The sequence below is a fragment of the Curvibacter microcysteis genome (assembly GCF_028649455.1).
GTDB lineage: Bacteria > Pseudomonadota > Gammaproteobacteria > Burkholderiales > Burkholderiaceae_C > Curvibacter > Curvibacter microcysteis.
In genome coordinates this window covers 1-113,515 of record NZ_JAQSIO010000003.1, presented here as the reverse complement: position 1 = coordinate 113,515, position 113,515 = coordinate 1, and the positions used below count along the sequence as shown (strand labels likewise).

The following is a 113,515-nucleotide window of genomic DNA, read 5'->3' as shown; positions in this document are numbered from 1 at the left end:
TGCCGAAGGCGTCACCCGTCATCAGGGCGGGGGTCCAGCCGTTCTTTTCCAGCGACTCCTGCCAGCTGCGGTGCTTGGTGGCGCTGACGATCAGATCGATCAAGGCCTGGCGCTGGGCCGGGCTCAAACCCGGCGCGCCGTAGACGCCGCGCCAGTTGCCGATCTCCACCGGGATGCCCTGCTCTTTGAGCGTGGGCACGTCGATGCCCTTGATGCGGCTGCCCGAGGTCACGGCCAGCGGGCGCATCTTGCCGGTCTTGATGTACTCGGCGAATTCGCTGTAACCGCTGCCGCCTACGGTGACGTTGCCGCCCAGCACGGCGGCTGTGGCTTCACCGCCGCCACGGAAGGCCACGTAGTTGATGCGGGAGGGGTCCACGCCCACGGCACGCGCAATCATCGCGGCCGCGATGTGCTCGGTGGAGCCGCGCGAGCCGCCGCCCCACTTGATGCTGCCAGGGTCTTTTTGCAACTGGGCCACCAGCTCCTTCATGGAGTTGAAGGGCGAGTTGGCAGGCAGCACAAACACGTTGTATTCGGTGGTCAAGCGCGCCAGCGGCGTGGCCTGCGACAAGGACACCGGCGGCTTGCCGGTGATGATGCCGCCCAGCATGACCGCGCCCATCACCATCAAGGCATGGGGGTCGCCCTTGCTGGCGTTGACGAACTGCGCCAGGCCGATGGCGCCGGCCGCGCCGCCCTTGTTGTCGTAGCTGACCGCCGCGGCCGCGCCACTGTCTTGCAAGGCCTTGCCCAAGGCTCGGCCCGTGGTGTCCCAGCCGCCGCCCGGGTTGGCGGGCACCAGCATTTTCAGGTTGTTGGCCGCCAGGGCCGTTTGCTGGCTGAGGCCGCCCACCAGGGCCAGACCCAGCAAGGATTGAAGGAAGTCGCTGCGACGCATGGTTGTGTCTCGGTTCTTGTGATGAAAACGTCCGGCCATTGGACGAAGGGCCAGCGCAGATACTCGCCACGCCGGCCCCGGGGTCAAACCAACGCAGGGGCCGCTGGCCCCTTGACTCAGAACGAGTGGCGGATACCGAACTCGTAACCGGTGCTGCTGCCGCCGGCACGGGTCACGGCCTGACCCAGGTCAAAGGTCTTGCCGTTGTTCTTGTTGTCGATGCGTGCATAGTGGCCATAGAGCGCGGTGCGCTTGGACAGGTTGTGCACATAGCCCAGCGCCAGGTGGGACGCGTCGTTGGCCACGCCCGTGGCGCTCAGCGACGAGTAAGCCAGACGGACTTGACCCACACCGACGGGGATGTGCGCGCCGATCAGCTTGGTGCTGGTCTTTTGCGTGCCGGTGATGTTCTCACCCCACAAGGCCATGGCCTTGACCACGCCGAAGTCGTAGCTCGCGCCCACGTTGCGCTGGGTGTAGTTGCCCAGGGTGACGTTTTGCGTGCGGGTCGTGGCGGCCGCGATGTTGAACGGGCCCTGTTCGTAGCCCAGGCGCAGACCGCTCACGTTGCCGTCGTCGCTCTTGGCGCCAGCGGTCGAGGGGTTGTTACCCGAAGCCAACATGGCCTGACCATAGAAACCACCCAGCTTGGGCAGGAAGTAGCCCACCGAGTTGGAGGCGCGCACATGGGTGATGCGGGCGCCACTGGGCACGGGGTAGAACAGGAAGTTCGAGGCGCCGATGCCGTTGGTGCCGAAGGGGCTGAAGTTCGACAGGTTCCAGAACGCGGGCACGTAGTCACGGCCCACGCGCAGTTCACCCAGCGAGTTGCTCAGGCTGACCGTGGAACGGCGGCCAAACACCAGGCCGCCACCGCCAGCGGTGCCGCCGGGCTGGTTGGTCGTGCTGGTGGTGCCAGCGGAGCCATCCGGGGGATTGATCGCGCCTTCAAGCCAGAAGCTGGCCTTCATGCCGCCGCCCAGGTCTTCCACACCGCGGAAGCCGATGCGGCTGGACAGGTTACCGTCGCTGCCGACTTTGCTGATCGAGCCGTTGCCGTCGCTGTTCACGCGCAGGAAACCGCTGTCCAAAATACCAAAAATTTCAACGGATTGGGCGTTGGCACCGGCAGCGGCCAACAGGCTGGCGGCCGCGAGGGCCAGAGAGGTTTTTTTCATACGTAGGGTCTCCTTATGGGCAATGCGTCTTGGAGGACTGCAGCGCGATGCTACGAATCGGACCTGTCAATCGGCTGTCGAAAACGCCCAGAAGGCGTGTTTATGATGGCCTTGTCGCCTAACCGCCACAAACCAGGGGAATACCCTGATGCCCTTGATCCCAGCCCACGCCAAGCCATGAAGCTCTTGTTGATTGAAGACGACCGCTCGATGCAGTCGGCCCTGCAGCGGGCGCTGTCGCGGCGCCAGATCGAAGTCAGCCTATGTGAAGACGGGCTGCAAGCCCTGTCCCTGTGGCAGGAGCGTCAACCCGATGTGGTGGTGCTGGACCTCAGCCTGCCCGGCCTGGACGGCCTGCATGTGCTGGACCGCGCGCGCCGCGCAGGCTTGCGCACCCCCGTGCTGATCCTGACCGCGCGCGGCACCATCGGCGACCGGGTGATTGGGCTCAACAGCGGCGCCGACGACTACCTGGCCAAACCCTTTGACCTGGACGAGCTGGAGGCGCGCCTGCGCGCACTGCACCGACGCCAACAGCCCGCGCTGGCGGCGCCGACCGAAGCCCGCCAGGCGCTGGGTGACCTCGAATACGACAAGGACAACGGCGCCTTCTACCTGCGCGGCGAGGTGCTGGACCTGAGCCCGCGCGAGCTGACCTTGCTGCAGGCCTTGATCAGCCGTCCTGGCCATGCGGTGAGCAAGGAGCGCCTGTTTGCCCTTGTCTTTCCCGACGACGACACGGTGCAGCTGGAAGCCATTGAGGTCGTGGTCTACCGCCTGCGCAAAAAACTCAGCCAGGCCCAGGTCAGCCTGATGACCTTGCGCGGCCTGGGTTACCTGCTCAAGGCGGAATCATGAGCAATCGGCGCCTGTCCCTGCGCCGCTACCTTTTGCGTGGGCTGTTGCTGCCCATCGGGGTGTATGTGCTGATCAACAGCCTGACGCTTTACACCGACACCCAAAAAGCGGTGCAGGCCGCGTACGACCGCACCCTGCTGGCCTCGGCCAAGTCGATTGGCGAGCTGCTCACGGTGGAGGGCTACGACGAACAGGCCCGCTTGCAGGTGACCGTGCCGCACGCAGCGCTGGAGGCTTTTGAGACCGACATCCGCAGCCGCATGTATTACCGAGTCTCGGACGTCAACGGCCAATGGGTCAGTGGCTTCGAAGCCCTGCCCGCCTGGCCGCGCCAGCCCTTGCCGCCCAGCCCCTACTCCGCGCTGGTGCATTTTTACGACGACCTCTACCAGGACGACCCGGTGCGCGTGGCCGTGCTGCTGCAGCCCGTGGTGGGTGAACGCGGGCGTGGCATGGCCATGGTGCAGGTGGCCGAAACCGTGGGCCTGCGCCACACCATGGTGCGCGACATCATGCTGGCCTCGCTGCTGCGCCAGGGCGTGTTGGTGGCGGTGATCATCCTCATCGTGACCACGGTGGTGCAGCGCGCCACGCGACCGGTGCGCCGCATCAGCGCCGAGCTGCAACAGCGCCAGGAAGGCGAGCTCAAGCAGATCAGCGCGCCCGATGCGCCGCGCGAACTGCTGCCCCTGATCGAGGCCACCAACCACTTGATGGGGCGGCTGCAAAACCTGCTGGACCACCAAAAGCGTTTTGTGCGCGACACCTCGCACCAATTGCGCACGCCGCTGGCCGTGCTCAAGGTGCAGGTCCAGTCGGCCCTGCGTGGCGATGTCGAACCGCAGACCGCGCTGCTTGAAATCAACGCCACCGTGGAGCGCGCCACCCAACTGGCCAACCAGATGCTGGCCTTGGCCAAGGTCGAGCAACTGCGCCAGCAAAGCGACACCGAGCGCGTGGACCTGGCCGCCGTGCTGCGCGACGTGGCCCTGGACCTGTCACCCCTGGTGGCCGAACGCAGCCTGGACTTCGAATTGGAGGCCCCGACCCTGTACCTGCCCGCCCACGACTGGATGCTGCGCGAGCTGGTGCGCAACCTGCTGCACAACGCCATCCGCCACAGCCCGCCCGGTGGGCGCCTGCGCATCAGCCTCGACATTGAGCCCGAGCGGGCCGTGCTGACGGTCAGTGACCAAGGCCCAGGGCTGAGCGCTGGGCAGCGCGAGCGCCTGTTCCAGCCTTTCTGGACCGGTGAACTGCCCGGCGGCACCGGCCTGGGCCTGACCATCTGCCACGACATCGTGCAAGCGCTGCAGGGCCGCATCACCCTGAAAAACCGCGAACATGGCGGCCGGGTGCAAGGCCTGGACGCCTGTGTGCGCCTGCCGCTGGAGCGCCCGGCCCACCCACCGGCCGGCACGTCCGCCTGAACCCGCACTGCCCCAGAAGCCCCGCCCCGCGCTGGGCCAACGGGTGCAGGGCACAATTCAGGCATGAGCGAACTTGCCTCCCTGCGGCTGGACAAATGGCTTTGGTCCGCCCGCTTTTACAAAACCCGCAGCCTGGCGGTGGAAGAAATCACCAAGGGCCGGGTGTCGGTCAATGGCGCCAACGTCAAGCCCGCGCGTGAAGTGCGTCCTGGCGACACGGTGCAGCTGCGACAGGGTCCGGTCGAACGCACGGTGCAGGTGCTGGGCCTGAGCGCCCAACGCGGCCCGGCCCCCGTGGCCCAAAAACTGTACGAAGAAACGGCCGACAGCGTGGCCGCGCGCGAGCGGGCCGCCGAACAGCGCCGCCTGGCCCCCGAGCCGGCGCTGAGCTTGCAAGAAGGCCGGCCCACCAAGCGCGACCGCCGCCACATCGAGCGCAGCCGCGACTGGAACGAACGCTGGAGCGCCTCCATCGACTGAGGGCCAGGCCCCAGCCCGGGCTCAAGGCCGGCGGTAAGCCACTTGCTGCCGCGACCAATGCGGGGCCGTCAAAGGCTCCAAGCGCACCTGCCCCCCGGTGGACGGCGCATGCACAAAGCGCCCCTGGCCCACGTAAATGCCGGCGTGCGAGGTCTGCCCGCCGCGGGTGAACAACACCAGGTCGCCCGTGCGCCGAGAGGCGGGCGGCACCGGCCGGCCCCAGAACTGCAGTTGCGCCACGGTGCGCGGCGCCGGCAAGCCGGCCTGGGTTCGGTAGACGTGGCGAATCAAACCGCTGCAATCAAAACCCGACTCGGGGGTGTTGCCGCCGTAGCGGTAAGGCGTGCCCACCAGCCCCAGGGCATACAGCGTGACGGCCTGGCTGTCGGCTTCACTGAGCGTGGCTGGCACCTCGGCGGCCAACTCGGGGGAATCTTGCGGCTCGGGCGGCAGGGCCGTGGGCCTGGGCTGCGACTTCGGGGGCGACCCGGCGCAGCCCGCCAGGCCCAGCGCTGACGCGGCGCCCAGCCAGGCCAGCAAGTGGGTGCGCCGCGTGAAGGCCGGCTCCGCCGAAGCGGCCCGGCCAGGCCAGAGGCCTCGGGCGGTGAACGGAATCAGCAGACGCGGGTTCAGGCGGCTCATGACCTGCTTCAGCCTTTCTGGGGGGATGCGGGGCCCATGACAAGCGGGCCGACGCGGGCCATCTTAACGGCCCAAGCGCGGGACTGCAGGCAGGGGGCTGAAGCCAGCCCGCGCCCGGCTCCAACCCTGTCCAGCGCCCCTGCCGAGCACGCGGTTCAGACCGGCTGCGCACCGGCGCGACCGCCCTCAAAGCCCTGCAGCACATTGACCACATTGCGGCCAATGTCGTCCACCATGTAGCCGCCCTCCATCACGAACAGCGTGGGCAGGCCCCAGGCGGCCAGGGACTCGCCCAGGCGCACAAAGTCGGCACTCGCCAGGCGGAAGTGGCTGATCGGGTCGTGCTCAAACGTGTCCACGCCCAAAGACACCACCAGCACATCGGGCGCATAGGCCTGGACGCGCTGCGCCGCCACCTGCAAGGCCGCTTGGTAAGCCGGCCAGGCCGTGCCCTTGGACAAGGGCAGGTTGAAGTTGAAGCCCAGGCCCGCGCCCGCACCGGTTTCGTCGGCATGGCCTGAAAAATACGGGTAGCAGTGCACCGGGTCACCATGCAGGGACACGAAAAGCACGTCGTCACGCCCGTAAAAAATGCTTTGGGTGCCGTTGCCATGGTGGAAGTCCACATCCAGCACGACCACGCGCTGGGCGCCCTGGCGGCGGGCCTGCTGGGCAGCAATGGCCGCGTTGTTGAGGTAGCAGTAGCCGCCCATCATCTCGGGGCCGGCGTGGTGGCCTGGCGGGCGGCACAGCGCAAAGGCGGCCGGCGCGCCAGCCTGCACGGTGGCCATGCCGGTCAGGGCCAGATCGGCACTGGCGCTGATGGCGGCCCAGGTGCCGGCGGTGATGGGGCTGCCGGCGTCCATCGAATAAAAGCCCAGACGGCCATCGATGGTGGCGGGCTCCAGGTCGCTGCGCAGGTCGCGCACGGGCCAGATCAGGGGCAAGGCGTCGTGGGTCTGGCCGGTGGCGGTCCAGTCGCTCCAGGCCTGCTGCAAGAAGCGCACGTAGCGCTCGCTGTGCGCGCCCACATACAGGCTGCTGTCATGTGCCTGGCCTGGCTGCACCGCGCCCAGGGCGGCCTGGCGCACCTGGGCCAGGATGGTGTCGGCCCGGCCGGGGTTTTCGAACGAGGGCTTGATGGCCGCGTCCTTGAGTTCCACCCCATGGTGGCGTTGGTGTTCGGTGCTGTAGTAAGTGATCATGGTCGGACTGGGTGAAGGCGGCAGACAGCCCGCTAGTCTATGCAAAGCCAGGCCCCTTTCTGGCCAAGGCCACGGCCCCCATCTCCAGCGCCCTGGGCCCTGCCCGTGCGCTCACCCGCGCCGCCAAGTGGTGGCCAGGGCCGCCAACACCATCAAGCCGCCGCCCAACCATTGCAGCGGCGCCAGTTGCTCTTGCCACAGCAGCACCGCCCACAGCGCGCCAAACACCGGCTCGCTGCTCATCAGCAAAGCCACCCGCGCAGGGGGGCTGTGGCGCAACGCCCAGTTCTGCGCGAAGAAGGCGAACACGGTGCAGCCCAGCACCAGGTAGATCGCCGCCCACCAAAAGCCTGCCGCGCTGGGCAGCGCGGGCCACGCCCCGGGGCTGATGCCGGCCAGGGCTGCGCTGCCCAGCGCCACCACGGCGGCCTGCACCGCCGTCAGAGCCAAGGCTGGGGCCGGGCGGGTCTGGCTCAGGCGACTGGTCTCGCAGACCATCAGGGCGCGCAGCACCGCAGCCAGCAGGATCAAGACATCGCCCCAGACCCACTGCCCGGCCAGCCCCCCGCTGAGCAGCCCGGCCCCCAGCACCGAGCACAGCCCCCAGCCCAACACGCCCGCGCCGGGGCGTTGGCCCAGGCGCCACCAGGCCATCCACGGGGTGATGACCACGCACAGGCTGATCAAAAACGCCGCGTTCGAGGCTTGGGTGAGGCTCACGCCATAGGTCTCAGCCAGAAAGATGCCCAACAGCCAGGCCCCCAAGGGCACACCGCTGCGCCAGCTGTCGCGCCACTGGGCGGCATTCAGGCGCAGCAGCACCGGCAGCAGCACCACCAAGGTCAGACCAAAGCGCAGGGCCAAAAAGCCCAGCACCGGGTAGAACAACAAAGCGCCCTTGGCGACGCCATAGCTGCTGCCCCAGACTGCGGCCACCGCCAGCAAGGTGAGGTCCGACAAGCGCACACGGGCGGCATGGGAAATGGGTGACAGACGCAGGCTGGGCATGGGTGGGACCGGAACAATCAACAAGCGCCGATCTTCCATTGATGCACCTGACTTGATAATACAGCAAACAAGCCAAGCACCTGTTCCCAAAACACATGAATCTCCCCCTGGAATCCCTGCCTGACATGGCCGTATTCGCCCGCGTGGTAGAGGCGGGCAGCTTTTCAGGCGCGGCGCGCGCCCTGGGCCTGACCCCCTCGGCCGTGAGCCGGCAGGTGGCGCGCCTGGAGGCCCGATTGCAAGTGCGCTTGCTGGAGCGCACCACGCGCCAGCTGCGCCTGACCGAAGCCGGCAGCGCTGCTTATGCGCGCTGCCAAACCCTGGTGGGCGCCGCGCGCGAAGTGCTGGCGTTGAGCGACACCCACACCGCGCAAGCGCGCGGCCTGGTGCGCGTGAGCTGCCCCAAAGCGGTGGCGCGCCAGGTGGTGCACCCACTGATGGCGGGCTTTTTGCAGCGCTACCCCGAGGTCGATGTGCAGCTGATCGTCACCGACCGCGAGGTCGACCTGATGGCCGAGCCCATCGACCTGGCCATCCGCATCACCGACCACCCGCCCCCGGGCCTGGCCGGGCGGCCTCTGATGCGCATCCGCCACGGCATCTACGCCAGCCCACGCTACCTGGACGCGCAGGGCCGGCCCCAGCAGCCGCCAGACCTGGCCCAGCACAGCTGCCTGTACCTGGGCGAGCATGACAACGACCGCCGATGGCGCTTCCAGCGCGGTGCCGAGCGCGCCAGCGTGCAGGTGCGTGGACGTTATGTGGCCAACCACAGTGAGATTCGGCTTGAGGGCGCTTTGAACCACTTGGGCATCGCCAGCCTGCCTGGCTTTTGCGCTCAGGCCGCCCTGCAAAGCGGGGCCTTGGAGGAGGTGTTGCCAGATTGGGAACATCAAACCGATTACGCAGGCCAGTTCTGGCTGCTCTACCCCTCGCAGCGCTTTTTGCCAGCCAAGCTGCGGGTCTGGATCGACCACCTGGTGGCGGCCGTGGCGCCCAGCGCCTGAGCTTCAACCGGCCCGGACGGGCTGGCCGCGCTCGGCCTCGCGGTGGCGCTCGCGGCTGTTGATCACATGCAAGCGCATGGCCGCGCGCGCCGCGTCCGGGTCTTGCTGGGCGATGGCTTGGTAGACCTCTTCGTGCTCATGCACCACCGAGTCAACGTAGCGCCGCAGCCCTTGTTCAGGTGGCTCTTGGTGGCTTTGCCAGCAGCGCGGCAGGCTGGCCGGGCTGAGCGCCCCCATCATGGCCAGGTAATGCGGGTTGTGGGCGCAGCGAGCGATCTCGCAGTGAAAGCGGAAGTCTGCCGCCACCGGATCGCTGTGGCTGTGCCAGGCCTCGGCCACGGCGTCCAGGGCCTGGCGCAAGGCCAGCAGCTCGGCCGCACTGCGCCGCTGCGCGGCCATGGCGGCGGCTTCGGGCTCAATGCCCATGCGCAGCTCCAGCACGGCGATCAGATCGTCCAGGCTGGCGATGCGCTGCGGGTCCACGGAAAACGGCCGCGCCTCGCTGGGCCGGGCCACAAACGTGCCCAGGCCCTGGCGCGCATAGACCAGGCCCAGGGCCTTGAGGCGGGACAAGGCGTCGCGCACCACGGTGCGGCTGACGCCAAATTCGGCCATCAACTCGAACTCGCCTGTGACCTTATCGCCCGGGGCCCATTGGCCGCTGGCGATGCGGCGGGCCAGTTCATCCACCAGCTCCAGCGCGCGCGCGGGGTTGCTTTGACGGGGGGAAGGCGAGGAAGTCACGGCAGCTCACAAGCGAGACGAGGGTCGGTCGGGCACTGCCCCAGAGGGCAGCGACGAAAGCTCCGAGCATACCCTCAGACCCTGGCGTGGCTCCAGCCCGGGTTGCCCCTGAGAAACTCAGACGGCGCCGTGCGCTTCGACGTACAAAGCGTAGAGCGAATGGCAGCTGGCCATGTAGAGGCGGTTGTTCTTCGGGCCGCCGAAAGTGAGGTTGGCGCAGCGCTCGGGCAGGCGGATGAAGCCAATGGCCTTGCCCTGGGGGTTGAACACGCGCACGCCGTCCAGGTCTTCCGACTTGGCGTCCAGGGCACCGTTGCTGCCCCAGCCGCACCACAGATTGCCGTCGCGGTCGACCTTGAAGCCATCCAAGGCGCCTGGGCCGCCAGCGTCGATCAACTTGGTCTTGTTGCTGACACTGCCGTCGGCGGCCACGTCATAGCTCCAGATGCTGCGGAACGGCGTGCCCTTCCACTCCACCACGTAGAGCTTTTTCTCATCGGGCGAGAAGGCCAGGCCGTTGGGGTTGACGATGTCGGTGATGACGGCCTTGATCTGGCCGTCGGGCGCGATGCGGTAGACATTGGTGGTCGCCTGCTCGGGCTTGGCGCGCGAGCCTTCCCACTCGCCATTGATGCCAAACAGCGGGTCGGTGAACCAGATGCTGTCGTCGGACTTGACCACGATGTCATTGGGCGCGTTCAAGCGCTTGCCCTGGTAGCTGTCGGCCAGCACCTTGATGCTGCCGTCGAATTCGGTGCGGGTGACGCGGCGGGTGACCGAGTGCTCGCAGCTGATCAGGCGGCCTTGGCGGTCACGCACATTGCCGTTGGTGAAGTTGGCGTTGTCGCGGAAGACGCCGAAGCTGCCGTTGGTCTCGTCGTACTTCATCAAGCGGTTGTTCGGGATGTCGCTGAGCAGCAGGTACTTGCCAGCGGGGAAGTACGCCGGCCCCTCGGCCCAGCGCATGCCGCTGCCCAGTTGCTCGACCGAGCTGCTGTAGATGCGGTACTTGGCGAAGCTGGGGTCGAGGATCTCCACCGACACATCGGGGTAGCGCGCGTTGGGCTTGAAAGGCACGTTCTGGGCCGAGGCCAGGCCGCCGGCCACGGCCAGGCCAGCACCCGCTGCGGCCTTGAAAAAGTGGCGACGGGTGTCGTCGGTGGTGGATGTCGTCATGGGTGTCTCCTCTTGGGGTTTCAACAAAAAAGGGGGGCGCGATCGGGTGGGTGGGCTTCAGTCGGCGGTGATCTTGCCGACCTCGATCACCTTCTTCCAGCGCGCGAACTCGCTGGCCTGGTAAGCGGTGAACTGCTCGGGCGTGTTGCCCACGATTTCAAAGCCCAGCTCCAGCAGCTTGGCTTTGATGGCTGGGTCGTTCAGGCCGGCCACGATGGCGTCATACAGCTTGGCCTTGAGATCGGCGGGCAGGCCCTTGGGCGCAGCGAAGGCCTGCCAGGAGTAGACGGTGGCGCCTTTGACGCCCAACTCTTCCAAGGTCGGCACCTCCGGCAACAGGGGCGAACGCTTGGTACCCGTCACGGCCAGCGCGCGCAGCTTGCCGGCCTTGATGTTGGCCAGGCCCGTGTTGATGTTCATGAAGGTGGCATCCACCTGACCGCCCAACAGGTCGGTCATGGCGGGTGCGCCCCCCTTGTAGGGGATGTGCGAGGCCGTGGTGCCGGTCTGCTGCCAGAACAGCTCGGCCGTGAGGTGGTCGCTGGTACCGTTGCCCGCCGAGGCAAAGGTCATCTTGCCGGGGTTGGCCTTCTGGTAGGCCAGCACATCGGCCAGGGTCTTGTGCGGCGATGCCGCCGGCACGGCCAGCACATTGGGCGCCTGCACCGCGACGGTGATGTAGTCAAAGTCTTTGAGCGGGTCGTAGCCCAGGTTCTTCAACAAATGCGGGCCGATCACCAAGGGGCCCAGCGAGGTCACAAAGACCGTGTAGCCGTCGGGGGCCGAACGCTTGGCCGCCGTGGCGCCCACCGTGCCGCCGGCGCCAGCCTTGTTCTCCACCAAAAAAGTGCCGCCCAGCTTCTCTTGCAGCTTGGGCGCCAGCGAGCGGGCGATGAGATCGGTGGAGCCGCCCGGCGGGAAGGGCACGAGCAGGGTCACGGGCTTGTCTGGCCAGGCCAGGGCACTGCCCACGGCCAGGGTGGTGGCGAGGGCACACAGCAGCTTCTTCATGGTTTGTCTCCAGAGGGTTGTGAGGGGGGGCCGCCTGTCTCGCAGGCTTGTTGAACCGGCCCACCCAGGGGGCAAAGCGCGCTTGGCGCGGTGTGTCAGGTCACAGGGGCGGGGTTGAACAGCACCAGGGCGTTGTGCAGCTTCCACTGCTCGGCCCAGGTTTTTTGGCGGCCACTGGCCACTTCCAGCATGAGGTGGAACAGCTCCCAGCCCACTTGCTCGATGGTTTTTTCACCGCTGGCGATGGTGCCGGCGTTGACGTCCATGAGGTCGTGCCAGCGCCGCGCCAGGTCGTTGCGCGTGGCCACCTTGATCACCGGCACCTCGGCCAGGCCATAGGGCGTGCCGCGGCCGGTGGTGAACACATGCAGGTTCATGCCGGCGGCCAGTTGCAAGGTGCCGCAAATGAAGTCGCTGGCCGGCGTGGCGGCGTAGATCAGGCCTTTTTGCCGGAGCTTCTCGCCCGGCGAGATGACGCCGGTGATGGCAGCACTGCCGCTCTTGACGATGGAGCCCATGGCCTTTTCCACGATGTTGGACAGGCCGCCGAGCTTGTTGCCCGGCGTGGTGTTGGCGCTGCGGTCGACCCGGCCCTGGTTCAGGTAGGCGTCGTACCAGGCCATCTCGCGGATCATGGCCTCGGCCACCTCGGGGGTGGCGGCACGCGAGGTGAGCTGGTCGATGCCGTCGCGCACCTCGGTCACCTCGGAGAACATCACGCTGGCGCCGGCGCGCACCAGCAAATCGGTGCAGAAACCCACCGCCGGGTTGGCCGTGACGCCGCTGAAGGCGTCGCTGCCACCGCACTGCACGCCCACCACCAGCTCGCTGGCGGGCACGGTGACACGGCGGCGCGCGTTCAGGCGCTCGAGGTGCGGGCGCGCCTGGCGCACGATCGAGTCCACCATCGACATGAAGCCGACATGCGCGTTGTCCTGCAGGCACACCACGTCCAGGGCCGGCTCGGCGGCGCGCTCGTCCACCAGCGGGATCACACCGGGTGGCATCAGGCGCTCAGGCTGCAACTTTTCGCACCCCAGGCTGACCACCATCACCTCGCCACCGAAGTTCGGGTTCAGGCTGATGTTGCGCACGGTGCGGATGGGGATCACCGCGTCGGGCGCGTCGATGGCGACGCCACAGCCGTAGGTGTGCTCCAGCGAAACCACGTCGTCCACATTCGGGAACAGCGGCAGCAGCTCGCTCTTGATGCGCTGCACGGCAAAGCTGGTCACGCCCGCCACGCACTGCACGGTCTGGGTGATGGCCAGGATGTTGCGCGTGCCCACCGATCCGTCGGCGTTGCGATAGCCCTCGAAGGTGTAGCCCTCCAAAGGTGGCAGCACGGGCGGCTTGACGGTGGCGATGGGCAGACCTTCCAGCTCGCGTGCCGAAGGCATCTTGAGCAGGCGCTCATGCACCCAGCTGCCGGCGGCGATGGGCTGCAGGGCGTAACCGATGGGCACGTTGTAGCGCCGCACCACACCCCCTTCAGGGATGTCTTGCAAGGCCACTTTGTGGGCTTGGGGCACTTTCTCGCGCAGGGTCAGGCCCGACGCGAACACGGTGCCGGCGGGCAAACCGCCGTCGTTGACCACGATGGCCACGTTGTCGGCCTCGTGCATGGTGATGTAGAGCGGCTGGGCCGCAGCGGAGGCGGAGGCGTCAGGGGTGGTCATGGCGGGCAGGGAATTCAATGAAAAAGGTTCTATCAAGGACGCGGCACAGGCCAGCAGCGCTTCAAGGCCGTTTGCCAAACTCGGCGGCGCCTCGGGTCCAGGCCAGGGCTTGCTCGCTCAGGCTCAGACCCAGGCCGGGTCGGGTGGGCACCAGCATGCGGCCGTCGCGGATCTCCAGGCGCTCGTTGAACAGCGGCTCCAGCCAGTCGAAGTGCTCGACCCAGGGCTCGGTCGGGTAGATGGCGCCCAGGTGCACATGCAGCTCCATGGCGAAGTGCGGGCCCAGCATCAGGCCGGCGTGTTCCGCCTGCGCCGCGATCTTCAAGAAGGGGGTGATGCCGCCGACGCGCGGGCCGTCGGGCATCAGGTAGTCGGCCGCGCGGTGGCGGATCAGCTCAAAGTGCTCCTGGGTGCTGGTCAGCATCTCGCCCGTGGCGATGGGGGTGTCGAACTGCGCGGCCAGGGCGGCATGGCCCTCGAAGTCGTAGGCGTCCAGGGGCTCTTCGATCCAGACCAGATTGAACTGCTCAAAAATGCGGCACATGCGCTGGGCCGTGGGGCGGTCCCATTGCTGGTTGGCATCCACCATGATGGGCACCGCCTCCCCCAGCTGCTGGCGTACTGCGGTCAGGCGAGCGATGTCGGCCGCGCAGTCGGGCTGGCCCACCTTGAGCTTGATGCCCCCAATGCCGCGCGCCACCGAAGCCTGGGCATTGACCACCAGCTGATCCACAGGCGTGTGCAAAAATCCACCCGAGGTGTTGTAGCAGCGCACCGAGTCGCGTTGCGAGCCCAGGAACTTGGACAAGGACAGGCCCGCGCGGCGCGCCTTCAGGTCGTACAGCGCCACGTCAAAGGCGCCGATCGCCTGCACGCCCATGCCGCTGCGGCCCACCGAAGCGCCAGCCCAGCACAGCTTGGTCCAGAGCTTGGCGATGTCGCTGGGGTCTTCGCCCAGCAGGGCCGGGGCGATTTCCTGCGCGTGCGCAAACTGCCCGGGCCCCCCCGCGCGCTTGGCGTAGCTGAAGCCCAGGCCCCGGTGGCCGTCACGGGTTTCGATCTCGGCGAACAGCATGGCGATCTCGGTCATGGGCTTTTGCCGACCGGTCAGCACCTTGGCATCGCTGATGGGGTTGGCCAACGGCAAGTAGCACGAGGACACCCGCACCCAAACAATGCTGTCGGAGGAGGAGGTAGCGGTGACGGTAGCGGCGCTCATCAAAGGTCTTTCCTGAAGTGGCCCAGCCGGACAGCCCCACCGCCTGATCCAGGCTGGCGAGGGGTCCTCCCGCTGAGGCCCTGGGCAATGACAACGTTGTCATTGTCAAAAAATAAAAAGAAACCAAGGAAGACTCAAGGCCTTGAGGCCGGTGTTTTGTCTTTGAAATGGCTTCAGATGTCGAATGATATCGTTGTCATTCGTAAAATCAAGCCTCAGAACTAGGTAGTTCCCCCAGTTTCAAGCGAACCACTGTGCGGCACCGCTCCTGCAGAGCCAGCAGCCCTTCCGGATGCCGCAAAATGGCGGCCTGGTGTTGAGGCAAGCCCTCCAGCGCCACCCTGCCCTCCTTGCCTGCCCGCCCTTGACCATGAAACCCCAGCCCTCCTCCAAGGCCGCCACCCTGCACGATGTGGCGCGCATCGCCGGCGTGTCCCTGATCACCGCCTCGCGGGCCTTGAGCAAGCCCGAGCTGGTGTCGGACAAGACCATCGCCCGCGTGCAAGAGGCGGTCGCTCAGACCGGCTACCTGCCCAACCTGATGGCGGGTGGACTGAAGTCCAAGCGCAGCCAGATGGTGGCTGGCATCATCCCGGCCCTGTCGGTGGCGCAGTTCCTGCCCACCTTGCAAACGCTCACAGAGACCTTGGCCCAGGCGGGCTACCAACTGATCCTGGGCCAGACCGGCTACGACGTGGCGCGCGAAGAAGCGTTGATCAACACCATGATCAGCCGCCGCCCGGACGGCTTGTTCATGACCGGCCTGGTGCACGCGGCCGCCGCGCGGGCGCGCCTGCAGCAAGCCGGCATTCCGGTGGTGGAGAGCTGGGACTTCAGCGCGCAGCCGGTGGACATGCTGGTGGGCTTTTCGCACCATGACGTGGGCCGCGCCATCGCGGCCTTCTTTCGAGCCAAAGGCTGGCAGAAAGTAGGCATCGCCAGTGCCAACGACCCACGCGCGCGCCAGCGCTGCGAGGGCTTTGAAGCCACGTGGGGCCAGCCTGTGCCCACGGCCCTGGTGCCAGCCCCCAGCGGACTGGCGCGCGGTCGCGAAGCGCTGGGCACCCTGCTGGCGCAGTGCCCCGATCTGCAAGCGGTGTATTGCAGCTCGGACCAGATGGCCCAGGGCGTGCTGGTCGAGGCCCAGGCCCGGGGCCTGCGCGTGCCCGAGGACCTGGCCTTGTGCGGCTTTGGCAACGCGGAGTTTTCGGCCCACATGGTGCCTGCGCTGAGCACCGTGCATGTGGATGGCGCGGGCATTGGCGAGCGGGCCGCGCAGATGATTCTGCAGCGCTGCGCCGGCCAATCGGTGGAACAGCCGGTTCAGGACATTGGCTTTTCCATCATCGAACGGCGCTCCACCGAACGGGCACCGGGCTGAGGCAGCGCCACCGACTCACACAGGGTCGCGCCAGGTCAGAACAGGCGCAGCCCAGGACGCGGCGCCGGCCAGCTTAGAAGCTTTCCCAGTCGCTTTCGCTGCTCGCACTGGCTTTGGCCGGGGTCGGGCTGGGGGCGGCGGGCTTGGGGGCCGGCGCACTGCTGGACAGGGCTGCACGCGGGGCTGACGCTGGGCGCGATGCCGAGGCCAGGCTGCGTGGTGCGGGCGCAGCAGCCACAGCCTGTGGGCGCGACCGCGCCGGGGCCGCGTGGGCCGAGGGACCCGACACCGCTTGCCCCACATTGAACACGGACACCACCTCCGCCAGGCGCTGGGCCTGGTCGCGCAGCGACGAGGCGGCCGCTGCACTTTCTTCGACCAGGGCCGCGTTTTGCTGTGTCATCTGGTCCAGCTGGCTGACCGCCGAGTTGACCTGCGAAATGCCTTCGCGCTGCTCGCCCGATGAGGCCGAAATCTCGCCGATCAGGTCGGTGACACGGCGCACGCTGCTGACGATTTCTTCCATCGAAGCGCCTGCTTCAGCGACTTGCTGCGAGCCGGACTCGACCTTCTCCACCGACGCGTTGATCAGGCCCTTGATCTCCTTGGCCGCTTCAGCACTGCGCTGGGCCAGCGAGCGCACTTCACCAGCCACCACCGCGAAGCCTCGGCCTTGCTCACCCGCGCGCGCGGCTTCGACCGCGGCATTGAGGGCCAGGATGTTGGTCTGGAAAGCGATGCCATCGATGACACCGATGATGTCGCTGATCTTGCGCGAGCTGTCGGTGATGTGCTGCATGCTGGTCACCACCTGGCCCACCACCTGACCACCGCGTGTGGCAGCTTGGGCGGCGGTGCTGGCCAACTGGTTGGCCTGGCGGGCGGTGTCGGCGGATTGGTTCACCGTGCTGGTCAGCTGTTCCATGCTGGCCGCGGTTTGCTGCAGGTTGCTGGCGGTTTGCTCGGTGCGCGAGGACAGGTCTTGGTTGCCGTTGGCGATTTCCACCGAGGCGATCGACAGGGCATCGACCCCGGTACGCACCTCGCCCACCACAGAGCGCAGGCGGCGTGCCATGTCGGACATGGCATTGAGCAAGGCACCGAATTCGTCGCGGCGATCGGTCTGGGCGTCCTGCGTCAGGTTGCCCGCAGCGATGGCCTGGGCCATCTCCAGCGCTTGATTCAGCGGCTGGTTGATCGAGGCCACCAAACGGGCCACCACCACCAGCACCCCCACTGCCAACAACAGACCGACCACCGCACTGGTGATGGCATGGTCCCGACGCGTTTGATGCGCCTGCATCACCGAGGCGTCGCGGTTTTTCTCCAGCAATTGCACGAACTCACGTTGGTGCTGGATGTAAACGGTGGTCAGGGGAATCAGCTCTTTCTCCACCGTGTCGCGCGAGCCTGTCGCATCGCCCGCCTTTTTGGCGGCATTGGCCTTGCCCAGAGCGGCCAGCACGGGCTTGCGCTCCTCGGCCAGCCGGTCGATGGCCTGCTTTTCATCGCTGCGGACCGTGCTGTCCATCACCGCCTTGAGCATGACCGTGTTGCGCTCCACGAGCACCTTGCCGTCTCCGCCCAGGCGCTGCACCGAAGTGTCGTCCGTGGACAGGATGGCGGCGACCGTGGTGTTGAGCGCAGCCGAAGTGCCGTCGTTCCAACGGGTGGCCGCGAGCACGCGGGCATCTGTGGCCATCACTTCGTCCATGGCAGCAGACAGGGCGGTGTTGGAGCGGTATTGCGCCCAGCCCGCCATGGCCATCATGAGCACCACGAGGATGGAGACAGTAGCCCACAAACGGCGGGCAACGCTGATGTTGTTGAATTGCATGAGGAGAGCTCTTTCTTGAATCACTTCTTTTGCCTTGGCGAAACACCCACGTCAAGGTGCGCAAACCCTGAGGTCTTCGTGCGCCTTGGCCTGTGTTCACCCTGACGGGCTGCCTGCGCCATTTTCAGGCCTGGCGACGCCCCTCTACAGCTTCAATCCTAAAGTTTCGCGGCGACAGCGCCATGTCAGTCACAGCCGATCTCAAAACGATGGCAAGGCCAAGACGTCGCGCGTGTCCATGCCCGCCAACAGCTTGGGCGCGTCCAGCAAAATCACCATGCGCTGATCGACCGAGCCCATGCCGGTGAGGTAGTCGCTGTCAACGGCCGAGCTGAAGTCTGGCAGGGGCTTGATCTGAGCCGGGCTCAGTTCGATGACATCCGACACCGCATCGACCACCAAGCCCCAGACCTTGTCGCCCAAGGCCACCACCACCACCACGGTGAGGTCGTTGTAGGCCACGTGTTCGAGCGAAAAGCGCAGACGCATGTCGACGATGGGCACGATGATGCCGCGCAGGTTGACCACCCCCTTGATGAAGCTCGAGGCGTTGGGCAGCTTGGTGGGCGGCTCGTAGGAGCGGATTTCCTGCACATGCAGGATGTCCATGCCGTACTCCTCCGAGCCCAGCTTGAAAGCCAGAAACTCCTGGGGGGCTGCGGCTTGGCCGTGTTGAGAGGCGAGTGTGGAGGTGTTCATGGTGGGCTCAAAAAAGGGGTTGACGGGGGCCTTGGGCGGGGCTCAAAACGACTCCCAAGAGGCTTCGCCAGCCGCCTTGCTCGGGCCCGCGGTCCGGGCGGCGTGGCCGAGGGCGGGCTGAGCGGCGTTGCCAGACTGCGCACCCAGCGCGGCACGGGAGGCCGTCGGCTTGCGCACCGCGGGGGCGGCCGCAGGTGCAGCACGCGACCAGGCGGCAGACGCGTCTTCGTTGCCCAACTTGAACACCGAGACCAGATCGGCCAGGCGCTGCGATTGGGTCTTCAGGCTGTCGGCCGCCGCGGCGCTTTCTTCGACCAAGGCGGCGTTTTGCTGCGTGACCTGGTCCAGTTGATTGACTGCGTCGCCAATCTGGCTGATGCCGCTGCTTTGCTCTTGCGAGGCGTTGGAGATCTCGCTGATCAGCGAGCTCACCCGCTTCACCTGGTTCACGATGCCGTCCATGCTTTGGCCGGCCGCGTCCACCAGGGCGGTGCCGCTTTCCACGGTCTCCACGCTGGCACTGATCAGGCTCTTGATTTCCTTGGCGGCTTCAGCGCTGCGCCCTGCCAGGCTGCGCACTTCGCTGGCCACCACGGCAAAACCCCGACCTTGCTCGCCGGCACGGGCGGCTTCCACGGCGGCGTTCAGCGCCAAGATGTTGGTCTGGAAGGCAATGCCATCGATGACACCAATGATGTCGGCAATCTTTTTCGACGACGCCGAGATGTCCTGCATCGTGGCCACCACCTGGCCCACCACCGCCCCGCCCTGCTCGGCCGCGTCGGTGGCTTCGGCCGCCAGGCGAGTGGCTTGCACGGCGGTCTCGGCATTGGTCTTGACGGTGCTGTTGAGCTCTTCCATCGAGGCCGCCGTCTCTTCGAGGTTGCTGGCCTGTCGCTCGGTGCGTTGGCTCAGGTCGGCATTGCCCGTGGCGATTTCGGCCGAACCGGTGGCGATGCTGTCGCTGCTCAAGCGGACCTGGCCCACGATGTCGACCAGGCGTTCGTTCATGTGCTGCAAGGCGCGTTGGAGCTCTGCCGCTTCGTCGCGACCCACGATGTCGAACTGCGAGCGCAAATCACCCTGGGCCACCGCCTCGGCCACCACCACACTGGTGTGCAGGGGCACGGTGATGGAGCGGGTGACCACAACGGCCAGCAGCGCGCCCAGGGCCAGGGAGACGGCGATCACGCCCAGCGAAACCCACACGGCCTGCTGGTAGCTCACGGCGGAAGACGCGGTCGCGTTGTCCGCGCCGGTCACGTTGATATCGACCACTTTGCTTAGCGTGCCCAACACACTGGAAAAGGCCTTGGCCGCTTCACCGGTGGCCAGTTGGCGGCCCTCTTCACGTTCGCTCTCGCTGCCATTTCCCAGCGCGATCTGACGCTTCTCCAAACTCAAAAAGGCGTCCCACTCGCTGCGCATGGCCTCGTAGAGTTGGCGCTCTTCAGGCGAGGCGATCATGGGCTCGTACTGTGCGTAGAGCTTGGGCAGCTTGGCTAGGGCCGCGTCGTGTATCGCTTGCTGGGCTTGCCTGCCCTCGGGGCGGCTTTCGAGCAGGTGCCGCAGGCTGGCACGGCGAACTTCGTTCAAGGACGCACGGATATCGCCCAACACCTTCACGCTGGGCAGCCAATTGGTGCCCAAGTCTTTGGCGTAGAAGTTGGCCCGGCTCATCTGGTAGAGACCAAAGCCGCCCAGCAAGCTCAGCAAAAGCAAAATAGACGCAAAGGCCAAACCCAAGCGGGTGCCGATCTTGAACTGACGAAGTGCGTGCATGGAGCCTCCTGGTAAAAGCACGGGACAGATCCGAAATATGCGAAGCCGCCCGGATCAATTGACAAAATTATTCATCAATTTGATCACTTTTACAAGTATTTACGCCAGAAATTTGCTCACATTTCCCGAAATTTGACCTTCAAATATGATACTTTTTTGAATTCGTGCTTGGGTTTCAACAGATCCGCCATGGACGCCCCCGGCCAGCACCGGCTCAAACGCCGGGCCTGGTGAGCCCCCTCTCCCGGCTAGTCAAGCCGCAAAGCCGACACCAAACGGTCCGCCAACGCCTGGGCCTCGGCGTGCAAATGAGCGCCTTTGCGCACGATCAAGCCCAAAGTGCGGGAGATCCCGGGCTCCACCAGGTTCACCCCGCGCAGCCCGGTCTGTAAGGGGCCCTGCAAAGCCAGGGCCGGCAACACCGCCACGCCCAGCCCCGCAGCGACCAGGCTGAGCGCCCCGGTGACATGGTTGATCTCGTACTGGAGGTGGGGACGGATGCCGGTGCGCGCGATGGCGTTGTCGATCAGCAAGCGGTTGCCACTGGCGCTGGACACGGCGATCAAGGGCTCCTTGAGCAGGCTGCGCCAACTCACGGATTGACGCCGAGCCAGCGCATGCGCTTCGGGCACCACCGCCACATAGTGCTCGACCCGCACCGGCAGAAACTCCAGATCGGCTTCCTGGCTGCCCAGGAAGTTCAGGCCAAAGTCGGCGTGGCCATGCAGCACGCTGTCCAGCACGGTTTGCGCGCTTTCGTCGATCACCTTGACCCGAACCGCACTGTGCGTCAGCGCAAAGTCCTTCAACACCGCGGGCAGCACATGGTGGGCCACCGAGGGCACACAGGCCAGGGTCACCTTGCCAGTGCGTGCCACGGCCTTGGCCTCCAGGCCCAGGTAGGCCAGCTTCAGCTCCTCCATGACGGCGGTGGCATGGACCAGCAACTGGCGCCCCTCGTCGGTGAGCGCGACGCGGCGTGTGGTGCGCTGAAAGAGCTGGGTTTTGAGCTCGGCCTCGAGCTTCTCGATGCGCCGGCTCAGGGCCGGCTGGGAAATGAACAGGCTTTCTGCGGCCGCCTTGAAGCTGGACTTGTCCGCCACCGCCACAAAAGCCTGCAGTTCACCGAAATCTAGGTTGATGCGCATGGAGCATCAATCTATCAGATCAATGCAATTGATTTCATTCGCTACGACTTGCATCATCCCGCCCCGTAGACCCCAGCCCGGCTGCCCGTGGCCGGCGCTGAATGGACCTCACGCGCTTCACCCCAAAACAGAGATCCATGGATCTGAGGAGACTGACATGAAACCCATCACCAACGCCCTGCGTGGCGCCCCCCTGCTCGCCCTGGCCTGGGCAGCCGGCACCTGCCAGGCGCAAAGCAGCGTCACCATTTACGGCATCATGGACGCGGGCGTGCGCAGCACCACCGGCATGGACCCCAGCAACAACCGCTCTGCGGGCGACGCGAACATGGTCAACAGCGGCATCAACACCACCAGCCGACTGGGCTACCGGGGTGTGGAAGACCTGGGGGGCGGACTGCAAGCCCTGTTTCAGTTGGAGTCGGGCCTGAACATCAACACCGGGGCCACCTCCAACACCAGCAAATTCTTTGACCGGGGCGCCTACACCGGCCTGCGCGGCGACTTGGGCACCGTCACGCTGGGCCGGCAAAACACCTTGCTGGCCGATGCCGTGGGTTCCGCAGACCCCTTGGCCACGCGCTTTGCCAGCCTGAACTCGAACGTGGCGATTTCGGCGCTGAGCTCGCACCAACTGGGCACCGAGTACGGCGCTTCGGGCTCCAGCACCGGCACCTACCGCCTGGACAACTCGGTCAAGTACGCCTACAGCCTGGGCGGCACCACCGCCCGCGTGATGCATGCTTTTGGCAACCAAGCCAACAGCAACAGCAAGCTGTCCTCCGACGGCGCCAGCCTGGAGTACAAGGGCGATGCGCTGCAAGCCGTGTTGGCCTACTCGCAGTTCAAGACCGTGACCGGTCTGTCGCTCAAAGCGTATGTCAGCGGTGTGGCCGTGCCCGTGGGCGCAGGCAAGGTCAATTTGACCTACAGCGGCCACACCGCAGACACCTCGGCCACTGCCAAGACCCGCAACCAGGTGCTCAGCCTGGGCGGCACCTGGCCGCTGACGCCGCAGCTGGACCTGTTGGTGGGTCACTACCGGGTGAACCGGGCGCGCACCGCCAATGTGGACGACGGCTACAACCGGACCATTGCCTTCCTCGAGTACAAGCTGTCCAAGCGCTCCCTGGTGTACCTCGAGGCCGACAGCACGCAGTGGAAAAACAACTACCAGGGCACGGGGCTGAAGAGCAGCAGCACGGGCCTGTCGGCTGGCATCAAGCACTCGTTCTGACGGCGTGGGCCGGCGGCCATTCCAGCACCCGGACCATAGCCTCGCGCTCAGGCCCAGGGCTCGGTGGGCGCCAGCCCCGCTTCATGGCCGAATGCCTCAGTAGAGGTACCCCACGGTCAACAAGGCGGTGCGCGGCGTGCCAACAGCCACCGCTTGGGCAACGCCGCCCACGAAGTAACGCTGGTCCAGGACGTTCTTCACGTTGAAGGCCAGGCGCCAATGGGCCCGTTGATAGGCGACGCCCACATCGGCCACTGTGTAGCCCGGTACCTCATAGGTGTAGGCGCGGGCCGGGCCCTGTCCACGCGCGCCAGCACTCAGCGACCACCCCCGCCGATCCCCCTGGAATCGGTAACGAGACGACAACGTGAAGCTGTGCAGCGGAACGTTGTTGAGAGACTGCCCCACCGTCGCGGCATCGGCGGCGCCCGCTGCGGTGATGCGGGCATCGGTGTAGGCATAGCCGCCAAAAAGACTCCATCCGACCCCGAAGTCCGCCGTCACGCCCAGCTCACCGCCTTGGGTTCTTTGCTCGCCCACGGCAATGCTGTAGGCCGAGTTGTTGGGGTCGGTCTGCAACACATTGCGGCGCCGCAGGTCGTAGACCGCTGCGGTCAAGGACGCGCGCGGACTCAACTCCCACTTGAGCCCGGCCTCCAACTGGCGGCCCGATTCGGGGGCAAAGGTCTGGTTCTGAACGTCCAGGCCAGTGTTGGGGAAGAAAGAGGTGGCGTAGCTCAGGTAAGGTCGCACACCCGGCAGCACTTCCACCATGAGGGCTGCGGAGCCGGTGGTGGCCGTGGCCGGGTTGGACTGGGACACCCCGTTCAGGCGGTTGTCTGAGGTCACCGAGACCTGGTCGCGCCTCAGGCCCAAGACCAGGCGCACCTGAGGGGTGAGCAGCAGCTGGTCCCGCGCATAAAAGCCCAGAGACCGGGTCGTCACCTGGCTGTTGGTTCGGTAGGCCGACGGGCAAGTGATGGTGGCACCGTAGACGGGCTGATAGACGTTCAGGCTGGCGACGGCGCAGGTCTTGGAAAGGGTGCTTTCGGTGTCGCGAGCGTAGTCCGTCCCCAAGGTCAGCTCGTGGGTGCCCCATGGGCTGTGCAGGGTCTTCTGTAACTGGGTGTCCAGGGCATCGTTGCCTCCGTCGTACTGCTGGTCGGTCACCGAGCGGCGCAGGGTGAACCCGTCGGACGCCAGACTGGAGATGGCGGTCAGTTGCCCCGACAAGGACGACTTCTGGTGGCGTGCGTTTTGGCTCAAAGTCCAGCCCGAATCAAAGCGGTGGATGAGCGCATAACCCAGACGTGATTGGTAACCCTGGTAGGGGCGTTGTGTGGTTTCACCCGTGAAGCGACTCAGCGGCAACAGGCCTCGTGCGTTGGCCAACACCGAGCCCGACACAGGCAGGCCCTGCTGACGCACATAGTCCCGTTCCTGGTAGCTGGCCAGCAGGGTGAAGTCCGTCCGGGCCCCCAGGTCCAAGCTCAGCGCTGGGGCCAGGTAGCGGTTCTTGAAGAAGACATGGTCAGTGGCATCGTCCGAATTCATGACCAGTCCGGTCAGGCGCAATGCGGCCTTGCCCTGATCGGACAGCGGCTGGTTGAGATCGAAGGTCGTCTGACGCAGACCGAAACTTCCGACTGTGGCTTCGCTGCTGGCCATTGCCTCGCGCCCGGGCCGCTTGCTGCTCATGCTGACCAGGCCACCGGGCAGCACGCGGCCATACAGGAGCGAAGCTGGGCCTTTCAGAACCTCCACGCTCTCGACGCCAAAGAGCTCCTGCGCCACGCGGTTGTTGGCACTGGTTCGCAAGCCGTCGATGAACACCGCATCGGAGGCTGTTTGGCCCCGGATGATCATGTCATCCCAACCTCGGCGCCCGAAGTTCTGCGACACCACGCCGGGGACGTTCTGCAACGCATCGCCCAGCGCCATGGCCTGCTGGCTGTCCAACAGCGCACGCGGCACCACTGTGATGGACTGCGCTTGTTCACTGAGGGGGACGTTGGAGCGACTCACCCCCGGAGGCGCGGCCGCCTTGAAGGCTTCGGCGTCATCTGGGGACGCTTGAACACGAACTTCTCTGAGCAAGGTTCCCTCGGCCGCGGGCTGCACCTGCGCCTGCGCCGGAACCCAACCGGCCTGGGAGACGAGGCAGAACACGCCGCAAATGATCTTGTTTTCCATGCACTGACATCCAATCGAAATAGCTGAAACCCGGGGCACAAGACGCCTGGGCTAAGAAGAAAATGCAACTGCGCCACGCCCGGCCCAAGCTGTATGGAGATCAGCACCAGGACTCTTGCGGGAGAGGGCTGATGCTGCGCGGGCAGACGCTGGACCCAGCCTCAAGCCAGGGGGTCAAGCCGATCTGGGTCGGCCGTACGGACCTGGACGGGCCTGGCGGGTAACACAGGCTCAGGCTCGGCCGTCGACAAGGTGGCGGACCAGACACTGTCCCGTGGCCCCTGCTGAACCCGCCGCTGGGTGACTCGAGCCATCCAGGCCAGGACCAACGCCCCGCCCAAGGCCGTGGCATCCACCCCCATCGCGGCGACGGAATCATTGACGGCGGGTGCCCATTCCGGTGCCAGCCAGGCCAGAATTCGGGTCGCGGGCAGCGCCAAGGTCAGACAGGTCGCGGCCCAAAGCAAGTGCACCGAGGCACGCGCACCGCCCTGCCAGAAGGCCCAAGCCAGCGCGCCAAAGAAGGTCAGGTAGTAGGCGAGCCGGGTCCAATGACTGAGGTCTGGGACCTGTCCCTGCATCCATTTGTGAGCCACCATCATCAAAGAAATGCTGCACACGCAACCCAGGCACACGCCCACCGTAGCGGCCGCCATCAGGCGACAGTCCAGCCGCTGAACTGGGTGTCCCCCCACTTTGGGCTGGGTTCGACGCCGACGTGATTCCACCCACAGCAGATTGCCGCTGTAGAAAAGCCAGGCCCCCGCCAAGCCCAGCAGGAAATACATCCACTGCACGGCGTGCCCACCAAAAGAGGCCATGTGCAAGGCAAAGAAGCTGCCGATCACCTGGTAGGCGGCGCTTTGCTGGCCTGGCAGGTAATCCGTGCTGAGCACCTGACCCGTGTAGGGGTGAAGGGCCACAAAGCCGCCTCGAGCGCGGGGCGACACAGCCGCGGCGTCATGCCCCCAGACGCGGGCCACGGGCTTGAGGCCGGTGACGTTTTGGTACTGCACCCGGTCAGGCTCAAAGCCTGGGGACAAGGCCTTGGCACGCTCGACCAGGGCCAGCGGGGTCAGCAAGGCATCGGGCTGGCGCAGCGGGGCCTCCGCCTTGGCCGCACCACGGGGGCCACCGACACGCCATTGCCCCCCGTGCACGAGCTCATTTTGCAGCTCGTAAATGGGGTCGTGGAAGGCAAAGACCACGGCTGTCAAGGCCATCACCAAGTGGAATGGCAGGCTGATGATGCCCACCACGTTGTGGGCGTCCAGCCACATGCGCTTGAGGTTCTTGCCCACGCGCAGGGCAAAGAAGTCTTTCACCAACGAAGGCAGCAACACCATGACCCCGGACACCAAGGCCAGGGCATACAACGTGGCCACCAACCCCATCACCCATCGGTTGGGGTCGGTGTCGAAGGGCAGTCCCACCACCCGGTGCAGCACATCAATGAAGCTGGCAAGCGCAGAGGGATGGGTCTCGCTCACCTGCAGTTGGCCCCCGGCATCCAGGGAGGCGACGAAATGGCGCCGGCCAGATTCATCGTGCTCGTCGGCGTCCGGGGCGCCGCGCACCTGCCACTGAAGCCGTCCTGGAAGGTGCTCGCTTTGGCGCAAGTGAATCGTGAACTCCCGAGCGGCCGCAGGCTGTTCTGCCAGGGTCTTGCCGATCAAGGCCTGGGCGTCCTCCAGCGGCCGCCAAGGGCTGGCCACTGGCGGCGCGGCCCATTGCGTGATGGGTTCTTTGAAGACGGTCAGTGCACCCGCGTAAAAGGCAATGAACAAGGCCATGCCACTGAGAATGCCCGCCCAGGTGTGGACTGATTTGTAAATGCGGATCAGGTCAGCTCTCATGCTCAATGACTCACCATTTTCAAACATCGAATGGCCCAGAACGCGCTCCAGCTGAGCACATTCAAGCCCCCCAACCAAAGCCAGGCCCGCTGCCCGCTAGAAAACAGGAAGACGAAACCCAGGGCCCCAAGCCAAATGGGTGGCACGGCCCACATCACCAACTGCCCGCGCACGGGCAGCGGCAAAGCCCCCAAGGCCAGGGACAACAGGCCGCTCGATGAGATGGCCAGCGCGAAACCCAAAATCGCGCCGGCCGAGGTCTTGGCAAGCCAGTCGGGTTTGACTGGCTTTTTGGCCGTCTGCTTCATGTCAACGTCCCTGTGAAGGATTGATCAACGCCCCGAGGTAGGGCAAGGCAACGAACACCAGCATCAGCCAGGTGATCCACACATAGGTGGCCATGAGCGGCTGTGCTGCGTCGGCCAGACCACACCAGCCGAGCAGCAAGAGCAAGCCGCCGGCGCTGCGCCCGATCCAGCGTGGCCAGGGCACCGACCAGCAGCGCTGCTGAGGCGCCGCCAGGTAGATGCAAAGTGCCCCCAGCGCCGAGGCGCCAAGCCCGTACAAGTCATTCAACGACATCGCAACTCCCGGTGATCAAGGCTGAGACCGCCCAATGACGGGGGACGGTTGGAGGAAAAAGTCCATCCCGCGGACCAAGGCTGGCATCCAGGCAAATCCATGGTCCTCGCCCGCCAATTCAAGGTAGCGGACGCGCTCACGCCAATCTGCGCGACTGCGCAAGTCAGCCGCCAGTTGGCGCGCTGACAAGACCATGGGCCGGCTCGCCAGGAGGGCCAGCGTCTGCGCGGAGTGTTGGCCAGGGGGGATGCGGTCCTCCAGTTCGCCGACACTGATTTGCACCCGAGGGCGGCAGGCGTCGCAATTGGGCACCGAGGCTGGCACGCGCTTCAAAAGCGCGTTGTCATGCCACCAGATCGATGGACTGGAGGCCAAAAAGGCACTGAATTGCGTGGGACGGGTGAACAGCGCGTGGAGCACCAGCAAGCCCCCGAACGAGTGCCCGAACAGCGCTTGCCGGTGGCCATCCACGGGGAAGTGCTGCCGCAGCATCGGCTTGAGGTCGTGCTCAATGAAGTCCAGGAAAGCCTCAGCACCGCCTTCGGGCGCCCCAGCGGGCGGTCGGGTTGGATGGGGCGTGTAATCGCGCCGGCGAGCGGCGTCATCAAAGTCTTGATCGCCGGGGTAGCCGATGCCCACCACCATCGGCGGCGTCTGGCCCGTGCGCTCTTGACGCCGCTCCACGGTCCGCGCTACGAAAGCGGCCACTGGAAAGCCCGCATTGCCATCCAGCACATACAGCACCGGATGGCCGGAGGGCGGGGCTGGCGTACCAGGCACCGACACCAGGATGCGGTAGCGGTGGCCACTGGCCTGGGCCCGCAATTCGATGGCGCGGGCCTGCGGCAGTAGCACCGGCGACCCAAGGGCAGGGGTCACCACGGATGTGGCTCCCCCCCCAGGCTGGGCCGTGGCCAAAGCAGGCCCCAACCCCAGCCAGCAGACCAACAGAACAGCCAAGGGGCTGCCCGACATGGATGGGTGACGCATGCTGTGGCTCAGAAATCGCTGCTCAACGAGGTCATGAGCGTGCGCCCCTGCCCGAGGGTAGCGATTGGGGTGGTGTCGCTGAAAGCGCCGGAGTAGTAGCGGCGGTTCATCAGGTTGACGACGTTGAGGCGCCAGACGACCTTCTTGCCAGCCATTTGGGTGGTGTAGCGGGCACCTGCCTCCAGCTCGGCCCAACCACCCAACTGTTGGGTATTGCCCGCATCCAGGTACTGACTGGAACTGCTGACCACCTTGCCGCTCAGGGTCAGGCCGGGGGTGGTGGGGACGTCCCACTCCAGACCGAGGTTGCCCTGCCAACGGGGCGCACCCACAGCGGTCTTGCCGTTGAAGCTGTTGTTGGCCGTCTTGGTCTGCTGACCATCGGTGTAGACCACCCCGCCCAGCAGGCGGGTGCCACGGGCCAGTTCTCCGAAGGTGTACCACTCCAGCCCACGCACGCGTTTCTCGCCACCATCGGAGGGCACGTTGCCACTCAGGGTGATGAGCATTGGCTTGTGGATCTCAAACAGGCTGAAGGTATGGGTGAACGAACCCGTGTCCCACTTGATGCCCACTTCCCTTTGGTCCGTCTTGTACGGTGCAAAGGTGTAGTTGTAAGCATAGGTCGGGGTGCTGACACTGTCCCCCTTGCTCAAGCCCTGCACACGGTTCGCATACAGCGACACCCCAGGCCCCCAGGGCTTGAGCACCAATCCCACCATGGGGGTGACTGCGCTCTCGTCGTAAGCGCCGGTCACTGCGCCGGCGGTGCTCAGGTTGGTGGTCTTGACCCGCTGGTGACGCAGGCCCAGCGACAGCCGCACAGCGTCTTTCATGAATGAGAGCGTGTCCAACAAGCCGACACTGGACAGCACGGATTCACTGGTCTTGGGGGCAGATCCAGGCAGGCTCGGCATGGCCATCACGCTGGGGCTGTACAGGCTGGTGGTGTAGGCCGCCGAAGTGTTGGTGGCGGCACCGGCGGCCTGCACCAAGTTGGAGGTCTGTAAAGCCCATTCGTGACGCACCGAGCCCAGCTTGAACTGGCCCCGCAATCCCCCCTCGGCCGACACGTTGTCGTTGTAGCCCCTCGAACCGTAGGTGCGCGTGCTGCTGCTGATGCCCGCTGCATTCAGACTGCGCACGTGCGTGCCATTGATGAAGCCAGAAAAATCGTGGCTCATCACCCCAAAACCGGCATAGGCGCTGAGGTGCTCATGGATTTGGTACTCAGCGCGTGCCACCGCGCCCTGGCTGCGCAGATCACCATAGGCGGTCGGAAATGGGTTGGTACCCGAATCTGGGGCCGCAGGAATCGAGGTGGAGGTGAACCAGTACATGGCAGAGGTACCGCCTCGGAAGGACTCCTTGCTGTCATACAAGTCGAGTGTCGCCTTCCAGCCGCGGCCTCGGTAATCCAAGGCAATCGCCAACAATTCACGTTGCTTGGATTGCCCTGACAAAGCGGTCTCTCCCTCGCTGAAGACACCATTGATCCGAATACCCAACGCCTTGTCCGCGCCCAGGCGGCGTCCGATGTCGACATGGGAGCTCAACTGAGAGGTCGTCTGGTAACCCAGGGTCACGCGGCTCAGAGGTTCTTCGCCCGCACGCTTGAGGGCCAGGTTGACGACGCCGCCCACCGCCCCACTGGGGGCCATGCCGCCCAAGGCCGCGTTTGGTCCCTTGAGCACCTCCACCCGCTCAATGAACTCCACGGGAACATGGCCTATGGGCAAGAGGCCAAACATACCGTCGACCGCCACATCGTTCTGATTGACATCAAAGCCGCGGATGCGAAAGTTCTCGTAAGCATGGCCACTGGAGGTGGTGAAACGCACAGAGGGGTCGTTGCTCAGGACGTCAGCCAATGTGCGGGACTGCTGGTCTTCGATCACTTGCGAAGTGAAGGCGGTGATGTTGAAGGGGGCATCCATCTGATCGACCTGCCCCATCATCCCGAGCCGAGCCCCCGTGGCGACCTGGCCACCGCTGTACGGTTGCGTCAGATCCTCTGCTCCGTCTGGCATGGCTGTGACGGTCACCGTCGGCAAGGATCCGTCCGCCGTGGGCGTCTGGGCCTGGGCCTCGGCAGCCATCCACATGCACAACAGGGTTACAGCCACGGCGGTTCGCCGCTGTGGCCTGCGCCTCCCACGGTCGCAGTGCAGGCGCACGGCACCACCCCATTGACCCTCACCACCATCCCCCCAAGGCGTTTGACTCATTTCTCAACTCCTCTATTTATTTGAATGCGAATCATTCTTATTATCACACGCATCAGACGAGGAAATGTAAAGTGGTCTGGACAGAGCTCCACAGGCACCACTTGGTGCAAAGCCAAGGCCCGCCACACGGGGGCTTGCCGGCGCGCCATGAAGACGAGTTCCGGCTGGACCGGGGCGCTGCCAGCAGACCGTGCGCGATACCGACCCAGTCGCTCAGACGACAAGGCCTCGCCCCGGTCTTTGCGAACATCCGCACACACTCAAGCCAGAGCGCTGTGCGGGCCCCACCGGGGCCACCCGGTTCAGCGCTCCTGCCCCATAAGAAGGAGACAAAGACCATGGCACCACCCGGCCACATGATGGAACGCCCTCTGCTGGTGTCCGGCATCCTGGAACACGGCGCCGCTCAATACGGCCAACAGCAAATCGTCTCGCGCGAGACCGACGGCAGCCTGCACCGCTACCGATTTGCTGACCTGGCCCGCCGCGCCCGCCAACTGGCCCATGCGCTGCGCCAGCTGGGCCTGAAGCCCGGCAGCACCGTGGGCTCGATTGCCTGGAACAACCACCGCCACCTCGAGGCCTACTACGCGGTCTCCGGCAGCGGCATGGTGATGCACACCTGTAACCCGCGCCTGCACCCCGAGCAACTGGCCTACATCATCAAGCACGCGGACGATGAGGTGGTCTTGTTCGACACCAGCTTTGCCCCCCTGGTGCAAGCCGTGGCCGCGCATTGCCCACGCGTGCGCCACTGGGTCGCCTTGTGCGACACAGCAGCCCTGCCGGCGCTGGAGGGCCTGCCCGGCCTGCTGGCTTACGACCCCCTGATCGCCCCGCAAAGCGAAGACTTTGACTGGCCTGAGCTGGATGAACACAGCGGCGCTGCGCTCTGCTACACCTCGGGCACCACCGGTCACCCCAAGGGCGTTCTGTACTCACACCGGGCCCTGAGCTTGAGCGCCCTGTCGGCCTGCCTGCCCGGCGTGCTGAGCCTGTGGTCGCAAGAAACCGTGCTGCCCGTGGTGCCCATGTTCCACATCAACGCCTGGTGCCTGCCCTATGCAGCCTTGATCAGCGGCGCCAAGCTGGTCTTGCCCGGCCCCAAACTGGACCCGGCCAGCCTGTACGAGCTGATGGAATCCGAGCGCGTCACCGTCAGCGCGGGCGTGCCCACCATCTGGATGGGCCTGATCCAATACGTGGAACAGCACCAACTGCGCTTCAGCACCATGCGCCGCACCGGCGTGGGTGGCTCGGCCATGCCCAAGGCCTTGATCGCCAAGTTCCAGGACGACTACGACGTGGACGTGCGCCACGGCTGGGGCATGACCGAAACCACCGCCATCGCCACCATGAGCAACCTGGGCCCCGATGAGGTCACCCTGCCCGCTGCCGAGCGCTATGCCCTGGTGGGCAAGCAAGGTAAATCGGTGTTTGGCATTGAACTCAAGGTGGTCAATGAGCAAGGCCAAACCCTGCCGCGCGACGGTCAGTCGCAAGGCGAGTTGATGGTGCGCGGCCAATGGATTGTGGAGCGCTACCACAAGGCCGATCGCTCGGCCCTGGTGGACGGCTGGTTCCCCACCGGCGACATCGCCACCCTGGACGCCCAGGGCGTGATGCAAATCCGGGACCGCACCAAGGACGTGATCAAGTCCGGCGGCGAGTGGATCAGCTCCATCGACCTGGAAAACGCCGCCATCGCCCACCCCGCCGTGGCCATGGCCGCGGTGATTGGCATCAAGCACCCGCGCTGGGACGAACGCCCGCTGATGCTGGTGGTCTGCAAGCCCGGCCAAAGCGGCGACAAGGCCGCACTGCTGGACTTTCTGGCCACGCGCGTGGCCAAGTGGTGGCTGCCCGACGACATCGTCTTCGTCGACAGCCTGCCCCTGGGCGGCACCGGCAAGGTGCAAAAGAACGAACTGCGCCAACGCTACGGCAGCGTCTTTGGCGCGACCTGAACCCAGCCAGCCCCCAGGCCAGCCTGGAGGCTGGCGTGTTCCCATCCACCTCGACTGTCATCCCACCCAACGGGCGCCAGCGCCCCAGGAGAACGCCATGAACCCCGTCCGCGCCCCGCGCTTTCGCCTCAAAACCTGGCTGGCCACCGGCCTGTGGCTGGCTGCAGCCCACTGCAGTGCGGCCGAGACCGTGAAGATCGGCTTCATCGATTTGCTCTCAGGCCCATTCGCCCTGACCGGCCAGAACTCGCTCAAGCAGCTGCGCGAGGTGGTGCAGCAAGTCAATGCCAAGGCCGGGCCGAACGAGCCCAAATTCGAAGTGGTCGACTTTGACAACAAGGGCTCGCCACAGGAAAGCCTCAACGTGCTCAAGGCCGCCACCGACCGCGGCGTGCGCTTCATCACCCAGGGCGGCGGCTCGGGCGTGGCTTTGGCCTTGGTGGACGCACTCAACAAGCTGGCCGAGCGCGAGCCCGAACGCGCCACCGTCTACCTCAACTACGCCGCCATGGACCCGCTGCTGACCAACGACCGCTGCAGCTTCTGGCACTTCCGCTTTTACCCGTCGAGCGAGATGAAGATCGAGGCCCTGACCACCTACTTGCAGGGTCGCAAAGACGTCAAGAAGGTGTACCTGCTGAACCAGGACTACACCCACGGCCGCCAGGTGTCGAAAGCCGCCAAGGACTACCTGGCGCGCAAACGGCCCGACGTCCAGATCGTGGGCGACGACTTCATCCCCATCGCCCAAACGCGCGACTTCGCCTCGTATGTGGCCAAGATCGCCAGCAGCGGGGCTGACACCGTGATCACCTCCAACTGGGGCAGCGACCTGACCCTGCTGTTCAAGTCCTCGCGAGACTATGGCCTCAACATCAACTACTTCACCCTCAACGCCAACAACCCGGGCACGCCGGCGCAGCTGGGCAACTGGGGCGAGGGCAAGGTCGGTGTGATCTGGAACTGGATCCACAACGCCCCCACCCCTGAGCTGGAGAAGATCTACGTGGACTACAAGAAGAAGTACAACGACGACTTCATCTTCGCCGCCCACTGGAACACCATGAACATGCTGCGCGAGGCCATGCGCAAGGCACAGTCCACCGACGCCAAGAAGGTGGCTTTCGCGCTGGAGGGGATGACCTACAAGAGCCCCATGGGCGAGGTCAAGATGCGCAAGACCGACCACCAACTGGAAGCCCCGCTGTACCTGGGCATCTGGGCCAAGCAAGGCAGCAAGGGCGTCAAGTACGACGCGGAAAACACTGGCTACGGCTTCCGCTCTGAGGTGACCTGGGACTCTTACATCAGCGCCCAGCCGACCTCCTGCCAGATGAAGCGGCCAGCCTGAGCAGGCCACCCGGCCCAGGCAGAAGCGGCGCCCCGAAGGGCGCCGCGCGGTGACACCTGGCGAGCCGGTGCAAGGGCGTGCTAGGCCAGGTTGTAGCCCGCGTGCGAGAACGGGTTGCGGCGCAGGCGCTCGCCCGTGGCTTTGGCAATCGCATTGGCCACGGCCGCGGTCAGGGGCGCATACGGGGGCTCACCCATGCCGCCCCACACCTCGGCGCCCGTGGGCACCAGGATGGGAATGATCTGAGGTACCTGGCGCAACTGCATCAGCGGATAGTCGCCCAGGTTGGCTTGTTGCACCCGGCCGTCGCGCACATTGATCTCACTGAGGAACATGGTGCTCAAGGCATAGACCACATTGCCCTCGATCTGGGCTTTGGCCGAATCGATGTTGGCCACCTGCCCCGGGTCGACAGCCACCCAGACCTTGTGCACGGTGACCACCTTTTGCGCAGACACCGACAGCTCCACCACGGCCGCGGCGTAACTGCCATAGGCGTCTTGCACCGCCAGGCCACGGACTCGGCCTTTGGCAGGCGCACGGCCCCAGGCGGCCGCTTTGGCCACCGCTTGCAAGACCAGCCGGTCGCGGCTGTCGGCGGGCAGCAGGTCCAGCCGCCCTTGCAGGGGGTCTTTGCCCGCGCTGGCCAGCACCTCGTCCAGAAAGCATTCACGGGCAAACGGGTTTTGCGAGTGGAACACCGAACGCCAAAAGCCCACCGGCACATTGATGTCGCACATGCCGTGGCGCACGTCCAAGTGGGCCACTTGGTAAGGCATGTCGTGGAAGGACTCACCGGCCTGAAAGTCCTGGCCGTTTTTCAAGGACTCGGGGCGGATGGCGGCCAGGATGGACTGGGAGGCCAGTTTGGCCTCCCAAGCCACCAACTGCCCTTGCGCGTCAAGCACTGCGCGCTGGCGGTAAAGGGCCGCGGGCCGGTAAAAGTCGTGCTGCATGTCTTCTTCGCGCGTCCACAACAGCTTGACGGGCACACCCGGCAGGGCCTGGGCGATTTGCACCGACTGGCGCACAAAGTCCTGAAAGCCCCCCCGACGACCAAAGCCACCGCCCAGGTAAGGCCGGTTGACCTTGACGTTTTGCGGCGGCACGCCGGCCGTCTTGGCCGCCACGGCCAGCGTGGCCTCGGCGTTTTGCGTCGGCGCCCAGACCTCCACGCGGTCGCCCGTGACCTGGGCCGTGCAGTTTTGGGGCTCCAGGGTGAAGTGGCTCAGGTAAGGCACAAAGTACTCGGCCTCGACCACCTTGCCCGCGCCGACCTCCGCGAGGGCTTTGGCAAAGTCGCCATCCTGGCGCAGCGGGCGGGCGGCCTGGGTGCCCGCCTCCAGCAACTTGAACACCGCCAGGTCATCGAGCTTGTCCTGCCCCTTGTAGTCCCAGGCCACCTTGAGCGCCTTGACTGCCTGCTGGGCCCGCCACCAGTTGTCGGCCACCACAGCCACGAAGTCGGGGCCCGTCACCACTTTTTTGACCCCCCGGCGGTTCTTGACGGCCGTGTCGTCCACGGTGGCAGGCGAGCCGCCGAACACCGGGCATTGCATGATGGCGGCGTACAGCATGCCCGGCAAGCGCACATCAATGCCAAAGACGGCGCTGCCGTCGACCTTAGCCGGGATGTCCAGACGCGGGATGGGCTGCCCGATGAGGGTCCATTCAGACGGGGCCTTGAGACGCACCGACGTGGGCACCGGCTGCTGCGCCGCCTTGGCCGCCAGCGCGCCGTAGGTCAGGCTGCGTTGGCTGGCCCGGTGGCTGATGCGGCCGGCCTTGGCCACGCAATCGGCCACGGGCACACCCCATTCCTGGGCTGCTGCGGCTTTGAGCATTTCGCGCGCCACAGCGCCGGCTTTGCGCATCACCGCCTGGGAGTCGCGGGTGCCACGGCTGCCGCCGGTGGCAAAGGTGACATAGACCTTGTTGCGGGCCAGGTGCTCGCTGACCGAGGCGAATTCCATGCGCACATCGGCCCAGTTGCACTCCAATTCTTCGGCCAGCATCATCGGCAGGCTGGTGCTGGTGCCTTGGCCCATTTCAGCGCGGGCCACCTCGCAAACGACCAGGTTGTTGGGGGTGATGCGGATCCAGGCATTGATGTCGACGGCCTCCTGGCTGACCGATCCTGCGCCTTTTTGGGCCATGACGGGCAAATGAAAGCCCAGGGTCAGGCCGGCAGCGCTTGCCGCACCCAACTGGATGAAACTGCGGCGAGACTTCAGCAGCGCGGGAGAAGCGGCGTGGGGGGTGTTCATGCGGGTCTCCTCAGGCGCGGGCCTTGCCCAATTGGGCGGCCTCATGGATGGCGACCTTGATGCGGGGGTAGGTCCCGCAGCGGCACAGGTTGGTGATGGCGGCATCAATGTCGGCATCGGTGGGCTTGGGCTTGCGTGCCAGCAAGGCGGTGGCCGCCATCAACATGCCCGACTGACAGTACCCACATTGCGGCACTTGCTTGGCGATCCAGGCCTTTTGCAAGGCCGAGGTGCCCCGAAGGCCTTCGATGGTGGTGATTTTGCGCCCCACCGCCGCGCTGGCGGGCAGGCTGCACGACCGCACGGGCTCGCCATCAAGCAGCACGGTGCAGGCGCCGCACATGGCCACCCCACAGCCAAATTTGGTCCCGGTCAGGCCCGCTTCGTCCCGAATGGCCCAGAGCAAGGGCATGTCGGTTTCGATGTCCAGGGAGACGCTTTTGCCATTCAATTGAAGTTGCATGGGAAGACTTTCGACATTGAAGAGCCCTGCCAAGAGGATGCGAGAGCCAGGCCCGAGCCTGAGCTTACTGAGAATCGTCCAAGTGGGCGTGGGTAGATTCCCCTGTGATGCAGTGAGGTTCAGACCGCCCAGCCCCTCGATGGGCCCCAGACATCAGCGGCGGCGCCAGGGGGTGACGGTAAAGCCCAAAGCCGCTGCACTGAAAACTGACACGGTGCGCCGCGATGGCCGCCTTGAGCAGCAAGCCGCTGCCCATTCCATGTTCGGGGTGCACCGCGAGCCCCAAGGCGCAGTTCAGCCGAATGGCCCCCTTTCCCAACTGAAAAGGCAAGCTCAGTTCTTGATTCATGCGGCGTGCCAGCGCCAGCCCCGTCGAGGCATCGCCTGGCAGCAGCAGGTACCACTTGCCCCGGTCCACACAAGCCAGATCGGCGTCTGCTGGCAACAAATCACGGAGTCTTGCCACCACAGGCTGCATGAGCTCTGGCGGTAACTCGGACCTGGCGACCAGGGATGCAGCACCAGCGCCCCCCACCGTCAAACAAATCACGCAACAGCTGCGGCCCTCTTGGTCGGCCCGCCCAACGCGCTGCGCCAATCTGAGCTCCAGCCCGCCTCGATTCAACACATGGGCCTGCTTATCCAGGCTCGTCGCCAAAGGCCATGGCAGTGTCTCGGCATGCAGGGATTGAAGATCATTTCGAAAAATCCAACGCTCGCGCAGCAACAAACCCAAGACCGTCACCGCCGGTGCAGAAGCACAGACCAGCAACGTCCAATAAAACGACAAATCGGCCAAAAAGAAAGCACGCAACATCACCATACAAATAGCCGCCATTCAAGACCAGACCCCGATTTGCCGCCTGGCCAATATTTAAATATCAAAAGCCAGCACACAAAAACAAAAATAAAAACAACTGACATCCACAACAATGGAGCGTCTCATATTTTCAGTGCTTAACCATGCTGATAAATTCAGCACTTGTACATTGTTGCGCCGCAGACTGATTCATCTGAATCGGTTCACGGCTCTGTGCTCTGACAGCAAGCCCAGCGGAAGAACTCAAATGCCAGCTGGCCCAGGGATCAGGCCTCGCAAGCAAGGCAGAAGCTGTTGTCAGCAGGGATTCGCCTGAGCATTTGCCGGAATGAAGGCTCGATCAAAGAGGCTGCCACAAGGCGCCACGCAATGAATGAAATTGCGCATTTGTCTTTTATTGCCAAACAGGTCGGATTCATTTCATCGCGCTGACATCTGCCTCGCAATTGGTTTCCAGGCACAAACCAAGGAAATAGGTCAGACCGTCCAGCAATACTGCTTGGTTGATCTACATCAAGCCCCGCCACGCGGAGTCCCTAAAATCCGAGCATCCTTTCTCCACCTAGGTTTGTCGCGCACCTTGCAAATCGCGCCACTGACAAAAAGTTTCTCAAAATACCCCACCAGGACCGCACATGAAATTAGCACACAAGCTGCTTGGCTCTTTCTTTTTAGTCTGCCTGATGGGTGCCAGCGTGAGCGCCATCGGCATTCGCAGCCTGGCACAAATCAACGACCGCGACCAAGCCCTGTATGAAAAAGAATTGGTCGGGGTATCACTGCTCAAACAGTCCACCATCGATATGCTGTATGTCGGACGGGCCGTTCGGAACATTTTGCTGGCCACGTCTGAAGAACGGCGCGATCGCGCACTGAACCGAATTGACAAGAGCTTGGCTTCGCTCAAAGACAAACTCGAAAAAGTCAAACCCTTGATTCACACTGAAAAAGGAAAAGAAGGTTTAGCTCGCCTGAACGAACTGCTGCCAGATTATTTGAACGCGGTCGAGCAAATCGTGGCCCTCGCCAAAAAGGAAGGTCTCGGAAAAAATCAAGAGTCCGTCGAGTATTTGTTTGGGACCTTCGCCAGCAAGGTCAATGCGATCGATGACGCCATGCAGGCCCTGGTCCTGCTGAAGGAAGAGAACGCCCAAAAGGTGGTGAACGCCAACAACGCCACGTTCCAAGACGCCCGCGCCCTGCTGATCGCCTTGACGCTGGGCTCCTTGCTGCTGGGACTGGGTCTGGGGCTGTGGATCACCCGCAGCCTCATGAAGCAACTGGGCGGCGAGCCCGAGGACGCGGCAGCCGTGGCCCAAAGGGTGGCGGCCGGGGACCTGGGCACCCCGATTGAGCTGCAGGCCGGCGACACCGAAAGCATCCTTTCCGCCCTGAGCCAGATGCAGCGCAAGCTGTCCTCGGTGATCTCGAATGTGCGCATGAACGCCGAGGGCGTGTCGACCGCCTCCACGCAAATTGCCATGGGCAACACCGATCTCAGCCAGCGCACCGAAGAGCAGGCCAGCGCCTTGCAGCAAACAGCGGCCACCATGGAGCAGTTCAGCACCACCGTGAGCAACAACGCCGACAACGCGAAGATGGCCAATCAACTGGCCGTCAGCGCGGCGCAAGTGGCCAGCCAGGGCGGCGAGGTGGTTGGCCAAGTGGTGAACACCATGCGGGGCATTGACGCCAGCTCCAAGCGAATTGCCGAGATCATTGGCGTGATCGACGGCATTGCCTTCCAAACCAACATCCTGGCGCTGAACGCCGCCGTGGAAGCGGCGCGCGCGGGTGAGCAAGGTCGGGGCTTTGCCGTGGTGGCCAGCGAGGTGCGCAGCCTGGCCGGGCGATCGGCCGAGGCCGCCAAGGAAATCAAGTCGCTGATCGGCGCCAGCGTCGAGCAAGTGGAACAGGGCACTTTGCTGGTGGACCAAGCCGGTCAGACCATGCAGGAGGTTGTCATCGCCATCCAGCGGGTCAGCGATGTGGTGGGCGAAATCAGCTCAGCCAGCCTGGAGCAGAACTCGGGGGTGTCGCAAATTGGCCAGGCCGTCAACCAACTGGACCAGACCACCCAGCAAAACGCGGCCCTGGTCGAAGAAAGCGCGGCTGCGGCCCAAAGTCTGGACCAACAGGCACGCGATCTGGTGTCGGCCGTGTCGATTTTCAAACTGGCGCTCAACCAGCCAGCGACTTTCACCCCCACGCCCCCCACCGCAGTCCAAGCGCCCAAGCTGAGCCTGGCGGCCAGCAACAGCGGCCCGATCGCCAGGCCCGCCTTGAAGTCGAACCGGAGCGCTCAAGCCGCATTGCCCCCGTCGGCCCCCATGGGCAGCCGCACTGGAACTGACGACAGTTGGGAGAGTTTTTAAGCGATGCCCGCCCGAGCCTCGGGCTCGGGCAGCGCCTGCGGAGCCAGGCGGGCCTGCGCCGCCGGCGAGGGCCGGTACACGTGCTGACCGATGTACAGGGGGATCTGCAAAGTGGCCAGCAGCTTGAGGAAAAGCTCCACACTGATGTGGGCGGGATCAGCCTCGATGTGGGCAATGCGCGACTGGGTCACCCCCACCAAAGGCCCAAAACGGGCTTGGGTCAGGCCGGTGGCACGCCGGGCCTGAACCAGTTGATCGCGCAACGCCGCCAGGTCAGGAAAGGGCAGGACATCCGCCCCCAAGGCTTCCATGAGCAGGTAAAACTGATGGAGCTTGATGGCCAGCGGCCGATTTTCAATGCGTGAATAGCGCGATTGGCTGACCTGCATGTAGCCGGCCACCTCGGCAACCGACACCTGCTGAGCCTGGCGCAGCGCCTTGACCTGCGCGGCGACTTGGTTGGGGATGACGAGGAATTGCATGGTTTGATTTTGGCACAGGGCCCCTTTGAATGTCCGCGCTTTTTTGCTGCCAAGCTGGGGCCGCCAGGGCCCAGGCCATGGCGCCAGCTGCCCAGGCTGACCGCTCAGGGCACCGCCGGACTGGCTGACTTACTTTTCGCGCTGCCGGTACTGACTGGGGCTGCAGCCCACGTGCCGGGTGAAGGTCCGAGAGAAATTGGGCGCATCACCAAAACCGACGGCCATGCCCACATCAGCCACCGTCAAGTGGGTGGTGGTCAACATCAAGCGGGCCTTTTCAATGCGGCGGAACTGGATGTACTGGTAGGGCGTGCGGCCCATCGCCTCATTGAACAGACGGATGAAATGGAATTTGCTCACACCCACCACCGCAGCCAGCTCGGCAATGTTCAGCGCGGTGTCCAAACGGTCCTCGATCTGATCGAGCACGTTTTTCAGTTGCCGGTCACTGATGCGCTCGGGCGGCTTTTCGGGGCTTTGACAGCACTTGGCAGCAATGCTGTGCAGGATGCAGACGATGCTGCTCTGCACCAGCAAGGGGTTGCACTCCTCCTCGGTGCGAACCTGTGACCACAGTCGCAGGATCAAATCATGCACCAAGGGATCGCTGTAGCCCTGCTCCGCCAAAGGCAGGACTCGGTTCAGGTGATCGTGCGGGATGTCCAGTTCGTCCAGCAAGCCCAGCAACTCCTCCATGGCGATCGACAACATCACCACCATGAGGGCGCCATCAATCCGCCATTCATGAGGTGTGTTGGGCGGCGTCAAATAAATGGCTTTGGGGTCATTGCAAAATCGGTCTCGCCAGCCATTGCCAAAATTGAACAACGCCTGCCGCTTTTCGGCATAGGGCATGATGGCGACGCTCAAATAAGGCTGGCCAGGGCTGCTGGCCTCATGCGCAGGCCCGTGCCAGTACGACAAGAAATTGGCCCCCGCGCCACCAGGCAAGGGATAGGTCGTGATCCCTGCCGGCCCCGGTAAAATAATCGCCTCCAAATTGAAGTTCTCTTCCCGACTCAATCGAATCCCCTCAATGAACAGTCATTCTTATTTTTTGATTTCACCCTGGCAGCCCCGGAAAATATAGCATTCTTGACATAACTGCTTGTCGATTATTGCACCGCTTGTCATAAGTTGAGGCAACTTCAAGCAAACCTAGCAAATCATCAGCAATGATGCGGTTTGCCTCAGGTTTTGAGTTTTTGAGCGAAGGCCGGTGGCGCTGATGGTAGCGCTACGGCACAAACCTCAACCGCAAGGGTTCGCCCTGCGCCTCAGCCCATTTCGCACGATTCACCCGCCGACCCCTCATTTCAGCTTCAGTCGCCCTGTCCAATTAATCCGCTTGCCGCGCCATGGCTCACATTGCAAATGTGGCCATTCGCCATCCATATTCATTCATAACAAATCGCTGAAATCCCCATGAATCAGTTCAAAATCTCAACCCGGTTAACCTTCCTGATTGGAATGCTGCTCATTCTTCTGACCGGCATTGGCTGGATGGGGCGTCATGGACTGGTCAGTGCCAACCAGGCGCTGAAAACCATCTACGAAGACCGGGTGGTGTGCCTCAAGCAACTGGGCGACATTGACTACCTGATGCCCCGACTGCGCGTGCTGGCCATGGACATGCTGGTGAACCCCAGCCCGGACAACATCGACAAGAGAAGCCATGAAATCAAACAGGACATGGCCCAGGCGTTCCGAATTTGGGACGAATACAAGTCCACTTACCTGACACCCGAAGAAGCCAAGCTCGCCCAGGCCTACGAGCAAAGCCAGAAAAAGTACTGGGAAGAAGGCATTCGCCCCACGGTCGAGGCCGTGCAAGCGGGCAACCTGCCCTTGGCGCGCACCCTGTACCAAGACCGGATCAGCCCCACGGCGGCGGCGCTGCGCGAGGATGCGGCACGCTTGTTCCAGCTGCAACTCGACGTGGCGCAGTCGGAGTACGACGCCCAGGTCACCCGCTACCAGTGGATCCAATATGGCTCCACCGCCTTGATCGTGGTCGGTGTGAGCTTGGCCGTGGTGTTGAGCGCCCTCCTTCTCCACAGCATGGGACAGTCGCTGAAGCTGGCCATCGGTCATGCCCATGCCGTCGCCCAAGGGGACCTGCACACCGCGATCCCGGTGCAGGGAAAAGACGAGGCCAGCCAGGTGTTGGCCGCGCTGCAAGACATGCAAAGCAGCTTGCGCTCGGTGGTGAGCCGGGTGCGTCAGGGGTCCGAATCGGTGGCCAATGCCAGCGCCGAGATCTCCCAGGGCAATCACGACCTCAGTGCCCGCACCGAACAGCAGGCCAGCGCCCTTCAACAAACCGCAGCCTCGATGGCCAGCTTGAGCAGCACCGTGCAACAAAACGCCGACAGCGCCCACCAGGCCAGCCAACTGGCCCGCGAGGCCAGCGACGTGGCCTTGCAAGGCGGACACGTGGTGCGTCAGGTGGTGGACACCATGAAAGACATCAACGACGCCTCCCGCCAGATCCACGACATCATTGGCGTGATCGACAGCATCGCTTTTCAAACCAATATCCTGGCTTTGAACGCGGCGGTCGAAGCAGCCCGCGCAGGGGAGCAAGGTCGCGGCTTTGCCGTGGTGGCCAGTGAAGTGCGGGCCCTGGCGGGGCGCAGTGCCGCCGCGGCCAAGGCCATCACCACCTTGATCAGCGCCAGCGTTGCCCGGGTCGAACAGGGCTCCACCTTGGTGGATGTCGCCGGCAGCACCATGCAAAACGTGGTCCAGGCCATCCAACAGGTCAGCACCATGGTGGAGAAAATCAGCGCGGCCAGCACGGCCCAAAGCACGGGCGTGGCGCAAGTGGGGCAAGCGGTGCAGCAAATGGACCAGGCGACCCAGCAAAATGCCGCCCTGGTCGAAGAAATCGCCGCCGCCGCGGCCAGCCTGAAAGCCCAGGCTCAGCAGCTGGTCGACACCATGGCGGTCTTCAAAAGCGCTTGAGGTGCCTGGGCCCCATCGGGCCCAGGTCTTGGCTGGTCGGCCACCAGGCAGCGCCCACGGCACAGGCTTAAAGCCTTGACCTGAATCAACACCAAATCTTGACCACTTGGTTAACATTTCGGGTTACCAAAGGCAGGGGCGATGGACTGGCGACAAGGCAACCGAGGCGAAGCGAGCCTGGAGAACACCCTCCAGTTGAAAGACGCCATCCACGCCCATGCACCCGGTTCGGTCAACCGGGTGATGAGCAGCCTCACCGACCCGGTGCTGCTGTCACACCGTTACTCACCCGCCCATGAGTTGCTCAGTCCCGCCAGCGACCACCTGAGCATCACCCAGGCGCTGCACTACCAAGCCACACAGGTGATGGGGCAGTTGGGTGATGGGTGGCGCGACCATTTTTGCCCTGAACCCCAGGCGATTCACCTGCTGCCACCCAACACCGCTTCGGAGTGGCGCATCAACGGCCCCTCCCTGGTGCTCAGGCTCTCCATTCCGATGAGCCTGGTCAGGAGCACCTGGGAGGAACTGGACCTGGGCCCCAGCCCCCTCACGCGCATCGGATCCTTGGCCCAGGCAGGCTTCAGCGAGCCCTTCATCTACGACGCGCTCAAACGCCTGTGGTCCATGGTTCGCGCGCAGGCCGAGTGCCCCCCGCTGCTGCTGCAAAGTTACCTGGTCTGCATCCTGCATAAGCTCGCCATCCGAGGTCAGAACAGCCGCCCGATCAGCCCCGAGCGACTGCACCGGCCGCAGATCGCACGGGTGCTGGAAGCCATCGAAGACCAACTGCATGAGGCCTTGAGCATCACCGATCTGGCACGCCTGGCCGGTGTGACCTCGTTTCATTTCATCCGATTGTTTCGCCAGGCCCTGGGGCGCACACCCTACCAGTACATCCAACAACGCCGCCTCGACAAGGCCCGGCTGATGCTGGCCACCAGCACCCTGCCGGTGGCGGACATCGGCGCTGCCGTGGGCTTTGCCGACGCCGCTCAGTTCTCGCGGGCATTTGCCAAGCACATCGGCATGAGCCCGACGCAGTACCGGCAGCAGGAACGCTGACGGGCGCGCGGCCTAAACCCCCACCAGCCGTGGCCCCACATAGCGCCCCCGGGGCCGGATCGACTGCCTGACCTCTAGCTGCTCGAAGCAGTGCGCCAGCAGACCCACACTGCGGGCGATGGCGATCATGCCAAACGAAGCATCGGCCGGCAGGTTCAGGTGGGCCACCAAAGCGGCCAAAGCCATGTCCACATTGGGCGGCAAACCCGTCTGGGCGCTGGCTTGCTGGATGAAGCGCGCGACCCTCGGCGAGGGCTCGAACAGCGCCAGCAGCGCCTGGGCCCGGGGGTCACCGTCGGGATACAAGTGGTGCCCAAAGCCCGCCAAAGGCAAGCCCATGGCCAGGTGACGCTGCACCACAGCGTCGGCCCCCAGGCGCTCCACCTCCGCCAGATGCCCTTGGATCTGGCCCGAGGCGTCGCCATGCGATGGGCCGGACAGGGTGCACAGCCCAGCCAGCAAACAGGCGGGCAAGGATGCGCCGGTGGACGCCGCAATGCGGGTCGCAAAAGCCGAGCTGGTCAGCTCATGGTCGGCCAGCAGGACCAGCGCCACCCGCAAAAGATCGGCCACGGCGGCCGTTTGCTTCCAGCCCTTGGCCAGGCGCTCGTGCAGCGGACGCGCTGAGCGCTGGGCCCCCATCGCCAAGGCCAGTTGACCGACCAGGGCTTGGGCCTCATCGCACAGGACCCGGGGGCTGCGCCCCTGGGTGGACAAGCCTTGCGCGGCCAACACGCCCAAGACCGAGAACGCCGCGGCCCGACCGGGCTGCGGGGGCTTGGCCCCGTCGGTGCTGAAGGTGATCGGCCCCTCGCTGGCCCACAGCAGCTGAGCCAACTGCTCCAGGCTCCCGCTTTGGGCCAGTTGCACCGCGTCCTGGCCTCGGTAGAACAAGCTCCCTCGGTGAAACGTCGACAAGGCGGTGGGAATGCTGGGCTCCACCCCCGACAAGGCCTGACTGGCCAGGGTCTCGCGCTTGCGCCCAGCCTGCTTGCGCTGGGCCAGGCGGGCCACGTCCTCGGCACGGTACAGGCTGCGGCGCGAATCGGCCGGGTCGGCCATGGCCTCCAGCTTGCCGCGGCTGGTGTAGGCGTAAAGGGTTTGTTGCCGCACGCCCAACTGGCGGCAGGCCTCATTCATGGATATCCAGGTCGCCAAGGTCAGGGCCTTTTATGTTGATTTTCAAGTTCAAGATTGCCAATGCAATCAACTATATACAAACTGCCCTCCATCTTTGAACCGCGGGCACCGAGCCCGCTTGGATGGAGTCCCCATGAAGCCTCGCGTGCTGCAACTCAACCCGATCCTGGTGCCTGCCATCAACGATCAACTGGCCTCGCTGTACGAGGTCCACAAGTTCTTCGAACTGAAGGATCCCCAGGCCTGGCTGCAGGCATTCGGCCCCGGCACCCAAGCCGTGATCACCGGCGGCCACACCGGCATTTCGCGCGCCATGCTGGAGCAGCTGCCGCAACTCAAGGTGGTGGCCGTCAACGGCGTGGGCACCGATGCGGTTGACCTGACCTACTGCCGCGCCCGCGGCCTGCCCGTGACCGCCACCCTGGGCGCGCTGACCGAGGACGTGGCCGACCTGGCCATCGGCTTGCTGATCGCCGTGTGCCGCCAGCTGCTGCCGGGTGACCGCTTTGTGCGCGACGGCCTGTGGCCTCGCTTCCCGCAGCCCAGCGCCATTCCCTTGGCGCGGCGTTTCAGTGGCATGCACATCGGCATCGTGGGCCTGGGCCGGGTGGGCCGGGCCGTGGCCACACGGGCATCGGCCTTTGGTTGCCGCATCAGCTACACCGACCTGCGCGCCATGAGCGATGCGCCCTACCACTTCGTGCCCAGCCTGGTCGAGCTGGCCCGTGCCGCCGACGCTCTGGTGCTGTGCGCCGCGGCCGACTCGGCCCAAGGCATCGTCAACGCCGAGGTGCTGCAGGCCCTGGGCCCGGAGGGCTACCTGATCAATGTGGCCCGGGGCCGCCTGGTGGACGAAGACGCCCTGAGCGAGGCCATCGCCCATGAACGCATTGCCGGCGCTGGCCTGGACGTGTTTGTGGACGAGCCCCAAGTGCCCCTGGTGCTGCGCGGCTCGGACAAAGTGGCCCTGCAAGCCCACCGCGCCAGCGCGACCTGGGAGACCCGTGCCGCCATGGGCCAGATGGTGCTGGACAGCCTGGCCCAGGCGCTGGCCGGCCAGCGCCCGGCGATGAGCCTCACCACATGATTCGGGCGGCTCTCCCATGACACCCTACGTTTTCAACCCGCCGCCCAGCGTGTCGCTGGCCGTGGCGAACTCGGCGCAACGCTTTCCGGTCGGGCGCATCTTCTGCATCGGCCGCAACTACGCCTGGCAGCCTGACGAGCCCCCACCGCAAGCGCTGCCGTCCTGGTTCATGAAGCCCCCCAGCGCGCTGGCCGCCGCTGACCAAGACCTGGTCTACCCACCGGAGACCCGCGACTTTTGCCACGAGATCGAGTGGGTGGTGGCCATCGGTCGAGGGGGGCGCAGGCTCCTGCCTGCGGACGTCGAAGCGGGCCACATCTGGGGCTACGGCGTCGGCCTGGACCTGACCCGGCGCGACCTGCAACAGCAGGCCAAACGCATCGGCGCGTCCTGGGAGGCGGCCAAGGCCTTTGACCACGCCGCCACCTGCACGCCCCTGGTGCCGGCGTCGCTCAGCGGTCACCCACGCCGCGGCGCCATCTGGCTGGACGTGAACGGCCAACGCCGGCAATCGGCCGACCTGGCGTCGCTGCTGTGGCCGGTGCCCGAGCTGGTGGCCATGTTGTCGCGCTCCGTCGCCCTGGCCCCGGGGGACCTGATCTACACCGGCACACCCGCCGGCGTCGACGCCTTGCAGATCGGTGACACGGTCAGCGGCGGCATTGAAGGCTTCGGCCATTTTTCAACCACTGTCAGGGCCTCGGCCCCGAATGAACCCACATGAGCAACCCCACTCAAAAAATCGCGCTGGTGACCGGCGCAGGCAGCGGCATCGGCCGCGTCGTGGCCCTGGGCCTGCTGGAGGACGGCTACACCGTGGTCGCGGCTGGCCGGCGCCCGGAGCCCCTTCAAACCTTGGCAGACCAAGCCCGCGCCCAGGGGCAGGAGGTGCTGGCGGTCCCCACCGACGTGACGGATCCGGCCAGCGTGCAGGCCTTGATGGACACCGTGGAACAGCGCTACGGCCGGCTCGACCTGCTGTTCAACAACGCCGGCGTCAACGCACCCGCCGTGCCGCTGGACGAGCTGCCGCTGGAAAAGTGGTTCCAGGTGCTGAACACCAATGTCAGCGGCGTCTACCTGTGCGCCCGGGCCGCCTTTGGCCTGATGCGCCGGCAGTTGCCGCAGGGCGGCCGCATCATCAACAACGGCTCCATCTCGGCCCACACCCCACGCCCCTTCACCGCGCCCTACACCGCCAGCAAGCACGCGGTCACCGGCCTGACCAAGGCCTTGGCCCTGGATGGGCGCGCGTTCAACATCGTGGCCAGCCAGATCGACATCGGCAACGCCTTGACCGAGTTGTCTGAGCGCATGACCCGGGGCGTCCTGCAGGCCAATGGCAGCGTGGCACCCGAGCCCATGATGGACGCTGTCCACATTGCCAATGCGGTGCGCCACATCGCCGCCCTGCCCTTGAACACCAACGTCCTGCAGATGACGGTCATGGCCAGCGCCATGCCCTTTGTGGGCCGAGGCTGAGCCTGGTTGCCCCGTCCCGTTCGACTTCCCCCACCTTGATTTCAACAACGGGCCGCCCCACCCGGGTGACGGCCCCAAGGAGACAAACATGAACGTTTTCAAAGCCCTGAACCCCGTGCTGCAGCTCAGCGCGCTTGGCCTCGCCCTGGTCGGCCTGGCCAGCCCGGCCTGCGCGCAGACGCCCGCCCCCAACTACCCCACCCGCGCGCTCAAGATCATCGTGCCCGCCCCACCCGGCGGCGCCATCGACACCCTGGCCCGGGTGGTGGGCGACAAGCTGGCCGTGGCCCTGGGCCAGCCCGTGATCGTGGACAACCGCCCCGGGGCCTCCAACAACCTGGGCACGGACGCGCTGGCCAAGGCCGCGCCCGACGGCTACACCATCGGCATCGTGGGAGGCAGCCACAACATCAACAAGTTCCTCTACAAAGGCCTGGGCTGGGACCCCGAAAAAAGCTTCGAGCCCATCGTCTACACCCACGAAATTCCCTTGGTGTTTGCCGTCTACCCCAAGCTCCCGGTCAAGACCCTGCCCGACCTGGTGGCGTGGATGAAAGCCCACCCAGAGCAAGCCAAGGTGGCCACCTCCGGCCGGGGCAGCGCGCAGGAGATGGCCGCTGAAATGTTCCGCATGGCCAGCGGTGTGTCCATGCTGTTGGTGCCCTACAAGGGCTCCGCCGCCGCCCACCCCGACCTGCTGGCGGGGCGCACGGCGCTGTACATCGACACCCTCAGCGCCGTGCAGGCCCATGTGAAAGCGGGCACCCTGAACGCGGTGGCCGTGTCCACGCTCAAGCGCGCGTCGGCCCTGCCGGACGTGCCCACCGCCGACGAGCAAGGCCTCAAGGGCTATGAAGCCAACACCAACGGCGGCTTTTTGGCCCCCGCGGGCACGCCCAAGGCCATCGTGGCCCGGCTCAACAGCGAGATCAACACGGTGCTGAAGCTGCCCGAGGTGCGCGCCAAGCTCGAGTCCGTCGGCATCGAGGTCAAAGGCGGTACGCCCCAGGACTACGCCAACCTGATCCGCGCCGACCTGGTGAAGTGGGGCAAGGTGGTCAAGGAGGCGGGCATCCAGCCGGAGTGAACCCAAACGACCGCCCCAGCTCAGGCCAGGTCTTGGGTCAACTGCCGGCCCACCGCATCCAACACCGAGCGGGCCTGGGTGCGCAAAAAAAGGTGGGCGCCGTCGACCACGGTGAAGGTCGAGCCCGCCGAGCCCCAATCACACCAGGCCTGGACCGCGGCAGGGGTCAGCAAGCGGTCGTGGGCCCCATGCAAGGCGGTGATGGGCCAGGGCTGCACGGCGGCCGGTGACAGCGCAGCGCGCTGGGTCTGCAGGCGCAAGCCCGGCGTGACCCGGGTCAGCACCCGCTGCCAGGCCGCCTCGGACAGGTGGGCGGCCTCGCCCCCGGGGCCCCGCAACAGGGCCTCTGCCCAGGCCCGCCCTGCTGGCGTGTGCAAGGCCTCTGGCGCAGGGTGCGGGCAAGGCCCGTGGGGCGCGTGCTGGGCCGCGGCAAACAAGCGCACAGGGGGACGGCCCTGGTCCGCCAGGCGCCGCGCCGCCTCAAAGGCCACCCAGGCGCCCAAGCTGTGGCCATAGAACGCGTAGGGGCCCTGGCACAGGGGCTGCAGCCTGGGCATCAACTCGGCCATCAAGGCCTCCAGTTCGTCCAGGTGATCGGGCCATTGCAGGGCCAGGATCTCAAACGGCAGGTCACCGGCCGCGCGCCAGGCCTCGAACATGCTGGCGTCCTCGCCCGCGGCGGGGAAGCAAATCAGCCGCCCCCGGGACTGCGGGGGCTGGTGCAACACCCGTCCCCAGCCCGGCACCAACGCGGCTTTCAGGGGGGCCGCCGCGGGTGCGGGTGCGGGCTGTCCAAGCGGCACCGCACGCTGCAAACCCGCCAGGCGCTGCAGGCTGGCCTTGATCTGCACCGGGCCCAAGCCGAAGTCGAGCAGACAGGCAATTTCATCGACCCCCGCCGCATGGACCCGGTCGATCAGGCGCTGGCAATGGTCGGGCGGGCCGATCAGCGCACTGTGCTGCAGGTAGCGCTCGAAGGCAAAGGACAGCAGCTGCTCGCGCGCCGCCTCGCTGAGGCTGGCCAGGTCGGTGCTGCCCTGCTGCCACAGATCGACCGAACTGCGCAGGTAGTCCGTCAGCGGCTGGCGCACGTCCTCCCGGGCCTGCGCCAGGTCATCCGCCACATAGGTGTGCAGCATCAAAGTGACGCGACCCCGCTGAGGGGCATGGCCGTGCGCTTGCAGCGCCTCGCGGTAGACCCCGATCTTCTGCGCCAGCTCCTCCAGGGTTTGACTCAACAGCGCGGTCAGCACCCGCGCCCCCAGGGCGCCAGCCTGGGCAAAGCCCTCGACCCGGCGGTTGCAGGTCAGCCACAGGGGCAATTCGGGCTGCACCGGGCGCGGGTAAGTCTGGGTCTGCACAGGCTGGCCGTGGGCATCGACAAACGAAACCGACTCACCCGACCACAGGCGGCGCAGCAGGTCCACCTGCTCGGGCAGGGCCTCAAAGCGCGCGGCATGGGCCTGGGGCTGCAGCAGAAAATCCTTGGGGCTCCAGCCAGGGGTCACGGCGACGCCCGCGCGCCCCCCGGACAGGCGGTCCACCAGCGCCCATTCCTCGGCCACCCGGGCGGGGTGGTGCAAGGGCAGCACCACGCTGCCGGCACGCAGGTCGATGCGCCGGGTCTCCCGAGCCAGCGCCGCCCCCAGCACCGAGGGGTTGGGAAAGTGCCCGCCGAAGGCGTGGAAGTGGCGCTCCGGCGTCCAGATCGCCTCGAAACCCGCCTCGTCTGCAAGCCGGGCGCAATCGATGATGAGGGCGTAGGCCTGGTCGGCGTCCAGGCGCCCCTGCTCGCCACCAAAAAAGAACACACTCAGGCTGGGGCCTGCGGCCATGGGGCCCCAGCGCCCTGGCGTTGCAGGGGTCTCGGAGGCCTCGGCGCGAGCCAGCAGGCCGGCAGTGGCCAGGTCTGAGGAAGGGGGCGCGACCGGGGCGGACGTTGGGACCACGACCTCGGCCCCAGCCTCGGGCCCGGTCTTGGCCAGCGGGTCTTGGCACAGGCACTGCGCCAAGGCCGCCACCGACCCGGCCTCCCAGAACAGGTCCATCGACACCGGCCGGCCCAGGTGGGCCTCCAAGGCCAGCGCACATTCGGTGGCACTGAGCGAATCCAGGCCGCTGGCCATCAGCGACTGCTGCGGATCGACCCGTTCCAAGGGCACTTTGAGCTCGCGCGCCAGCCAGGCGCAGAGCCAGTCACACAGGGCCTGCGCCTGGGCGTCCCCGCCGGGCTCGGCGGCCGGGGGCGGCGCGGGCGAAGCGGCAGCCTCAGGCCCGAGACCCGGGGCCTGGGCCGCCCACAGGGTGGACGGCGCGGACGGCGCCACTGCGTCGCCCGGGAACAGCAGCGGATCGCGCCCATGGTCCTCGCCAGGCAAGCGGGGGTGGACGTCGCCGATGGCCTCGGCAAAGGCCTCGATCTGCGCCTCCAGCCCGGCCGCACCGGCCTCGCGGGTGTGGCGCAGTGCGTCGTCCAAGGCGCCGGTGAGCCGGTCTTCTTCACGGCGTGCCCAGGCCTGGGCCGAACGGGCTGGCGCCCCCGCGAGCTGGCCCCGTGGCCCCTCCAGCACCGCCCCCAGCGCCAGCCAGACCACGATGCGCCCCAGGTGCCAGGCCAGGCTGCGGGTGCTCACCGCCCGGCCGCCTGCCGCGGGCTCGGCAGCGTCCAGCCAGGCCTGGCCCCGGTCGCGCAAGCTGCGCAAGCGCTGGGCAGCCAGGGGGGCCTGGAGTGACTGCTCGAACAGTTTCAGCAAACCCTCGGCCTGGTGCATCAGCGACAAGCCCAGGTGCATCTGCAGGGTCTCGGTCGGGCCCTCGAAAATGCGCAGCAAGCGCGCGTCGCGCAGCAACTGGGGCACGCCATTGCTCTCGATGTAACCGCGCCCGCCCAGGCCCTGCATGAGCCAGTCCACCGCCTGGCCCAGGCACTCGGGCCCGGCGATTTTGGCCACGGCGTAGGCCTCATCGGGCCAGTCCTGGCCCTGGTCGCGCGCCTGGGCCAGCGCCTGAACCCAGGCCGACACGGCGGTGGCGGCCTGGGTGATCCAGTGCAGGCGCTCGCGGGTGACGGGGTTGTCGAGCAAGCGCCCGGTGTTGACCGTGCGCGCGCTGGCGTAGCGCAGCAGCAGTTGGGCACAGCGCTGCAGGGCGCCCACACTCATCGCAGCAATGCCCAGGCGCCCGGTGCACATGGCGGCCTGAGCGACCTCAAAACCCCGCCCGGCGATGCCCAGCAAGGCGTCGTCGGCCAGCGGCGCCTGGCGCAAGGACAAGGCGTTTTGCACCATGCCGCGCATGCCCATGGTCAGCGCCTCGGGGCCCATGTGCAGCCCGGGGTTGTCGGCGGACACCAGAAAGGCCGACATGCCCAACGGGGCCCCTGGCCCGGCCTCGGTCTGAGCGAAGACGGTGATCACCTGCGACCAGGCGGCGTTGCCGATCCAGCATTTCTCCCCCGTCAAGGACCAGCCGAGGGCGGTCGGGCGGGCCAGCGCCTGCAACTGACGCGGGTTGGAGCCGGCGCCCGGCTCCGTCAGGGCGAAGGCGGCCAGCTGGCGACCCGACGCCAGCGCGGGCAGCCACTGCGCCTTCTGCGCGGGGCTGCCGTGGCTCAGCAAGGGGCCAGCCCCCAGCGCGAGGTGAACGCCGACAAAAGCGGCCAGGCTGAGGTCGATGGCCCCGAGCTGCTGGATGACGCGCAGGCTGTCCTCGTCGCGCAGGCCCAAACCACCCCATTCGGTGGGGATGCTCATGCCCAGGATGCCCTGGTTGCCCAGCGCCAGCACCACATGGGGCGACAGGCTGCGGCGCTCGTCCATCAAGGCGCTGTTCAGGTGGCGGCTGGCAAAGCCGCGCAGCCAGTCGATCAGCGCCTGAGCGCGCTGGGCGGAGTCCGGTGCATGGCGCGGCACGGCACCGGGCTGCGGGGGGCCGGCGCCATCCAAGGCCGGCACCGCCGCCGCCGGCGCGGGGGCGGCGCCTGGGCTGGCCTCGGGCGGGTCTGGCCAACGCAGGCGGTGGCCGGGCGCGGCCGCTGCGGCAGGCCATTGGTGCACCGGCGCCAGCTGCTGGTCCAGCCAGGCCTGTCGGCAGGTGGACCGACGGACCTTGCCACTCGAGGTCAGCGGCAGGTGGCCCGGCTTGAGCAGCAGCACCTGCGCCAGGCTCAGGCCCAGGGCCTCGCCCAGCGCGGCCTGCATGCGGGCCACCACGGCATCGGCCAGCGCCACGCCGTTCTCGGACTGGCACTGGCGCAGGGCCTGGCGCGTCAGCTCGGCCACCACAACCAGCTTTTCCTCGCCATCGAGTTCAGCGGAAAAAGCCGCCACCCGCTGGGGCGTGAGCGCGTGGTCGCAGGCCTGCACGAGGTCTTCGATGTCATGGGGGTAGCAGTTGCGCCCGCGCAGGATGATCAAGTCCTTGAGCCGCCCCGTGACGCACAGCTCGCCGTGCGCCAGCAGCCCCAGGTCGCCGGTACGCAAAAAAGGCCCTTGCCCGTCGGCCGTGTGGGCCGCAAATGCGGCCTGGCTGGCCTCGGGCTGAGCCCAGTAGCCCGCCGCCACGCTGTCGCCGCGGACCCAGATCTCGCCCACCTGCCCCTCCGGCACGGGGCGCAGGGTGTCCGGGTCCACGGTGATCAGTTGGGTGCCCTGCACCGGTTGACCGCAGCTCACCCAGGCGCGCGCCGAAGCCGCCCCATCCGGGCGGACATCGGAGCCCACCTCGGCTGAGGCCAACTGGGCAGCCCCCAGAGGTGCGGAAGGCGCTGGCGCGTGCGTGTCCGACGCCACGGGCAAGGCCACCCCACCCCGCCGGGCGCTGATGAACAAGGTGGCTTCGGCCATGCCGTAGCAGGGACAAAAGGCCTGGGCCCGGAAGCCCACCGGCGAAAAGCGGTCGGCAAAGGCGGCCAGGGTGCGGGCCCGCACCGGCTCGGCACCGCTGAAAGCCAAGGTCCAGGCGCTCAAGTCCAGACCCGCGCAGTCGGCCTCGCTGAGCTTGCGCACGCACAGGGCGTAGGCGAAATCGGGCGCCCCACTCACGGTGGCCCGGGTGGCGGACAGCAAGTCCAGCCAGGTGGCCGGTCGCCGCATGAAGGCCATGGGCTCCATCAAGTGCACGGGGTAACCCGTGAACACCGGGTTGAGCAAGCCGCCCACCAAGCCCATGTCGTGGTACATGGGCAGCCAACTGACCCCGATGGACGCCCGGCTCAAGGCAAAACCTTCGGTGATCGAATGCTGGTTGTGCACCAGGCTGCGCTGGGTGACCACCACGCCCTTGGGCGCCCCGGTGGAGCCCGAGGTGTACTGGATGAACACCGGGTCTTCGGGACGCGCACGGTGCGGCAAGGCCCGGATGGCCCCGGGCGCCCCAGACGGCGATGGTGGTGCAGGGTCGACCTCGGCGATGTCCTCGTCCACCACCGTCAGGGCAAAGTCGTGTTGCGCCAGCGCCGTGTCCAGCCACACCTGGCACTTGGGGGCCAGCGCAGCCGTGGTCAGCACCCCGCTGGCCTGCGCGTCGCGCGCGATGGCCAACAAGCGCTCGGCGCGCTGCTGGCGGTTCGGCGGGTAGACCGGCATGGGCAGCAGCCCCGCGTAGAGACAGGCCCAAAAACCCAAGGCAAACGACAAACCGGGCGCGAACAGCATCAGCACCCGCTCGCCCGGCGCGTGCTCCCGGGCCAGGCGACCCGCCAGCGCCAGCGCGCGCTGGTGCAGTTCGCGGTAGCTCAGGTCCTGCCGCTGCGACAGGTCTTCGCTGTAGAAAGCGTAGGCCAGGTCGTCCGGGCAGGTCTGCGCACGCCAGGGGAGCACCTCGGTGAAGGTCTGCAAGGTCTTGATGTCGGTCACGGCGGGCAAAGGCGGAGGGAGCTCGGGCGGAGCGGGACCCCGACTGTAAGGCGAGGCTGACAGCCCACCGTTAGAGACCCAGCACACACCGGGCCGCACTGTGGCGCAGACGCCGCTGTGCAGCGCACCAGTCTGTTCTTGGGGCCCTTCAAAATGTTGTAGACGACCGGTCTAATTCAAGGCTATACTCGCCCCCATGCCCAGCCTAGCCCTCCCAGACACCTCCGACGTGCGCCGCAACATCCTGGCGGTGGGTCAACAAATCATGGCCCACAAGGGCTTCTCGGGGGTGGGCATCAATGAGATCCTGACCACGGCCGGTGTGCCCAAAGGCTCGTTCTACCATTACTTTGGTTCCAAAGAAGCCTTTGGCGAAGCCTTGCTGCTCGCGTACTTTGACGCCTATTGGGCCGAAATCGACTGCACCCTGGGCCGCACCGACCTGACTTGGGCCCAGCGCCTGCTGACCTATTTTGACGACTGGAAGAACACCCAGTCAGTGCTCGAGTGCCAAGGCAAGTGCCTGGCTGTGAAACTGGGCGCTGAAGTGGCCGACCTGTCGGAGGCCATGCGGGCCGCGATGAAGCAAGGCACCCAGGGCATCATCTCCCGCTTGGCTGGCGCGATTGCACAAGCCCAGGCGGAACAGTCCCTGAGCAGCCCAGCCCCCGCCGCTGAGCTGGCGGAGAGCCTTTACCAACTCTGGGTTGGCGCCAGCATCCTGGCCAAGGTCGAGCGCAGCCCCCAACCCTTTGACGCCGCCCTGAACAGCACCCACCGACTTTTGCAAATTCCTGGCTGAGACCAGGCCCTCACCGCACCTCACCCGAGGTGCTTTTTCAGACCGATTTACTAGTAGACCGGTCTATTTTTTTGATTCATGTTTGACACCCACTGGAGAATGCAATGAACGTTTTGATGGTCCTCACCTCCCACGACCAACTCGGCAACACCGGCCTGAAGACGGGCTTCTGGCTCGAAGAGCTGGCCGCCCCCTACTACGTCTTCAAAGACGCCGGCGCCCACATCGTGCTGGCCTCGCCCCTGGGCGGCCAACCGCCGCTGGACCCCAAGAGCAACGAACCCATGTTCCAGACCGAGCTGACGCGCCGCTTTGAAAAAGACGCCGACGCCATGGCCCAACTGGCCAGCACGGTCCGCCTGGACAGCGTCTCGCAAGCCGACTTCGACGCCGTCTTCTACCCTGGTGGCCATGGCCCGTTGTGGGACCTGGTGGCCGACCCGCACTCGGTGGCACTGATCGAGTCCTTTGTCGCTGCCGACAAACCCGTGGCCCTGGTCTGCCACGCCCCCGGCGTGCTGCGTGACGTCAAGGCCCCCAACGGCCGCCCCCTGGTGGAAGGCAAGCAGGTCACCGGCTTCACCAACACCGAAGAGGCCGCCGTCGAGCTCACCGACGTGGTGCCCTTCCTGGTCGAAGACATGCTGATCGCCAAGGGCGGCCGCTACTCCAAGGGCGCCGATTGGGGCTCTTATGTGGTGGCCGATGAGCTGCTGATCACGGGCCAGAACCCCGGCTCTTCGGAAGCCGCAGCCCAGCGCTTGCTGACCCAGTTGACGGGCGCCAACACCACCGCTTGACGCCCGCCGGGGCCAGCGCCCTCAGGCGCTGCCCTGGTCCAGGCCGTGCTTGCGGATCTTGTCGTGCAAGGTGGTTTTGGCCACGCCCAAGGCCTCGGCGCTGCGCGCGAGGCTGCCGCCATGGCGGCGCAGTGCATCGGCGATCAGGGCCCGCTCAAAGGCCTCGACCGTGCCCGCCAGCGGCTGCGCTGGGCTGGTCCCCCCGGGGCTGGAAAAAGGCGGCGAACCCGCCTCGATGCCCAGCACGCAGCGCTCGGCCACGTTGCGCAGTTCACGCACATTGCCGGGCCAGTGGTGGGCCATGAGCTGACGCATGCGTTCCGCGTTGGTCTCGGGCACCGGGCGCTGGTGCCGCGCTGCGCCCTGCAAGGCAAAGTGTTCGAACAGCAGGGCAATGTCCTCGCGCCGCTCGCGCAGCGGCGGCAAAGCCAGGGTGGCCACGCTCAGGCGGTAATACAGGTCGGAACGGAAGCCGCCTTGGTCAGACAAGGCCAGCAGGTCGGTTTTGGTGGCGGCAATCACCCGGCAGTCGATGGGGATCAAGGTGTTGGAGCCCAGGCGCTCCAATGTGCGCTCTTGCAGCACGCGCAGCAGCTTGATCTGCATGCCCAGCGGCATGCTTTCGATCTCGTCCAAGAACAGGGTGCCCCCATTGGCGTGTTCAATCTTGCCAATGCGCTTCTTGGCCGCGCCGGTGTACGCGCCCGCCTCATGGCCAAAGATTTCGCTGTCAAACAAGGTGTCGGGCAGGCCGCCGCAGTTGATGGCCACAAAGTGACCCTGGCGGCGCGGGCTGGCCGCGTGCAGGCAGCGCGCGACCAGCTCTTTGCCGGTGCCCGTCTCGCCCTGGATCAACACGTCCGCAGCGCTGCTGGCCAGGCCCGTCAGCAAGGCGCGCAGGCGCTGCATGCTGGCAGACTGGCCCAGCAACTGGCCGTCGATGGCGTCACGCTGCGCCAGCTGGCGGCGCAGTTCACGCACCTCCAGCACCAGGCGACGCTTGTCCAGCGCGCGGCGCACCGCCCCCACCAGGTACTCGGGCGCAAACGGCTTCTGGATGAAGTCATGGGCGCCGTCCTTCATGGCCTGCACCGCCATGGCAATGTCGCCATGGCCGGTGATCAGCACCACGGGCAGCTCCGGGTCCAGCGCCATCAATTCGCGCATGAAACTCAGGCCATCACAACGCGGCAAGCGGATGTCGCTGACCACAATGCCGGCAAAGTCGGGGCCCAGGCGACGGCGCGCGGCCTCGGCACTGCCCACGCTGTCGCAGGCAATGCCTTCCAGTTGCAGGGCCTGTTCGCAACCCAGCACGATGTCGGGGTCGTCTTCGATGATCAGGACTTTGAGCGGCTCGGTCATGGTGGGGAGCTTAAGCGCTATCGGAAGGGGGCCACTGCTCCGCGCCAGAGGCTGTGGCCAGGGGCAGCTCCAGCGTGAACACAGCACCGCCCTCGGGGTGGTTGGCCCCGCTCAGGCTGCCCTGGAACTCACGCACCATGCCCGCCGACAAGGCCAGGCCCAGGCCCAGGCCCACACCGGCTTCCTTGGTGGTGAAAAAGGGTTCAAACAAATGGGCCTGCACCGCCTCGGCCAAACCGGGGCCATGGTCGCGCACCTGCACGCACACCCGGTCGGCCAGCTGATGGCAGCGGATCTCGATGTGCGGGCGCTCGCTGCCGTGCACGGCGTCCAGCGCGTTGCCGATCAGGTTGATCAGCACCTGCTCCAGCCGGTTGCCGTCACACAAGGCCACGGGCGCGGGGCTGTCGACCTGGCGCAGCAACTCGGCCTGGCTCTGCGTGAGGCGGGCTTCCAGCACGGCCAGCGCATTGTCCAAGGCCTGGTCCAGCGGCACGGGGCGGCGCGCGGCGGGCGATTTGTGGGCAAAAGAGCGCAACTGCCCCGTGATGCGGCCCATGCGGTCGGCCAGCTGGGCCATGCGCTCGAGGTTGGTTCGGGTGGTGGCCAGGTCGCCGCGCTCCAAGAACCGCAGGCTGTTGCCCGACAAGGTGCGCAGCGCGGTCAGGGGCTGGTTCAGTTCATGGGCGATGCCGGTCGAGAGCTGGCCAATGGCGGCCAGTTTGCCAGCCTGCACCAACTCGTCCTGGGTGGCGCGCAGGTGGGCTTCGGTGCGGGTGCGCTCGGCCACCTCGGCTTGCAGGCGGTGGTTGCTGGCCCACAGGTCGGCCGTGCGCTGATCCACTTTGCGCTCCAACTCGTCGTGCGCGGCCTGCAAGGCCTCGCGCGCGGCCAGGCGGTCTTTCAGGTGGCGGCGACGCTCGTTGAGCATGACGCCCAGCACACACAGCAGGGCGGCGCCAATCAGGGCAATCAGGGCGTGGCTTTGGGCGATCTCGTCCACCTGCTCCAGGTGGGACAGCACGGTCAGCGTCCAGGGGGTGCCCGGCAAAGCTCGCGACTGCGCCAAAAACCGCCCGGCCACCGGGTAGACCGACACCATCTCGGGGCGCTCTTTGGCAATGCTGACCAGGCGCGCGCCATGGTCCAGCTCACGCAACTCCCGCAGGCCCAGGGGCTTCAAGGCGCGGCGGTTGTACTGCTGGGTTTGGTCGAAGGCCTTGCGCGTGGCCTCGTCCAACGGGCGCAAGGTGGTGAATTTCCAGTCGGGCACCGAGCCCAGGATGACGACGCCGTTCTCGTCGCTGACCAGCACCGGCGCTTCCACCGTGGTCCAGGACTGCTCCAGCTGGTCCAGGCTGACCTTGATGACGGCCACGCCCTGGGTACCACGCGCGTCCACCAGGGTGGAGGCCAGGTAGTAGCCGGGCTCGCCACGGGTGGTGCCAATGCCAAAGAAGCGGCCATTGGCGTTGGCCATGGCCTCGCGGAAATACGGCCGAAAGGACAGGTTCTCGCCCAGGTAGCTGTCGGCGCGGCGCCAGTTGCTGGTCGCCAGCACCTTCCCCTGGGGGTTGATGACGTAAATGGCCAGGGTGCCGGCCCGGTCGTTGAGCTGCTCCAGGTAGGCGTTGACCCGGTTGGGTGATTTGGCGCCGGCCGGGTGGGACAGCAGGTCCAGCACCTCGCTTTGCAGCTCCAGGGTGCCGGGCAGGAAGGCGTACTTGCCGATCTCGCGCTCCAGGCTGGCCGCGTACAGCTCCAAGCGGTGCAGGCCCGTGGCCTGCATGTCGGCCAGGCCCAGGCGCTGCGCGATCTGGTAGGCCCCCAGGCCGCTGGCCCCCATCAGGGCCAGCAGCAGGAGCAAAGCAGGCAGCAGGCGCAAAGCGCGCGAAAAAGGGCTTGGGGGCATGGGCGGCAACAGGGGATGGTAGCAGTGCCGCCAGCCCCCAGGCAGGGGCTGGATCGCCTCAGGCGCGCGCGGGCCGCACGGTGTCGTCGCCGTCCACCGGCAGCGCTTCTTCCGCGTCAGCCAGGGCCGGGTCGACGGGCGAAATGGCCCCTTCCCACTTGGCGACCACCGCGGTGGCAATGGCGTTACCCAACACGTTGGTCATGGTGCGACCCATGTCCAGGAAGTGGTCGATGCCCAAGATCAGCAGCACGCCGGCTTCAGGCAGCTTGAACATGGGCAACACGGCCGCCACCACCACCAGCGAGGCACGCGGCACGCCGGCAATGCCTTTGCTCGAGACCATCAGCACCAGCAACATGGTGATCTGCGCGCTCAGCGGCATGTCGATGCCATAGGCCTGGGCGATGAAGATGGCCGCGAAGGTGGTGTAGATCATCGAGCCATCGAGGTTGAACGAATAACCCAGCGGCAGCACAAAGCCGGTCACGCGCGGGCTGACGCCAAACTTCTCGAGCTGTTCCATGAGCTTGGGGTAGACCGATTCGCTGCTGGCGGTCGAGAAACCGATCAGCATCGGCGTGCGCACCAGCTTGACCAGGCGGAACACATCGCGGCCCAGCACCAGGTAGCCGGCCACGATCAGCACCAGCCACAGGGCGGCCAGGGCCAGGTAAAAGCTCAGCATGAAGCGGCCAAACACGCTCAGCATGCCGATGCCCTGGGTGGTGATGGCACCGGCCACGGCACCGAACACACCCACCGGGGCGAAGCGCATCACGTAGTCGGTGACCTTGAGCATGACATGCACCACTTCATCGAGCGTGGCCACCAGGGAGCGCGCCGCCTGGTTGTGCAAATGGCCCAGGGCCAGGCCGAAGAACAGCGAGAACACCAGGATCTGCAAGATCGAGTTGGTGGCCATCGACTCCACGATGCTCTTGGGGAAGACCTGGGTGATGAACTCCTTGAGGTTCAGCGAGCCCGTCTTCAACTGGGTGCTGGCCCCGGCATCGGGCAGCGGCACGCTGAGGGCGGCGCCCGGCTGCAGCAGGTTGGCAATCACCAAGCCCAGCACCAAAGACACCATCGAAGCGCCCAGGAACCAAGCCACGGCGCGGCTGCCGATGCGGCCCACGGTCTTGGAGTCCCCCATGTTGGACAAACCAGCGGCCAGGGTCGCGAAGACCAAGGGCGCGATGATCATCTTGATCATGCGCAGGAAGATGTCGGTCAGGATGCTGAAGTAGCCCGCGATGTCTTTCGCGGCTTCAGGGCTGGGGGCGAATTCGTGGCAGGCGTAGCCGACCAGCACGCCCAGAACCATGGCCAGGATGACCAGGGTGGTCAAGCGATTGAGTTTCATGTTGTTTTCAGTTGGATGCGATCTGTCGTCCGGGGGCGGAATGCCCTGGCCACTTGACCGCCCCTGCCCGTGCGCGCGCCCCCGCACCGGGGGGCTCTGCCTGAGTCAGGTCCGTTCTTGTCTCCAGGATATTCAGGGCCACGCGAAGCGCGGCCGCCTCTTGTTTTGCACGGAGCGTGCCAGTCCACACCCACTTCCAGAGGCTTGATTTCAAACAGGTTTTTCTGTTCAACCCAGCTCAGACACACGGAAAACCGAACCCAGCGCCGGGCTCGCGTTCGGAAACCCGAACACCCACCCAACCACGTCAAGAGACGCCCGTCATGCCCCCAGGATCAGACCGGCATGACACGGCCATGTCACTGAAACCTTGGAAGCTCGCCGTTTATTTTTCGCAATTCGAGCATCCATGGCATTCAAGTTTTTCCGGCCCAGCGCCCTCGCGCTGGCCCTGGCCCTGGCGGGCCTGTCAGCGCGCGCTGACCTCGTGATCACCGAAGCCATGTCCAACAGCGCGCCCACCGTCACCGCCGACTGGTTTGAGCTGAGCAACACCGGCAACACGGTCGTCAGCCTCAGTGGCCTGAAGATGGACGACAACAGCTATCTGTTCAGCGCCTCCGTGGCCATGGCCGGCCTGGATGCCATTGGGCCGGGTGAATCGGTGATCTTCATCGAGGGCAACGCCTCAGCCATCACGGCCTTCCGCAACAAATGGGGCGCAGCCTTCCCCCGGGTGCGGGTGGGCACTTACAGTGGCTCCTCCGTGGGCCTGTCCGCCACGAGCGATGGGGTGGTGGTGTTCGACAGCACTGGCACCGAGCTGACGCGGCAAGGCTTTGGCGCAGCGACCCCCGGGTCCTCGTTCGGGTGGACGAGCAACAACAGCGCCGCCACCGTGTCCACCGCCGCCGACAGCCATGGCAGCGTCGCCAGCAACGGGGATGTGGGTTCGCCCGGACGGCGCTCCAATGCGACGGTGCCCAGTGCACCGGTCACCCAGGCAGCCAGCGCGGTGACCGGCACAGGCTTCACGGCCAACTGGCAGGCGGGTGCCAATGCCAGCAGCCATGTGCTGGAGCTGTCCACCGACAACTTCAGCACCCTGCTGCGCGCCGACGGCAGCAGCGGCGGTGGGGGCATCGCGTTGACCGCCGCGTCGCTGAGCCAAGCCATCAGCGGCTTGTCGGGTGATGTGTGCGTCAGCTACCGTGTGCTGGCCCTCAATGAGGGGGGCGCCAGCGCCTACTCTGACACGCGACAGGTCCCGCTCAATGCAGGCTCGTGCGGCACCCCGCCGGTGTTCACGGGCTTGAGCAACAACACGCCCTTGTCGGGCGTGGTGGGCGACAGCCGCGACCACTACGCCAACACGGGGACGGTGTTCTCGGTGTCCGACGCCGTCAGCGCGGCCAACGCCTTGGTGGTGAGCGCCAGCAGCAGCAACGCCGCCGTGGTGGCCAACAGTGGCCTGAGCGTGAGCAACAGCAACGGCACGGTCACGCTCAAGGTCACGCCGGTCGGGGTGGGCTATGCCGACATCACCGTCACCGTGCGCAACGAGGGCAATGCCAGCGCCAGCCGGGTGATCAAGTACGCCGCCAGCAGTTCGGCCAGCGCCAATGCCAGCACGGTGTGGCCAAGCGGGCGGTCGGACTTGTCCACCGCCGTCAAGGTCGACGACAACCATGTGCTGCTGGCTGATGACGAACCGGCCAACCAGATCATGTTGTTTGACCGCCGACGCTCGGGCCCGGCGGTGGCCGTGTTCCCCCTGACCTCCATCGGCGGCACCATGGGGGTGGGTGCGGGGGCCAACTGCGAAAGCATCACCGGCGCCTCTTGCGACGGCGAGACCGACCTGGAAGCCGGCTTTGCCCTGGGCACCCGCGTGTACTGGACCGGCTCGCACAGCAACAACAAGAACGGGGGCATCCGCCCCGACCGTTGGCGCCTGTTCGCCACCGACCTGATCGGCTCGGGCGCCGGCACCACCTTGAGCTTTGTGGGCTACTACAAGCACCTGCGCACCGACCTGCTGGCCTGGGACAACGCCAACGGCCACCAACTGGGTGCAGCCTACCTGGGCTTGAGCACCAGCGCGGGGGCCGGCCTTGCGCCCGAGTCCGCCAACCTGGACGGCTTCAGCATTGAGGGCATGACCGTGTCGCCCAACAGCGCCGCTGCCTGGCTGGGCTTTCGGGCCCCGCTGGTGGCCGCCCCGGGCCAAGGCGCCGCGACGGCGGGCAGCAGCACCGGACGCACCCACGCCTTGCTGATCCCGGTGACCAACTTCAACACGCTGCTGCAGGCCAATGGCGGCACCGCTGGCAGCGCGACATTCGGCACGCCCATTCGCCTGAACCTGGGTGGGCGCGGCATCCGGGAGATCCGCCGCACCGTGGACAACCAGTACCTGATCATCGCCGGCCCGCCGGATGGCGCCACCGGCGTCGCTCCCAAGGACTTCCGGCTTTACACCTGGGACGGCAGCGTGGGCGCCAACGGGGAGGCCACCAACCTGGCCTTGCGCAGCACCGCCCTCACCAGCTTGTTGGGGGGCATGAGCGCGTCCCCCGAGGGCTTGATCGAGCCCAGCACCGCGCTGACCGACAACGTGAGCATCGGCATCCTGAGCGACGCCGGCGACGTGGTGTTTTACGGTGACGGCACCGCGGCAAAAGACCTGTCCGACCCCTACCGCAAGAGCCGCCTGGACACCGTCACCCTGGGCAGCACGGCGAGCTATGTGGACACCGATGGCGTCAGCGATTCGACCGAGAGCCAGGTCCCCAGCGCCAGCGGCGGCGGTACCGGGGATGGCAATGGCGACGGCACGCCAGACAACCAGCAAGCCCACGTGGCCTCGCTGCCCACCGCCATCGGCAGCGGCTTTGCCACCGTGGTGAGTGCGGCCGGCCGCCCGCTGAGCGCAGTGGCGGCCAACGCCCTGCCCCAGGACGCCCCAGCCACGGCCAGCACGGCACCCTATGGTGCCTTCTCTTTCACCGCCTCGGGCATACCGGTGGTATTGGGCGGCAGCACCGAGAACTTCGAACTGTTCCTGCCCTACCACCCCCAGATCAACGGCGCCTTGAAGAAGAACCGGCTGACCAACCAATGGGTGAATGTGGCGACCTCGGTGGTGCAGGTGGGCAACAAGACCAAGATCAGCTTCTCACTGACCGACGGCGGCGCGTTTGACACCGATGCCTCGATCAACGGCCAGATCCAGGACCCCATCATCCCGGTGATCCTGCCAGCCGTGGCCTCGGTGCCCACCTTGTCGACCTGGGGTTTGCTGAGCTTATCGACCGTGCTGGCCGCGACGGGCTGGGGCGCGCAGCGCCGCCGCCGTGGGACGCTGGCTGGCAAGTCCGGCAAGCGCACTGCGGCTTGAAACCGGGACACTGCCGCCGCAAGCGCTGACTGCGGCAGAGGCCCCCAAAGGCCTGGACCGCCCTGTGGTGCCAGGCCGTCCCCACGCTCGTGCTCCAGCCAGGCCCCGGCAGCGCCGTGGGCCGCAGGGTCTGGGTCGGCACAGCCCCTGAGGCGACCGTGACCGGGTGCCGGTGAACCCAGTCGCGGCCGCCCAAAATTAATGCATACCATGCGTTAGTTCATCAGATCTATGCAATATACAGATCACTAGAAGCCCCCTAGGATTCGCGTTTTTGATTGCTGCCAGGGCCCCTCCTGGGGCATTGGAGACACACCATGAACAAACGCCATCTTCTGCGGGCTGCGGCCTCGCTCACCCTGCTGCCCCTGGCCGCCAGTTTGGCCCAAGCCCAAACGGTTGATTTCCCCCCCAAGAAACCAGTGACCATCGTGGTCGGCTTTGCCGCTGGCGGCTCGGCCGATACGGCGGCACGCCTGATCGCCAAGAAGCTCGGAGAGAACATCGGCCAAAGCGTGGTCGTGGACAACAAGCCAGGGGCCGGCGGCAACGTGGCGCACCAGCAAGTGGCCAATGGCCCGGCCGATGGCAGCGTGCTGCTGTTTGGCTCGATTGGGCCCCTGGCCATCGCCCCCCACTTGATGAAGGTGAATTACGACCCGCTCAAAGACCTGGCACCCGTGGCCATGGGGGTGAACTTCCCCAATGTGCTGGTGGTTCACGCCGGCACCAAGATCAAGTCCTTGCCTGAATTCGTGGCGCAGGCCAAGAAAAAGCCCAACAGCCTCGACTACGCCTCCACCGGCTCGGGCTCGGCCGCACACCTGGCAGGTGAACTGCTCAACGACATGGCGGGCATTGACACCGTCCACATCCCCTACAAGGGCGGTGCTCCTGCCTTGCAAGACGTGTTGGGCGGGCGCGTGGCGGCTTTCTACGCGGCACCGCCCACGGCACTGCCACACATTGAAAGCGGCGCGCTGATCCCGCTGGCCACGACCGGCCTGAGCCGCCCGTCCTATTTGCCGAATGTGCCCACCGTGGCCGAGACCTACCCCGGCTTCAATGCCACCAACTGGTACGCCTTCGTGGCCTCGGCCAAGGTGCCCAAGCCCATGCTCGACCGCTGGAACGCCGAGATCGTCAAGGTGCTCAACAGCCCCGACGTGAAAGAAGGCCTGCTCAAGCATGGTCAAAGCCCGGCGCCAGGCACCCGCGACGAACTGGGTCGCTTCATCGCGGCGGAACACGCCAAGTGGGGCCGAGTGATCCGCGAACGCAAAATCACGGCCGATTGAACCGGCACACCTCGCTGCACTGAACAAAAACGAACCGGAGACCTGACATGACACTTCACCGCACCTTCACCGGCCTGAGCCGCCGCCTCGCGCTCGTCACCGCCCTGGGCCTGGCCCTGGGCGCCAGCCTCGCGGCCAGCGCCGCCGAGATCCGCGTGGTGACCTCGGGCGGCTTCTCGGCCGCCTATGACCAGCTGATACCGCTGTACGAGCAGGCCTCTGGCCACAAAGTGGTGACCGAACGCGGCGCCTCCATCGGCAACGCGCCCGACTCGATCCCCAGCCGCATGGCGCGCGGTGAGCAGTTCGACATCGTGATCTTGGCCGACTCGGGACTCGATGGCCTCATCCAACAGGGCAAGGTGCAGGCGGGCAGCCGTGTGGACCTGGCTCGCTCCATGATCGGCATGAGCGTGCGCAAAGGCACGCCCAAGCCCGACATCAGCACGGTGGATGGCCTCAAGCAGACCCTGCTGAATGCCAAGTCGATCGCCTATTCGGCCAGCGCCAGTGGCACGTATTTGTCCACTGAACTGTTCCAACGCCTGGGCGTGGCCGAACAGGTCAAGGACAAGGCCAAGAAGATCTACAGCGAGCGCGTGGGTGCCGTGGTGCAGCGTGGGGAGGCCGAAATCGGCTTCCAGCAGGTGAGCGAACTGCTGCCCTTCAAAGAGCTGGACTATGTGGGGGCCTTGCCTGACGAGGTGCAACAACGCGTGTTCTTCTCGGCCGGCTTGGCCACGGGGGCCAAGGAGCCCGAGGCCGCCCGCCACCTGATCCGCTACCTGGCGGCCCCAGCGGCGGCCGGCATTGTGCGCAGCACGGGCATGGAGCCCGCGGCCACCGCCAAGTGACGATGCGGCTGATCGACGCGCCATCGCGGTCCGCAACTTGGCGTGGTTGACCAATCCGGCACCGGCCATATTGGCTGTGGCCGAATTTGACAAACACCCCAAAGCGGCAACGTCCGCTCTGGCCGAGTTCAAGGCGGCGGTGCTGGCCGAGCAGGCAGAGCGCGTACCTGCCCGGTGCTGAGTCAGTCGCAGCACGATGAGGCGAGTCCTCCAGGAATTGACGTGCTGCGAGCGTTGCTCAACGCAGGGCCTCACGGGGTTCAGGGAGAGCCAAGTGCATTTCCTTGATTCTCCAATCAAATCTCAATTCATTCAGTTTTTTTAGGAACGATGATCCACTAAACCCAGCTTTTTCTTGAAGCTCTTCATGCGTACTGTTCAGCCTGTACTCGCTACCAAGGAGCTTTCCATGAAAAAATTCTTATCTCTATTGGCCGTGGTGTTTTCACTGGGCTTGGCGTCCTTGTCCATGGAGGCCGAAGCCGCCAAACGCATGGGCGCAGGCAAGTCCGTGGGCACGCAGCGCGAATCCGTGCAAAACAAGGCACCGGCCGCGCCCGCTGCCCAAGCCAGCCCCAGTGCGGCACCGGCAGCCGGCGCCGCCGCCGCCAGCAAGCCCTCTTGGGCTGGACCACTGGCAGGCCTGGCGGCCGGTTTGGGTATCGCAGCCCTGGCCTCTCATTTCGGCTTCGGCGACGAACTGGCCTCGATGATGATGATGGGCTTGCTGGCGTTTGCCGTCATGGCACTCATTGGCTTCGTCCTGCGTCGGCGCGCCCAGACCCAAAAGTCGGAGGGACAAATGCCCCCGGGACTGGTGCCCGCCAGCATCGGCTCGGGTGCCCCCCTCGCTGACAACGCACAGGCGCCACAGGCCCAGAACACCTACAAAGTTTCAATGCCATCCAGTGCCAGCGCTACGAGCGCAGGGTCCGGCTCCCTGATCGGCTCAGCCCTCCAACCCACGGGGTCGACCGTTTCTGTGCCAGCCGATTTTGACCAGGCAGGCTTTGAGCGCCATGCCAAGTCCAACTTCATCCGTCTCCAGGCGGCTTATGACTCGGGTGTCGTCGATGACCTGCGGGACTTCACCTCCCCGGAGATGCTGGCCCAATTGAAGCAGGAACTCAGCGAACGCGGTACCGCATCCCAGCGCGGTGAGGTCTTGCAACTGAACGCCAAAGTGCTGGAAGTGGTGCAAGAGCCACAAGGCTACTTGGTGAGCGTTCAGTTCACTGGCTTCATCCGATACGGTGCGGGCATCGACGATGAGGTCTTTGATGAGGTCTGGCACCTGAGCAAGCCCCTCACAGGCCAAGGCGGTTGGGTTGTGGCCGGGATTCAGCAGCTCGACTGAGCTGGAGGTTTGAATCTACTTCATGCACCTGGGCAGCGCCCAGGTGTTTTCGTTTCTGGCCCTTGGATCACGGAAAGTGGGCATTGATCTGCCGAGGGCCGGGGCCAACAAAAATGGGGTCGGCTTGACCGATCGGGCGAATCAAAGGTTTCAGCGACCGCGATGGTGCTTGGATCCGACGACTGTGCCACCACAGCCTGCGACGCCATGACACTCCTGTTTTTACGAAGTATTCAATCACATAACTTCTGATTTATTAACTATATTTTCAAACATCCTCTTCACCCTCCTTGAATGCCAAGGACTCCTATGCAAACCATCGCTCCACTCTGGTTATGGCTCACCTTCGGTGCCGTTGTCTTGGTATCGTTGTTCATCGACTTCGTCGTGTTGCGCAAGCAAGGCGCACATGACATGGGGGTCAAAGAAGCCCTCAACTGGTCGCTGGTGTGGATTGGGTTGAGCTTTGTGTTCAATGGTCTTTTGTGGTGGGCCGTCAAGGACACGACGGGGTCCACCGAGGTCGCCAACACACGCTCGCTGGAGTTCCTCACCGGCTACCTGATCGAGAAGTCACTGGCAGTCGACAACATCTTTGTCTTTCTTCTGATCTTTACCTACTTCGCTGTCCCCTCGCCCTTTCAAAAGCGCGTGCTGATGATCGGCATCATTGGCGCCATCGTGCTGCGCACGGTCATGATTCTCGTGGGCGGGTGGCTGCTCTCGGAGTTCCACTGGGTCCTTTACGTTTTTGGCGCTTTCCTGCTGCTCACGGGCGTCAAGATGTGGTGGGCGGCAGGCAAGGAGCCCTCGCTCGACGACAACCCTGCCCTCAAATTGCTGCGTCGTCTGCTTCCCGTCAGCAAGCACTACGACGGTGAAAATTTCTGGACTGTGGAGAACGGCAAGAAGATCGCCACACCGTTGTTCATGGTGATCTGCCTGATTGCCCTGACCGACGTGATCTTTGCGGTTGACTCCATCCCGGCCATCTTTGCCATCACCAGCGACCCGTTCATTGTCCTGACCAGCAACGTGTTCGCCATCCTGGGCTTGCGTGCCATGTATTTCTTGCTGGCAGCCGTGGCCAACAAGTTTCACCTGCTCAACTATGGGCTCGCGGTGATCCTGATGTTCATCGGCGCCAAGATGTGCCTGATTGATGTCTACAAAGTGCCCGTGTTCGTCTCGCTGGGCGTGGTGGTCGGCATTCTGGTGCTGACCATGGTGCTGAGCTTGCGCACGGCTGAGCGCCCGCCCAAAGCTTGAAAAGGCCAGCCGCCCTCCCCCCGGGGGGTGGGCCGTGAGGCCCTCAGTCGGCGGCCTGAAGCAGGCGCTGCACCATGGGGTGCTGCACCTTTCTCTCGGTGCCGATGGCATAGAAATGTTCGGTCACCCCCTCGCAGGCCCCGATGCGGCGCACCGCATAGTGGGCTTGCAACTCTTCGTGGGCCAGCTCCGAGACGGGAAACACCCCCATGCCACTGGCGCCAAAGGTTTTCAGCAGGGCGCTGTCCTCGAACTCACCAACCACCCGAGGGCGAACCCCCTGCTGCTCAAACCAATGGTCCAGACGCGCCCGCAGTGCCGTGTGCCCCGTGGGCAATAACACCGGGACATCGGCCAGACTGTGCGGAAAGTTCTTGCTGCAGGCTTTGGCCATGGCTGCAGTGCCATACCAGGCAATGGACGAGGTCCCCATGGCATGACTGTAGAGCTTGATGTTGGGGTTGACCGGTGCGGGTCGGTCTGACAACACAACATCCAGTCGATGCAGCGCCAACTCACCCAGCAGGTCGTCCAACTCACCCTCATGGCACAGCAGCCGCAGGTGTTTGACCTCCATGACGGGGTTCAGGAGGCTGCGCACGACCAGCTTGGACAGGCCATCACAGATCCCCACGGCCAGGCGAACCATCGGCGCGCTGACCGCGTCGCGCACCCGCGCTGGCAGACTCTCGCCCAGCTGGAAAATCTGGTCCGCCTGCTGCATGGCGGCGATGCCAGCATCGGTCAGTACCAACCCGCGCCCCGCCGGCTTGAGCAGCGCGTAACCCAGCGAACGCTCCAACTCCCTGACCTGGGCACTGATGGTTTGCACGGCCATGCCCAATCGTTCGGCGGCTTTGGAAATGCCGCCCTCTTTGGCGACCACCCAAAAGTAATACAGGTGCTTGTAGTTGAAGGATGCGCTCATCGCTGTATTTTCAGGAGTTTAGATCTGAAATTATCTGCTTTTCACGAAGCCAGTCCACCCCTATCTTTGAGTCTCCTCTCACTCACTGGAACCCGTCATGCAGGTCATTTTTGAATCACGCCACCCTGAAGGTAGTCAGCTGCGCGAGCCGTCCGTGGCGCGCGTGAGGTTTGCCATGCGGCGCCTGAGCGCCCTTGTGCCGAAGGTCAAAGTGCAACTCTCCGACATCAACGGCCCCCGGGGTGGTGTGGACAAGCGCTGCCAGCTTGAACTGCGAACGGTGGGCACGGGGGCGGTCGTCATCACCACCTTGGCCAACGACTGGCGTACAGCGCTGGACCTCTCTCTGGGGCGCGCCACACGCGCGGTGACACGATCGCTCCGGCGTCAGCAAAGGCCTGCGCGTGTGCGTGCCGTCAGGCTGGCCACCGAGCTTTGAACATTGATGGCTCGCCCAGAGCCTGGACGGTTTGGATCGGACAAGCGTCCTTTGGAGCCGGCCGAGGCGTTCCAATGGATGGCGGTTGCAAGCCCATGAAAAAAACGGCGCACTGCCTACACAGTGCGCCGTTCATTCAAGACTCAGCAAGGCAAGCCGCTCGGGGCTGCCGTGATGATTGATCAAGGCAATGGCATCACAACGCGCCGTCACCCAGCACAATGCCCTCGCGGCGTGGATCCACTCCACCTTCAAGCTTGAGCTGACCATTGCGGTAGACCCGCATGATGGTGGAGACGCCACTGGACTGCGCGGCATTGTTGACCGTGTGGCCCTTGGCCTTGAGATCGGCGATCAGCCCCGTCAGGTTGAGCGACGTGTTGGCGCCGTCCACGTTGGTGGTGGCGCTGTTGGTCGCGCCGATGTTCACCAGCGAGGTGGCCTGCTGCGCATCAAGTCCCCAGTCCAGGGCACCGATCACGGTCTTGAGTACGTACTGGATGATGGTGCCACCACCTGGCGAGCCGGTCGCCATCACGAAATCGCCGGGCGCTGTGCCCTTGAACACCACCGTGGGGGCCATGGTGCTGCGAGGGCGCTTGCCGGGGGCCACGCGGTTGGCCACCAGCACACCCGCGGTGTCTGTGGGCAGGACCGAGAAGTCCGTCAGCTGGTTGGTCAGCAAGAACCCCCCCACCATGTGGAACGAACCCATGCTGGACTCCACGGTCGAGGTCATGGACACGACATTGCCATACGCATCCACGATGGAGAAATGGGTGGTGCCCTGCTCCACAGTCTTGTCGATGCCCAGCGGCACGTCACCCAAATTGCCCGCTGCAGCGGTCCCCATGGACTTGCCATTGGCATTGATCAGCGAGGCACGTTGCTTGAGATAGGCCTTGTCGATCATCGACGAAACCCCATTGCCAGGCAACGGAACGAAGTCAGTGTCCGCCACATACTTGTCGCGGTCGGCGTAGGCCAGACGCTCGGCTTCGGACACCAAGTGCACGCCCATCACGTTCGGTATGCCCCCTTCGTTGGCGGGATTGGTCGGGCCGTAAACGGAGAGGTCGAAATTCTCCAAAATACCCAGCGACTGCGCGATGGCGATGCCGCCGGACGAGGGCGGTGCCATGGTGCAGATGTAATAGCTGCTGCGGTATGTGGTGCACACCGGCTCACGCTTCTTCGCTTTGTAGGCCTTGAGATCGGCCACGGTCATCAAGCTCGGAGTGATGGGTGTCTTGGCCGTGTCGTCACCCACAGCCTGTGCCGCCTTGGCCACAATGGCTTCAGCCATGGCGCCGGAGTACATCGCCGCAGCACCACCTGAAGCAATCGCACGCAACGACTGGGCGTACGGCAGGTTGGTGGTCACGGTCCCGCTGGTTTTGGGTGTGCCGTCGGCATTGAAAAACGCGGCCACCGCATTGGCATCCAGCCGCAGGCTGGCGGCGTTGGCGGCGATTGCGTCGCCCATGCGGGTGGGGATTTTGTAGCCGTTGGTGGCCAGTTTGACGCCTTCATCAAACAACGGACCCCAAGCCAGCTTGCCATGTTCCTTGTGGGCCAGGTCCAACATGCTCATCACGCCTGGCACGCCAATCGACCGGCCACTGCGGCGGGCGTTGGGCACCGGCGCGGGAGACGATGCGTCGGCCTGGTTCTGGCGCGCCAAGTAGTAGCCCGTGGCGGCGGCAGGCGCTGCCTCTCGACCGTCGTAGGCCACGACCTGTTTGGTGTCCGCGTCGTAGTACACCATGAAGGCACTGCCCGCAATCGTACTGGACTGGGGTTCGACCAGCCCCAGCACGGCCTGCACGGCCACAGCGGCATCCACTGCGGTGCCGCCAGCCTTCAGCACATCGCAACCCGCCTTGGTGGCCAAAGGCGTGTTGGCGACCACCATGTAATGGCTCGAAGTCTTGGCCTTGTAGCCCAGGCGGTAGCCCGAAGCCGCCTCGGGGGCCGCAGGATCACCCGCCAGCCCGGAACCCACCACCACGGGCGAGCCTGAGCTGGAGACCACAGAGCAACTCTGGGCATTGGAGTCCACGATCAAGCTGGAGCCGGAGCCCCCGCAGCCATACAGCGACAACGCCACCACCCCTGGCGTCAGCGCCCAAAGCCAAACTTTCTTATTCATTCCAAATTCCTGTGACAACAAAACGGCATGCAGTTTTACACCGCACCGACACATACTTGCAATAGTCATACCAACAGCGCTGTCGCTAGGTTGACCCCAGGAGCTTCGGTCCAGGCGCTGTCTTTGAGGGAAACCACGGACGGGCGCGCATGACGGAAGCGGCGCTCAAGCGCTCCACAGCCAGGAGAAAGACGGCCCCGCTGGCAGGCGACGGACTGCCACTGAAGCCCTCTGGAGCAGCCTCTCGGGGTCAGGCATGCCAGCATGGGCTCGGGACCACTGGCTTGAGTTCGGGATGCCGCGAGATGCCGCGTTTGTTGCCGGAGTATCTTGGTACATCCGACAGCCACCGGCCATCGCACGGGCCATCAATTTCGCGCTTGATCGGTTTGCCGCGCTGCTGCGGCAGGCGCCCCGTGGGGGCACCAACGAAAAACGGACCCGAAGGTCCGTTTTCTAAAACTGCTGGCGGAAACGGAGGGATTCGAACCCTCGATGAGGCTCTACACCCCATACTCCCTTAGCAGGGGAGCACCTTCGGCCACTCGGTCACGTTTCCAGCAATTCCGCTATTATGCCCTATTTTTAGAGCGTTTTAGGAAACTGGCTGATCCAGATCGAAGGCCTTGTGCAGAGCGCGCACGGCCAGTTCCATGTACTTCTCGTCGATCACGACCGAGGTCTTGATTTCCGAGGTCGAGATCATCTGGATGTTGATGCCCTCTTCCGACAGGCTGCGGAACATCTTGCTCGCCACACCCACATGGCTGCGCATGCCGATGCCGACAATGCTCACCTTACAGATCTTGGTGTCGCCCACCACTTCGGCGGCGCCCAGGCTGGGCAGCACCTTGGTGTTCAGCAGTTCAACGGTGCGGGCGTACTCGCCACGGTGCACGGTGAAGCTGAAGTCGGTCTTGCCGTCTTTGCTGATGTTCTGGATGATCACGTCGACTTCGATGTTGGCATCGGCCACAGCGCCCAGGATGTGGTACGCGATGCCTGGCTTGTCGGGCACGCCCAGGACAGAGACCTTGGCTTCGTCACGGTTGAACGCGATGCCGGATACGACGGCTTGTTCCATTTTTTCGTCTTCCTCAAAAGTGATCAACGTGCCGGACTTGGCTTCTTCGTTGATGTCAATGTCCCACGGGGTGAAGCTCGACAGCACGCGCAGCGGCACCTTGTATTTGCCAGCAAATTCGACCGAGCGGATCTGCAGCACCTTGGAGCCCAGCGAGGCCATTTCGAGCATTTCTTCAAAGCTCACGGTCTGCAGGCGACGCGCTTCGGGCACGACGCGAGGGTCGGTGGTGTAGACGCCGTCAACGTCGGTGTAGATCAGGCATTCGGACGCCTTCATGGCAGCAGCCACGGCCACGGCCGAGGTGTCGCTGCCGCCACGACCCAGGGTCGTGACGTTGGCTTCTTCGTCCACGCCCTGGAAGCCCGTGATGACCACCACCTTGCCGGCGGCCAGGTCGGCGCGCACGCGGTCGTCATCGATGGACTCAATGCGGGCCTTGGTGAAGGCGCTGTTGGTCTTGATGGGCACTTGCCAGCCAGCATAGCTGACGGACTCCATGCCTTCCGCTTGCAGGGCAATCGCCAGCAGGGCCGAGGAGGCTTGCTCGCCGGTGGCGGCCAGCATGTCCAGCTCGCGGTTGTAAGCGGCCGAAGATTTGGACGGAGCCAGCTCTTTGGCCAGACCCAGCAGGCGGTTGGTTTCGCCGCTCATGGCGCTCGGAACCACCACCATTTGGTGGCCGGCGCGGGCCCATTTGGCGACGCGCTTGGCCACGTTGCGGATGCGCTCGGGCGAGCCCATGGACGTGCCGCCGTATTTGTGAACGATCAATGCCATTGGTGTGTCGGGGTACGAAACTCGGAAATCAGCGGCGCAGGTTGCAATGTCGTTTTGGTGCGCCGCCCGTTTTCGTGCAAAAAGTGGGGACCAAAACCCACTAATTGTACCAACCGAGCACACCCCCTTCGCGCAGCACCTGGCCGCGCCCCACTTTGAGGTGAATGCGGTGGCCACGCGTGGTGCAAGCAGCCACCTGCCGCAGCAGCTCTTGCAGCTGCAATTCGCTGGGTTGGCAGCCGTGCGCCAGGCGCAGCCAATGGCGCAGCACATTGGCCTGACGCGCGGGGCTCAAACCTTGCAGCAGGGCAATGGCGGGCGGGCTGCCGACGCGTTTCAGGTCCTCGTCGGCCAGCTCGGTCAGCAGGGTTTGGGCCTGGGCGGCGTGGCGGGCACTGCGCGCCATCGTCGCCCGGTGCTGCGGAAACACGCTCTGCAAAGCGGGCAACAGTTGGTGCCGGATGCGGTTTCGGGTGTAGCGCAGGTCTTGGTTGCTGGGGTCTTCAATCCAGGTCTCACCCTGGGCGCGCAGCCAGTCGCGCAGCGCTTCACCGGGCAGCCCCAGCAGCGGGCGCTCAAATGCGACCCCCGCGCGCTGCCAGCGCGCCGGCATGGCCGCCAAACCCGGCAGACCGGCCCCGCGTGACAGGGCCAGCAAGATGGTCTCCACTTGGTCATCTGCGTGCTGAGCCAGGGCCACGGTGCGGATGCCCACCGCCGCCCACTCTTGCAGCAGCACTTGGTCAAACACGTGGTAGCGGGCCTGGCGCGCAGCCTCTTCGGGGCTGTCGCCGGGGGCATGGCGGGCATCGACGCGGCGCTGCACCAGGGGCACCTGCCAGCGCTCGCACATGGCCTCGCAATGCGCAGCAAAGTCGTCACCCGCTGCTTGCAAGCCATGGTGCACGTGCAAGGCATGCACCTGTCCCGGCCAGCGGCGCGCACAGGCCAACAGCAAGGCACTGGAGTCTGCACCGCCACTGAAGGCCACGCCCAAGGGCAAGGCAGGCGCAAAAGCGGCAAAGGCGGTGTCGAAGGGGTGGCTCATGGGCTGGCGTTTATAGCAGCCCTGCCGCCCCATGCCAGGCCGGCGCGCCCCCCCAGGACGGCGGTGGAGATGCCAGCGCTTGTCAGACTGAGGAGCCCAGTTGCAGGGAGCGCGAGCGACCGCCCCCGTCCTGGTGGGCCAGCTTGAACTCGCCCACCACGCTAGACAAGCGCACCGATTGATCTTTGAGGCTTGAGGCCGCCGCCGCGCTTTGCTCGACAAGGGCAGCGTTTTGCTGGGTCATCTGGTCCAAATGGTTCACCGCCTGGCTGATCTCGCCGATGCTGTTGCTTTGCTCGCTGGTGGCGCTTTGGATCTCGGCCATGATGCGTGCCACGCGCTGCACGGCCGTCACGATGTCGCTCATGGTGCTGCCGGCGTTTTGGACCAGGCGCGCGCCATCGTCCACCCGGTCCACCGAGGTGGAGATCAAGTCCTTGATCTCACGCGCCGCCTGGGCACTGCGCTGGGCGAGCAAACGCACCTCCCCCGCCACCACCGCAAAGCCGCGGCCCTGCTCACCCGCGCGGGCCGCTTCAACGGCAGCGTTCAGGGCCAGGATGTTGGTTTGGAAGGCAATGCCATCGATGACGCCGATGATGTCGGCGATCTTCTTGGAGGCGGCGTTGATCTGCTCCATGGTCTGCACCACCTGGCCCACCACCGCCCCACCCTGCTCCGCCACAGTCGAGGCCTGGGCCACCAACTGGTTGGCCTGCAAGGTGGCCTCGGCATTGCCGCGCACGGTGTCGGTGAGTTGCTGCATCGAGCTGGAGGTTTCTTCCAAACTCGAGGCCGTCAACTCGGTGCGGCTGCTCAAGTCCTGGTTGCCAGTGGCAATCTCTTCCGACGCCAGTCGAACCGAGCCGCTGGCGTCGCGGATTTGCGCCAGCACCACGGAGAGCTTGCTGGCAAAGCTGTTGAAGCTGCTGGCAATGTCCGCCAGTTCGTCATGCCCGGAGGTATCAATGCGGCGGGACAGGTCACCGTCACCCGAGCTCACTTCCCGCATGGCGTCACGCAACTGACTCAAGCGCGCCAAGCGGCTGGACAACCCCCAGCCCAGCAGCAACGTGGCCACGGCCAACACCACGATGCCCGCCACCACGGAAGATGCCAGCAGGCTGCGCATGGGCGCCAGGGCCTCGGACTCGTCCAGCGCCACCACCAAATGCCAGGTGGTGCCCGCGACCGGCACCACGGTGAGCAACCGGTCTCGCCCGCCGACCGCCACAGGCAGCAGGTCTTTGGCGCCAATCGCCTTTTGCAGCAGTTCGCTGCTCAGACCCGGGGCCAAATCCGACAGGGGCTTGAGGGTCAGGGCGGCATCGGGATGGGCAATCACCTTGCCGTCGGCACTGGCCAGAAAGGCAAAACTCGCTGGCGTGGGCTGAATCGACTTCACGTTGGCCACCACCGCCTGCATGGACACATCGCCCGCGGCCACAGCCTTCAGCTGGCCGCCGGCCATGACTGGCTCCGCAAAGGTGACCACCAGTTGCTGGTCGGAGGCCGACACATAGGGCGGCGTGACCACGCCTTTGCCCGCTGCCGCGGCCTGGCGGTACCAAGGTCGGGCGGTGGGGTCGTAGTCAGCCGGCAAGTTGCGCGGCTGAGCAAACACGAAGTGTTTGTCGGCATACCCAAAGTAGGCGGTGGAGAACTCCCCCGCGTTCTGAATCATCAGCAAGGCTTTGGCGGGTTCGGCATCGTCCACCGCAGCCGTGGAGGCCTTGACCAACAAGGCCCGGGCCTTGGCCCATTCCTCGATGGTCTGCGCATGGCTTTGCGCCGTCGCCTGGCTCTCTTCAATGAGACCCGCCATGACCCGACTGCGGGCCGTGAGGTAGTTGGACAAGGTCAGCGCCAGCAAGCCCACCACGAGGCTACCGACCGATGCCACCAAAATCTGTCCGCGCAGTGTTTTTAGGAGGGCCATGAACTTCCTCTGTGTTGTGTGGGGACGAACGCAGAGCAAAGCTTATGCCGAGATTGCGACAAAACGTCAATCAAAGCCCCTAGGTGCTGCCCAGGACCCCAAAGCAAAACGCCTGCCACGAAGGGCAGGCGTTCTGAGCTGGAGACCCAAATGGCCTCTGGCAACCGGGCGGGGCTCAGCGGCTGTCGGCCTTGGTGTCCGAGAAGCGGCCATAGCTTTGCAGGCGCTCGTACCGGCGGTCCACCAGCTCTTTGGGCTTCAGGTCAGCCAACTGGCGCCACGCGTCATTCAGGGCGCGCTTGAGGAAGGCGGCCATCTGCTTGGGATCACGGTGAGCGCCACCCACGGGTTCGCTGACGATCTTGTCGACCAGGCCCAAAGCCTTGAGGCGGTGCGCAGTGATGCCCAGGGCATCGGCTGCGTCCTGGGCTCGTTCGCTGGTCTTCCACAGAATCGAAGCACAGCCTTCCGGGCTGATCACCGAGTACACCGAGTACTGCAGCATCAAAACCTGGTCGGCCACGGAGATGGCCAATGCGCCGCCCGAGCCGCCTTCACCAATGATGGTGGTGATGATGGGCACTTCGAGCTGCGCCATCTCGAAAATATTGCGGCCAATGGCCTCGGACTGACAGCGCTCTTCAGCGTCGATGCCGGGGTAGGCGCCTGGGGTGTCAACAAAGGTGAACACCGGCAGCTTGAACTTTTCAGCCGTCTTCATGAGGCGCAGGGCCTTGCGGTAGCCCTCAGGCTTGCTCATGCCGAAGTTGCGCAGACCGCGCTCTTTGGTGTCACGGCCTTTTTGCTGACCAATCACCATGCAGGCGTGGCCATTGAAACGCGCCAAACCGCCCACGATGCTCAGATCGTCGGCAAAGTGGCGGTCACCGTGCATCTCGATGAAGTCGGTGAACAGCTCGCGCACATAGTCCAGCGTGTAGGGACGCTCGGGGTGGCGGGCAATTTTTGTGATCTGCCAAGGCGACAGATCGCTGTAGATGTCTTTGGTGAGCTGCTGGCTCTTTTTGCTCAGCTGATCGATTTCTTCAGAGATGTCGACCGCCGACTCGTTTTGCACGTAGCGCAGTTCTTCGATTTTGGTTTCGAGTTCGGCAATCGGCTGCTCGAAATCAAGAAAGGTTTTTTTCGCCAACGTCATTCTCCTGTGGTTTCCACCGCCAGCCCCTGTGGCTGGTGCGGTGCGGCGGCTCGCCCCGAGGGCAGGCCGCAAGGCCCCTGCGCCGCACTCAAGCGGCGACCGGCAGGGGGTCCAGCGAGCGCCAAATATACCAAGTTGCCACGCTGCAATACGGCGCCCAGGCCGCAGCGACCTCGCGCGCATCGCTGCGGCTGACAGGATCGCCTGAAAAATAATTGTCGCTGATGCCTTTGATCAAACCCACATCATCGAGCGGCAGCACGTTGGGCCGCATCAAGTGGAAGATCAAAAACATCTCGGCAGTCCAGCGGCCAATGCCTCGGATGGCGATCAATTCGGCAATGATGTCCTCGTCAGGCATCTCTTCCCACGCCTTGACGTGCACCGAGCCCGCGTCAAAGTTGAGCGCCAGGTCCACCAGGTACTCGACCTTGCGCGCACTCAGGCCAGCGGCACGCATGTCGTCGACCTTGAGCTTGAGCACATTGGCCGGCGTCATGCTGCTGGGCAGCGCGGTCAGACGCGTCCAAACCGACTGGGCCGACTTCACCGAGATCTGCTGGCCGACGATGCTGCGGGCCAGGGTGGTGAAGGCATCCCCACGGGTTTGCAGGCAGGCATTACCAAACTGCGGAATGAGCCGCTTCATGACCCGGTCCTTTTTGACCAGGTGCTTGCAGGCATCCTGCCAGTAGTCGGGCGTGAACACCTCTGCCGCCAAGGCGTTCGATGGCACCTGGGCCACCGCGGGCGGGGCCACTTTCTTAGGGGTGGACGGCATGAATCAGCCCATCCCCATCGCGGACAGCGCTAACCCAAGCCACAGGCCACGGGGCTTGAACAACAAAGCGCTCACGAAGCCATCTCCCAGCGGGTGCCGTCGGAGCCGTCCTTGAGCACAATGCCTTGGGCCAGCAACTCGTTGCGGATGCGGTCAGCCTCCGCAAAGTCCTTGCCTTTTTTGGCTTGAGCCCGTTGTTCGATCAGCTGCTGGATGGCATCGTCGTCCAGGCTGGCACCAGCCTGCAAAAAAGCTTTAGGGTCCCCCTGGAGCAAGCCGAGGCAGCCGCCCAGAGCGCGCAACTGCGCAGCCAGAACCGGTGAACGGGTTTTGTTGACCTCGGTGGCCAGATCAAACAGGACGGCCACGGCCTCGGGCGTACCAAAGTCTTCATCCATGGCCGCCTTGAAGCGCGCAGCGTAAGGGCCTGTCCAATCGATCACGGCCTCTGGCTCAGCCGACACCTGATCCAGCGCGGTGTAGAGGCGGCGCAAGGCGTTGCGGGCGTCTTGCAAATGGGCGTCGCTGTAATTCAAAGGGCTGCGGTAGTGCGAGCGCACCACAAAAAACCGCACGGTCTCGGCATCGAACGCCTTCAGCACATCGCGGATCGTGAAGAAATTGCCCAAGCTCTTGGACATCTTCTCGTTGTCGATGTTGATGAAGCCGTTGTGCATCCAGGTGTTGACGAAAGTCTTGCCACTGGCGCCTTCACTCTGGGCGATCTCGGTCTCATGGTGCGGGAACTGCAGGTCAGCGCCGCCGCCATGGATGTCAAAGGTCTCACCCAGCAGTTCGCAGGCCATGGCCGAGCACTCGATGTGCCAGCCCGGTCGGCCCGCGCCGAACTCGCTGTCCCACTTGGCGTCTGCGGGCTCGGTGGGCTTGGCGCTCTTCCAGAGCACCGGGTCCAGCGGGTCCAGCTTGCCGTCGTCCACCGCCACGCGCTCACCGGCGCGCAGTTCGTCCAGCGACTTGCCACTCAAGCGGCCATAACTGGGGAACTTGCGCACCGCGTAGTTCACGTCGCCATTGCCGGCGCGGTAAGCCAAGCCCTTGGCTTCGAGGCGGCCGATCATGCTGAGCATCTGCGGCACATACTCCGTGGCACGGGGCTCGTGGGTGGGGCGCTGCACGCCCAGGGCGTCGGCGTCCTGGTGCAGGGCGTCGATCATGCGGTCGGTCAGGGAGCGGATGGTCTCACCGTTTTCCACCGCCCGTCGGATGATCTTGTCGTCAATGTCCGTGATATTTCTCACGTAAGTGACCCGAAAACCGGACTCGCGCAGCCAGCGTTGGACCACGTCAAAAGCCACCATGGAGCGGGCATGCCCCAGGTGGCAAAGGTCGTACACGGTCATGCCACAAACGTACATGCGGACATGACCAGGCTCGATCGGGGAAAACGCTTGCAGATCACGCGTCAGCGTGTTGTAGATGCGCAGGCTCATGGGCTTTTTTGGCGGACGGCGATGCCTCGACCTCATGGGCCGGGCAAGCTCGAAAAAACAGGAAGAAAGGGGGTATTGCAGCGCCGCTGACCGCAATGCAAAACGGGCAGACCCCTCGGCTACAATCCGCCCCAGTATAAGCGCCCCTGTCAGCGCTTGCCATCGCGCAAACCCCACGAGGCTCCATGACTCAAGCTCGCTGCACCGTTCCCGCCCGCCTTCGAATGCTGGCCCTGGCCGCCCTGATGGGTGCTTCCTTCGGGGCGCACGCCGACGATTATGGCGACGTCACCCAGTTGCTGCGGGCCGGCAAAACGTCCGAAGCCCTGACCCGTGCCGACCAATACCTGGCCGGCAAGCCCAAGGACCCGCAAATGCGGTTCATCAAGGGGGTGATCCAATCCGAAGCGGGCAAACCCAATGACGCGATCAACACCTTCACGGCGCTGACGCAAGAGTTCCCGGAGCTGCCCGAACCGTACAACAACCTGGCCGTGCTTTACGCCAGCCAGAACCAGTACGACAAGGCCCGCACCGCGTTGGAAATGGCCATCCGAACCAACCCCAGCTACGCCACCGCCCACGAGAACCTGGGTGATGTCTATGCCAAGCTGGCCAGCCAGGCTTACAGCAAGGCCCTGCAACTCGACAGCGGCAACAACGCGGCCATCCAGCCCAAGCTGGCCCTGATCCGCGACTTGTTCACGCCAACGGCCAAGCCAGGCAGCAAGCCGGCCACCAGCCCGGCACCGGCGCCGGCGCCCGTGGCCGCAGCGCCCAAACCAGCGCCCGCGCCTGCAGCCCCAGCGCCCAGCCCAGCCCCCGCTCCGGCTCCGGCTCCAGCCCCCGCGGCAGCGGCTCCCGCAGCGGCTGCACCCGCTGCCACGCCAGCCCCAGCCCCAGCGCCCGCACCCGCGCCAGCCGCCGCCAGCGCCGCGACCGGCGCCGAGAAGGACGTGGAAGCCGCCGTGCGCCACTGGGCCACGGTGTGGTCGGCACGTGATGTGTCGGGCTACCTGGCCGCCTACGGCAAGGAGTTTGATCCGCCGGGCAAGATGAACCGCAAGGCCTGGGAAGACGAGCGCCGCGCCCGCATTCTGGGCAAGGCCCGCATCAATGTGAAGCTGCACGACCTGTCGGTCAGCGTCACGGGAGGCAAAGCCACGGCACGCTTCCGCCAGGAATACAGCGCCGATACCTTGAACGTGTCCAGCCGCAAGACGCTGGACCTGGCCAAGGCTGGCGACCGCTGGGTGATCGTGCGCGAGTCCACTGGCGGCTGATCGATTGACCGGGCCCGGTGCCGTCTGCGCCCGCCCCCCTGCCGCCAGGCTGGGGTTGCTGGCCTGGGGGGGCCGCGCCTGGCTTGCGACCATGAATCGACCTTTTTTTGCACGCTGCGCCCTGCTGGGTGCGACCGCCAGTTGGCTGATCGGCCTGAGCCTGTTCGGCGGTTCGGTGCTGGCCGCACAGCCTCGGGCCAAAGCGGTCAGCGGCAATGCCTTCAATTCGCCCGCCGCCCTGCGCGACGGCCAGGCTGAAGCACGACTGATCGAAATCTACCGCCTGATCGGGGCGGGTCGCAGCCGCGAAGCGCTGCGCCTGGCCGACGCCTTGGTGCAAGAACACCCTAATTTTCAGTTGGCTCAACTGGTGCACGGTGACTTGCTCACGGCCCAGACCCGGCCCCTGCGCACGGCGGGCGATGTTCCAGACACCACGGCACGTGCCGCCGAAGCCCAGCTCAAAGACCTGCGTGAAGAGGCCCGTCTGCGCCTGAAGGCCTTGAGCGAACGTCCGCCCGCACAAACAGTGCCCTCCCAGTTTGTGTCCTTGTCGGCTCGGCATCGCCACGCCATCGCGGTCGACACCTCGCGTGCACGCCTGTACCTGTTCGAGAACGGCCCGCAGGGTCCGAAACTGATTGCCGACTACTACATCTCGGTGGGCAAGCTGGGCATCGAAAAAGGCACTGAAGGCGACCAACGCACCCCGTTGGGCGTGTACTTCATCACGAGCAACCTGGACCCGCGCACGCTGAAAGACTTCTACGGCGCCGGCGCCCTGCCCATCAATTACCCCAACCCTTACGACAGCCGCCGGGGTAAAACTGGCAGCGGCATCTGGCTGCATGGCACACCGCCCTCGCAGTTTGCGCGTGCGCCACAGTCCACCGACGGCTGCGTGGTCATGGCCAACCCCGACCTGCAGCGCCTGCTGGCCACGGTCGAGGTGCGCGCCACACCGGTGGTGATCGCCCCCAGCCTGCAGTGGGTGCCCCCCGCCCAGGCGCGCGCTGCCAGCAAAGGTTTTGAAGAGGTGTTCAACGGCTGGCAAGCGGCCAAAGCGGCCGGTGACGTGCCTCGCTTGCTGGGCTACTACACCCCGGACTTCAACAGTTACGGCAAAAGCCTGGCCGAATGGACACCGACCCTGCAGCAAGAGATCAAGCAAGCCGCAGGTCGGGGCTTCGAGATCAAGGACCTGTCCCTTTTGCGCTGGTCTGACAGCGCAGAAACGATGGTGGTAACCTTTGGCGAACTGGTCACCGGCAGCAAGCGCGGGACCACCAAACGCCAGTACTGGCTGCGACAAGGCCAGCAGTGGCGAATCTTTTTTGAAGGAGTGATTGGATGATGCTGAGCTCTATTTGGCCTGCCCGCCGTGCCCTGATTGGCTCGGTTCTGGCAAGCGCTCTGGCCCTGAGCACGGGCCTGGCCCAAGCCCAGACCGCCCCCCAAGTCAAGCTGAGCACCAGCGCCGGCGACATCGTGCTGGAGCTGTACCCAGACAAGGCACCCAAGACGGTCGAGAACTTCCTGCAGTACGTCAAAGACAAGCACTACGAAGGCACCGTGTTCCACCGCGTCATGGGCAACTTCATGATCCAGGGCGGTGGCTTCACGGCCGACATGAACCAAAAGGCCACCCGCAGCCCCATTGCGCTGGAAACCTCCGGTGGCCTCAAGAATGACCGGGGCACCATTGCCATGGCCCGCACCGGCAACCCGAACTCGGCCACGGCCCAGTTCTTCATCAACGTGGTGGACAACGCCATGCTCAACGCCCCCAACCCGGATGGCTACGGCTACGCCGTGTTCGGCAAGGTGGTCAGCGGCATGGACGTGGTCGACAAGATCAAGGCCGTGCCCACAGGCAACAAGGGTCCGCACCAAAACGTGCCCCAAACGCCCGTCACCATCACGGCCGCCACCCAAATCAAATAAACCCCTCAAGGAACGCTCATGAGCAACCCCCAAGTCGAACTGCACATCCTGGACTACGGCGTGATCACGCTGGAACTCGACGCTGAAAAAGCGCCCAAGTCCGCCGAAAACTTCCTCAACTACGTGAAGAAGGGTCACTACGACAAGACCATCTTCCACCGTGTCATCCCCGGCTTCATGATCCAAGGCGGCGGCTTTGCCCCCGGCATGGAACAAAAGCCCACCGATGCGGCCATCGACAACGAAGCCAACAACGGCCTGAAGAACAACAACTACACCGTGGCCATGGCGCGCACCAATGCGCCGCACTCGGCCACCGCCCAGTTCTTCATCAACGTGGCCGACAACGGCTTCCTGAACCACACCGCCCCCACCTCCTCTGGCTGGGGCTATGCCGTGTTCGGCAAGGTGGTGGCAGGCACCGAAGTGGTCGACAAGATCAAGGCTGTCAAGACCGGCCGCAAGGGCTTCCATGACGACGTGCCCAAGGACGACGTGGTGATCGAGAAGGCCGTGGCGCTGTAAGCGTCGGCCTGACTTGTTCATGCCCTCGACCGTGCCTCAGCCCGTGGTGCTTGCTGCACCCACTGGCTGGCGCACGGTCGATTTCATTTCCGACCTGCACCTTCACCCCACCGAGCCCCAAACCTTCGAGGCCTGGCAGCAGTTCCTGCTTCACACCCCGGCCGATGCGCTGTTCTTGCTGGGTGATATTTTCGAGGTCTGGGTGGGCGACGACGCGGCCACCCCTGACAGCTTCGAAGCGCAATGCCAGCGCGTGTTGCAACAAGCTGCCTCACTGCGCCCGATGTTTTTCATGGCGGGCAACCGCGACTTCTTGCTGGGATCTCGGTTTCTGGCAGCCTCTGGCCTGCACCCGCTGAGTGACCCCACCTGCCTGCGCAGTGCCAACGGCCCTGCCTGGCTGCTGAGCCACGGTGACGCACTGTGTCTGGACGACCACGACTACCTGCGCTTTCGCGCTCAGGTGCGGCGCCACGACTGGCAGAAATCCTTCTTGGCCCGCCCCCTGGCCGAGCGCCAAGCCTTTGCGCGGCAGTTGCGCCAAGACAGCGAGGCACGCAAGCGCTCAGGCGCCACCTACGCCGACCTGGATACCGACGCCACGCGCGCCTGGCTGCAAGCGGCCCAAGCCCAAACGCTGATCCACGGCCACACCCACCGCCCGCGCCGGCATGACCTGGGTGATGGCCTGTACCGCGAAGTGCTCAGCGACTGGGACCTGGCGGCCAGCCCAGCGCGCGCTGAAGTGCTGCGCCTGGACCTGGCAACCGGTCAATGCCAGCGCCTGAGCCCCGCCCAGGCCTGCGCGTCGGGCCCGCTCAAGCCAACATGACGACTGGCTCACCAGCACCGCTGACCGCCCCGAGCCCCTGGGCCCGCCTGAGGCAGTTGCTGGGGCTGGCCCTTGCCCGGCCCTGGCTCGGGGCGGCACCGCCCCCCATTCCAGACACCTTGTGGCAAAGCGTCTGGAGCACCCAACGCTTCATGCATGGACTGAGCTCAGAGGAACAACAAGCTCTGCGCCAGCACAGCGCCACCTTCCTGGCACACAAAGAGTTCCATGGTGCCCACGGCCTCGCTGTGGACGATGTCATGGCCCTCACGGTCGCCCAACAGGCCTGCCTGCCTTTGCTGCACCTGAACGACCCCACGCCAGTTCAAACCTGGTACGGCGACTTTGTCGGCATCGTGCTGCATCCCGGCCTGGCCGTGGCACGGCGCGAGCAGGTGGACGAGGACGGCGTGGTGCACGAATGGCAGGAAGAACTGGCGGGCGAAGCCATGCATGGTGGCCCGGTGATGCTGTCCTGGCCCGAGGTGCAAGCTGCCGCCGATTCAGCCGAGCAAGGCTACAACGTGGTGATCCACGAGTTCCTGCACAAGATGGACCTGGCCGATGGTCAGGCCGATGGCTGCCCGCCCCTGCCGCCGGGCTTTCTGGGTCAATCGCTGGCTCGCGCGTCCCGCGAGGCCTGGCTGGCGGTGCTGACCCCGGCCTGGGAGGATTTTCGCGAGCAAGTCATCCGCGCCGAGCGCTTTGGCCAGGCCCAGCCCTGGCTGGACGCTTATGCCGCCGAGGCACTGGATGAGTTCTACGCCGTGACTGGCGAGGCCTATTTTGTGAACCGCCCGCGCTTCGCGCTGGAATTCCCGGCCCTGCTGACCCTGTACGACGCGTTTTTCCGACGCATCCCCTGAGGGTCTGCGCTCAGCGCACCGCCTCGCTCAGCTGGGTCAGCCACTGCGACACCGCGTCGAGCTCAGGGCGACTCAAGGTGTGTCCGCCCGGAAAGCCGGCACCCTGCAGATCCATGGGCAGGTCGCGCACATGCTCAACAATGGCTTGGGTGTGTGAAGGCGGCAGCACCTCGTCCTCCGTGCCATAGCTCAACCACAGGCTGCGCCCTGCCAAGGCCTCGGCAGGCGCCTGCAAGGCCACGGCCTCCGGCAACAGCCGGCTGTGCATCACCAGGGCCGCGCGCTGGTCCTGCGGGCGGGTCAGCAGCAGGCTCAGCCCCATGATCCCGCCCTGGCTGAAGCCCCCCACCACCACCCGCTCGACGGGCACCTGAAGCTGGGCCGCGGCCCGGGCGATGACCTCGCTGAGCAAGGCACGGCTTTGCGCCTCCTGGGCCGCGTTGATTTGGCGCTGGCCATTGGGCAAGACGCCAAACTGGAACCAAGCAAACGCATTGGGGCCCATCGGAAACGGCGCACGCAAGCTCAACAAGTGGAACTGCGGCGGCACCCAGGGGGCCAGGCTGAACAAGTCCGCCTCGTTGCTGCCCACGCCATGCAAAAGCACCAACAGCCAGGGCTGGGGTGCCGCTGCTGCGGCCGGTCGGTAAAGGGCTTTCAGGCCCAGGCTGTCGGCTTGGAAGGTGTCAGACATGGGCGCTTTCCTGAAGGGTCATGGCGTCCATCGCCAGGATGCCGTACATCACCTCGCGGCTGACATAGTCAGGGCGACCTTGAGGGCCGGCGGCGCCGAGGGCAAAAAACAGCGGTAAAAAATGGTCTTCACTGGGGTGGGCACGCTCAGCGCCCGGGGCGCGGCGGCGGTAGTCCAGCAGCGCAGGGACATCGCCCCGGCTCAGCGCGTCCTCGATCCAGCGCGAAAACGCCAGCACATAGGGCGCGGGTTCCCGGGCGCCGCCAAAGAACTCGCTGAGGTTGTGCGTCATGCTGCCCGACCCCAGTACCAGAATGCCTTCGTCACGCAGCGGCGCCAAGGCCTGCCCCAAGGCCAGCACCTCGGCCGGGCCGGCTTCGGCGGGCAAGGCCACCTGCACCACGGGCACATCGGCCTGCGGGAACAAATGCATCAGCGGCACCCAGGCACCGTGGTCAAAAGGCCGCTTGGCATCGCCTTGCGCGGCGACACCGGCGGTCTGGAACAAGTCCAGCACGCGTTGGGCCAAAGCCGGGTCACCCGCTGCGGGGTACTGCAGGGCATACAAGGGTCGCGGAAAACCGCCAAAGTCGTGCCAGGTGGCAGGCTGAACCGCGGTCATGACCTGCACCCCGTGCGCCATCCAATGCGGTGACATGACGACCACGCCCCGCACCGGGTGCTCTGCGCGCAGACGCTGGCCCAGTTGGGTCAGTGCCGGGCCGGTTTCACCAGGCTCCAGGGCAAACAAAGGCGCCCCGTGCGAGACAAACAAGGCCGGCAAGCGCGAGGACCCAGACGCTGTGCGCGTCACCGAGGACAAGGGATGGTGTTCAGACATGGTTTTCAACTCCTGGGAACTACTGTAGGCTGAAGCGAATCGGAAACCAATCGGCACATAAACAATTGATTGTTGTGCTGACAAAGACAATAACACCCAGCCGCCGACCCCACCATGGACCAACTCCGACAAATAGAAGCCTTCACCGCCGTGGTTCAGCACGGCAGCTTCGTCAAAGCCGCCGACCGACTGAACCTGTCCAAAGCGGTCATCTCCCGCTTGGTGCTGGAACTGGAAAGCCAACTGGGCACACGCTTGCTCAACCGCACCACCCGGCGCCTGTCGCTGACGGACTCCGGCACCGCATATTTCGAGCGCTGCAAGCAGATCCTCGACGACCTCGCAGAGGCCAACGCCGAGGCCAGCGCCACGTCTGCCAAGCCCACCGGGCGACTGCGCATCAATGCGCCGCTGAGCTTTGGCAACCTCCACCTCGCGCCTTTGTGGGGCGAGTTTTTGAAGCTCTACCCCGAGGTGGAACTGGAAATCACCCTGAACGACCGCATGGTGGATCTCGTCGACGAGGGCTTTGATCTGGCCGTGCGCATCGGTCGCCTGCAGGCCACCTCGATGGTGTCACGCCGCCTGGCCAGCGACCGCATGGTCTTGTGCGCCTCGCCTGGCTACCTGGCCCGCGCCGAGCCCATCACCTGCTTGCAGGACCTGGCGCGGCACAGCGTCATGGCCTATTCCTACGCCTCGTGGGGTGACACCTGGACTTTTGAGACGGCCGAGGGCCAGAGCGAGACCGTCACGGTCAAACCGCGCTTCTGGGCCAACAGCGGCGACACCTGCCGCGCCGCGGCATTGGCGGACCAAGGCATCGTCCTGCAGCCCGCCTTTTTGGTGGGCGAGGATGTGCGCCTGGGCCACTTGGTGCCCGTGTTGCCACAGTACCAACGCCCGCCGCTGGACATCCATGCGGTCTACCCCAGCCGCAAACACCTCTCCAGCAAGGTGCGCGCGATGGTGGACTTTCTGGCCCAGGCCTTTCAACAACCTGGATGGGCCTGAGCCGAGCGGGTCAGCCCAGGGCCGCCAACACGGCCGAGTGAAAGGCCTCCGGGCGCTCGAACTGCACCCAGTGGCCGGCCTCGGGAACCAAGGTCAAGCCCCGGAAATCGGGCGTGCTGGCCTCAAAAGCCGAGGCCAATTGGGTGATCCAGCTCTTGTACAAGGCGTCGTGTTCACCGTAGATGGCCCAGACAGGGCAAGACACCGAAGGCAATGAGCGGGCCAGGATGTCGGTGTGGGCCAGGCGGCGGCGTGGCAGACGATCGCGCCTCACATTGGCGGCGTGCACCTGAAGCGCCAGACCCTCGATCAAGGTGGTGTCATGCAACATCAGCGCGGCCAGGTTGTAGCGGTGGATGTCCGCCTGCGCCTCGGGCGTCAGCAGGTGCCGCCAGGCCTTGAGCTCAAACTGGCGCTGCGGCACCACCCCCATGGCCGGCGCCCCCACCAAGACCAGGCGCGAGGCCAGTTCGGGGTGGGCTGCCAGCAAGAGGCCCGCCGTCATACCGCCAAACGAGAAGCCCAGAAGATCACAAGGGCGCGGCCCCAGCAAGGACCGCAAGCCCTCGTACAAGGGCTCCACCATGGCGTCAGCGTCACCGCCCAGGGGCGACACCGCGGAATCGCCGAAACCGGGTAGGTCAGGCACCCACAGCTCACGCCCGGCGCCGACCAAGGCCTCGATGTTGCGCACAAAATGCGTCCAACTGCCACTGCCCCCGTGGAACAGCACCAGCGGCGGCACGCCCTCTCGAGGCTGACCCCACACGTGCCAGACCAGGTCACCATCGCCGCAAGAGGTGCTCACGCGCCGCGCTTGCTGGGCCAACTGCTGGACCCAGTCGGGCAGCGCTGGCGCGGCCAGAGTCGGGCCGGGGTAAAGCTCATTCATCATGGGAAACATCTCCAGCCCGCGCACAGGCGGGCCTGCCAACAAGGCGCCGGCACCACGCACCGGCGCAGCACGCTCAAATGCGCGCCAAAGCCTCAATCGCCAGGGGATAACCCGCCACACCCAGGCCACAGATCACGCCGCGCGCAGCGGGCGCCAGGTAAGAGTGGTGGCGGAAGGCCTCTCGCGCGTGCACATTGCTGATATGCAGCTCGATCAAGGTGATGCCGGTGCCCTTGGTGGCGTCGTGCAGGGCCACGCTGGTGTGGGTGTAAGCACCCGCATTGAAGACCACGCCCGCCAGTTCGCCCGCAGCATGCAGCCGACCCGCTTCGTGCAGCCAATCCACCAGTTCGCCTTCGTGGTTGCTTTGGCGGAACACCAGTTGGTAGTTCAGCCGGGCGCAGGCGTCACGGCACAGTTGTTCGACATCGGCCAGGGTTTGTGCGCCGTAGACGCTGGGTTCGCGGGTGCCCAACAAATTGAGGTTGGGGCCGTTCAGGACAAAAACAGTTTTCAAATCATTCACTCCGGCAGGTCTGGGCGTCGGACTCCGCGCCTTGCGGCGCGGTCTCGGTCCGCCCCAGGCTGGGCCACAGCCCCAAGCGGTCTCACGCCAAAAGCCGCTATTTTGCCGGTGAATGGTCAGCTCGATGGCGTGCAAACCGCAGGCAGGTGCCGGGCAGAGCGATCCTGGCGCTCACCCCGTGAGTGAGCTGCCCCGATGGGAGCTCGGGGCCCTGCTCAACGCCAGTGGTGGTGGTGACGGAAATGTCCCCAGTTGCCGCCCATGGGGGGACCGCCATAGACCGGCGCTGGTCGCACGTACACCAGCTGCGGGTTGTAGTAGACCGGTGCCGGGCCATAGGCCACGGGTGGCGGCGCATAGTGGATGGGGGCTGGCGCGTAGTTCACGGGCGGCGGGCCGTAGCGCACCGGTGCAGGCGCGTACACCGGGGCTGCCGCCAGGTAAACCGGGCCTCCAGAGACCAAGCCAGCGCTGACGCCCGGCAAGCCAACACCCACCGACCACGAAACGCCCCCACCGCCGTGGGCCTGTGCCGTGCCCCAGAAGCCCAAGGAAGCCAGCGCCACGGCGCCAGCGATGGCCAGAAATCGAACGGATTGGAATCGCATGAGCATCTCCTTCAAAATCGATGATCGGTAAAAACCGACCTATGTGAGGTTGGTAACGCCGCAGATCGGAGGGCGGTTGTCCTTTCAGCGGCTGGACTTGTTTCAACGCGTAACCAAACCCGGGAGCCCCCACGCTCTAAAATGGGTGGATGAGTTCGAACACCCCCACACCTGACAACAAAGACGCCGTCAAGCCGAGTAACTTCCTGCGCCAGATCATCGAAAGCGACCTGGCCCATCACGTTCACGCGAACCGTCACTGGGGAGGCACGCCGGGCGATGCCGCCCACCACGCCGCTGGCCCGTTGGACCCGGCCCCGGTGCGCCTGCGCTTCCCCCCCGAGCCCAATGGTTACCTGCACATTGGCCACGCCAAAAGCATTTGCCTGAACTTCGGCCTGGCGCGCGATTACGGTGGCGTTTGCCACATGCGTTTTGACGACACCAACCCCGAAAAGGAAGACCTGGAGTACGTGGAGTCCATCCTCGACGCGGTGCAATGGCTGGGCTTCCACTGGGACAGCGAATACCAAGGCCAAAAGACCGCCCACCTGTACCAGGCCAGCGACTACTTCGGCTTCATGTACCGTGCAGCCGAGTACCTGATCGAGGCTGGTCATGCCTATGTGGATGAGCAAAGTGCCGACGAGATGCGAGCCAACCGCGGCGACTTCAGCAAGCCCGGCGTGAACAGCCCCTTCCGCGACCGCAGCCCGGCGGAGAACCTGGCCCGGTTCCGTGCCATGCGAGACGGTCAACTGCCCGACGGCGCAGCCGTGCTGCGCGCCAAGATCGACATGGCCGCGCCCAACATCAACCTGCGCGACCCAGCCATTTACCGCATCAAGCACGCAGAGCACCACCACACGGGCAACACCTGGTGCATCTACCCGATGTACACCTTCGCGCACCCAATCGAGGACGCGCTGGAAAACATCACCCACAGCATCTGCACCCTCGAATTTGAAGACCAACGCCCGTTCTACGACTGGCTCATGGAGCGCTTGATCGAAGGTGGTCTGCTGGCCTCGCCGCCGCCCAAGCAGTATGAGTTCTCGCGCCTGAACCTGACCTATGTGATCACCAGCAAGCGCAAGCTGGCGCAACTGGTGAACGAAGGCCATGTGCAAGGCTGGGATGACCCGCGCATGCCCACCATCGTGGGCCTGCGCCGCCGCGGCTACAGCCCGGAAGCGCTTCAGTTGTTCTGCGAACGCATCGGCGTGACCAAGGATTACAGCTGGATCGACTACAGCACGCTGGAAGGTGCGCTGCGCGACGACCTGGACAGCAAGGCGGCCCGCGCCATGGCCGTGCTGGACCCGGTCAAGTTGGTCATCACCAACTGGGACGAACTCATGGGTGCCGGCACCCTGGACACCTGCGGCGCCCCGGTGCACCCGCACCACCCTGAATTGGGTCGACGCAGCTTCCAGTTCGGCAAGGAACTCTGGATCGAACGGGGCGATTACGAGGACGTGCCGCCCAAGGGCTACCACCGCCTCTACCCGGGCAACAAGGTGCGCCTCAAGTACGGCCATGTGATCGAATGCCAGGGCGCGGTACGCGACGCCAACGGCCAGATCACCGAGGTGCAGGCCCTGCTGGTGCCCGACACCAAGAGCGGCACCCCGGGTGCCGACGCGATCAAGGTCAAGGGCGTGATCACCTGGGTGGGCGCAGCCGACGGCGTGGCAGCGGAAGTCAGACTGTACGACCGCCTGTTCTCTGAAGCCCAGCCCGATGCGGGCGGCAAGGACTTCCTCGCCAGCCTGAACCCGAACAGCCTGAGCACCGTCACGGCCTACGTCGAACCCGCCCTCGCCAGCTGTGCTGCGGGCGCGCAGTTCCAATTCGAACGCCATGGCTACTTTGTGGCCGACCGACTGGACCACCAGCCGGGCCAGCCCGTTTTCAACCGGGCCGTCGGCTTGAAAGACAGCTGGGGCAAATAAGCCCAGCCCCAGCGCTCCAACAGCGGCCCGAGCGGCCGCTGTTTTTTGAGACTTGTTGCGTCGACGCTATGGACGAAGCGCCTCGCTTCCTCCATGATGCGGGCTTGTAAGTATTTGTTTCAAAACCCCCATGATCGCTTCGTTCAAAAACATCGCTCTGTCCAGTCTGCTGTTGGCCGCCACGGCCTTCTCCTCGACCGCCCAAGCCGGCGCAGCGGACTTCACCCTGGTCAACCGCACGGGTTACTCGATCTCCGAGGTCTACATTTCGGCCGCCAACCGTGACGCCTGGGGCAAGGACCGCCTCGGTGACGGCACGCTGGGCAACGCCAAGTCGCGTCTGTTCAAGTTCTCCGACGCCGCCAACTGCATGCAAGACATCAAGGTCGTGTTCGAAGACGACAGCTCGGAAGTGGTGTGGGAAGACTTCAACCTGTGCGAAGTGCACAAGATCACCCTGCGCTACAACCGCAAGACCCGCGAAGTCTCGGCTGAGTCCGAATAAGGACCGTCGGGGCCTTAAATAGGCCCTTTCATGCCTTAACATGGCGGCTCAGGTGTCATCCCGAGACCTGTTATGGAGGCATCATGGCCAAAGGCGAGCAACGCAGCAACAAAATGGCCAAGAAGCCTAAAAAGGATTCTTCGGCCGCCACCAGCAAACCTTCCGTGTCGGACCGGCCCATGCCCCCCGTCACTGCCGTGATCCCCCGCGGCAAGGTCAAGGATAAATAAGTCTCTTTGCATAGGCCACGATGCCCACTCAGCGTCGTGGCCTTTTTTAATGGGCCTGGTTGCGCCGCCCCCAATGGGCAGCAGCCCTCCCGACGCCTCTTACCAGCGGGCGTTGCGGGTCTTGCGACCTGGCGCTTTGCGCGCCTCTTCGAATGCGTCTTTGCGGGCCGTGCGCTCGGCATCGAGTTTTTTGCCTTCATTGAGCCAGCGAGCGTACTCAGCCGGGGTTTCCAGGCTGATGCGGCCCAGAGCGCCCGTGCGGAAGTCGGTGATGACGATCTCCGCTGCTTTTTGCTCGTTGATGCGCCCCCCGGCAATCAAGGCGCCGCGCTTGCGCCCGATCGCGTCCAGCAATTCTTCGTCTTGCAGATCGGCCACAGCGCCCGGCGCCAGGCCCAGCTTGTAGCGGGCTTCCAACTCAGGCACGTAGTGCTGCTTGAGGTAGCTCAGCAACTCCAGCGCCACCTCAGCATCGTCAAAAGCATTGCGGCCCACGGCACCGCTGGCGGCCAGGTTGTAGCCGCTTTGCGCCACGATGATGCGTGGCCATAGCACCCCGGGCGTGTCATAGAGGTAGAAGCCGTCCTCCAGCACATAGCGTTGCTCATTCTTGGTGACGCCTGCTTCGTCAGCCGCCTTGGCCGACTTCTTGCCCACCAAGGTGTTGATGAGCGTGGACTTGCCCACATTGGGAATGCCGCAAATCAGCACCCGCATCGGTTTGGCCAAGCTGATGCCGCGGGTCGGCGCCACCTCGCGGCAGGCCTGGACCAAAGCGTGGGCCGGCGCCTTGTTGTCCGTGCCCAGGGCGATCGCGCGGGTGCCCGCTTGGGCGTTGTAATGCGCCAGCCACGCCTCGGTGTGCACGGGGTCGGCCAGGTCCTGCTTGTTGAGCACCTTGAGCGCGGGCTTGACCGCCGTCAGATCCACCAGCATGGGGTTGGCGCTGGAGCCCGGCAGGCGCGCATCCAGCATTTCGATCACCACGTCAATCTCTTTGATGCGCTCGCCAATGGCCTTGCGCGTCAAATGCATGTGACCGGGGAACCATTGGATGGCCATGGGGATGTTCTCTTTCTGTCGGGGGCTGAGGCGGTCGGGGCCGATGGGCCCCTCACGAGGCCTGCACCTGGGTGGCCCAGCGCTCGGCCACGGGGGTGGCGCGGTCGGTGCGCGAGCGCCGGCGCGGGTGCCGGCGGCGTCAAACCTCGATTTTACCCAAGCCCCGGCGTGACTGGCAGCTGCAGGCCCAAGCGCTCGGCCGACACGTACTGTTCACGGTAGGCCTCGAACGACAAGGTGTCGGCCACCTCGATGGCACGCTGGTCCGCCACCGACTTCTGGCTCAAGGCCAAGTAGCGGGCCTGTTGCTCCAGGCACCAAGGCTGGGCCAGCAGAGCGCTGCGGGTCTGTTCGGACTGGGCACGCACAAAACGCACAAAGCTGTTGTCATGCTCAGCCGCCATGGCCGCCAGCACCCGGGCCGAAGGCGTGCGCTCCGGTTGCGCCAGCGCCAGGCGAGCATCGGCCACGGCCTGGCTGTAATCGCTGCTGCGGTGTGCCGCGTCCAAGGCCGCGGCAATTGGCGCGCATTGGTCGAGGATGTCGCGCCCCCAATCCACCAGCGCGACCTCCGCCCCCGCCCGGCGCAGTGTCAAACCCGGCTCGCGGCCACGCGCGGCAGTGTGGTGCTGGTTGTGCTTGAGTTCATCGATCTCGGCGGGCGAGTCCGGCGGGCTGTCGGCCAGCAGGCACTGCAGCAGGAAGACGTCCAGAAAGCGCATGGTCTGGGCCGTGATGCCGACCGGAACAAAGGGGTCCAGGTCCATCAGGCGCACCTCAACGTACTCCACGCCGCGCTCACGCAAGGCATGCAGCGGGCGCTCGCCCGGGAAGATGGTGCGCTTGGGCCGAATCGTGCCGTAGAACTCGTTTTCGATCTGCAGCAAAGTCGTGGCCAGCTGGTTGTAGTCCCCGCCGGGGTTGCGCACGCCCAGGGTCTCGTAGGCTGGGTAAGGTCGGGTCAAGGCCTCGTGCAAGGACGCGGCATAGCCCTCCAGGCTGTTGTAGCTGACCGCCAAGGTGGCCTGGGCATCGCTCTGGTAGCCCAGGCGCCCCATGCGCAGCGACGTGCCATGCGGCATGTACAACGCGCCATCACTGAGGGTTTGCAGCTCGTGCTCACGCCCGGCCACAAAGGTCGGGCACAAGGCTGGCGAGGCGCCAAACAGGTACAGCAGCAAAAAAGCCTGCCGGCGGAAGTTGCGGATCAGCGCAAAGTACTGCTCGCTGCTCACCCCTGGGAGCGACCAGTTGTAGTGGATGCCCGAGATGGTCTGCATGCGCCGGCCGTAGCGGTGCCCCAAGCCCATGCGGTAAACGCTCTTGGCCCGCCCCACATTGGAAGACCCATAACGGGCCAAGGGGATGGTTTCATCGGTGGGCAGGCCGCAAGGCATGCTCGACACCCACAGCATTTCATCGCCCTGCTGCTGCAGCACGCGGTAGACGAACTGGTGGATCTGGGTCAGCTCGTCCAGCGTGTCCTCAACATCCGCTTGGGCACCGGTGATGAGCTCAACCTGGGACTCGCTGTAGTCAGTCGTGATGCTGGGGTGGGTCAAGGCCGAGCCCAGGGCCAGCGGATGCGGGGTCAGCGCCAAACCACCGCCGGGCAAAGCGCGCAGGCTTTCCTTTTCAATCCCGCGTCGAATGCCACCCAGTCGGGCGGGGGTGAGGTCGTTGAGGCGGGACTGCAAAGGGGTCATGGTGTTTGGAGCCTTGTATTTTTGGTGCGCGGAAGTTAGCACGGACTGGCGGGGCTTGCAGTGGCCTGCATCAAGCAGCCTTGAGCTGCCAGGCCCATCCCATGCAGGCCGTGCAGCCATTGGCATTTTGGTTTGAATGTAAGGCCATTCCGTGCCACGGCCGTGACCCCATCAATGCAGCGCCGGGCAGGCCGACATGACATGCAATTTGGTTACGATGACGGCGCTGCGCCGGCGTCGCCGGCTCGGCCTTTTCAGGACGACAGCCTCAATGGAGAACTGGCCATGGCCATGGACGAAATCGACTACGAAATTCGCGGTGCAGAGATGCAATTTGTCGAGGTGGAACTCGACCCCGGCGAGGCCGCCATTGGCGAAGCCGGCAGCATGATGTTCATGGATGGGGGCATTGCCATGGACACGGTGTTTGGCGACGGCAGCGCCCAGCAAGGCGGTTTCTTCGGCAAGCTATTGGGGGCGGGCAAGCGCCTGGTCACCGGTGAATCGCTGTTCACCACGGTCTACACCAACAATGCGCCAAGCAAGCAGCGCGTGGCCTTTGCGGCCCCCTACCCCGGCAAGATCCTGCCGATGAACCTGCGCCAATTGGGCGGCACCTTGATTTGCCAGAAAGACGCCTTTCTGTGCGCGGCGCGCGGCGTGTCCCTGGGCATTGCCGTGCAACAGAAGCTGAGCACCGGCTTTTTTGGCGGCGAGGGCTTCATCATGCAGCGCCTGGATGGCGACGGGCTGGCCTTTGTGCATGCTGGCGGCACCGTGGTCAAACGCGAATTGCAAGCAGGCCAGACCCTCTTGGTCGACACCGGCTGTGTGGTGGCCTACACGCCCAGCGTGAGTTTCGAAATCCAATACGTGGGCAAGATCAAGACAGCGCTGTTCGGTGGCGAGGGCTTGTTCCTGGCCAAGCTCAGCGGTCCGGGCACGGTGTGGCTGCAAAGCCTGCCCTTCTCGCGCCTGGCCTCGCGCATTTTTGCCGCCGCACCGCAGCGCGGCGGGTCCAAGGAAGAAGGCTCCTTGCTGGGTGGTCTGGCCGGCGGCAGTGTGCTGGGCGGGCTGCTCAGCGGCGGCGATGACGACTGAGGGCCGCCAGCAGCAGGTCCAAGGCCCACGGGTTGCTGCGCCAGCGCGCAGACGAACGCCGAACGCTTGAGGGCCCGAGACGGGCCCCTCAGCGCTGGGCGGCCAGGGCCTTGCCGACCTCGTTGGTGCCCTGGGCGGCGCCGCTTTGCGGCACTTGCTCGCCCGAGCGATCAGTGACCTCGGCCAAGCGCTCGGCCAAGCGTTCCGGGGTGTCCTCGGTCAGACCCAGGTGCAGGCCCTCGGTCAAGGTGATGTGGGCAGCTTCGTAGGTACCAGCGCCAGCACACAGGATGGTGCGGGTGGGCGCGCTTTCAGCGGCCAGTACCAGCATCGCGGGAACCACGGCCTCAGGCTTGAGCGCGGCCAGCACCTCGGCCGACATCAGGCCCTCGGTCATGCGCGTGGCGGCGGTGGGCGCCAGGCAGTTGACGTGGATGTTGTTCTTCGCGCCCTCCAAGCTCAGGGTCTGCATCAGGCCGACCAGGGCCAGCTTGGCGGCGCCATAGTTGCTCTGGCCAAAATTGCCGTACAGGCCACTGGACGAGGTGGTCATCACGATGCGGCCATACTTTTGCGCGTTCATGTGCGGCCAAACGGCCTTGGTGCAGTTGACCGCGCCCATCAGGTGCACATCGACCACCAGTTTGAAATCGCTCAAGTCCATCTTGGCAAAGCTCTTGTCGCGCAAGATGCCAGCGTTGTTGACCAGGATGTCGATCCGGCCCCAAGCATCCAGCGCCTGCTGAACCATCGCTTCCACGGCCGCCGCATCGGTCACCGAGGCGCCATTGGCCAGGGCCTCGCCACCGGCGGCACGGATCTCATCCACCACCGCCTGAGCCGCACTCACCGAAGCGCCGGCACCATCGACCGCGCCGCCCAAGTCATTGACCAGCACTTTGGCACCACGCCGGGCCAGAGCCAGGGCGTGCTGCTTGCCCATGCCGCCGCCTGCGCCTGTGACGATGGCCACACGGCCGGTGAAATCAAGCTTGCTCATGAGATGGAATCCTTGTAATGGCTGTTGTGGAGGCCGCTCGGGGATGAACGAAGGGATGGCCCTCCTTGTGATCAGTTTAAAAGGCGGGGCCCAGGCGCGTCGCGTACGTTCGTGACAGCGCCTGGGATGCCGCACAATTCAGGTTCAATGTCCAAAAAATCAAAAACCCACAAGCCCGCTGAAACACCGATTGCCTCGCCTCATCGGAATAAAGCCGTTAACCAAGCCTTGCTGCACAAAGGCGTTCTGTGCGCGCTGATTGGGCTGGCGGTGCTGCTGTCGCCGAGCTTCATCAAGTCACCAGCTCTGCAACAAGCGGTGGGGGGCTCCAGCTTGGTCGGCTGGTTCAGCCTGGTGCTGGGCCTGGCCTTTGTCGGTCAGTACGCCTGGCAACGCCACCAAGCCAAGCGTTGAACAGACACGCTCGCCATGCACGCTGACACCCGCAGCCTGGCCCTGCACTTTGCCCAGACCACGCCGCTGCTGCAGGCCTTGAGTGAGGCGCCGCGCCAGCAAATTGTGATGCTGCTCAGCGAAGCACAGGGGCTCAACGTGGGCCAAATCGCTGCCCTCTTGCCGCTGAGCCGGCCCGCCATTTCCCACCACCTCAAAGTGCTGCGCGAAGCCGGCTTGGTGGTGTGCGAAAAGCGGGGCACTGAGAACCTGTATGGCCTGTCCTTGGGCGATGGGGTGAAAACCTTGGAGGCGTTGCTGCGGCAGCTGGCGCTGTGCGTTTGATTGCCGAGCCGCCTGCGCTGGCGGCATTTCGCGCGCGGCTCAGCCGACTTGTGGCTGCGCAAAGAGCGCACAGGCAGATTGCTATCATCGAAACAAAAAGTAACAACACCCAGCCCGTCGCCATGCCCATGGCATGACGCCCTCCCCCATGACGCCCCTCCCGCCCCGAGCCCGCACCCTGCGCGACACCATCGAAAGCCACGACAACAACTACACCTTGGTGCGTCTGGTTCTGTCGGCAAGCGTCATCTACCACCACTCGTTTGCCCTGTCGCCGGGCTACTCAGACCCCATCGACCGGGCGCTTGCCCCCTTGACCAGCGTCGGTGGTTTGGCGGTGCTGCTGTTCTTCTTTTTGAGCGGGCTCTTTGTGGCACAAAGCTTCCACAAGGACACCTACATCCCCAACTTTGTCTTCAAACGCTTTTTTCGCATCTGGCCGGGCTTGTTTGTCTGTCTGGCGCTGACCGCCACCCTCATGGCAGCCATGAGCGAGCTGCCTCTGCGCAACTACCTGACTTTTGACGGGTTCTACCGCTACATCCTGGGCAACAGTGTTTTTGATCTTCGCTGGGATATCGAAGGCGTGATGGGAAAAAACCCACTCCCCACCCTGAACGGCTCCATCCACACCCTGCCCATGGAGGCCAAGATGTACGTGGTGCTGGCGGCCCTCGGTGCCTTGGACTTGATCCGGACGCGCCGCCGAATCGCCATCGCCGGGGCCGTCGCCATTCTGATGGCACTCACCCCCGGGCTGGTCGAGCTGCTGCCAACCACCTTGTTCAACGCCGACTACAGCCGCAGCGCGGCGGTGATGTTCCTGGCGGGGGTGATGGTCTACGGGCTCTCGTCCCGTATCCGTTTGGCCCTTTGGCAAGGCGTCCTCTTGATTTCCGCCGCCCTGCTCACCCGGGGCGGCCTGCATGCCTTGTTTTTCTACACCTCGGCGGTCTGGATCGTGCTGATGGTGGGTCAATCTGCCGCCTTGGGCGCCCTCTGGCGCCCTCGCCATGACCTCAGCTATGGCATTTACATCTACGGCTGGCCCAGCCAGCAGTTGGTCATGGCGGCCAGTCCTGTGGTGCTCAGCCCCTATGGACTGAGCGCGGGCGCGGTGGCGCTGGCCACCGTGTTTGCCGCCTTCAGCTGGCGCTGTGTGGAGAAACCAGCCATCGCCATGGGAAAAGATGTCAGCAGCCTGGGCTGGGTCCAGGCCCTGAAGCGCCATCGCACCCTCACCGTTTTTCTGGTGTCACTGCTGGCGGTATGCCTCGGCGCGCGCTGGGCCTCCAACGCCTGGGACATGGCCCCCCTCCAGGCCATGCCCACCCAGTTGATCGACTTTGGCCCCAGAGAAAGCCGCGCCGGAGTGCCGTTCAACCAGCAACCCAATGGACGCTCAGCCCTGTGGATCAAGATTGAGGGCGCGCCCCCCCCGGAGGGCAGCGTGGTGGTGATGGATGGCAAGCGACTGAGCACCCAGATCAGCCCTGGGATGGTGACCGCAGAAGTCCCCAAATCTGTCCTGTGGAGCACAGGGGACAAGTCCATCTACATCGAACGTCGCCGAGTCAGTGGCATTGAGCGCACTGAAGCGGTTCAGATGCGAATCAAACCGTAAGGGGGTCTTGGGCATCGACGGGCCCCAAGACTGTCCAAATCCTGCACTGGTTTCCGTGCGGAATTCACGCCTGAGGACGTCCGGCGGGTGTTCAGTCGACCAACCAGACCGATGGTCACCATTCATATCATTTTTTGCATTTGATGACGATAATCAAAAAGATGTGACCCATCGAACGGTCGTCACGTCCCTGTATCTGCACCTGCAAGACGAGATCAGGGGGACGCTGGCGAACCGCCCCCCCTCCTGATGCCCCTATTTGACCGTCCTACCCTGTACTTGCTGGTGGTGATGCTTGCAGCCATGTCGGCCGTGCTGCTGGTGACCGTTTGGCGCATCAACCCCAAAATGCCTGGACTGGCCTGGTGGGCTGGCGCGGCCAGCCTGGGTGGGCTGGGACTGGGCTTGCTGACCCTGTCTCGCTACGAGCTCCCCAACCCAGGCCTGACGACCCTGTTGAGAGGCAGTCTTCTGTTCACGGCCTCGCTGATGCTGCTCGAAGGCGCCCTGTGCTTCATGCTGCGTTCCTCGCAACAACGTTGGCGCATTGGCTTGCTGGTGCTGCCTGTTTTCATGGCGCTGTCCTGGCTGACCTTGGACGAGCCCATCACTTTGCAGGTGTTTCAAGACAGCACCTATGCGCTGCTCTTGCTGGGCTGCGCCATCGCCATGCTGCGCCCCGGCAGGCCAGACGAACGGCTGGTCAATACCATTTCAGCCTTCTTCATGTTGGGCATGGCCGCCGTGCTGGCCATGCGCGCTGGCATCAGTGCGCAAATCAAGCTCCCGAGCACACTGGCCTTGCACCCCATCCACGATTTGGTTTGCCTGGCCCTGATGCTGTTCTTGATGGGTTGGACCTATTGCGTCCACATGGGGTGCTACCTGCGCTCCCAACGCGCTGCGCGTGACTTGCAGCGGGAAGAATCCATCACCACCCTGCCCGGCCCCCATTACCTCGAGGAGGTGTTGCGCCAAGAAATCGCGCGCAGCCAACGCACGGGGCTGCGCTTCAGTTATTTGCTGATTGACATCGATGAACTGCGCCGGGCCAACGGCTTGCGGGCTTCGTCAATGGACACCGACGTGCTGCGGGCTTTTGGCATGCGCCTGCGCCAGTTCGCTCGCGACGCCGACTTCGCCTGCCATCTGGGGGAGGACAAATTCGTGATCCTCTTGCACCACACCCCGAGCCAAGACCACCTGCGCGGCGCCATCTCACGTTTGCGCCAAAACCTGCTGACCCCACTGCAGCTCAAGCAAGCCTCTGCGCAGCTGGAGGTGAACATCGGCATGGCCATGTGGCCTGTGGATGGCCTCGATCAGTCCGCCCTGGCCAGCATCGCCATGCAGCGCATGCAGGCAGAAAAGTTCTCGATGTTCAAACCCTCACTCGAAAGCCGCAGCGAGCGCGAAAGCGTCGCCAGCGTTTGAGCCCGGTGGGCTGCGGCGGGTCTCAAAGCGGCTCAGGGCCCTCGGCATAGAGGCCCTCGGGCGCCTCGCCCGCCAGGGCTTTCAGCAGGTTGCGGGTGGCCATGGCGGCCATCGCTTCACGGGTTTCGTGGGTGGCCGACCCGATGTGCGGCAAGGCCGTCACCCTCGGGTGCTGACGCAAGGGGGAGTCCATGGGCAAAGGCTCGGTCGCAAACACATCCAGCCCCGCGGCGGCCAACGTACCGCTGTCCAGGGCTCGGAGCAAGGCAGCCTCGTCCACGATGGCTCCACGCGCACCATTGATGAAGATGGCCCCCGGCTTCATGCGTGCAAAAGTGGCTTCGTTCATCAGGCCCCGGGTGGCCGGGGTCAAGGGCAACACCGCGGCCACGATGTCGGCCTGGGACAGCACCTCGTCCAAGGGTCGGTGCTGCACCCGGCCCAACAGTTCAGGCGCTTGCTGCGCCACGTCCACCTCGCGTCGCGCGTGGTACAGCACCGGCATGTTGAAGCCCAGCGCCGCGCGACGAGCCAGGGCTTGGCCGATGCGGCCAAAGCCCAGAATGCCCAGGGTTTTGCCGTGCACATCGCGACCAAACAGGGACTCATCGATGTTGCGCTGCCAGTGCCCCTCGCGCACATGCAAGGCCAGCTCCACCAAGCGTCGGCTGCTGGCCATGATCAGCGCAAACACCGTGTCAGCCGTGGTCTCGGTCAGCACGCCCGGCGTGTGGCAAAGGGTGATGCCACGCGAACGCAGTGCCGCCAAAGGGTAGTTGTCCACGCCCACCGAGATGCTCGAGATCACTTTCAAATGCGGGGCTTGGTCCAGCATGGCCTCCGTGATGGGCACGCTGGAGCCGATCATCCCCTCGGCCAGCGGCAGGGCCGCCTCAAAAGCAGCTTGATGCGCCGGCAGGCGGGGATTGGCCACGGTCACTTCATACTGGGCCTGCAAAAGCGCCAATTGCTGTGCCGGCAACTCACGGAACACCAGCACCCGGCGGCGCTGCGGGGACGCGAAGGCGCTGACGCTCACAGCCTAGCCTCCAGCAGCATCGCCCGCGTGGGCAGGCCCTCGGTATCGCCCAGCACCTGCACCGCGCGCGCGCCAATCCAGGCGCCACGTCGAACGGCTTGGGCCACGTCCAGCCCTTCCAGCAAGGCGCTGACCACGCCGACGGCAAAGCCATCGCCCGCGCCCACGGTGTCGACCACCTCGGCCACGGGAAAGCCCTCGACGTGCCCCGACACAGACTGGCCTTGGTGGCTGCCCTGGTAGTAAGCGCCCTCGGCACCCAGCTTGACCACCACCAGGCGCGCGCCTTGGGCCAGGTAAAACTGAGCAATGTCTTGTGCACTGTCCAACCCTGTCAGCAAGCGACCTTCGTCAATGCCGGGCAAGACCCAGTCGGCCAGGCTGGCCAATTGGTTGATCTCCCGCCGCATCAGATCGGCGCTGCCCCACAGCGTGGGCCGCAGGTTGGTATCGAAAGAGACGCTGCGGCCCGCCGCGCGCATCAAGGCCATGCTGCGCCGCGCTGCGGGCAAGGTGCTTGCCGACACGGCCGCAAACACCCCGGTGGCATGCAAATGGCGGGCGCTGAGCAGCCAAGGCTCATCAATGTCAGCCAGCCCCATCTGGCTCGCTGCTGAGCCCTTGCGGTGGTATTCCACCGGGGGATCGCTGCCATCGGTGACCCGGCCTTTGAACTGGAAGCCGGTGCGCTGCGTGGCGTCGCAAATCACATGCGAGCAGTCAATGCCCTCGCCCTGCATCGAGGCCAGCAGGTAACGCCCCATGGAGTCGGTGCCCAGGCGGCTGGCCCAACCAACCCGCAGGCCCAGGCGCGCCAAACCAATGGCCACATTGGTCTCGGCGCCAGCGGTGCGCTTGTAAAAAGCCTGCGCCTCTTCCAAGGGGCCGGGTCGATCGGCCACGAGCAACATCATGGCCTCGCCGAAGGTGATCACATCCAAACTGGACGGGCTGGTGGAAGAACTCATGACAACACTTTCTTCAGTAGGAGGATGGGACCGATGGCCCATCGGGCCACAGCGCGACCTGAACCATGGCTGGCGGTCACAAGACTGCGCGGCATTCCAGCACCCGCTGGGCTTCGGCCCGCAGCAAGGCCAATTCAGTGCGGGTGACGGCCAACAAGTCCTCACCCTGCAAAGGGTACTCAATGGCCCAGGGCACCTGGGCCGGCAGGGCCCGCAAGACGGCGCGCCAAGGCGCTTGGGACTGCGCCAGGGGCACGGCCACCCAGCGTTGGGGCTGGCGCAGCACGCCCTTGCAATGCACATAGCTCACCTGAGGCGCCAAGGCCTGCGCGGCCTGCAAGGGGCATTCGCCGGTCCAATGCCAATTGCCCATGTCGAAGGTCAGGCCCAAGGGGTGGCCTGCCTGGGCACAGGCGGCCGAAAAAGACTGCATGGCGCCCAAAGTGCCCGCGCTCGGGGTCTGGTCGTTCTCGATCACCAACTCGACGGCAGAAACATCCGCCAGGCACGCACGCAAGCGCGCCAAGCTGGGGACCGAGGCCGGGCCAAAGCCCCCCATCGACATTTTCAGGCGCGGTGCATCCAAGGTCTGAGCGGCCTGCAAAGCAGCCGCCAAGGCGGCCTGGTCCAAGGTGCCGTCATCTTGCCAAAGGCCTTGCGGACTCGAATAAACCCGCTGCAGGCCCAGCGCGGAGGTGGCTTGCGCGAGGTCTTGCAGCTCCGAGGCTGCACCACGCAGCAGTTCACCCCGAACCTCAACCCCATCGGCGCCAGCCGCATGGGCCAGTTCGGTGAAATGCAATTGCCCCAGGCGCTGCACTTCGCTGGCCCCAAAGGCCGTGAGGGAAATCAGCGCCGAAAAGCCTTCTTGGGCGACACCGCTCATGCCGCCGCCTGATGGGACGACAGGATCTGGCCCAGGAACTGCCGAGTCTTGTCGTGCTGAGGCTGGCCAAAAAACTGCGCGGGCGGTGCCTGCTCGATGACTTGGCCGTCCGCCATGAAGATCACGCGGTCGGCCACGCTGCGCGCAAAACCCATTTCGTGGGTCACGCACAGCATGGTCATGCCGTCCTCGGCCAAACCGATCATGGTGTCCAGCACCTCTTTGACCATTTCCGGGTCCAGTGCCGAAGTGGGTTCGTCAAACAGCATCACCTTGGGGTTCATGCACAGCGCACGCGCAATCGCCACGCGCTGCTGCTGGCCGCCGGACAGTTGGCTGGGGTACTTGTGCGCCTGGTCCGGGATGCGAACCCGGCTCAGGTACTTCATGGCCACCTCTTCGGCCTGGGCCTGGCTCAGGCCACGCGATCGCATGGGCGCCAGCGTGCAGTTTTGCAAGATGGTCAGGTGCGGGAACAGGTTGAACTGCTGGAACACCATGCCCACCTCCTGGCGCACCGCGTCCACGTTGCGCCCACCGGCCGTGAGGTCGATGCCATCGACGACGATGCGCCCCTGCTGCACCGTCTCCAGCCGGTTGATGCAGCGGATGAGGGTCGATTTGCCCGAGCCCGAAGGCCCGCAAATCACGATGCGCTCACCCGGCTGCACGCTCAGGCTGATGTCGGTCAGCACCTGGAATTGGCCGTACCACTTGGACACCTTGTCGAGGCGGATGATGGGGTCGGCACTGGCGGACGCGGCAGGGGCAAGGTGGGTCATGGCGGCAAAGGGCTGATGAACGGCGGAAGGGGTAGCGGGGCTCAGGACAGCTTGGGCAGGTCGGTTTCCAGCCACTTGCGGTAGAGCTTGTTGAGCTCGCCATTGGCGGTGTTGCGCGCCACGAAGTCGTTGACCACCTTGAGCAGCTCGGCCTGGTTGGGTCGCATGGCCATGCCCATGGCTTGCTGCAGCAGGTTGAACTTGACGTCAAAGGCGCCTGCTGGTGCGCGCTTGTTGATTTGGGCGGCCACAGTGACCGAGCAACCAATCGCATCCACCTGGCCTGACAACAGGGCTTGCATGGCCGATGCGTCGTCGTCAAAGCGGCGGATTTCCGTGCCCTCGGGCGCGGCCTTGGTCACCGCCACGTCCTGGGTGCTGGCGCGGGCCACGCCCACACGCAGGCCCTTGAGATCCGCAGCGCTCTTGATCGCCGACTTGGCCGCGCCAAACAAGACGATGGTCGCCGCCGCGTAAGGCGTCGAGAACTGCACCTGCTTGGCGCGCTCGGGCGTGATGGCCAGCGAGGCCACCAACAGATCGAGCTTGTTGGTGAGCAGGAAAGGAATGCGGTTGGGGCCGGTCACCGGCACCAGGTTGACCTTCAGGCCCAAGTCCTTGCCCAGCAGCTTGGCCACGTCGGCGTCGTAGCCGTCGGGCTGGTTTTGCGCGTTGGTCGTGCCATAGGGCGGGAAATCGACCAGCAAGCCAATGGTGATCTCACCCTTCTTCTTCAGCTCCTCCAGGGTTTGGGCAGTGCCCAGGCTGGGCAAGAAGGCGCCCAGGGCCGAAGCGACCAAGGTCGCGCTCAGGGTGCGGCGGCTCAGGCCGTGCGAGAGGGGGGTCACAGAACGGGTCATGGCAGTCTCCTGGTGGAATGAAAGTCAAAGGAAGGGAAAGCAAAGAGAAAGAGGTTCAACAGCGGCCTCAACGCGCTTGGGCCGCCGCCTGGCGCCGCTCCATGCGCGCGGCCAGCAGGGACAGGGGCCAGCACAGGGCAAAGTAGATGGCGGCCACGGCGCTGAAGACCAACAAAGGCTGGAAGGTGGCGTTGTTGATGATCTGGCCGGCGCGCGTGATCTCGGTGAAGCCAATGATGGCGGCCAGCGAGGTGCCCTTGATGATCTGCACGCCATAGCCCACGGTGGGCGGCACGGCGATGCGCCAGGCCTGGGGCAACACCACATCGCGCATGCGGCTCAGGTACGACAGGCCCAGGGCATGCGCCGCCTCGCTTTGGCCGCGCGGCACCGCCTGGATGCAGCCGCGCCAAATTTCACCCAGGAAAGCACCGCTGTTCAAGATCAGCGCCAGGCCCGCGGCCACCCAAGGGTTGATGTCCAGGCCCAGAACCGGAGCGCCAAAGAAGATCAGGAACAGTTGCAGCAGCAAGGGCGTGCCCTGGAAGACCTGAATGAACAGGCCGGCCGCCCACTGCGCCCAACGCGACTCCGACGTGCGCGCCAAGGCCACGGCCAGGCCGACCAAGGCCCCGCCGACAAAGGCCAGCAGGGACAGGGCCAGCGTCCAGCGGGCCGCTTCCAGAATGAACAAGAACTCAGACAAACCAAAGCTGCGCATGGGACAAATCTCCAATGACCTGGGGGTCGGGGCGGGGCCGGGCTGGGTGAAGCGGCTCAGCGCCGGTCGGGGTAGTTCAGTCCCCACTGGTAAATCAGCTTGAACAAGGCCGAGAACAGCATCGACAGGCCCAGGTAGATCAAGGCCAGGACGATGTAGATCTCAAAGCTGCGGAAGGTCTGCGACTGCAGGTTGGCCGCGACCGAGGTCAGGTCGTCAGCCGAGATCACCGACACCACCGCCGAGCTCAGCATCAGCAAGATGAACTGGCTGGTCAGTGCCGGGTAAATGGCCTTGATCGCCGGCTTGAGGATGATGAAGCGGAAGATCTCCCAGCGCTTCAGGTTGAGCGCCAGCCCGGCTTCGATCTGCCCCTTGGGGATGGCCTCAATCCCCGCGCGGATGATCTCGGTGGCGTAAGCGCCCAGGTTGATCACCATGGCAGTCAGCGCCGCGGTGTAGGCGCTCCAACGCAAGCCAATGGCCGGCAAAGCAAAAAAGAAAAAGAACAGCTGCACCAGGAAGGGCGTGTTGCGGATCAGCTCGATGTAGACCTGGATCAGCCAGCGCAGCGGGCGTGGCCCAGCCGTCTTGCCCCAGGCGCCGAGGATGGCCACGGCCAGGCCCAGCACGGTGGCCAGCAGCGACAGCTGCACCGTGATCCAGGTGCCCTTGAGCAGCAGCGGCCAGGCGGCCAGCACATCTTCAAATTGAAAGCTGTAGTTCACGTTGATTTCCACTGAGGCCGGCCGACGCGCTTCAAGTGCGCGCGGCTGGCCCGGTTGAGCCCTGGTTTGGCCGGCTGGATGCAGCCGACTGAAACCGATTTCACAAGTTTAAGAAACCGGTTTCAGTTTGAAATCAGAAGAAACCCTGAGGCGCTGTCTGAACGCAGCGCTTGCGCACGCCAGGGTTCAGAGGCGCTCAGGGTTCAGCGCTTGGGACGAGCCACGGGCCAGCAAGGTGCCGGGCAGCAGGATCTGGCGCGGCGCCAAGGTCAGGCCGCGCAGACGCTCCAGCAGGCAGCTGGCGGCCAGGCGGCCCAGATCGTGGGTGGGTTGGGCGATGGTGCTGATGCCCGGCCCCACATGGGGCGCCCAGTCGGTGTCATCAAAACCAACCAAGCCCAGCTCGCGCCCCCACTGCCAGCCCAGGCGGGCCATGGCCGCGCTCAGGCGCAGGGTCACCACCGAGTTGCTGGACAGCACCGCGGCTGGCCGCGCACCGGCCCGTTCACGCAGGGCCTGCAGAGCGGACATCAGGGCCTGCATCGGGGCCTCGGGGGCCTCAGGCAGGGCTTCGTGGCTTTCAAAGGTCTGCCCTGCCAGTGCAGGCCCCACCCCGCCCTGTTGCGACTGGTGGCAGGCTTCGCGGAAGGCGGCTTCGCGCTCGGCGCGTGAACTGACGCCGCGCACCGGCTCGGTCACATAAAGCAGTTCTCGCCAACCTTGAGCCTGCAAATGGGCCAGGGCCATCTGCACCGACTGGGCGTTGTCCAGCGAGACAAAGTCAGCCTGCATGCCGCTGTGGCGCCGGTCCACCAACACCACGGGCCGGCCCTGGCGCGTGGCCTCGGTGGCCGCGTCGGGGTCACGCCCCAGGGTGTTGAGGATGAAGCCCTCCACCTGATACGAGGCCAGCGCCGCCATGGCTTCGCGCTCGCGTCCGCTGTCATTGCCCAGGTTGAACAGCATCACCAGGTAGCCGGCCTCCTGGCAGGCCTGCTCGGCACCGCGCAGCACCGCCACCGAATAGGGGTTGGTGACATCGGCCACCACCAGGCCGATCAAGCGGCTGCGCCCGCGCTTGAGCGCCTGCGCCATCGGGCTCGGCGAATAGCCCAGGGCACTGACGGCACGCTCCACCCGGGCCGCGATGTCGGGCGACAGCAAGGTGTCGCGGTGATTCAGGAATCGAGAGACCGTGGCCTTGGACACGCCGGCCTCACGCGCCACGTCGGCGATGGTGGCACGCCCCGGGCTGGGCACAGCGGGGGCTGCAGTGGTCGGTTTGGGAGCGGAGGAGGCTGGCACAGGAAGGGCTATTCGGGTCAAGTCAAAACCAGTCTCAACACGCCAAGCCGCTTGGCGCTGAAACCAGTTTCATAAAAACGGGATCGTAGCGCCTGACGCCCCCACTGCAGCCCGGGACAAACCCGGCCAAACCTTCATGGCGGCGCGCCGGTGCCCCCCGTTTGGGGCCACCGAACGAATCAAACGCCCGACGGGGACGCATGCCCCAGGCGCCACAGCGAGGTGACTTCCGCGGCCCGCGCGCGGTGCAGCGGGTCGTTGGCATCGCTGGCCTTGGGGTGCTGGGGACGTGCATCCAGGCGGCCCAGCACCTGCAACCCAGCCTCTTGAATCCAGCCCATGAGTTGCTCACGCGTGCGCAACCCCAAATGCTCGGCCAGGTCAGACAAGATCAGCCAGCCCTCACCCTGCGCCATCAGATGCGAGGCCAGGCCCGCCAGAAACCCGCGCAGCATGCGGCTGTCCGGGTCGTAGACGGCATGCTCAATGGGTGAACTGGGGCGGGCCGGCAGCCAAGGTGGGTTGCACAGCACCAAGGCGGCCTGGCCCCCGGGGAACAGATCCTGCTGCAACAAACGCACCGCGTTGGCCACACCCAGTTGGCGCAGATTGGCCTCGGCACAGGCCAGGGCACGGGGGTCCTGGTCGGTGGCCAACACCTGGCGGGCACCGCGCCGCGCCAGCAAGGCCGACAGCACGCCAGTCCCCACCCCAATGTCAAAAGCCACGGCGTCGCCCGCCATCGCGGCCGGCCAGGGCGCCTGGCGCACCAGATCGACGTACTCACCGCGCACCGGCGAAAACACACCGTAATGCGGGTGGATGCGGTTGTTCGGCCCCTTGCCCAGCGCAGGGATCTCCACCCCTTTTTTACGCCACTCGTGAGCGCCCACCAGGCCTTGCAGTTCACGCAGGGTCACCAGGGAAGGTTGGGCATCGGCCGGGCCCCAGACCTCGGCCAAGGCTTGACGCACATCGGGCGCGCGGCGCAAGGGCACGCTGCGGTCTGCCGCCACGGGCACCAGCAACATGCCCAGCAAGCGGGCCCGCTGGGCCTGGCCCTGGCGGTGCTGGTGAAACGCCTCGGCCAATTGGGTGGCCGGGGCCTTGAGCTTGCGCGGCTTGCGGTCCACCCGGCGCGCCAGCGCTTGCAACAGTTGGCGTGCGTTCTGGAAGTCACCCTGCCAGATCAGGGCTGTGCCCTCGCAAACCAGGCGGTAGGCCGTGTTGGCGTTCAGGGTGTCGTCGGCCAGAGTCCATTTGGTGGGGGCCGGCACGCCGGCCTCGGAACGCCAGCGCGCGAGCTGGGGCTGGCCGGAGGCGTCGGTCCAGGAAACGCTTGAAATGTCAGTCATACCCCGATTGTGGCCGCTGGCAACGACGCAGCAGCGACAAAGACTTCGCCACAGCCCCCAAATGGCCCGGCACGGGGCGGGAGGTGTCTCCGACGAGCGGTGCATAACGGCCGAGACCACCGCAGAATGGCCCAGGCACCACGCCAACCGCTGGCGTTGGAGTGCCTGACCCCAGCACAAGGAGACACCCATGGTTTTTGCTATTTCCGCATCCCCCAAACAGCATGCAGCGCCCTCGGCGCAACGCTCCCGCCTCCAGCACGGGCTCAGCGCGCTCGCCTTGCTGGCCTGCTTGAGCGCCCTGGCGCCCAGCACCCAGGCTGGCGAGGTGCTGGCCGACGAGGCCCCATCGACCGCTCTGGGTCGGCCGGTCAAATTCACGGTTTACCTGCCCGACGCCTACAAAACGGGCGACAGCCGTTACCCGGTGGTCTACCTGCTGCACGGCGCAGGTGGCGATGAAAACGAATGGCGCACCAAAGGCGGGGCCGTGGAGACCCTGGACGGCCTGATCAAGCGTGGCCTGATGCGCCCCTCGGTGGTGGTCATGCCCACCGCTGGGCCGGCGTCCTGGTGGGCGGACGGGGCAGCCGAAAAGGCGGGCACGGCCATCATGAACGACTTGCTGCCCTACATTGAAGCGCGCTACCGCGTGCAAAAAGAGCGCAGCGGGCGCGCCATTGGGGGCCTCTCCATGGGCGGCTATGGGGCGCTGAACCTGTCGCTGCGCTACCCCGACAAGTTCTGCAGCGCGGCTGTCATCAGCCCCGCCATCTACGACCCCCTGCCCCCCGAGACCTCAGCGGCGCGACGCACGCCTCAGTTCACCCGCAATGGTCAGTTCGATGCCGAGACCTGGAAGGCCCTCAACTACCCTGCGGCCCTGGACAGCTACCGCGCCAACCCCCACCGGGTGCCGATGTGGATCGTGTCGGGCGACCACGACTACCTGGGCATCGCCCCCATGTCCGCCAACCTGTACTGGCGCCTGTACCAGATCCAGCCCAAGCAGGTGGAATTGCGGGTGATCGATGGTGACCATGAATGGCTGGTCTTCCGCGACGCCCTGCCCGACGCCCTGCAATACGTCGACCGCCAGTGTCGGGCGGTCAAGTAAGCCAACGGCCCGTCACGCCACCCAACGCGAGGCGGCCTGCGCCCATGCTGGCGCAGGCCCACGCGGGTGAGGTCGCGTCGCCCCCCTGTCGGCACCCGACAAGGCTTTAGAGCCCTGGCCATGACTCAGACGAGCAGCCTAAAAAATATCATTTTTCACACCTAGGGTGTACACCCATGGTGGCACGGAAAAATTTCTTGCATGATTTTCATAAATATGATCAAAAAAATACGTTTTTTTGTTCAAATTACCTTAAGTGACTTGCAAATGATTCTGTGATATCATTTACACCAGAGAAAAGTATTTTTCAATCATTTCCATCGTCAAAGAGTCACCCCCATGCAATTCCTTCGAAACTTCAAGATTGGCGCCCGACTGGGCTTGGGCTTTGGCCTGATCCTGCTGCTGCTGAGCCTGATCGGAGGTGTGGGTCTCTATGAAATTCGGCGGGTGAATGCCAATGCCAACGAACTGGGCACCAACTGGTTGCCCAGCATCAAAGCCTTGGGTGAGGTTCGCACCGCCATCAATGAAGTGCGGCGAGTCACACTGCGACACATCCTCGAAGACACACCAGAGCTCAAAAAAACACAGCAAGAACGGCATGATCGGGTCCTGAGCACCCGCGTGCCCGACACTTTTGCTCGCTACGAAAAGCTGATCTCATCCCCTGAAGAGCAGCAGCTCTGGAATACCGCCAAAGAACGTTGGGCCGCCTACCTCGAGATCGATAAAAAAGTCTTGAGCCTGTCCGCCAGCGGTGACGCGGGTGAGCGTGAAGCGCGCAAGCTGTCGACCACTGACGCTGGCAAAGCATTTCTGGCCACGGATGAAGCTTTGCAAAAAAACATCGCCCTCAACGACCAAGGCGCAGCCCTGGCCAATGAACAGGCCAACCGCGACTACGTTCAAGCGGTGCAGCTGACCCTGGTCTTGATTGCCATTGCCCTCGTTCTGGGCGTGCTGTTGTCCATGGCCCTCACCCGCTCGATCACAGCGCCGCTGAACGAAGCCATGCAGGTGGCCGAGACCGTGGCGGCAGGCGACCTGACCTCCACCATCCACACCGAAGGCACTGACGAGCCGGCGGTGCTGCTGCAAGCCCTGCAGCACATGAACGACCGCCTGGTCGACGTGGTCAGCCAGGTTCGCCACAGCAGCGACAGCATCGCCACGGGCTCGGCTGAAATCGCCACCGGCAACGCCGACCTGAGCCAGCGCACCGAGTCCCAAGCCAGCAACCTCGAAGAGACGGCCGCCTCGATGGAGGAGTTGACCAGCACCGTCAAGACCAATGCCGACACCGCG

The 113,515-nt window shown here is 65.1% G+C and carries 95 protein-coding genes and 1 tRNA gene (1 of these 96 cut by a window edge); 40 read left to right on the top strand and 56 right to left on the bottom strand.

The genetic code is table 11. The annotated features are described in order from the left end of the window. Positions 1-901, bottom strand: partial view of a Bug family tripartite tricarboxylate transporter substrate binding protein gene (locus tag PSQ39_RS09170; RefSeq protein ID WP_273926468.1) — the 5' portion only. The gene continues 62 nt to the left of window position 1, outside the view; 901 of the gene's 963 nt are visible here — the first part of the coding sequence; the start codon lies at positions 899-901; its stop codon lies off the left edge, out of view. Positions 902-1,017: 116 nt separating this feature from the next. Then, complete coding sequence (locus PSQ39_RS09165; protein ID WP_273926467.1) at positions 1,018-2,079, bottom strand: porin; 1,062 nt, start codon at positions 2,077-2,079, stop codon at positions 1,018-1,020. 177 nt (positions 2,080-2,256) lie between these two features. On the opposite strand from PSQ39_RS09165, the gene PSQ39_RS09160 reads away from it, so the two are divergent. From PSQ39_RS09160 to PSQ39_RS09150, 3 genes are all read left to right on the top strand, one after another. Beyond that, entirely contained in the window at positions 2,257-2,937 is a 681-nt protein-coding gene (locus PSQ39_RS09160) for a response regulator (protein WP_273926466.1), read from the top strand. Beyond that, positions 2,934-4,367 (top strand): sensor histidine kinase, encoded by a 1,434-nt coding sequence (locus PSQ39_RS09155; protein ID WP_273926465.1) that lies wholly within the window; start codon positions 2,934-2,936, stop codon positions 4,365-4,367. The genes PSQ39_RS09160 and PSQ39_RS09155 overlap by 4 nt, the downstream gene beginning before the upstream one ends. Before the next feature lie 63 nt (positions 4,368-4,430). After that, entirely contained in the window at positions 4,431-4,847 is a 417-nt protein-coding gene (locus tag PSQ39_RS09150; protein WP_273926464.1) for an RNA-binding S4 domain-containing protein, read from the top strand. 21 nt (positions 4,848-4,868) lie between these two features. On the opposite strand, the gene PSQ39_RS09145 is transcribed toward PSQ39_RS09150, so the two are convergent. The 3 genes from PSQ39_RS09145 to PSQ39_RS09135 form a co-directional block, all read right to left on the bottom strand. Then, positions 4,869-5,489, bottom strand: coding sequence for a C40 family peptidase (locus tag PSQ39_RS09145; RefSeq protein WP_273926463.1), 621 nt, complete (start codon positions 5,487-5,489; stop codon positions 4,869-4,871). A 155-nt stretch (positions 5,490-5,644) separates the two neighbouring features. Beyond that, the gene (locus PSQ39_RS09140) at positions 5,645-6,694 is read right to left on the bottom strand and encodes a histone deacetylase family protein (protein ID WP_273926462.1); all 1,050 of its coding nucleotides are present in this window, start codon (positions 6,692-6,694) and stop codon (positions 5,645-5,647) included. Between the two features lie 111 nt (positions 6,695-6,805). After that, positions 6,806-7,702: a DMT family transporter gene (locus PSQ39_RS09135; protein WP_273926461.1), complete on the bottom strand. Its 897-nt coding sequence runs from the start codon at positions 7,700-7,702 to the stop codon at positions 6,806-6,808. Between the two features lie 125 nt (positions 7,703-7,827). Between PSQ39_RS09135 and PSQ39_RS09130 the strand changes: the two genes are divergently transcribed. After that, positions 7,828-8,709: a LysR family transcriptional regulator gene (locus PSQ39_RS09130; RefSeq protein ID WP_273926460.1), complete on the top strand. Its 882-nt coding sequence runs from the start codon at positions 7,828-7,830 to the stop codon at positions 8,707-8,709. A gap of 3 nt (positions 8,710-8,712) precedes the next feature. Here the strand turns inward: PSQ39_RS09130 and PSQ39_RS09125 are convergent, their stop codons facing one another. From PSQ39_RS09125 to PSQ39_RS09105, 5 genes are all read right to left on the bottom strand, one after another. Further along, positions 8,713-9,453 (bottom strand): FadR/GntR family transcriptional regulator, encoded by a 741-nt coding sequence (locus PSQ39_RS09125; RefSeq protein ID WP_273926459.1) that lies wholly within the window; start codon positions 9,451-9,453, stop codon positions 8,713-8,715. Positions 9,454-9,570: 117 nt separating this feature from the next. Further along, complete coding sequence (locus PSQ39_RS09120) at positions 9,571-10,629, bottom strand: SMP-30/gluconolactonase/LRE family protein (protein WP_273926458.1); 1,059 nt, start codon at positions 10,627-10,629, stop codon at positions 9,571-9,573. 57 nt (positions 10,630-10,686) lie between these two features. Then, entirely contained in the window at positions 10,687-11,640 is a 954-nt protein-coding gene (locus PSQ39_RS09115; RefSeq protein WP_273926457.1) for a Bug family tripartite tricarboxylate transporter substrate binding protein, read from the bottom strand. A 95-nt stretch (positions 11,641-11,735) separates the two neighbouring features. After that, positions 11,736-13,319 (bottom strand): galactarate dehydratase, encoded by a 1,584-nt coding sequence (gene garD, locus PSQ39_RS09110; protein ID WP_273926456.1) that lies wholly within the window; start codon positions 13,317-13,319, stop codon positions 11,736-11,738. A 61-nt stretch (positions 13,320-13,380) separates the two neighbouring features. Further along, complete coding sequence (locus PSQ39_RS09105) at positions 13,381-14,538, bottom strand: L-talarate/galactarate dehydratase (protein ID WP_273926455.1); 1,158 nt, start codon at positions 14,536-14,538, stop codon at positions 13,381-13,383. 370 nt (positions 14,539-14,908) lie between these two features. Between PSQ39_RS09105 and PSQ39_RS09100 the strand changes: the two genes are divergently transcribed. Continuing rightward, positions 14,909-15,919, top strand: coding sequence for a LacI family DNA-binding transcriptional regulator (locus PSQ39_RS09100; protein ID WP_273926454.1), 1,011 nt, complete (start codon positions 14,909-14,911; stop codon positions 15,917-15,919). A gap of 73 nt (positions 15,920-15,992) precedes the next feature. On the opposite strand, the gene PSQ39_RS09095 is transcribed toward PSQ39_RS09100, so the two are convergent. From PSQ39_RS09095 to PSQ39_RS09080, 4 genes are all read right to left on the bottom strand, one after another. Next, complete coding sequence (locus PSQ39_RS09095) at positions 15,993-17,756, bottom strand: methyl-accepting chemotaxis protein (RefSeq protein ID WP_273926453.1); 1,764 nt, start codon at positions 17,754-17,756, stop codon at positions 15,993-15,995. 201 nt (positions 17,757-17,957) lie between these two features. Further along, a complete protein-coding gene (locus PSQ39_RS09090; protein ID WP_273926452.1) occupies positions 17,958-18,455 on the bottom strand; it encodes a chemotaxis protein CheW in 498 nt (165 codons plus the stop codon). Positions 18,456-18,497: 42 nt separating this feature from the next. Beyond that, positions 18,498-20,237 (bottom strand): methyl-accepting chemotaxis protein, encoded by a 1,740-nt coding sequence (locus PSQ39_RS09085; RefSeq protein WP_273926451.1) that lies wholly within the window; start codon positions 20,235-20,237, stop codon positions 18,498-18,500. Positions 20,238-20,485: 248 nt separating this feature from the next. Further along, complete coding sequence (locus PSQ39_RS09080) at positions 20,486-21,385, bottom strand: LysR family transcriptional regulator (RefSeq protein WP_273926450.1); 900 nt, start codon at positions 21,383-21,385, stop codon at positions 20,486-20,488. A 157-nt stretch (positions 21,386-21,542) separates the two neighbouring features. Between PSQ39_RS09080 and PSQ39_RS09075 the strand changes: the two genes are divergently transcribed. Beyond that, positions 21,543-22,622: a porin gene (locus PSQ39_RS09075; RefSeq protein WP_273926449.1), complete on the top strand. Its 1,080-nt coding sequence runs from the start codon at positions 21,543-21,545 to the stop codon at positions 22,620-22,622. A gap of 96 nt (positions 22,623-22,718) precedes the next feature. Here the strand turns inward: PSQ39_RS09075 and PSQ39_RS09070 are convergent, their stop codons facing one another. From PSQ39_RS09070 to PSQ39_RS09045, 6 genes are all read right to left on the bottom strand, one after another. After that, a complete protein-coding gene (locus tag PSQ39_RS09070; RefSeq protein ID WP_273926448.1) occupies positions 22,719-24,815 on the bottom strand; it encodes a TonB-dependent siderophore receptor in 2,097 nt (698 codons plus the stop codon). Positions 24,816-24,976: 161 nt separating this feature from the next. Beyond that, positions 24,977-26,671, bottom strand: coding sequence for a PepSY-associated TM helix domain-containing protein (locus PSQ39_RS09065; RefSeq protein ID WP_273926447.1), 1,695 nt, complete (start codon positions 26,669-26,671; stop codon positions 24,977-24,979). A 2-nt stretch (positions 26,672-26,673) separates the two neighbouring features. After that, entirely contained in the window at positions 26,674-26,979 is a 306-nt protein-coding gene (locus tag PSQ39_RS09060; RefSeq protein WP_273926446.1) for a hypothetical protein, read from the bottom strand. Between the two features lies 1 nt (position 26,980). After that, a complete protein-coding gene (locus PSQ39_RS09055; protein ID WP_273926445.1) occupies positions 26,981-27,253 on the bottom strand; it encodes a hypothetical protein in 273 nt (90 codons plus the stop codon). Between the two features lie 15 nt (positions 27,254-27,268). Then, positions 27,269-28,135, bottom strand: coding sequence for an alpha/beta hydrolase (locus tag PSQ39_RS09050; RefSeq protein ID WP_273926444.1), 867 nt, complete (start codon positions 28,133-28,135; stop codon positions 27,269-27,271). A gap of 116 nt (positions 28,136-28,251) precedes the next feature. Further along, positions 28,252-30,369 carry a TonB-dependent receptor gene (locus tag PSQ39_RS09045; RefSeq protein ID WP_273926443.1) on the bottom strand — a complete coding sequence of 706 codons (2,118 nt, stop codon included), beginning with the start codon at positions 30,367-30,369 and terminating at the stop codon, positions 28,252-28,254. Between the two features lie 440 nt (positions 30,370-30,809). Here PSQ39_RS09045 and PSQ39_RS09040 point away from each other — a divergent pair, with 440 nt between their 5' ends. Together PSQ39_RS09040 and PSQ39_RS09035 are read left to right on the top strand one after the other, a co-directional pair. Further along, entirely contained in the window at positions 30,810-32,438 is a 1,629-nt protein-coding gene (locus tag PSQ39_RS09040; RefSeq protein ID WP_273926442.1) for a long-chain-fatty-acid--CoA ligase, read from the top strand. 97 nt (positions 32,439-32,535) lie between these two features. After that, positions 32,536-33,789, top strand: coding sequence for a branched-chain amino acid ABC transporter substrate-binding protein (locus PSQ39_RS09035; RefSeq protein ID WP_273926441.1), 1,254 nt, complete (start codon positions 32,536-32,538; stop codon positions 33,787-33,789). 80 nt (positions 33,790-33,869) lie between these two features. Here the strand turns inward: PSQ39_RS09035 and PSQ39_RS09030 are convergent, their stop codons facing one another. The 3 genes from PSQ39_RS09030 to PSQ39_RS09020 all read right to left on the bottom strand — a co-directional run bounded on the left by PSQ39_RS09030 (position 33,870) and on the right by PSQ39_RS09020 (position 37,342). Beyond that, positions 33,870-36,056, bottom strand: a complete 2,187-nt coding sequence (locus PSQ39_RS09030; protein WP_273926440.1) for a xanthine dehydrogenase family protein molybdopterin-binding subunit — start codon at positions 36,054-36,056, stop codon at positions 33,870-33,872. A 10-nt stretch (positions 36,057-36,066) separates the two neighbouring features. Beyond that, positions 36,067-36,519, bottom strand: a complete 453-nt coding sequence (locus PSQ39_RS09025; protein WP_273926439.1) for a (2Fe-2S)-binding protein — start codon at positions 36,517-36,519, stop codon at positions 36,067-36,069. Positions 36,520-36,583: 64 nt separating this feature from the next. Then, on the bottom strand, positions 36,584-37,342 hold the full coding sequence (locus PSQ39_RS09020; RefSeq protein ID WP_273926438.1) for a hypothetical protein: 759 nt from the start codon (positions 37,340-37,342) through the stop codon (positions 36,584-36,586). Positions 37,343-37,974: 632 nt separating this feature from the next. On the opposite strand from PSQ39_RS09020, the gene PSQ39_RS09015 reads away from it, so the two are divergent. Next, positions 37,975-39,714, top strand: a complete 1,740-nt coding sequence (locus PSQ39_RS09015) for a methyl-accepting chemotaxis protein (protein ID WP_273926437.1) — start codon at positions 37,975-37,977, stop codon at positions 39,712-39,714. Here PSQ39_RS09015 and PSQ39_RS09010 read toward each other — a convergent pair. Together PSQ39_RS09010 and PSQ39_RS09005 are read right to left on the bottom strand one after the other, a co-directional pair. Then, on the bottom strand, positions 39,711-40,196 hold the full coding sequence (locus PSQ39_RS09010) for a helix-turn-helix transcriptional regulator (protein ID WP_273926436.1): 486 nt from the start codon (positions 40,194-40,196) through the stop codon (positions 39,711-39,713). The two genes, PSQ39_RS09015 and PSQ39_RS09010, sit on opposite strands and share 4 nt — an antisense overlap. A gap of 129 nt (positions 40,197-40,325) precedes the next feature. After that, the gene (locus PSQ39_RS09005; protein ID WP_273926435.1) at positions 40,326-40,916 is read right to left on the bottom strand and encodes a helix-turn-helix domain-containing protein; all 591 of its coding nucleotides are present in this window, start codon (positions 40,914-40,916) and stop codon (positions 40,326-40,328) included. 705 nt (positions 40,917-41,621) lie between these two features. Here PSQ39_RS09005 and PSQ39_RS09000 point away from each other — a divergent pair. Both PSQ39_RS09000 and PSQ39_RS08995 read left to right on the top strand, forming a co-directional pair. Next, positions 41,622-43,163, top strand: a complete 1,542-nt coding sequence (locus PSQ39_RS09000) for a methyl-accepting chemotaxis protein (RefSeq protein ID WP_273926434.1) — start codon at positions 41,622-41,624, stop codon at positions 43,161-43,163. A gap of 141 nt (positions 43,164-43,304) precedes the next feature. After that, positions 43,305-44,228, top strand: a complete 924-nt coding sequence (locus PSQ39_RS08995; protein WP_273926433.1) for an AraC family transcriptional regulator — start codon at positions 43,305-43,307, stop codon at positions 44,226-44,228. A gap of 12 nt (positions 44,229-44,240) precedes the next feature. Here the strand turns inward: PSQ39_RS08995 and PSQ39_RS08990 are convergent, their stop codons facing one another. After that, entirely contained in the window at positions 44,241-45,386 is a 1,146-nt protein-coding gene (locus PSQ39_RS08990) for a citrate synthase family protein (RefSeq protein ID WP_273926432.1), read from the bottom strand. A 115-nt stretch (positions 45,387-45,501) separates the two neighbouring features. Here PSQ39_RS08990 and PSQ39_RS08985 point away from each other — a divergent pair, with 115 nt between their 5' ends. The 4 genes from PSQ39_RS08985 (at position 45,502) to PSQ39_RS08970 (ending at position 49,024) form a co-directional block, all read left to right on the top strand. After that, positions 45,502-46,455 (top strand): 2-hydroxyacid dehydrogenase, encoded by a 954-nt coding sequence (locus PSQ39_RS08985; RefSeq protein ID WP_273926431.1) that lies wholly within the window; start codon positions 45,502-45,504, stop codon positions 46,453-46,455. A gap of 16 nt (positions 46,456-46,471) precedes the next feature. After that, positions 46,472-47,179, top strand: coding sequence for a fumarylacetoacetate hydrolase family protein (locus PSQ39_RS08980; protein WP_273926430.1), 708 nt, complete (start codon positions 46,472-46,474; stop codon positions 47,177-47,179). Next, positions 47,176-47,937, top strand: a complete 762-nt coding sequence (locus PSQ39_RS08975) for an SDR family oxidoreductase (RefSeq protein ID WP_273926429.1) — start codon at positions 47,176-47,178, stop codon at positions 47,935-47,937. Before PSQ39_RS08980 ends, PSQ39_RS08975 begins: the two co-directional genes overlap by 4 nt. Before the next feature lie 88 nt (positions 47,938-48,025). Next, positions 48,026-49,024, top strand: a complete 999-nt coding sequence (locus PSQ39_RS08970) for a Bug family tripartite tricarboxylate transporter substrate binding protein (RefSeq protein ID WP_273926428.1) — start codon at positions 48,026-48,028, stop codon at positions 49,022-49,024. Between the two features lie 20 nt (positions 49,025-49,044). Here PSQ39_RS08970 and PSQ39_RS08965 read toward each other — a convergent pair whose 3' ends face one another. Continuing rightward, positions 49,045-54,879 carry a MupA/Atu3671 family FMN-dependent luciferase-like monooxygenase gene (locus PSQ39_RS08965; RefSeq protein WP_273926427.1) on the bottom strand — a complete coding sequence of 1,945 codons (5,835 nt, stop codon included), beginning with the start codon at positions 54,877-54,879 and terminating at the stop codon, positions 49,045-49,047. Between the two features lie 196 nt (positions 54,880-55,075). Between PSQ39_RS08965 and PSQ39_RS08960 the strand changes: the two genes are divergently transcribed. After that, positions 55,076-55,681, top strand: a complete 606-nt coding sequence (locus PSQ39_RS08960; protein WP_273926426.1) for a TetR/AcrR family transcriptional regulator — start codon at positions 55,076-55,078, stop codon at positions 55,679-55,681. A gap of 104 nt (positions 55,682-55,785) precedes the next feature. Next, positions 55,786-56,481 carry a type 1 glutamine amidotransferase domain-containing protein gene (locus tag PSQ39_RS08955; RefSeq protein ID WP_273926425.1) on the top strand — a complete coding sequence of 232 codons (696 nt, stop codon included), beginning with the start codon at positions 55,786-55,788 and terminating at the stop codon, positions 56,479-56,481. Between the two features lie 21 nt (positions 56,482-56,502). Here the strand turns inward: PSQ39_RS08955 and PSQ39_RS08950 are convergent, their stop codons facing one another. The 3 genes from PSQ39_RS08950 to PSQ39_RS08940 are packed head-to-tail and all read right to left on the bottom strand — an operon-like array spanning position 56,503 to position 61,124. Further along, positions 56,503-57,846: a sigma-54-dependent transcriptional regulator gene (locus PSQ39_RS08950; RefSeq protein WP_273926424.1), complete on the bottom strand. Its 1,344-nt coding sequence runs from the start codon at positions 57,844-57,846 to the stop codon at positions 56,503-56,505. Positions 57,847-57,856: 10 nt separating this feature from the next. Then, entirely contained in the window at positions 57,857-59,758 is a 1,902-nt protein-coding gene (locus tag PSQ39_RS08945; protein WP_273926423.1) for a sensor histidine kinase, read from the bottom strand. A gap of 58 nt (positions 59,759-59,816) precedes the next feature. Further along, the gene (locus tag PSQ39_RS08940) at positions 59,817-61,124 is read right to left on the bottom strand and encodes a dicarboxylate/amino acid:cation symporter (protein ID WP_273926422.1); all 1,308 of its coding nucleotides are present in this window, start codon (positions 61,122-61,124) and stop codon (positions 59,817-59,819) included. A 409-nt stretch (positions 61,125-61,533) separates the two neighbouring features. Here PSQ39_RS08940 and PSQ39_RS08935 point away from each other — a divergent pair, with 409 nt between their 5' ends. The 5 genes from PSQ39_RS08935 to PSQ39_RS08915 all read left to right on the top strand — a co-directional run bounded on the left by PSQ39_RS08935 (position 61,534) and on the right by PSQ39_RS08915 (position 69,302). After that, positions 61,534-64,524, top strand: coding sequence for an IPTL-CTERM sorting domain-containing protein (locus tag PSQ39_RS08935; protein ID WP_273926421.1), 2,991 nt, complete (start codon positions 61,534-61,536; stop codon positions 64,522-64,524). 317 nt (positions 64,525-64,841) lie between these two features. Next, positions 64,842-65,822, top strand: a complete 981-nt coding sequence (locus PSQ39_RS08930) for a Bug family tripartite tricarboxylate transporter substrate binding protein (RefSeq protein WP_273926420.1) — start codon at positions 64,842-64,844, stop codon at positions 65,820-65,822. 47 nt (positions 65,823-65,869) lie between these two features. Next, positions 65,870-66,676 (top strand): substrate-binding domain-containing protein, encoded by an 807-nt coding sequence (locus PSQ39_RS08925; protein ID WP_273926419.1) that lies wholly within the window; start codon positions 65,870-65,872, stop codon positions 66,674-66,676. A 409-nt stretch (positions 66,677-67,085) separates the two neighbouring features. After that, a complete protein-coding gene (locus PSQ39_RS08920; RefSeq protein WP_273926418.1) occupies positions 67,086-68,033 on the top strand; it encodes a Tim44 domain-containing protein in 948 nt (315 codons plus the stop codon). Positions 68,034-68,342: 309 nt separating this feature from the next. Then, on the top strand, positions 68,343-69,302 hold the full coding sequence (locus PSQ39_RS08915; protein ID WP_273926417.1) for a TerC family protein: 960 nt from the start codon (positions 68,343-68,345) through the stop codon (positions 69,300-69,302). A 43-nt stretch (positions 69,303-69,345) separates the two neighbouring features. On the opposite strand, the gene PSQ39_RS08910 is transcribed toward PSQ39_RS08915, so the two are convergent. Next, positions 69,346-70,230 (bottom strand): LysR family transcriptional regulator, encoded by an 885-nt coding sequence (locus PSQ39_RS08910; RefSeq protein WP_273926416.1) that lies wholly within the window; start codon positions 70,228-70,230, stop codon positions 69,346-69,348. Between the two features lie 97 nt (positions 70,231-70,327). Here PSQ39_RS08910 and PSQ39_RS08905 point away from each other — a divergent pair, with 97 nt between their 5' ends. Continuing rightward, entirely contained in the window at positions 70,328-70,669 is a 342-nt protein-coding gene (locus tag PSQ39_RS08905) for an HPF/RaiA family ribosome-associated protein (RefSeq protein WP_273926415.1), read from the top strand. A gap of 196 nt (positions 70,670-70,865) precedes the next feature. On the opposite strand, the gene PSQ39_RS08900 is transcribed toward PSQ39_RS08905, so the two are convergent. From PSQ39_RS08900 to cysS, 8 genes are all read right to left on the bottom strand, one after another. Beyond that, entirely contained in the window at positions 70,866-72,821 is a 1,956-nt protein-coding gene (locus PSQ39_RS08900) for a gamma-glutamyltransferase family protein (protein WP_273926414.1), read from the bottom strand. 466 nt (positions 72,822-73,287) lie between these two features. After that, a tRNA-Ser gene (locus tag PSQ39_RS08895) sits at positions 73,288-73,380 on the bottom strand. A 36-nt stretch (positions 73,381-73,416) separates the two neighbouring features. After that, positions 73,417-74,685: an aspartate kinase gene (locus PSQ39_RS08890; protein ID WP_273926413.1), complete on the bottom strand. Its 1,269-nt coding sequence runs from the start codon at positions 74,683-74,685 to the stop codon at positions 73,417-73,419. A gap of 100 nt (positions 74,686-74,785) precedes the next feature. After that, positions 74,786-75,733 carry a tRNA lysidine(34) synthetase TilS gene (gene tilS / locus PSQ39_RS08885; protein WP_273926412.1) on the bottom strand — a complete coding sequence of 316 codons (948 nt, stop codon included), beginning with the start codon at positions 75,731-75,733 and terminating at the stop codon, positions 74,786-74,788. A gap of 82 nt (positions 75,734-75,815) precedes the next feature. Continuing rightward, positions 75,816-77,672 carry a methyl-accepting chemotaxis protein gene (locus PSQ39_RS08880; protein WP_273926411.1) on the bottom strand — a complete coding sequence of 619 codons (1,857 nt, stop codon included), beginning with the start codon at positions 77,670-77,672 and terminating at the stop codon, positions 75,816-75,818. Between the two features lie 175 nt (positions 77,673-77,847). Next, on the bottom strand, positions 77,848-78,825 hold the full coding sequence (locus PSQ39_RS08875; RefSeq protein WP_273926410.1) for an acetyl-CoA carboxylase carboxyltransferase subunit alpha: 978 nt from the start codon (positions 78,823-78,825) through the stop codon (positions 77,848-77,850). 94 nt (positions 78,826-78,919) lie between these two features. Beyond that, on the bottom strand, positions 78,920-79,612 hold the full coding sequence (locus PSQ39_RS08870; protein ID WP_273926409.1) for a DNA-3-methyladenine glycosylase family protein: 693 nt from the start codon (positions 79,610-79,612) through the stop codon (positions 78,920-78,922). A gap of 71 nt (positions 79,613-79,683) precedes the next feature. Continuing rightward, the gene (cysS, locus tag PSQ39_RS08865) at positions 79,684-81,063 is read right to left on the bottom strand and encodes a cysteine--tRNA ligase (RefSeq protein WP_273926408.1); all 1,380 of its coding nucleotides are present in this window, start codon (positions 81,061-81,063) and stop codon (positions 79,684-79,686) included. A 185-nt stretch (positions 81,064-81,248) separates the two neighbouring features. Between cysS and PSQ39_RS08860 the strand changes: the two genes are divergently transcribed. The 6 genes from PSQ39_RS08860 to PSQ39_RS08835 all read left to right on the top strand — a co-directional run bounded on the left by PSQ39_RS08860 (position 81,249) and on the right by PSQ39_RS08835 (position 86,513). Next, positions 81,249-82,346 carry a nuclear transport factor 2 family protein gene (locus PSQ39_RS08860; protein WP_273926407.1) on the top strand — a complete coding sequence of 366 codons (1,098 nt, stop codon included), beginning with the start codon at positions 81,249-81,251 and terminating at the stop codon, positions 82,344-82,346. Between the two features lie 91 nt (positions 82,347-82,437). Beyond that, entirely contained in the window at positions 82,438-83,700 is a 1,263-nt protein-coding gene (locus PSQ39_RS08855; protein WP_273926406.1) for a L,D-transpeptidase family protein, read from the top strand. Beyond that, positions 83,697-84,290, top strand: a complete 594-nt coding sequence (locus PSQ39_RS08850) for a peptidylprolyl isomerase (RefSeq protein WP_273926405.1) — start codon at positions 83,697-83,699, stop codon at positions 84,288-84,290. Before PSQ39_RS08855 ends, PSQ39_RS08850 begins: the two co-directional genes overlap by 4 nt. Positions 84,291-84,308: 18 nt before the next feature. Then, positions 84,309-84,815, top strand: a complete 507-nt coding sequence (locus PSQ39_RS08845; RefSeq protein WP_273926404.1) for a peptidylprolyl isomerase — start codon at positions 84,309-84,311, stop codon at positions 84,813-84,815. A gap of 19 nt (positions 84,816-84,834) precedes the next feature. Then, entirely contained in the window at positions 84,835-85,647 is an 813-nt protein-coding gene (locus tag PSQ39_RS08840; protein WP_273926403.1) for a UDP-2,3-diacylglucosamine diphosphatase, read from the top strand. After that, positions 85,644-86,513, top strand: a complete 870-nt coding sequence (locus PSQ39_RS08835; protein ID WP_273926402.1) for a M90 family metallopeptidase — start codon at positions 85,644-85,646, stop codon at positions 86,511-86,513. The genes PSQ39_RS08840 and PSQ39_RS08835 overlap by 4 nt, the downstream gene beginning before the upstream one ends. A 10-nt stretch (positions 86,514-86,523) precedes the next feature. Here the strand turns inward: PSQ39_RS08835 and PSQ39_RS08830 are convergent, their stop codons facing one another. Further along, on the bottom strand, positions 86,524-87,207 hold the full coding sequence (locus PSQ39_RS08830; RefSeq protein WP_273926401.1) for an alpha/beta hydrolase: 684 nt from the start codon (positions 87,205-87,207) through the stop codon (positions 86,524-86,526). Beyond that, positions 87,200-88,048 carry a DODA-type extradiol aromatic ring-opening family dioxygenase gene (locus PSQ39_RS08825; protein WP_273926400.1) on the bottom strand — a complete coding sequence of 283 codons (849 nt, stop codon included), beginning with the start codon at positions 88,046-88,048 and terminating at the stop codon, positions 87,200-87,202. Before PSQ39_RS08825 ends, PSQ39_RS08830 begins: the two co-directional genes overlap by 8 nt. A gap of 114 nt (positions 88,049-88,162) precedes the next feature. Between PSQ39_RS08825 and PSQ39_RS08820 the strand changes: the two genes are divergently transcribed. Beyond that, entirely contained in the window at positions 88,163-89,062 is a 900-nt protein-coding gene (locus PSQ39_RS08820; protein WP_273926399.1) for a LysR family transcriptional regulator, read from the top strand. A gap of 10 nt (positions 89,063-89,072) precedes the next feature. On the opposite strand, the gene PSQ39_RS08815 is transcribed toward PSQ39_RS08820, so the two are convergent. From PSQ39_RS08815 to PSQ39_RS08805, 3 genes are all read right to left on the bottom strand, one after another. Further along, positions 89,073-89,957 (bottom strand): alpha/beta fold hydrolase, encoded by an 885-nt coding sequence (locus tag PSQ39_RS08815; RefSeq protein ID WP_273926398.1) that lies wholly within the window; start codon positions 89,955-89,957, stop codon positions 89,073-89,075. 73 nt (positions 89,958-90,030) lie between these two features. Beyond that, complete coding sequence (aroQ, locus tag PSQ39_RS08810; RefSeq protein WP_273926397.1) at positions 90,031-90,474, bottom strand: type II 3-dehydroquinate dehydratase; 444 nt, start codon at positions 90,472-90,474, stop codon at positions 90,031-90,033. Positions 90,475-90,698: 224 nt separating this feature from the next. Next, entirely contained in the window at positions 90,699-91,091 is a 393-nt protein-coding gene (locus tag PSQ39_RS08805; RefSeq protein WP_273926396.1) for a hypothetical protein, read from the bottom strand. A gap of 149 nt (positions 91,092-91,240) precedes the next feature. On the opposite strand from PSQ39_RS08805, the gene PSQ39_RS08800 reads away from it, so the two are divergent. The 3 genes from PSQ39_RS08800 to PSQ39_RS08790 all read left to right on the top strand — a co-directional run bounded on the left by PSQ39_RS08800 (position 91,241) and on the right by PSQ39_RS08790 (position 93,781). Beyond that, positions 91,241-93,046, top strand: coding sequence for a glutamine--tRNA ligase/YqeY domain fusion protein (locus PSQ39_RS08800; RefSeq protein ID WP_273926395.1), 1,806 nt, complete (start codon positions 91,241-91,243; stop codon positions 93,044-93,046). A 130-nt stretch (positions 93,047-93,176) separates the two neighbouring features. After that, positions 93,177-93,551, top strand: coding sequence for a hypothetical protein (locus PSQ39_RS08795; protein WP_273926394.1), 375 nt, complete (start codon positions 93,177-93,179; stop codon positions 93,549-93,551). A gap of 83 nt (positions 93,552-93,634) precedes the next feature. Next, positions 93,635-93,781 (top strand): hypothetical protein, encoded by a 147-nt coding sequence (locus tag PSQ39_RS08790; RefSeq protein ID WP_273926393.1) that lies wholly within the window; start codon positions 93,635-93,637, stop codon positions 93,779-93,781. Between the two features lie 99 nt (positions 93,782-93,880). Here PSQ39_RS08790 and ylqF read toward each other — a convergent pair whose 3' ends face one another. Together ylqF and gshA are read right to left on the bottom strand one after the other, a co-directional pair. After that, positions 93,881-94,843, bottom strand: coding sequence for a ribosome biogenesis GTPase YlqF (gene ylqF / locus PSQ39_RS08785; protein ID WP_273926392.1), 963 nt, complete (start codon positions 94,841-94,843; stop codon positions 93,881-93,883). A gap of 152 nt (positions 94,844-94,995) precedes the next feature. After that, entirely contained in the window at positions 94,996-96,549 is a 1,554-nt protein-coding gene (gshA, locus tag PSQ39_RS08780) for a glutamate--cysteine ligase (protein WP_273926391.1), read from the bottom strand. A 285-nt stretch (positions 96,550-96,834) separates the two neighbouring features. Here gshA and PSQ39_RS08775 point away from each other — a divergent pair, with 285 nt between their 5' ends. After that, a complete protein-coding gene (locus tag PSQ39_RS08775; RefSeq protein ID WP_273926932.1) occupies positions 96,835-97,650 on the top strand; it encodes a TIGR00266 family protein in 816 nt (271 codons plus the stop codon). An 88-nt stretch (positions 97,651-97,738) separates the two neighbouring features. Here PSQ39_RS08775 and PSQ39_RS08770 read toward each other — a convergent pair whose 3' ends face one another. After that, a complete protein-coding gene (locus tag PSQ39_RS08770; RefSeq protein WP_273926390.1) occupies positions 97,739-98,650 on the bottom strand; it encodes an SDR family oxidoreductase in 912 nt (303 codons plus the stop codon). Between the two features lie 228 nt (positions 98,651-98,878). Between PSQ39_RS08770 and PSQ39_RS08765 the strand changes: the two genes are divergently transcribed. From PSQ39_RS08765 to PSQ39_RS08750, 4 genes are all read left to right on the top strand, one after another. Further along, positions 98,879-99,064, top strand: coding sequence for a hypothetical protein (locus PSQ39_RS08765; protein WP_273926389.1), 186 nt, complete (start codon positions 98,879-98,881; stop codon positions 99,062-99,064). A 15-nt stretch (positions 99,065-99,079) separates the two neighbouring features. Further along, positions 99,080-99,388: an ArsR/SmtB family transcription factor gene (locus PSQ39_RS08760; protein ID WP_273926388.1), complete on the top strand. Its 309-nt coding sequence runs from the start codon at positions 99,080-99,082 to the stop codon at positions 99,386-99,388. 148 nt (positions 99,389-99,536) lie between these two features. Then, complete coding sequence (locus PSQ39_RS08755; protein ID WP_273926387.1) at positions 99,537-101,012, top strand: acyltransferase family protein; 1,476 nt, start codon at positions 99,537-99,539, stop codon at positions 101,010-101,012. 249 nt (positions 101,013-101,261) lie between these two features. Further along, positions 101,262-102,446 carry a GGDEF domain-containing protein gene (locus tag PSQ39_RS08750; RefSeq protein WP_273926386.1) on the top strand — a complete coding sequence of 395 codons (1,185 nt, stop codon included), beginning with the start codon at positions 101,262-101,264 and terminating at the stop codon, positions 102,444-102,446. 22 nt (positions 102,447-102,468) lie between these two features. Here PSQ39_RS08750 and PSQ39_RS08745 read toward each other — a convergent pair whose 3' ends face one another. From PSQ39_RS08745 to PSQ39_RS08705, 9 genes are all read right to left on the bottom strand, one after another. Beyond that, positions 102,469-103,485: a 2-hydroxyacid dehydrogenase gene (locus PSQ39_RS08745; RefSeq protein WP_273926385.1), complete on the bottom strand. Its 1,017-nt coding sequence runs from the start codon at positions 103,483-103,485 to the stop codon at positions 102,469-102,471. After that, positions 103,482-104,453 (bottom strand): sugar kinase, encoded by a 972-nt coding sequence (locus PSQ39_RS08740; protein WP_273926384.1) that lies wholly within the window; start codon positions 104,451-104,453, stop codon positions 103,482-103,484. The genes PSQ39_RS08745 and PSQ39_RS08740 overlap by 4 nt, the downstream gene beginning before the upstream one ends. A 76-nt stretch (positions 104,454-104,529) precedes the next feature. Then, positions 104,530-105,339, bottom strand: coding sequence for a sugar phosphate isomerase/epimerase family protein (locus tag PSQ39_RS08735; RefSeq protein WP_273926383.1), 810 nt, complete (start codon positions 105,337-105,339; stop codon positions 104,530-104,532). Further along, the gene (locus PSQ39_RS08730) at positions 105,336-106,121 is read right to left on the bottom strand and encodes an amino acid ABC transporter ATP-binding protein (protein ID WP_273926382.1); all 786 of its coding nucleotides are present in this window, start codon (positions 106,119-106,121) and stop codon (positions 105,336-105,338) included. The genes PSQ39_RS08735 and PSQ39_RS08730 overlap by 4 nt, the downstream gene beginning before the upstream one ends. A 41-nt stretch (positions 106,122-106,162) precedes the next feature. Then, the gene (locus tag PSQ39_RS08725; protein ID WP_273926381.1) at positions 106,163-106,981 is read right to left on the bottom strand and encodes a transporter substrate-binding domain-containing protein; all 819 of its coding nucleotides are present in this window, start codon (positions 106,979-106,981) and stop codon (positions 106,163-106,165) included. Positions 106,982-107,048: 67 nt separating this feature from the next. After that, positions 107,049-107,702 carry an amino acid ABC transporter permease gene (locus PSQ39_RS08720; protein ID WP_273926380.1) on the bottom strand — a complete coding sequence of 218 codons (654 nt, stop codon included), beginning with the start codon at positions 107,700-107,702 and terminating at the stop codon, positions 107,049-107,051. Positions 107,703-107,758: 56 nt separating this feature from the next. Then, positions 107,759-108,430, bottom strand: a complete 672-nt coding sequence (locus PSQ39_RS08715) for an amino acid ABC transporter permease (RefSeq protein WP_273926379.1) — start codon at positions 108,428-108,430, stop codon at positions 107,759-107,761. Positions 108,431-108,616: 186 nt separating this feature from the next. Next, on the bottom strand, positions 108,617-109,735 hold the full coding sequence (locus PSQ39_RS08710) for a LacI family DNA-binding transcriptional regulator (RefSeq protein ID WP_409242012.1): 1,119 nt from the start codon (positions 109,733-109,735) through the stop codon (positions 108,617-108,619). 179 nt (positions 109,736-109,914) lie between these two features. Then, complete coding sequence (locus tag PSQ39_RS08705; RefSeq protein WP_273926378.1) at positions 109,915-111,090, bottom strand: class I SAM-dependent methyltransferase; 1,176 nt, start codon at positions 111,088-111,090, stop codon at positions 109,915-109,917. Between the two features lie 190 nt (positions 111,091-111,280). On the opposite strand from PSQ39_RS08705, the gene PSQ39_RS08700 reads away from it, so the two are divergent. Then, positions 111,281-112,207 carry an alpha/beta hydrolase gene (locus PSQ39_RS08700; protein WP_273926377.1) on the top strand — a complete coding sequence of 309 codons (927 nt, stop codon included), beginning with the start codon at positions 111,281-111,283 and terminating at the stop codon, positions 112,205-112,207. Between the two features lie 339 nt (positions 112,208-112,546). Further along, the coding region (locus PSQ39_RS08695) for an MCP four helix bundle domain-containing protein (RefSeq protein ID WP_273926376.1) at positions 112,547-113,515 on the top strand (969 nt) is incomplete at its 3' end.

Excerpts from the sequence above, each read along its gene's own strand:
- PSQ39_RS09165 (WP_273926467.1), bottom strand. The coding sequence starts at position 2,079 with ATGAAAAAAACCTCTCTGGCCCTCGCGGCCGCCAGCCTGTTGGCCGCT.
- PSQ39_RS09160 (WP_273926466.1), top strand. The coding sequence starts at position 2,257 with ATGAAGCTCTTGTTGATTGAAGACGACCGCTCGATGCAGTCGGCCCTG.
- PSQ39_RS09155 (WP_273926465.1), top strand. The coding sequence starts at position 2,934 with ATGAGCAATCGGCGCCTGTCCCTGCGCCGCTACCTTTTGCGTGGGCTG.
- PSQ39_RS09150 (WP_273926464.1), top strand. The coding sequence starts at position 4,431 with ATGAGCGAACTTGCCTCCCTGCGGCTGGACAAATGGCTTTGGTCCGCC.
- PSQ39_RS09145 (WP_273926463.1), bottom strand. The coding sequence starts at position 5,489 with ATGAGCCGCCTGAACCCGCGTCTGCTGATTCCGTTCACCGCCCGAGGC.
- PSQ39_RS09140 (WP_273926462.1), bottom strand. The coding sequence starts at position 6,694 with ATGATCACTTACTACAGCACCGAACACCAACGCCACCATGGGGTGGAA.
- PSQ39_RS09135 (WP_273926461.1), bottom strand. The coding sequence starts at position 7,702 with ATGCCCAGCCTGCGTCTGTCACCCATTTCCCATGCCGCCCGTGTGCGC.
- PSQ39_RS09130 (WP_273926460.1), top strand. The coding sequence starts at position 7,828 with ATGGCCGTATTCGCCCGCGTGGTAGAGGCGGGCAGCTTTTCAGGCGCG.
- PSQ39_RS09120 (WP_273926458.1), bottom strand. The coding sequence starts at position 10,629 with ATGACGACATCCACCACCGACGACACCCGTCGCCACTTTTTCAAGGCC.
- PSQ39_RS09115 (WP_273926457.1), bottom strand. The coding sequence starts at position 11,640 with ATGAAGAAGCTGCTGTGTGCCCTCGCCACCACCCTGGCCGTGGGCAGT.
- garD (WP_273926456.1), bottom strand. The coding sequence starts at position 13,319 with ATGACCACCCCTGACGCCTCCGCCTCCGCTGCGGCCCAGCCGCTCTAC.
- PSQ39_RS09105 (WP_273926455.1), bottom strand. The coding sequence starts at position 14,538 with ATGAGCGCCGCTACCGTCACCGCTACCTCCTCCTCCGACAGCATTGTT.
- PSQ39_RS09100 (WP_273926454.1), top strand. The coding sequence starts at position 14,909 with ATGAAACCCCAGCCCTCCTCCAAGGCCGCCACCCTGCACGATGTGGCG.
- PSQ39_RS09095 (WP_273926453.1), bottom strand. The coding sequence starts at position 17,756 with ATGCAATTCAACAACATCAGCGTTGCCCGCCGTTTGTGGGCTACTGTC.
- PSQ39_RS09090 (WP_273926452.1), bottom strand. The coding sequence starts at position 18,455 with ATGAACACCTCCACACTCGCCTCTCAACACGGCCAAGCCGCAGCCCCC.
- PSQ39_RS09085 (WP_273926451.1), bottom strand. The coding sequence starts at position 20,237 with ATGCACGCACTTCGTCAGTTCAAGATCGGCACCCGCTTGGGTTTGGCC.
- PSQ39_RS09080 (WP_273926450.1), bottom strand. The coding sequence starts at position 21,385 with ATGCGCATCAACCTAGATTTCGGTGAACTGCAGGCTTTTGTGGCGGTG.
- PSQ39_RS09075 (WP_273926449.1), top strand. The coding sequence starts at position 21,543 with ATGAAACCCATCACCAACGCCCTGCGTGGCGCCCCCCTGCTCGCCCTG.
- PSQ39_RS09070 (WP_273926448.1), bottom strand. The coding sequence starts at position 24,815 with ATGGAAAACAAGATCATTTGCGGCGTGTTCTGCCTCGTCTCCCAGGCC.
- PSQ39_RS09065 (WP_273926447.1), bottom strand. The coding sequence starts at position 26,671 with ATGAGAGCTGACCTGATCCGCATTTACAAATCAGTCCACACCTGGGCG.
- PSQ39_RS09060 (WP_273926446.1), bottom strand. The coding sequence starts at position 26,979 with ATGAAGCAGACGGCCAAAAAGCCAGTCAAACCCGACTGGCTTGCCAAG.
- PSQ39_RS09055 (WP_273926445.1), bottom strand. The coding sequence starts at position 27,253 with ATGTCGTTGAATGACTTGTACGGGCTTGGCGCCTCGGCGCTGGGGGCA.
- PSQ39_RS09040 (WP_273926442.1), top strand. The coding sequence starts at position 30,810 with ATGGCACCACCCGGCCACATGATGGAACGCCCTCTGCTGGTGTCCGGC.
- PSQ39_RS09035 (WP_273926441.1), top strand. The coding sequence starts at position 32,536 with ATGAACCCCGTCCGCGCCCCGCGCTTTCGCCTCAAAACCTGGCTGGCC.
- PSQ39_RS09030 (WP_273926440.1), bottom strand. The coding sequence starts at position 36,056 with ATGAACACCCCCCACGCCGCTTCTCCCGCGCTGCTGAAGTCTCGCCGC.
- PSQ39_RS09025 (WP_273926439.1), bottom strand. The coding sequence starts at position 36,519 with ATGCAACTTCAATTGAATGGCAAAAGCGTCTCCCTGGACATCGAAACC.
- PSQ39_RS09020 (WP_273926438.1), bottom strand. The coding sequence starts at position 37,342 with ATGGTGATGTTGCGTGCTTTCTTTTTGGCCGATTTGTCGTTTTATTGG.
- PSQ39_RS09015 (WP_273926437.1), top strand. The coding sequence starts at position 37,975 with ATGAAATTAGCACACAAGCTGCTTGGCTCTTTCTTTTTAGTCTGCCTG.
- PSQ39_RS09010 (WP_273926436.1), bottom strand. The coding sequence starts at position 40,196 with ATGCAATTCCTCGTCATCCCCAACCAAGTCGCCGCGCAGGTCAAGGCG.
- PSQ39_RS09005 (WP_273926435.1), bottom strand. The coding sequence starts at position 40,916 with ATGGTGGTGATGTTGTCGATCGCCATGGAGGAGTTGCTGGGCTTGCTG.
- PSQ39_RS09000 (WP_273926434.1), top strand. The coding sequence starts at position 41,622 with ATGAATCAGTTCAAAATCTCAACCCGGTTAACCTTCCTGATTGGAATG.
- PSQ39_RS08995 (WP_273926433.1), top strand. The coding sequence starts at position 43,305 with ATGGACTGGCGACAAGGCAACCGAGGCGAAGCGAGCCTGGAGAACACC.
- PSQ39_RS08985 (WP_273926431.1), top strand. The coding sequence starts at position 45,502 with ATGAAGCCTCGCGTGCTGCAACTCAACCCGATCCTGGTGCCTGCCATC.
- PSQ39_RS08980 (WP_273926430.1), top strand. The coding sequence starts at position 46,472 with ATGACACCCTACGTTTTCAACCCGCCGCCCAGCGTGTCGCTGGCCGTG.
- PSQ39_RS08975 (WP_273926429.1), top strand. The coding sequence starts at position 47,176 with ATGAGCAACCCCACTCAAAAAATCGCGCTGGTGACCGGCGCAGGCAGC.
- PSQ39_RS08970 (WP_273926428.1), top strand. The coding sequence starts at position 48,026 with ATGAACGTTTTCAAAGCCCTGAACCCCGTGCTGCAGCTCAGCGCGCTT.
- PSQ39_RS08960 (WP_273926426.1), top strand. The coding sequence starts at position 55,076 with ATGCCCAGCCTAGCCCTCCCAGACACCTCCGACGTGCGCCGCAACATC.
- PSQ39_RS08955 (WP_273926425.1), top strand. The coding sequence starts at position 55,786 with ATGAACGTTTTGATGGTCCTCACCTCCCACGACCAACTCGGCAACACC.
- PSQ39_RS08950 (WP_273926424.1), bottom strand. The coding sequence starts at position 57,846 with ATGACCGAGCCGCTCAAAGTCCTGATCATCGAAGACGACCCCGACATC.
- PSQ39_RS08945 (WP_273926423.1), bottom strand. The coding sequence starts at position 59,758 with ATGCCCCCAAGCCCTTTTTCGCGCGCTTTGCGCCTGCTGCCTGCTTTG.
- PSQ39_RS08940 (WP_273926422.1), bottom strand. The coding sequence starts at position 61,124 with ATGAAACTCAATCGCTTGACCACCCTGGTCATCCTGGCCATGGTTCTG.
- PSQ39_RS08935 (WP_273926421.1), top strand. The coding sequence starts at position 61,534 with ATGGCATTCAAGTTTTTCCGGCCCAGCGCCCTCGCGCTGGCCCTGGCC.
- PSQ39_RS08930 (WP_273926420.1), top strand. The coding sequence starts at position 64,842 with ATGAACAAACGCCATCTTCTGCGGGCTGCGGCCTCGCTCACCCTGCTG.
- PSQ39_RS08925 (WP_273926419.1), top strand. The coding sequence starts at position 65,870 with ATGACACTTCACCGCACCTTCACCGGCCTGAGCCGCCGCCTCGCGCTC.
- PSQ39_RS08920 (WP_273926418.1), top strand. The coding sequence starts at position 67,086 with ATGAAAAAATTCTTATCTCTATTGGCCGTGGTGTTTTCACTGGGCTTG.
- PSQ39_RS08915 (WP_273926417.1), top strand. The coding sequence starts at position 68,343 with ATGCAAACCATCGCTCCACTCTGGTTATGGCTCACCTTCGGTGCCGTT.
- PSQ39_RS08910 (WP_273926416.1), bottom strand. The coding sequence starts at position 70,230 with ATGAGCGCATCCTTCAACTACAAGCACCTGTATTACTTTTGGGTGGTC.
- PSQ39_RS08905 (WP_273926415.1), top strand. The coding sequence starts at position 70,328 with ATGCAGGTCATTTTTGAATCACGCCACCCTGAAGGTAGTCAGCTGCGC.
- PSQ39_RS08900 (WP_273926414.1), bottom strand. The coding sequence starts at position 72,821 with ATGAATAAGAAAGTTTGGCTTTGGGCGCTGACGCCAGGGGTGGTGGCG.
- PSQ39_RS08890 (WP_273926413.1), bottom strand. The coding sequence starts at position 74,685 with ATGGCATTGATCGTTCACAAATACGGCGGCACGTCCATGGGCTCGCCC.
- tilS (WP_273926412.1), bottom strand. The coding sequence starts at position 75,733 with ATGAGCCACCCCTTCGACACCGCCTTTGCCGCTTTTGCGCCTGCCTTG.
- PSQ39_RS08880 (WP_273926411.1), bottom strand. The coding sequence starts at position 77,672 with ATGGCCCTCCTAAAAACACTGCGCGGACAGATTTTGGTGGCATCGGTC.
- PSQ39_RS08870 (WP_273926409.1), bottom strand. The coding sequence starts at position 79,612 with ATGCCGTCCACCCCTAAGAAAGTGGCCCCGCCCGCGGTGGCCCAGGTG.
- cysS (WP_273926408.1), bottom strand. The coding sequence starts at position 81,063 with ATGAGCCTGCGCATCTACAACACGCTGACGCGTGATCTGCAAGCGTTT.
- PSQ39_RS08860 (WP_273926407.1), top strand. The coding sequence starts at position 81,249 with ATGACTCAAGCTCGCTGCACCGTTCCCGCCCGCCTTCGAATGCTGGCC.
- PSQ39_RS08855 (WP_273926406.1), top strand. The coding sequence starts at position 82,438 with ATGAATCGACCTTTTTTTGCACGCTGCGCCCTGCTGGGTGCGACCGCC.
- PSQ39_RS08850 (WP_273926405.1), top strand. The coding sequence starts at position 83,697 with ATGATGCTGAGCTCTATTTGGCCTGCCCGCCGTGCCCTGATTGGCTCG.
- PSQ39_RS08845 (WP_273926404.1), top strand. The coding sequence starts at position 84,309 with ATGAGCAACCCCCAAGTCGAACTGCACATCCTGGACTACGGCGTGATC.
- PSQ39_RS08840 (WP_273926403.1), top strand. The coding sequence starts at position 84,835 with ATGCCCTCGACCGTGCCTCAGCCCGTGGTGCTTGCTGCACCCACTGGC.
- PSQ39_RS08835 (WP_273926402.1), top strand. The coding sequence starts at position 85,644 with ATGACGACTGGCTCACCAGCACCGCTGACCGCCCCGAGCCCCTGGGCC.
- PSQ39_RS08830 (WP_273926401.1), bottom strand. The coding sequence starts at position 87,207 with ATGTCTGACACCTTCCAAGCCGACAGCCTGGGCCTGAAAGCCCTTTAC.
- PSQ39_RS08825 (WP_273926400.1), bottom strand. The coding sequence starts at position 88,048 with ATGTCTGAACACCATCCCTTGTCCTCGGTGACGCGCACAGCGTCTGGG.
- PSQ39_RS08820 (WP_273926399.1), top strand. The coding sequence starts at position 88,163 with ATGGACCAACTCCGACAAATAGAAGCCTTCACCGCCGTGGTTCAGCAC.
- PSQ39_RS08815 (WP_273926398.1), bottom strand. The coding sequence starts at position 89,957 with ATGATGAATGAGCTTTACCCCGGCCCGACTCTGGCCGCGCCAGCGCTG.
- PSQ39_RS08805 (WP_273926396.1), bottom strand. The coding sequence starts at position 91,091 with ATGCGATTCCAATCCGTTCGATTTCTGGCCATCGCTGGCGCCGTGGCG.
- PSQ39_RS08800 (WP_273926395.1), top strand. The coding sequence starts at position 91,241 with ATGAGTTCGAACACCCCCACACCTGACAACAAAGACGCCGTCAAGCCG.
- PSQ39_RS08795 (WP_273926394.1), top strand. The coding sequence starts at position 93,177 with ATGATCGCTTCGTTCAAAAACATCGCTCTGTCCAGTCTGCTGTTGGCC.
- PSQ39_RS08790 (WP_273926393.1), top strand. The coding sequence starts at position 93,635 with ATGGCCAAAGGCGAGCAACGCAGCAACAAAATGGCCAAGAAGCCTAAA.
- ylqF (WP_273926392.1), bottom strand. The coding sequence starts at position 94,843 with ATGGCCATCCAATGGTTCCCCGGTCACATGCATTTGACGCGCAAGGCC.
- gshA (WP_273926391.1), bottom strand. The coding sequence starts at position 96,549 with ATGACCCCTTTGCAGTCCCGCCTCAACGACCTCACCCCCGCCCGACTG.
- PSQ39_RS08775 (WP_273926932.1), top strand. The coding sequence starts at position 96,835 with ATGGCCATGGACGAAATCGACTACGAAATTCGCGGTGCAGAGATGCAA.
- PSQ39_RS08770 (WP_273926390.1), bottom strand. The coding sequence starts at position 98,650 with ATGAGCAAGCTTGATTTCACCGGCCGTGTGGCCATCGTCACAGGCGCA.
- PSQ39_RS08760 (WP_273926388.1), top strand. The coding sequence starts at position 99,080 with ATGCACGCTGACACCCGCAGCCTGGCCCTGCACTTTGCCCAGACCACG.
- PSQ39_RS08755 (WP_273926387.1), top strand. The coding sequence starts at position 99,537 with ATGACGCCCCTCCCGCCCCGAGCCCGCACCCTGCGCGACACCATCGAA.
- PSQ39_RS08750 (WP_273926386.1), top strand. The coding sequence starts at position 101,262 with ATGCCCCTATTTGACCGTCCTACCCTGTACTTGCTGGTGGTGATGCTT.
- PSQ39_RS08740 (WP_273926384.1), bottom strand. The coding sequence starts at position 104,453 with ATGAGTTCTTCCACCAGCCCGTCCAGTTTGGATGTGATCACCTTCGGC.
- PSQ39_RS08735 (WP_273926383.1), bottom strand. The coding sequence starts at position 105,339 with ATGAGCGGTGTCGCCCAAGAAGGCTTTTCGGCGCTGATTTCCCTCACG.
- PSQ39_RS08730 (WP_273926382.1), bottom strand. The coding sequence starts at position 106,121 with ATGACCCACCTTGCCCCTGCCGCGTCCGCCAGTGCCGACCCCATCATC.
- PSQ39_RS08725 (WP_273926381.1), bottom strand. The coding sequence starts at position 106,981 with ATGACCCGTTCTGTGACCCCCCTCTCGCACGGCCTGAGCCGCCGCACC.
- PSQ39_RS08720 (WP_273926380.1), bottom strand. The coding sequence starts at position 107,702 with ATGCGCAGCTTTGGTTTGTCTGAGTTCTTGTTCATTCTGGAAGCGGCC.
- PSQ39_RS08705 (WP_273926378.1), bottom strand. The coding sequence starts at position 111,090 with ATGACTGACATTTCAAGCGTTTCCTGGACCGACGCCTCCGGCCAGCCC.
- PSQ39_RS08700 (WP_273926377.1), top strand. The coding sequence starts at position 111,281 with ATGGTTTTTGCTATTTCCGCATCCCCCAAACAGCATGCAGCGCCCTCG.